Source organism: Nonomuraea sp. NPDC050643 (genome assembly GCF_040654715.1).
Lineage (GTDB): Bacteria > Actinomycetota > Actinomycetes > Streptosporangiales > Streptosporangiaceae > Nonomuraea.
In genome coordinates, this window is the sequence record NZ_JBFAIM010000063.1 from 1 (window position 1) to 85,611 (window position 85,611).

At 72.0% G+C, this 85,611-nt stretch carries 62 protein-coding genes and 2 pseudogenes; 32 read left to right on the forward strand and 32 right to left on the reverse strand.

Going from position 1 to position 85,611, the window contains the following annotated elements; translation table 11 throughout:
- Window positions 1-1,109, reverse strand: a 1,109-nt coding sequence (locus AB0I15_RS50995; protein WP_358113807.1) for an ABC transporter permease, incomplete at its 3' end; no start/stop codon positions are given.
- A 173-nt stretch (window positions 1,110-1,282) separates the two neighbouring features.
- Here AB0I15_RS50995 and AB0I15_RS51000 point away from each other — a divergent pair.
- Together AB0I15_RS51000 and AB0I15_RS51005 are read left to right on the forward strand one after the other, a co-directional pair.
- Window positions 1,283-2,215, forward strand: coding sequence for a histidine kinase (locus AB0I15_RS51000; RefSeq protein WP_358113809.1), 933 nt, complete (start codon window positions 1,283-1,285; stop codon window positions 2,213-2,215).
- The gene (locus tag AB0I15_RS51005) at window positions 2,212-2,997 is read left to right on the forward strand and encodes a response regulator transcription factor (protein ID WP_358113811.1); all 786 of its coding nucleotides are present in this window, start codon (window positions 2,212-2,214) and stop codon (window positions 2,995-2,997) included. The genes AB0I15_RS51000 and AB0I15_RS51005 overlap by 4 nt, the downstream gene beginning before the upstream one ends.
- Here AB0I15_RS51005 and AB0I15_RS51010 read toward each other — a convergent pair.
- Both AB0I15_RS51010 and AB0I15_RS51015 read right to left on the reverse strand, forming a co-directional pair.
- On the reverse strand, window positions 2,978-3,634 hold the full coding sequence (locus AB0I15_RS51010; protein WP_358113813.1) for a hypothetical protein: 657 nt from the start codon (window positions 3,632-3,634) through the stop codon (window positions 2,978-2,980). The genes AB0I15_RS51005 and AB0I15_RS51010 overlap by 20 nt on opposite strands.
- Window positions 3,635-3,733: 99 nt before the next feature.
- Window positions 3,734-5,293 (reverse strand): alpha/beta hydrolase, encoded by a 1,560-nt coding sequence (locus tag AB0I15_RS51015; RefSeq protein ID WP_358113815.1) that lies wholly within the window; start codon window positions 5,291-5,293, stop codon window positions 3,734-3,736.
- A 128-nt stretch (window positions 5,294-5,421) separates the two neighbouring features.
- Here AB0I15_RS51015 and AB0I15_RS51020 point away from each other — a divergent pair, with 128 nt between their 5' ends.
- From AB0I15_RS51020 to AB0I15_RS51030, 3 genes are all read left to right on the forward strand, one after another.
- Window positions 5,422-5,919: a MarR family winged helix-turn-helix transcriptional regulator gene (locus AB0I15_RS51020; protein ID WP_358113817.1), complete on the forward strand. Its 498-nt coding sequence runs from the start codon at window positions 5,422-5,424 to the stop codon at window positions 5,917-5,919.
- A 98-nt stretch (window positions 5,920-6,017) separates the two neighbouring features.
- Window positions 6,018-6,881 (forward strand): LLM class flavin-dependent oxidoreductase, encoded by an 864-nt coding sequence (locus AB0I15_RS51025; protein WP_358113819.1) that lies wholly within the window; start codon window positions 6,018-6,020, stop codon window positions 6,879-6,881.
- Complete coding sequence (locus AB0I15_RS51030) at window positions 6,878-9,022, forward strand: LLM class flavin-dependent oxidoreductase (RefSeq protein WP_358113821.1); 2,145 nt, start codon at window positions 6,878-6,880, stop codon at window positions 9,020-9,022. Before AB0I15_RS51025 ends, AB0I15_RS51030 begins: the two co-directional genes overlap by 4 nt.
- Before the next feature lie 33 nt (window positions 9,023-9,055).
- On the opposite strand, the gene AB0I15_RS51035 is transcribed toward AB0I15_RS51030, so the two are convergent.
- Together AB0I15_RS51035 and AB0I15_RS51040 are read right to left on the reverse strand one after the other, a co-directional pair.
- On the reverse strand, window positions 9,056-9,871 hold the full coding sequence (locus AB0I15_RS51035) for an aminoglycoside 3'-phosphotransferase (protein WP_358113823.1): 816 nt from the start codon (window positions 9,869-9,871) through the stop codon (window positions 9,056-9,058).
- A 159-nt stretch (window positions 9,872-10,030) separates the two neighbouring features.
- Complete coding sequence (locus tag AB0I15_RS51040) at window positions 10,031-10,813, reverse strand: hypothetical protein (protein WP_358113825.1); 783 nt, start codon at window positions 10,811-10,813, stop codon at window positions 10,031-10,033.
- 236 nt (window positions 10,814-11,049) lie between these two features.
- Here AB0I15_RS51040 and AB0I15_RS51045 point away from each other — a divergent pair.
- A pseudogene (locus AB0I15_RS51045) lies at window positions 11,050-11,289 on the forward strand (TetR/AcrR family transcriptional regulator C-terminal domain-containing protein); the annotation flags it as partial.
- A gap of 9 nt (window positions 11,290-11,298) precedes the next feature.
- Here the strand turns inward: AB0I15_RS51045 and AB0I15_RS51050 are convergent.
- Window positions 11,299-11,949 carry a TetR family transcriptional regulator gene (locus AB0I15_RS51050; protein WP_358113827.1) on the reverse strand — a complete coding sequence of 217 codons (651 nt, stop codon included), beginning with the start codon at window positions 11,947-11,949 and terminating at the stop codon, window positions 11,299-11,301.
- A gap of 81 nt (window positions 11,950-12,030) precedes the next feature.
- Here AB0I15_RS51050 and AB0I15_RS51055 point away from each other — a divergent pair, with 81 nt between their 5' ends.
- On the forward strand, window positions 12,031-12,834 hold the full coding sequence (locus tag AB0I15_RS51055) for an SDR family NAD(P)-dependent oxidoreductase (protein WP_358113829.1): 804 nt from the start codon (window positions 12,031-12,033) through the stop codon (window positions 12,832-12,834).
- Window positions 12,835-12,859: 25 nt separating this feature from the next.
- On the opposite strand, the gene AB0I15_RS51060 is transcribed toward AB0I15_RS51055, so the two are convergent.
- Window positions 12,860-13,330, reverse strand: coding sequence for a hypothetical protein (locus AB0I15_RS51060; protein WP_358113831.1), 471 nt, complete (start codon window positions 13,328-13,330; stop codon window positions 12,860-12,862).
- Between the two features lie 142 nt (window positions 13,331-13,472).
- Window positions 13,473-14,201: a helix-turn-helix domain-containing protein gene (locus AB0I15_RS51065; protein ID WP_358113833.1), complete on the reverse strand. Its 729-nt coding sequence runs from the start codon at window positions 14,199-14,201 to the stop codon at window positions 13,473-13,475.
- Window positions 14,202-14,451: 250 nt separating this feature from the next.
- On the opposite strand from AB0I15_RS51065, the gene AB0I15_RS51070 reads away from it, so the two are divergent.
- The gene (locus AB0I15_RS51070) at window positions 14,452-15,555 is read left to right on the forward strand and encodes a serine hydrolase domain-containing protein (protein WP_358113835.1); all 1,104 of its coding nucleotides are present in this window, start codon (window positions 14,452-14,454) and stop codon (window positions 15,553-15,555) included.
- 27 nt (window positions 15,556-15,582) lie between these two features.
- On the opposite strand, the gene AB0I15_RS51075 is transcribed toward AB0I15_RS51070, so the two are convergent.
- Together AB0I15_RS51075 and AB0I15_RS51080 are read right to left on the reverse strand one after the other, a co-directional pair.
- Complete coding sequence (locus AB0I15_RS51075) at window positions 15,583-15,918, reverse strand: Rid family hydrolase (protein ID WP_358113837.1); 336 nt, start codon at window positions 15,916-15,918, stop codon at window positions 15,583-15,585.
- Window positions 15,858-17,363, reverse strand: a complete 1,506-nt coding sequence (locus tag AB0I15_RS51080) for a carboxylesterase family protein (protein WP_358113839.1) — start codon at window positions 17,361-17,363, stop codon at window positions 15,858-15,860. The genes AB0I15_RS51075 and AB0I15_RS51080 overlap by 61 nt, the downstream gene beginning before the upstream one ends.
- Here AB0I15_RS51080 and AB0I15_RS51085 point away from each other — a divergent pair.
- Together AB0I15_RS51085 and AB0I15_RS51090 are read left to right on the forward strand one after the other, a co-directional pair.
- Window positions 17,290-19,362: a LuxR C-terminal-related transcriptional regulator gene (locus AB0I15_RS51085; protein ID WP_358113841.1), complete on the forward strand. Its 2,073-nt coding sequence runs from the start codon at window positions 17,290-17,292 to the stop codon at window positions 19,360-19,362. The genes AB0I15_RS51080 and AB0I15_RS51085 overlap by 74 nt on opposite strands.
- A gap of 214 nt (window positions 19,363-19,576) precedes the next feature.
- Window positions 19,577-20,752, forward strand: a complete 1,176-nt coding sequence (locus tag AB0I15_RS51090; RefSeq protein ID WP_358113843.1) for a cytochrome P450 — start codon at window positions 19,577-19,579, stop codon at window positions 20,750-20,752.
- A gap of 4 nt (window positions 20,753-20,756) precedes the next feature.
- On the opposite strand, the gene AB0I15_RS51095 is transcribed toward AB0I15_RS51090, so the two are convergent.
- Window positions 20,757-21,503 (reverse strand): class I SAM-dependent methyltransferase, encoded by a 747-nt coding sequence (locus AB0I15_RS51095; protein WP_358113845.1) that lies wholly within the window; start codon window positions 21,501-21,503, stop codon window positions 20,757-20,759.
- 208 nt (window positions 21,504-21,711) lie between these two features.
- Here AB0I15_RS51095 and AB0I15_RS51100 point away from each other — a divergent pair, with 208 nt between their 5' ends.
- Entirely contained in the window at window positions 21,712-23,019 is a 1,308-nt protein-coding gene (locus tag AB0I15_RS51100) for an FAD-binding oxidoreductase (protein WP_358113847.1), read from the forward strand.
- Window positions 23,020-23,033: 14 nt separating this feature from the next.
- Here AB0I15_RS51100 and AB0I15_RS51105 read toward each other — a convergent pair whose 3' ends face one another.
- From AB0I15_RS51105 to AB0I15_RS51130, 6 genes are read right to left on the reverse strand one after another with little or no spacing between them, the layout of a single operon-like run.
- The gene (locus AB0I15_RS51105; RefSeq protein ID WP_358113849.1) at window positions 23,034-23,543 is read right to left on the reverse strand and encodes a phospholipase; all 510 of its coding nucleotides are present in this window, start codon (window positions 23,541-23,543) and stop codon (window positions 23,034-23,036) included.
- Window positions 23,544-23,563: 20 nt separating this feature from the next.
- On the reverse strand, window positions 23,564-24,391 hold the full coding sequence (locus AB0I15_RS51110; RefSeq protein WP_358113851.1) for a carbohydrate ABC transporter permease: 828 nt from the start codon (window positions 24,389-24,391) through the stop codon (window positions 23,564-23,566).
- Window positions 24,388-25,314, reverse strand: a complete 927-nt coding sequence (locus tag AB0I15_RS51115) for a sugar ABC transporter permease (protein WP_358113853.1) — start codon at window positions 25,312-25,314, stop codon at window positions 24,388-24,390. The genes AB0I15_RS51110 and AB0I15_RS51115 overlap by 4 nt, the downstream gene beginning before the upstream one ends.
- Window positions 25,314-26,624, reverse strand: a complete 1,311-nt coding sequence (locus AB0I15_RS51120) for an ABC transporter substrate-binding protein (protein WP_358113855.1) — start codon at window positions 26,622-26,624, stop codon at window positions 25,314-25,316. Before AB0I15_RS51120 ends, AB0I15_RS51115 begins: the two co-directional genes overlap by 1 nt.
- 14 nt (window positions 26,625-26,638) lie before the next feature.
- Window positions 26,639-28,723: a glycoside hydrolase family 36 protein gene (locus tag AB0I15_RS51125; protein WP_358113857.1), complete on the reverse strand. Its 2,085-nt coding sequence runs from the start codon at window positions 28,721-28,723 to the stop codon at window positions 26,639-26,641.
- A gap of 35 nt (window positions 28,724-28,758) precedes the next feature.
- Window positions 28,759-30,906 (reverse strand): carbohydrate-binding protein, encoded by a 2,148-nt coding sequence (locus AB0I15_RS51130; protein ID WP_358113859.1) that lies wholly within the window; start codon window positions 30,904-30,906, stop codon window positions 28,759-28,761.
- Between the two features lie 162 nt (window positions 30,907-31,068).
- On the opposite strand from AB0I15_RS51130, the gene AB0I15_RS51135 reads away from it, so the two are divergent.
- The 6 genes from AB0I15_RS51135 to sigJ all read left to right on the forward strand — a co-directional run bounded on the left by AB0I15_RS51135 (window position 31,069) and on the right by sigJ (window position 37,197).
- Window positions 31,069-31,656 carry a TetR family transcriptional regulator gene (locus AB0I15_RS51135; protein ID WP_358113861.1) on the forward strand — a complete coding sequence of 196 codons (588 nt, stop codon included), beginning with the start codon at window positions 31,069-31,071 and terminating at the stop codon, window positions 31,654-31,656.
- A 121-nt stretch (window positions 31,657-31,777) separates the two neighbouring features.
- The gene (locus tag AB0I15_RS51140; RefSeq protein ID WP_358113863.1) at window positions 31,778-32,596 is read left to right on the forward strand and encodes an NAD(P)H-binding protein; all 819 of its coding nucleotides are present in this window, start codon (window positions 31,778-31,780) and stop codon (window positions 32,594-32,596) included.
- Between the two features lie 19 nt (window positions 32,597-32,615).
- Entirely contained in the window at window positions 32,616-33,851 is a 1,236-nt protein-coding gene (locus AB0I15_RS51145) for an epoxide hydrolase (RefSeq protein ID WP_358113865.1), read from the forward strand.
- Between the two features lie 300 nt (window positions 33,852-34,151).
- Window positions 34,152-34,637 (forward strand): hypothetical protein, encoded by a 486-nt coding sequence (locus tag AB0I15_RS51150; RefSeq protein WP_358113867.1) that lies wholly within the window; start codon window positions 34,152-34,154, stop codon window positions 34,635-34,637.
- 218 nt (window positions 34,638-34,855) lie between these two features.
- A complete protein-coding gene (locus tag AB0I15_RS51155; RefSeq protein WP_358113869.1) occupies window positions 34,856-36,076 on the forward strand; it encodes an alpha/beta fold hydrolase in 1,221 nt (406 codons plus the stop codon).
- Window positions 36,077-36,297: 221 nt separating this feature from the next.
- The gene (gene sigJ, locus AB0I15_RS51160) at window positions 36,298-37,197 is read left to right on the forward strand and encodes an RNA polymerase sigma factor SigJ (RefSeq protein ID WP_358113871.1); all 900 of its coding nucleotides are present in this window, start codon (window positions 36,298-36,300) and stop codon (window positions 37,195-37,197) included.
- A 23-nt stretch (window positions 37,198-37,220) separates the two neighbouring features.
- Here sigJ and AB0I15_RS51165 read toward each other — a convergent pair whose 3' ends face one another.
- Window positions 37,221-37,361, reverse strand: coding sequence for a hypothetical protein (locus tag AB0I15_RS51165; protein ID WP_358113873.1), 141 nt, complete (start codon window positions 37,359-37,361; stop codon window positions 37,221-37,223).
- A 128-nt stretch (window positions 37,362-37,489) separates the two neighbouring features.
- Window positions 37,490-38,239 (reverse strand): SDR family oxidoreductase, encoded by a 750-nt coding sequence (locus AB0I15_RS51170; protein ID WP_358113875.1) that lies wholly within the window; start codon window positions 38,237-38,239, stop codon window positions 37,490-37,492.
- 100 nt (window positions 38,240-38,339) lie between these two features.
- Between AB0I15_RS51170 and AB0I15_RS51175 the strand changes: the two genes are divergently transcribed.
- Window positions 38,340-38,939 carry a TetR/AcrR family transcriptional regulator gene (locus AB0I15_RS51175; RefSeq protein ID WP_358113924.1) on the forward strand — a complete coding sequence of 200 codons (600 nt, stop codon included), beginning with the start codon at window positions 38,340-38,342 and terminating at the stop codon, window positions 38,937-38,939.
- Between the two features lie 618 nt (window positions 38,940-39,557).
- Here AB0I15_RS51175 and AB0I15_RS51180 read toward each other — a convergent pair.
- On the reverse strand, window positions 39,558-43,079 hold the full coding sequence (locus AB0I15_RS51180; RefSeq protein WP_358113877.1) for an AAA family ATPase: 3,522 nt from the start codon (window positions 43,077-43,079) through the stop codon (window positions 39,558-39,560).
- 304 nt (window positions 43,080-43,383) lie between these two features.
- On the opposite strand from AB0I15_RS51180, the gene AB0I15_RS51185 reads away from it, so the two are divergent.
- Entirely contained in the window at window positions 43,384-44,628 is a 1,245-nt protein-coding gene (locus AB0I15_RS51185; protein ID WP_358113879.1) for a pectate lyase, read from the forward strand.
- A 34-nt stretch (window positions 44,629-44,662) separates the two neighbouring features.
- Here the strand turns inward: AB0I15_RS51185 and AB0I15_RS51190 are convergent, their stop codons facing one another.
- From AB0I15_RS51190 to AB0I15_RS51200, 3 genes are all read right to left on the reverse strand, one after another.
- Window positions 44,663-44,950: a hypothetical protein gene (locus tag AB0I15_RS51190; protein WP_358113881.1), complete on the reverse strand. Its 288-nt coding sequence runs from the start codon at window positions 44,948-44,950 to the stop codon at window positions 44,663-44,665.
- Between the two features lie 168 nt (window positions 44,951-45,118).
- On the reverse strand, window positions 45,119-45,793 hold the full coding sequence (locus AB0I15_RS51195; protein ID WP_358113883.1) for an NAD(P)-dependent oxidoreductase: 675 nt from the start codon (window positions 45,791-45,793) through the stop codon (window positions 45,119-45,121).
- Window positions 45,790-46,002, reverse strand: coding sequence for a pyridoxamine 5'-phosphate oxidase family protein (locus tag AB0I15_RS51200; protein WP_358113885.1), 213 nt, complete (start codon window positions 46,000-46,002; stop codon window positions 45,790-45,792). Before AB0I15_RS51200 ends, AB0I15_RS51195 begins: the two co-directional genes overlap by 4 nt.
- On the opposite strand from AB0I15_RS51200, the gene AB0I15_RS51205 reads away from it, so the two are divergent.
- Window positions 45,934-46,635: a glycoside hydrolase family 172 protein gene (locus AB0I15_RS51205; RefSeq protein ID WP_358113887.1), complete on the forward strand. Its 702-nt coding sequence runs from the start codon at window positions 45,934-45,936 to the stop codon at window positions 46,633-46,635. The genes AB0I15_RS51200 and AB0I15_RS51205 overlap by 69 nt on opposite strands.
- Before the next feature lie 90 nt (window positions 46,636-46,725).
- On the opposite strand, the gene AB0I15_RS51210 is transcribed toward AB0I15_RS51205, so the two are convergent.
- The 5 genes from AB0I15_RS51210 to AB0I15_RS51230 form a co-directional block, all read right to left on the reverse strand.
- Window positions 46,726-46,959 carry a hypothetical protein gene (locus tag AB0I15_RS51210; RefSeq protein ID WP_358113889.1) on the reverse strand — a complete coding sequence of 78 codons (234 nt, stop codon included), beginning with the start codon at window positions 46,957-46,959 and terminating at the stop codon, window positions 46,726-46,728.
- A gap of 244 nt (window positions 46,960-47,203) precedes the next feature.
- On the reverse strand, window positions 47,204-48,178 hold the full coding sequence (locus AB0I15_RS51215; RefSeq protein WP_358113891.1) for a LacI family DNA-binding transcriptional regulator: 975 nt from the start codon (window positions 48,176-48,178) through the stop codon (window positions 47,204-47,206).
- Window positions 48,179-48,436: 258 nt separating this feature from the next.
- Entirely contained in the window at window positions 48,437-50,686 is a 2,250-nt protein-coding gene (locus tag AB0I15_RS51220) for a hypothetical protein (RefSeq protein WP_358113893.1), read from the reverse strand.
- A 22-nt stretch (window positions 50,687-50,708) separates the two neighbouring features.
- Window positions 50,709-63,989, reverse strand: a complete 13,281-nt coding sequence (locus AB0I15_RS51225) for a hemopexin repeat-containing protein (protein WP_358113894.1) — start codon at window positions 63,987-63,989, stop codon at window positions 50,709-50,711.
- A gap of 247 nt (window positions 63,990-64,236) precedes the next feature.
- The gene (locus AB0I15_RS51230) at window positions 64,237-65,685 is read right to left on the reverse strand and encodes a HAMP domain-containing sensor histidine kinase (protein ID WP_358113895.1); all 1,449 of its coding nucleotides are present in this window, start codon (window positions 65,683-65,685) and stop codon (window positions 64,237-64,239) included.
- A 108-nt stretch (window positions 65,686-65,793) separates the two neighbouring features.
- Here AB0I15_RS51230 and AB0I15_RS51235 point away from each other — a divergent pair, with 108 nt between their 5' ends.
- From AB0I15_RS51235 to AB0I15_RS51245, 3 genes are all read left to right on the forward strand, one after another.
- Window positions 65,794-66,630, forward strand: a complete 837-nt coding sequence (locus AB0I15_RS51235) for a trypsin-like peptidase domain-containing protein (RefSeq protein WP_358113896.1) — start codon at window positions 65,794-65,796, stop codon at window positions 66,628-66,630.
- Window positions 66,631-66,699: 69 nt separating this feature from the next.
- Window positions 66,700-67,374, forward strand: a complete 675-nt coding sequence (locus tag AB0I15_RS51240) for a response regulator transcription factor (RefSeq protein ID WP_358113898.1) — start codon at window positions 66,700-66,702, stop codon at window positions 67,372-67,374.
- Window positions 67,375-67,489: 115 nt separating this feature from the next.
- Complete coding sequence (locus AB0I15_RS51245) at window positions 67,490-68,143, forward strand: TetR family transcriptional regulator (RefSeq protein WP_358113900.1); 654 nt, start codon at window positions 67,490-67,492, stop codon at window positions 68,141-68,143.
- Here the strand turns inward: AB0I15_RS51245 and AB0I15_RS51250 are convergent.
- Window positions 68,142-69,284, reverse strand: a pseudogene (locus tag AB0I15_RS51250) (MFS transporter); the annotation flags it as partial. The gene AB0I15_RS51245 and the pseudogene AB0I15_RS51250 overlap by 2 nt on opposite strands.
- A gap of 68 nt (window positions 69,285-69,352) precedes the next feature.
- On the opposite strand from AB0I15_RS51250, the gene AB0I15_RS51255 reads away from it, so the two are divergent.
- The gene (locus tag AB0I15_RS51255) at window positions 69,353-69,802 is read left to right on the forward strand and encodes a helix-turn-helix transcriptional regulator (protein ID WP_358113901.1); all 450 of its coding nucleotides are present in this window, start codon (window positions 69,353-69,355) and stop codon (window positions 69,800-69,802) included.
- Window positions 69,803-69,884: 82 nt separating this feature from the next.
- Here AB0I15_RS51255 and AB0I15_RS51260 read toward each other — a convergent pair whose 3' ends face one another.
- Both AB0I15_RS51260 and AB0I15_RS51265 read right to left on the reverse strand, forming a co-directional pair.
- On the reverse strand, window positions 69,885-70,901 hold the full coding sequence (locus AB0I15_RS51260) for an aminotransferase class V-fold PLP-dependent enzyme (RefSeq protein WP_358113903.1): 1,017 nt from the start codon (window positions 70,899-70,901) through the stop codon (window positions 69,885-69,887).
- 81 nt (window positions 70,902-70,982) lie between these two features.
- Window positions 70,983-73,877, reverse strand: a complete 2,895-nt coding sequence (locus AB0I15_RS51265) for a CBM35 domain-containing protein (protein ID WP_358113905.1) — start codon at window positions 73,875-73,877, stop codon at window positions 70,983-70,985.
- A 166-nt stretch (window positions 73,878-74,043) separates the two neighbouring features.
- On the opposite strand from AB0I15_RS51265, the gene AB0I15_RS51270 reads away from it, so the two are divergent.
- The 5 genes from AB0I15_RS51270 (at window position 74,044) to AB0I15_RS51290 (ending at window position 78,614) form a co-directional block, all read left to right on the forward strand.
- On the forward strand, window positions 74,044-74,631 hold the full coding sequence (locus AB0I15_RS51270; protein WP_358113907.1) for a hypothetical protein: 588 nt from the start codon (window positions 74,044-74,046) through the stop codon (window positions 74,629-74,631).
- A gap of 12 nt (window positions 74,632-74,643) precedes the next feature.
- A complete protein-coding gene (locus tag AB0I15_RS51275; RefSeq protein WP_358113909.1) occupies window positions 74,644-75,492 on the forward strand; it encodes a hypothetical protein in 849 nt (282 codons plus the stop codon).
- 76 nt (window positions 75,493-75,568) lie between these two features.
- Window positions 75,569-76,840, forward strand: a complete 1,272-nt coding sequence (locus AB0I15_RS51280) for an extracellular solute-binding protein (RefSeq protein WP_358113911.1) — start codon at window positions 75,569-75,571, stop codon at window positions 76,838-76,840.
- Window positions 76,840-77,787, forward strand: a complete 948-nt coding sequence (locus AB0I15_RS51285) for a sugar ABC transporter permease (RefSeq protein WP_358113913.1) — start codon at window positions 76,840-76,842, stop codon at window positions 77,785-77,787. The genes AB0I15_RS51280 and AB0I15_RS51285 overlap by 1 nt, the downstream gene beginning before the upstream one ends.
- Window positions 77,784-78,614, forward strand: a complete 831-nt coding sequence (locus AB0I15_RS51290; RefSeq protein WP_358113915.1) for a carbohydrate ABC transporter permease — start codon at window positions 77,784-77,786, stop codon at window positions 78,612-78,614. Before AB0I15_RS51285 ends, AB0I15_RS51290 begins: the two co-directional genes overlap by 4 nt.
- Here the strand turns inward: AB0I15_RS51290 and AB0I15_RS51295 are convergent.
- Window positions 78,589-80,133, reverse strand: a complete 1,545-nt coding sequence (locus AB0I15_RS51295; protein ID WP_358113917.1) for a glycoside hydrolase family 88 protein — start codon at window positions 80,131-80,133, stop codon at window positions 78,589-78,591. The genes AB0I15_RS51290 and AB0I15_RS51295 overlap by 26 nt on opposite strands.
- Window positions 80,134-80,388: 255 nt before the next feature.
- Here AB0I15_RS51295 and AB0I15_RS51300 point away from each other — a divergent pair, with 255 nt between their 5' ends.
- The 3 genes from AB0I15_RS51300 to AB0I15_RS51310 all read left to right on the forward strand — a co-directional run bounded on the left by AB0I15_RS51300 (window position 80,389) and on the right by AB0I15_RS51310 (window position 85,468).
- Window positions 80,389-82,794 carry a PQQ-dependent sugar dehydrogenase gene (locus AB0I15_RS51300; RefSeq protein WP_358113919.1) on the forward strand — a complete coding sequence of 802 codons (2,406 nt, stop codon included), beginning with the start codon at window positions 80,389-80,391 and terminating at the stop codon, window positions 82,792-82,794.
- A 71-nt stretch (window positions 82,795-82,865) separates the two neighbouring features.
- Complete coding sequence (locus AB0I15_RS51305; RefSeq protein WP_358113921.1) at window positions 82,866-84,659, forward strand: glycosyl hydrolase family 28 protein; 1,794 nt, start codon at window positions 82,866-82,868, stop codon at window positions 84,657-84,659.
- A complete protein-coding gene (locus AB0I15_RS51310; protein ID WP_358113923.1) occupies window positions 84,656-85,468 on the forward strand; it encodes a hypothetical protein in 813 nt (270 codons plus the stop codon). The genes AB0I15_RS51305 and AB0I15_RS51310 overlap by 4 nt, the downstream gene beginning before the upstream one ends.
- The last annotated feature ends 143 nt before the right edge of the window (window positions 85,469-85,611 follow it).

The window sequence follows — 85,611 nt, forward strand, 5'->3', positions numbered from 1 at the left end:
ATCGCCAGGGCGGCGGTCAGCCGGTGCGCCCGCAGCGCGGGCACCAGCGCGGCCAGCGCGACCACGGCCGGCATGCCCGCCAGCGTCACGGCGTACACCCAGGGGTCGATCGCGGCGCTGAACAGCCCGGCCCCGATGCCGTCGAGCAGCGGGCGCGCGGCCAGCCCGCCCGCGGCGGCGCCGAGCGCGGCCCCGGCCACCGCCGGGACGAGGACCATCACCAGGTGGACGGCGACGACCTGGTTCGGCGTGAAGCCCAGCGCCTTCAGCACCCCGATGTGCCGCAGCCCGGCCACGACCGCGCCGCTCACCACGTTCGCCACGATGAGGACCGCCACCACCAGCCCGAGCACCCCGAACCCGGTCAGGAAGGGCAGGAACACCGAGGCCGTGCGCCCGTGGTCGCGTTTGACGGTCAGGTACGACTGCGTCCCCAGCAGCGCGCCCGCCGGCAGGCCCGCGGTGATCGCGTCCGTTCCCCGGCGGATCTCGTCCTCGCCGCCGGCCCGCCCGAGGCGGTAGAGCATCTGGGCGGCGGACGGGCGCAGCGCCGCGACCTGGGCGGGCGCGGCCCACGCCGCGGCGGACCTGCTCAGGCTGGAGGCCAGGCCGACCACGGTGAACGTCCGGCCCTCCGCCGCGGTGAATTGCACGCCGAGGAGGGAGGAGAAGAAGGACTCCGGGGGCCGGTCGACGACGATCTCGCCCGGGGCCGTGGCCCAGCGGCCGGCCCAGAGGTTCACCCGGTCCACCGGGCCGCCGGGACCGGCGCGGCCGACGACCGTGAGCGGGCCGGGCGGCAGCTCCTCGACCGTGTCCGGGACCGTGACCACGGCCTGGGCGAACGGGCCCGCCGCGGCCTCGACGCCCGGCGCGCGGGCGGTGGCCGCCAGGTCCGCCGCGGACGCCTTGGCGGGGTCGTAGACGGCGACGACGTGGGCGCCGCGCTCGGCGGCGAACGCGCGCTCGAACGGGGAGGACACACTCGACAGCAGCCCCAGAGCGACCACGATCGCCACCGTCGAGCAGAACACCACGACACCGAGCACGCCCGTCTGGAACCTCCGCCGCCGCACCGCCGCCCGCGCGGCCCGCCACACGGCGCTCACGACCCCGCCCCCGGAAGAACGGCGGCCCTGCGGTGAGATCTCATGGCCACGAACCTAGATTCCGGACGGGCGGCGCGGCATCCCGCCCCGGATGGAGACGTGGCGGCCGTCATCCCGTGGATGTAGGGCCCAGGGAGGATGTGCGCGGCGGCCGGGCGCGCGAAGATGACCGGGTGCGGGAATGGCTGATCGGCGCGCTGGCGCTCACGTGCGCCGCCACGGGTTCGCTGGCCGTCGGGCTGGCCGTGGCGCTCGTCCGCACGCGGCGGCGCCACCGGGCGGCACTGGGGGAGCAGAGCCGGCTGCTCGACCGCGAGCGCGAGCGGGTGGCCCGCGCCGCCGTGGACGCCGAACGGGCCAGGATCGCGGCGGAGCTGCACGACATCGTCAGCCACAACGTCAGCCTCATGGTCGTCCAGGCCGGGGCCGCCCGCGAGGTGCTGCCCACGATGCCCGGCGCGGCCGAGACCGCGCTCAAGGCCGTCGAGGCGGCGGGGCGCGACGCGATGACCGAGCTGCGGCACCTGCTGGGCCTGCTGGCCCCGGCGCAAGATGGCTCCGACGACGCCCGCGAGCCCGGCACGCCCGGCGGCGTCGGCTCGCCCGGCACGTTCTCGTTCGGCCCGGACGATCTGGCGCCGCAGCCGGGCCTGGGTCAGCTCGGCTCCCTGGCCGACCGGATCGCGTTCGCGGGGCTGCCGGTGGAGGTGCGCATCTCCGGGGAGCCACGACCGGTGCCGGCGGGGATCGACGTGACCGCCTATCGGATCGTGCAGGAGGCGCTGACCAACGCGCTCAAGCACGGATCCGGCGCGAAGGCCGAGGTGACCGTGCGCTACACCGACCAATACCTGCGGGTGGAGGTGCTCAACACCGGACCCAGCGTGCTCACCCGCGGCACCGGGCCCGACACCCGCGGCGCCGGGCCCGATGCCCGTGGTGGCGGGCCGGGCGTGAGGCCTGTCGCCGATTCCGCTCGTGGTGCCGGGCGGGGGCTGCTGGGGTTGCGGGAACGGGTCGCGCTCTACGGCGGCGACCTCGACGCTCGGCGGCGGCTCGGCGGCGGCTACCGGGTGCGCGCCAGGCTCCCTCTGGAGCGGCCGTGACGGCCGGCCCGCGCGTGCTGATCGCCGACGACCAGGAGCTGGTACGCGCCGGCTTCCGCCTCATCCTCACCGCCCGCGGTCTCGACGTGGTGGGAGAGGCCGCGGGCGGGGCCGAAGCGGTCGCCGAGGCGCTCAGGCTGGTTCCCGATGTCGTGCTCATGGACATCCGCATGCCCGGCACGGACGGCCTGGAGGCGGCCAGGCGGATCCTCGCGCACCTCACCGAGTGCCGGGTGATCATGCTGACCACGTTCGACCTCGACCGCTACGTCTACGCCGCCCTCACCCTCGGCGCCAGCGGCTTCCTGCTCAAAGACGTCACCCCCGAGCACCTGGCGGCCGCCGTGCGCCTGGTCGCCACCGGCGACGCGCTCCTGGCCCCGTCGATCACCCGCCGCCTCGTCGAGCGCTTCGCCGCCACCGACCGCGCCCCCGGCCCGCCGCCCGGGGCCGTGCACGGCGACCTGGAGGCGCTGACGCCGCGTGAGCTCGAGGTCCTGACGCTCATGGGCAAGGGGCTGTCCAACGCCGAGCTGGCCTACGCGCTCACCCTCAGCGAGGCCACCGTCAAGACGCACGTCGCCCGCATCTTCGCCAAGCTCGCCCTGCGCGACCGCGCCCAGGCGGTGGTCCTGGCCTACGAGAGCGGCCTCGTCACACCCGGCCGCGACCGGCCCGCCTCCGGCGAAGCCCCGAGACCCGACAGCCCTGCCGTCAGACCTGCCGTCAGACCCGCCGTCAGACCCGCCGTCAGACCCGCCGTCAGACCAGGCCGACCATGAACCCTTCGTCCTTGACCCCCAGGTACGCCCCCGGCCGATACTGCCGCATCGCGTGCTCGATGACCGGGATGTACTTCGGGTTCGAGCCGAGCGGCAGCCGGTAGCCGTTCTTGACCGTGTGGAACTCCCACAGGTGCTCCATGTCCGGGTGCCGCTGCCGGAAGCCCTGGTCGGCGGGGAACAGGTCGAGGCGGACCATGGTCTTGCGGATCAGGTGGTCGGCGAGTTTGACGCGGCGCTGCTGCGTCCGCGAGATGCCCACCCCCGACAGCTCCGCCCACGCCACGGCCCACGGCGTGCCCTGGGGGTCGTCCCAGCGCACGCCGAAGCCGTCGAAGACCAGCTTGCGCGGCCGGTTCAGCTTCTTCCACGTGATGACCGGCAGCAGGCCGATGGACAGGAACAGCAGCCCCAGGATCCCGACGGCGACGGCGGTGCCCGAACCGCCCGTCGTCTGCCCGGTGAGCGCCGAGACGATCGCCATGAGCCCGATCGCGCCCGCGACGGAGCCGCCGATCAACGCCTTGACCTTGGCATCGCCGCCCACGTCGATCACGACGGGCGGCGGGGCGTAGGCGGGGGGCTGCTGGGGCGGGTACGGGGCGCTGTGCTGGGGCTGGTAGGGGCCGTACGTCATGGGACGTCACGTTAGTAGCGGCCGGCAGCCGTACTGTCACGCTTCAGCGTTTTGCGAAGCGTCCCGTGCGGCCCGGCCAGGCCGCACGGGACGGGTTCCCTACGAGAGCGCGGACGTCCATCCCGGCAGCCCGGGGATCGGGCCGGGGAACGGGCGGGCCCGCTGCGGGCTCACCTCGGACGGCGGCACCGCCGCGCAGCGCGTGTCCCGGGCGGGCACCTTCAGGGAGGTCAGATAGTCGTCGATCGCCGCCGTCGGGCACGGGCCGCGCCCGTAGACGCCGTGCCCCCACCCCTCGTACGTGATCAGCCGGGCCTCGTCACCGATCTGCCTGGCGGCGTTGACCGCCCACGGGTAGCCGGTGGCAGGATCGTGCAGGGCGTTGCCCAGCAGCAGCGGGGGCGTGCCCGACACGTTCAGCGCGTGCTGCGGGTTCGGGATCGGGTCGGGCGTGCCGAGGCAGGCGGTCGTGAGCGGGTGCGCCGCCGCGCTGATGAGCATGTCGGGCGCGATCGAGACCGACCTGCGCAGCAGGCGCGCGTACTCACGGAAGTCGCGGACGGGCAGCAGGTAGTCCTGGCAGAACACCTGGGTGGGGTCGTTGATCACCTCGTCGGACGTGGCGGCCGGCGGCGTCAGGATCGCCTTCGCCGTCCTGTCGCCGCCGTCCAGCGCCACCAGGAGCTCGGCCAGCTCCTTCCACGCCGGTTCGTAGAACGCGCCGAACGCCTGCCGGATGAGGCCGAGCCGGGTCAGTGCGACGCCCGGCATGCCGGGGAACTCCAGCTCGCCCCGGCCGGCCCGGGCCAGCAGGTCCCGCCACACGGCGCGCACGTTCTCGCCGTGCAGCGCGCAGGAGGCGGTCTTGCCGCACCAGGTGACGAACTCGTCGAAGGAGTCCTGGGCGGTCCACGACTCGGTGTCGAGGAACGCGGCCGTGCCGAGGCTGTGGTCCATGTTGCTGTCGAGCGCGAGGGCGCGTACGCGGCCGGGGTAGCGCTCGGCGTAGAGCTGGCCGATCAGCGTGCCGTACGAGATGCCGTAGTAGGTGAGCTTCCCCTCGCCGAGCGCGGCGCGCAGGGCGTCGAGGTCGCGTACCACGTTGCCGGTGTGCACCTGGTCGAACAGCGGCCCGGTCCGCTGCCGGCAGTCCTTCCGGTAGCGGTCGTTGTGCGCCAGCAGCGCCTCGAAGTCGGCCTGGCTCCTGATCGCGAACGGCTCGGGCGCCTGCTGGGCCAGCTCGAGCGAGCACCGGATCGGGTGGCTGAGCCCCACGCCGCGCGGGTCGAAGCCCACGACGTCGAACCTGCCGGTGATCTCCTGCGTGAAGCCGAGCCGGTCGCCCAGCACGGCCTCGACGCCGGACCCGCCGGGGCCGCCCGGGTTGATCAGCAGCGAGCCGACGCGGGCCGCCGGGTCGGTGGCCTTGCGGCGGGCGAGCGCGAGCTCGAACGTCTCGCCGCCGGGCCTGTCCCAGTCGACGGGGACGGTCAGCGTGCCGCACTCGGCCGTCGCGTCCTTGGCGCAGGGCGCCCAGGCGATCGAATCGGCGGTCGTGGCGGTGATGGCGGTCGTCGTCGTGGCGGCGGCGGGGGCGATGGGAGCCAGGGGAGCCGTCAAGGCGGCTAAGACGCCGAGGCTCAGGACAGTTCTTCGCATGTACGCGTCCAATCGTCGGAAATACGATCATGGACGAACCGGTCGGACAGCCACATCCGACTGGAGTAGGAGAGTCCTGTCATACCGGAGGCGGGGGCCAGGGCACAGGGGGCGGATATGCTGCGCGCATGAGCAGTGAGCGGCCCGCCGACGCCTCCACCGGGGACAATCTCGGCTGGACCCTCGGGGTGCTGCTGCGCGCGTACCAGGGGTCGGTCGTCACGGTGATCGGCGACTTCCCGCACGGGCCGCGCGGCTACCAGACGCTGGCCGCCGTGGTGGGCGGAGACCAGCCCACCCAGCTCGCGCTGGCCGCGCACCTGGGCATCGACCGGACCGTGCTGACCTACCTCATCGACGATCTGGTGGCGGCGGGCCTGGTGGAGCGCCGCCTCAACCCGGCCGACCGCCGTCAGCGCAAGATCGTGGCCACGGACGCGGGTGTCGCCGCGTTCAAGGACCTCGAGCGGCGGGTGGGCGAGGCCGAGGACGTCCTGCTCGGCGCGCTCGACGCGGCCGAGCGTGACACCCTCCGGCGGCTGCTGTGGCGGGTGGCCTGCGACGTGCGGGACATCGATCCCGCCCGTGACCCGTGTGATGTGGCCGAGGAGATGCTGGCCCCGTAGCTGTTGCGTACGCGTGGAATGTCCGCGTGCAACTTGCTGTTGTGCAACTCGTCTGACGTAAAGATAGTCTGTAGCACAACACATCTGCGGGAGGGCTCATGCCTGACTACGGCCACGACCTGCTCTTCGGGTCCTTCATCACACCCGCGAACGCCACGCCGAAGGCGGTCGTCGGCTTGGCGCAGGAGTCCGAGGCCGCGGGACTGGACCTGGTGACCTTCCAGGACCACCCCTACCAGTCGGCCTTCCTCGACACCTGGACGCTGCTGTCGTACGTCGCCGCGCAGACCGAGCGCGTACGACTGTCGGGCAACGTCATCAACCTCCCGCTGCGGCCGCCCGCCGTGCTGGCCAGGGCGGCGGCGAGCCTCGACCTGCTCAGCGGCGGGCGGTTCGAGCTGGGCCTGGGCGCGGGCGGGTTCTGGGACGCGATCGAGGCCATGGGCGGCCGGCGGCTGACTCCCGGGCAGGCGGTGGACGCGCTGAGCGAGGCCATCGACGTCATCCGCGGCGTCTGGGACACGAGCGACAAGTCGCTGTTCCGGGTGGAGGGCACCTACTACCAGGTGGACGGGGCCAAGCGGGGGCCCGCCCCGGCGCATGACATCGGGATCTGGCTGGGGGCGTACAAGCCCAGGATGTTGCGGCTGATCGGCGCCAAGGCGGACGGGTGGCTGCCGTCGCTGCCGTACATGAAGAGCCTGGACCAGCTCGCCGAGGCCAATGCGATCATCGACGAGGCCGCGGCCGACGCCGGGCGGGACCCCGCCGCGATCCGCCGCCTGCTCAACATCAGCGCCCAGACCGGGCCGCCCGAGCGGTGGGCCGAGCAGCTCGCGGCGCTGACCCTGGAGTACGGCTTCTCCGGATACGTCGTCATGGGCGACGACCCGGTCACCATCAGGACGTTCGGCGAGGAGGTGGCCCCGGCCGTACGCGCGCTGGTGGCGGCGGAGCGATGAGCGCCGACCACGGGCACCCGCTGCGGTTCGGCGCCCTCCTCACCCCGGACGGTGACGCGGCCGTCGAGCGGGCGCGGCTGAGCGAGGAGCTCGGCTACGACCTGGTCGTCCTCCGCGACGCGCCCGCCGCCCTCGACCCGTGGACGCTGCTGAGCTGGGCCGCCGCCCGCACCAGCCGCATCCACCTCGCCGCCGCCGTCCCCACCGGTGACGTTCCGGCCCTCCTGGGCCGGGCGGCGGCCAGTGTGGACCTGCTCTCCGGCGGGCGCGTCACGCTGCTCCTCCAGGGGAGCGCGGCGCACCTGGACGAGGCGATCGACGTCATTCGCGGCGTCTGGGCCGCCGACCGCTCACCGCTGCACTTCGACGGCCGGCACCACCGGCTGGCGGGCGCCGAACGCGGCCCCGCCCCGGCCCACAACATCCCCATCTGGATCGCCGGCCCACCCGACCTCGCGCCCCTGGCCGCCCGCAAGGCGGACGGCTGGCTCCCCACCTCGGCCGCCACCTCGGCTGCCGGCACGGTCCCCGGTACGGCTCTCAGCGCGGTGGCCGCCGCCGAGGCCGGGCGCGATCCTCGCGAGATCATCACTCTGGCCTCCGTCCGGCCCGCCCCCACCCTGCGCGCCGGCGACCTCCTTCCCCTGGTCCTCGACGAGGGTGTCAGCACGTTCCTCCTCGAGACCGACGACCCAGCCGAGCTGCGCCGGTTCGCCACCGACATCGTCCCCGCGCTCCGCGCCGCCGTCACCTGCGAACGCCGGGCCCGCGGCGTCGCCCAGTCCGGCACGCCGGTCGCGAGCACGTTCGTCCGCCGCCACCGCCGGGAGGGCATCGACTACGACGGCATCCCCGCCGCCCTCGCCTCGACGGCGATCGAACCCGGGGACGCCGGATACGCGCGCGTGCGCTCGACGTACCTGCGTGGCGGCTCGCCCGGGCTGGTGCTGCGCCCCGGCACGCCCGGCGAGGTCGGCCAGGCCGTGCTCTTCGCCCGGGAGCAGCCGGTCAAGCTGGCCGTCCGCAGCGGCGGCCACGGCATCAGCGGCCGTTCGACCAACAACGGCGGCATCGTCATCGACCTGTCCCGCCTCAACGCCATCGAGATCCTCGACAAGGCCACCCGCCGCGTCCGCGTCGAACCGGGCGCCCGCTGGAGCGACGTCGCCGCCGCGCTCGCTCCGCACGGCTGGGCCCTCAGCTCCGGCGACTACGGCGGCGTGGGCGTCGGCGGCCTGGCCACCTCGGGCGGGATCGGCTGGCTGGTGCGCGAGCACGGCCTCACCGTCGACCACCTCCGCGCCGTGGACCTGGTGCTGGCCGACGGCTCGCTGGTGCGCGCCGACGAGAGCGAGAACGCGGAGCTGTTCTGGGGCGTACGCGGCGCGGGAGCCAACTTCGGCATCGTCACCTCGTTCGAGTTCGAGGTGGACGAGGTGGGGCCCGTGGGGTTCGCGCAGTTCGCCGTGGACGCCACCGACACGGCCGGCTTCCTCCAGCGCTGGGGCGCCGCCCTGGAGGCCGCGCCGCGCGACGTGACCAGCTCCCTGATCATCGGCCAGGCCCGCCCCGGGCAACCGCTCATCGGCCAGATCATGGCCGTCGTGGACGCGGACGACGCCGAGACGATCGTCGACCGGCTGCGGCCCATCGCCTCAGCCGCCCCGCTGCTGGACTACTCGATCCAGGTGGTGCCGTACGAGGCGGTCATGAACGCCCCGCAGGGCCCGCACGACGCCCAGGGCGAGCCGGTCACCCGCTCGGCCCTCGCCGACCACCTCACCCCCGAGCTGACCGAGGCGGTCGCGCGGCTGGTCGCGAGCGGGCGGACGTACTTCTTCCAGATCCGCGCGGTGGGCGGCGCCACCTCCGACGTGCCCGTGGACGCGACCCCCTACGCGGGCCGCTCGGCGAACTTCCAGCTCGTGGCGTTCGGGCCCAGCCGCCGGGGCCTGGACGAGATCTGGGACGGAATGTCGCACCACTTCTCCGGCCTGTACATCAACTTCGAGACCGACCTGCGCCCCGAACGGCTCCACGACGCCTACCCCGAGGCCACGCTCCGGCGGCTGCGGGCGCTGAAACGCCGCTACGACCCGGGCAACGTCTTCCGCGACAACTTCAACATCACCCCGTCCTGAGGTCCGCGCGGCCGGGCGCATGCGGACGACCGGTCAGGCGAGGTCCCACAGCAGCCGGTAGTAGGCCATGCGCTCGGGGTCGGGCTCGACGGCGTACCCCTCGCACAGGAAGGCGTCGTAGCCCGGGCCGTAGTCATGGAGGATGCTCCAGCTCGCGACCGCCAGATCGGCCCAGCGGTCGGCCACGCCGAGCGAGCCCAGATCGACGTGGGCCGCGAACGTGCCGTCGTCGTGCAGCAGCGTGTTGGGCACGCAGGCGTCGCCATGACAGACGACCAGCCGGTCGATCGGCGGCGGCGTGCCGAGCCGCGCCCGGGCCTCGGCCACCTCGAGATGCCGGTGCTCGGGGGCCCAGTCGCCGGGCCCCTCGCCGTCGGCGATGCGCTCGTCCGCGCGGAGCAGCCGCCGCTCGACACTCCAGTCGAACGGGCACTCCTCGACGGGCAGGGCGTCGTGCAGCAGTCGCAGCCCCCGCCCGATCGAGGCCGCCGCCGTCGCCGGCTCGGCGACCCAGCGGGGGAGCACCGCCGACGTCCCGGGCACCTCCTCGGTGACCAGCCACGCGCCGTCGGCCTGCGTGCCGAGCTCGAGCACCGGCGGCACCGGCGCTCCCCGCCGCGCCGCCCAGTCCAGCCGCTCGGCCTCACCCGGCAGGTCGATCTCCGGAGTGCCGGCGGCGACCCACTTGGCGTAGCGGACGCGTCCGCGCCCGTCGTCGAGCCGGAACGTCAGGCCGCCCAGCTCGTTGCGCCACACAGGGGTGACGGCGTCGCCCCTGGCGAGCGCGGCGATGATCGGCGGGACGGCCACGGGGCCGGTCGGGATCTCAGCGTCGGCGGTATTGCTCACAGGGACATGATCCTGGCAGGCAGGCGCTGCCCCGGCAAAGGATTTTCGCGCCGCCGCCCCGCCGCCGCCGCCGTCCCGATGCCGTCCGCACAACGGTGGTGCGCCGCCCTGACGCCGGGGACGCGTCAGGACGGCGGGCTCGGAGTACGTCCCGAGCGGTCAGCGACCGGTCTTCGTGGACCACAGCGGCGTGGTGCCGTCGTAGATCACCACGTTCCCGTCGTCCTGGACGTCCAGCCGGGCGCCCGGGTTCTTGCCTGTCTCGGAGCTCCACAGCGGCGTGGTGCCCCGGTAGACGACCAGGTTGCCGTCCTCCTGCATCTGCGCGAACGCGCCCGGCTTCCCGCCCGTCTTCGAGCTCCACAGGGCCTTGGTGGCCTTGTAGAGCACGAGGTTGCCGTCCTCCTGCATGACGAACTGGTAGTCGCCGTTGCGGGAGCGCACGTACTGGTTGGCCTTGAGCGCGTAGCCCGGCTTGAGCACGCTGATCGTGGCGTGACGGCTCCACAGCGGCGTCTTGCCGTCGTAGATGACCAGGTTGCCGTCGTCCTGCACGGCCAGCCGCGCGCCGGGGGCGTCGCCGGTGTTGGACGCCCACAACGCGGTCTTGCCCCGGTAGACGACCAGGTTGCCGTCCTCCTGCATGGCGGTGAACGCGCCGGGACGGCCCCCGGTCTGGCTGCTCCACAGCGGCTTGGTGCCGCGGTAGAGGACGAGGTTGCCGTCCTCCTGCTGCTGCAGGAGGTAGTCGCCGCCGGACGAGCGCACGGAGTCACCCGCTTCGAGCCGCTGCCCCGGGTTCAGCCACGTGGTACGGGCAGCGCTCGCGACGGCCGACTCCTGGACCGCCGCCGCCGAGGCGGAAGCCGAGAACGAGGCCGTGACGACCGTACCCGTGAGCGCCAGCGCCAGGACGCCGACGTGCGCCGCGATCCTCTTCATATCGCTACTCCAAACCGTGTCGGTGATCAGGAATGGCGAGGTTATCCAGGGGCCCCAGGGGATCGGCTCACTTCAAATAGTCTGAAAGGCTCGCCTGACCAGGCTTGCCGCAAGCTCGACCGCCCAGGCCCGGCCGTCCGGGGTGGCGCCGGCCATCTCGTGCCCGTACGTGAAGCCGCGGAGCCCTCGGGCGGCGAACGCCACGTGAGCGTCCAGGAGACCTACGCCACGGCGTCGCGTTCGCCACCTTCGTGGTCGGCTCCGTGCAGTTCAACCTGGGCGTGGACACCGCGAGCCCGGAGGAGCGGCGGATGCGCCGCAGGCTCTACGAGGGTCTGGACCCGCACCGACATCCCCTCCTGGTCGCGAACGCCGAGGAACTGTCGCGGGTGGGCAGCCACGACGAGTTCGAGTTCGGCCTGGCCGCGCTGCTGGACGCCATCGAGGCCCGGATCGCGTCCCAGAGTCCCGGCTGACGACTCGGCTCACCCGGTCGCGTCAGGGGGTGCGGCCGTGAGCCGGGCCAGGCCCGCGCGGGCGAAGTCGAGGACGCGGTCGACCAGGGGAAGCAGTGCGTCGGTGGCGGTGTCGCGGTGGTGGGCCTCGTGGGTCATGTACAGCTCGCGCAGGCCGCCCACCACGGTGTACGCGGTCAGGCGCGGGGCCAGCGCGTGGGGCGGCAGGCCCAGGTCCTTGCCGATGGCGGCGGCGATCAGGCGTTCGAGCTCGTAGTAGCTCGTGCGGGCATGACCGCGGAGATCCTCGTCGTCGGTGATCAGGGTGGCGCGTTTGACGCGGAGGGCCCAGGTCTCGCCCGGCCTGCGGCCCTGGTCGGCGTCGCGTTCGTCGAGGGCGCGCATCGTGTCGCGCATCCACTCGCCGACGGCGTCCAGGGCGGTGCCGGGACGGTTGTCCAGCCGGGCGGCCAGCGACTCCGGAGCGAACGGGTCGTCGGCGAAGAGGAGGTCCTCCTTCGTGGGGAAGTGCAGGGTGACGGTCCGCGTCGCGACGTCCGCGTGTTCGGCGATCGCCGCGATGGTCGTGTTGCGGTAGCCGTGCGACGTGAACAACTCCAACGCCGAGGTCTGGATCCGTTCGCGGGTCTGCCGCTTCTTCCGGTCACGCCTGCCTTCCATGCGGTAAGAGTACCACTCGTACGATTAATGCAGTCCATGCTACTGTTATCATCGAAGGTACTCAATGAAGAGGTGAGGACGTTGTCCAAGACGTGGTTCATCACCGGCACATCGAAGGGGTTCGGCCGCGAGTGGTCGGAGGCCGCCCTCGAGCGGGGCGACCGGGTCGCCGCCACCGCACGCGACATCGGCCACCTGCGTCCCCTCACGGAGAAGTACGGCGACGCCGTGCTGCCCCTGCGGCTCGACATCACCGACCGCGCCGCGGTGTTCGCCGCCGTACGGCAGGCGGCCGAGCGCTTCGGCACACTGGACGTGGTGGTCAACAACGCGGGCTACGGCCACTTCGGCATGGTCGAGGAGCTGACCGAGGCCGAGATCCGCGCCGAGATGGAGACCAACTTCTTCGGCACGCTGTGGGTGACGCAGGCGGTCCTGCCCGTGCTGCGCGCGCAGGCCCACGGCCGGATCATCCAGGTCACCAGCGAGGGCGGCGTCCGGGCGTTCCCCGGCATCGGCGGCTACCACGCGTCGAAGTGGGCCGTGGAGGGGCTGTCGGAGTCGCTCCGCAAGGAGGTCGCGCACTTCGGCATCGACGTCATCTGCCTGGAGCCCGGCCCGTACTCGACCGACTTCGGCGGCGGCAGCGTCCGCACCAGCGCCGAGCACCCCGACTACGCCGAGGTCCGCGCGACCACCGAGATCACGTGGGATCTCGGCGACCCGAAGGCGACGCGCGGGCCGATCCTGGAGCTGGCCGACACCGACGACCCGCCGGCACGGATCTTCTTCGGCAGGTCGCTCGAGCCGGTCGCGGCCGAGTACGAGGAACGGCTCGCCACGTGGCGGAAGTGGCAGCCGGTCGCCCTGGCCGCATTCCGTTGATCGGGCACGACCGGGGGACGGCTCGCTAGGTGGCGAACACGTTGGCGAGGAATCCGATCGCCGCGAACGCGACCGCCACGATGATCGCCCAGATCAGACTCAGGCCCAGCAGCGAGAGCACGTACGTGTGCGCTCCCGCGATCACGGCCATGGCGAGGCAGGCGGCGAGGTCGGAGACCAGTTCTTCCCAGGACAGGAAAACCAGGAAACCGGCGAGGACGCCGGTCAGCACGGTCAGGATCACGACTCCGGTCACACCCCAGAAGCCGGGTGACGAAGAGCCGGCGTCTTCCGGTCGCGCACTGTCCGTTGTGCGGACGTACTGCGTGACCGTCACCGCGGGAGTGGTCCCCGCGTTCCCGGAGGCGGCCTCCTTGTCGTGCTCGAAGGCGAAGAAGGCCACGACCACGCCCACGATGGCCACGACAAGGGCCAGCACGGCGGCGATTTCGGCGTAGACGGTGAGCCGTCGTGGCCTGGAGGGTTCGTCCGCCATGCATGTCCTCGCAACGGGGAGAGCGACTCAGCGGTAACACTCTAACGAGACGCCCGGCGGAGGCGTCCCCCAGAGGATCAGGCCGCGACCTCCCGGTACGACCCTGACGCGACGGCAGGGGACGCGTTGACGCTGGGCGGTTTCACTCGCGCTGGTTCGGTTGCGGGGTGGTGTAGACCTGGCGCCAGTGCTCGGCCGAGCGGGTCAGGTCGTCACCGACGCTGGTGAGGAAGTCGCTCATGTTCTGCAGCCGGACGCCGGCGGGGGTGGCCGGGCCGAGGGTGCGGGCGCTTTGCCGGGCGGCGTCGGCCAGCAGGGCGTTGGCGCGGGCGCTGGCCACCATGGCCTGGTACCAGACGTCGTTGTCGATGACGTAGCGCTCGGCCCGGCGCCGGGGGTCGCGTTCGCGCCGGATGAGTCGTTGCTCTTCGAGGTAGCCGACGGCCTTGGAGATGGAGGCGGGGCTGACCTGCAGGCGCTGGACGAGTTCGGCGGAGGTGAGGCTGCCGCTGTCGGTGGTGTACAGGGCGGCCAGCACCTTGGCCATCATCTGCGGGATCCCTGCCTGCGTCAGCAGGCCGGTGAGCTGGTCGGCCACCTGGCCTACGGTGTGCCGGTCGCGGCCCTGGGCGTCGGCGTCGCCGCGTGCGGCCGCCGGGGTGGCGGTCCGGCGCTGGGGGACGCGCCGGTCGGCGGCACGCTGGGCCTGGTCGGCGCGGTAGGCGCCGGGGCCGCCGTTGCGCATCACCTCGCGGGTGATGGTCGAGGTGGGCCGGCTCAGGCGGCGGGCGATCTCGGCGTAGGTGAGCCCCCCGGCCAGTCCATCGGCGATCTGGCGGCGGTCCTGCGGGGTGAGCCTGTCTCCGGGCAACTACGTCCGCCTCCTGGTCGCTCGGGATCTCGGTTGACGGACAGTGTGCATCCGACGGCAACGACATGCAACTTCCCGACACTGCTGTTGCATTAGCCGACAGCCATGATGCAACGATTGTGTGCTGTTCACGTGCATGAACGTCGTTGCTTCGCGAATTTGTGATTGACGATTTGATGCATGCAACGTAACTTTTCGTCTGTCGCGAAGATCGAAGTAAGGCGACCAACCCCCACCAAGGAGACCCACGATGAACACCCACGCCGGCCTGATCGTCCCCGGCCAGGCCCAGGTCCAGCGCCTGCTCGACGCCGCCATCACCGAGCAGGGCTACCCCGGCGCGATCACCGAGATCCGCACCGGCACACGGCAGTGGTTCGGCTCGGCCGGCGTGGCCGACACCACCACCGGCCGCCCGCGCACCCCGCAGGAGCAGTTCCGCGTCGGCAGCATCACCAAGACCTTCACCGCCACCCTGATCCTGCAACTGGCCGCCGAGCACACCCTGAGCCTCGACGACACCCTCGACACGTGGCTGCCCGGCCTGGTCCACGGCAACGGCCACAACGGCGCCACCATCACCATCCGGCACCTGCTCAACCACACCAGCGGCATCTTCGCCTACACCCTCGACCCGGGCATGCTGGAGCGCTACTGGTCGCCCCGACTCCTGCAGCACCGCTTCGACAAGGTCGCCCCCGAAGAGCTCGTGAAGATCGCCGTCTCCCACCCGGCCGACTTCCGGCCCGGCCAGGACTGGGGCTACTCCAACACCAACTTCGTCCTCGCCGCCATGATCATCGAAAAGGCGTCCGGCATGTCGTACGCCGACACCCTCGCCTACCGCATCGCCCGCCCGCTCAACCTGACCGGCACCTACGCCCCCGGCCAGGAGACCGGCTTCCGCGGCCCCCACACGAGCAGCTACTCCACCCTCATGCTGCCCGGCACCGACGCGCCGGCCCACGACGTCACCGAACTGAGCCCCTCATACGCCTTCGGCGTCGGCGAGATCATCTCCACCGCCACCGACCTCAACACCTTCCTCACCGCCCTGCTGAGCGGCCGCCTGCTACCGCCCGTCCAGCAGACCGAGATGTTCACCATGATCCCGGTCCCCGACGGCAAGTGGCTCGACGGCTACAGCTACGGCCTGGGCATCTCCGCACTCACCCTGCCCGGCGGCACCACCCTCTACGGCCACGGCGGCATGATCACCGGCGCCTGGTCCTACCTGTACGGCACCCGCGACGGCAACCACGTCGTCACCCAGAACGTCAACGGCGACTGGGGCGTCCCACCCATGGGCCTGTTCACCGACATCCTCAACGCCACCTTCCACCCCGCCGCCTGACCCGGCACCGGCCGCCCACCACTCGGATCACCCGCCCGTGGAGCGGAGCATTACGACGTCCTCCAAGCCCGCGCCGCCCGCCTCGAGCACGGCGGTGACGTTGCGCAGGGTCTGCGCGGTCTGCTCGGCGGCCGTGGCGCCGACGACCTCGCCCGTGTCCGGATCGAGCGGGAACTGCCCGGAGACCTGCAGGACGGGACCCTTGCGGATGCCTTGGGACAGCGGGCCCGCCAGGCGGGGGCGTTCTCGGCGGTGATGACGGTTCTGGTCATGGTGGGTCCTCGAAGAGTGCGGACGGACGCCTACGAGGGCCGGCTCCAGGCCTGTCGCTCCTGGCTGCGGGGATCGTCGACCTGGGTCCACTCGGCGTCGATGCGCATCGTGGCCCGGCGCTCGTCGTCGTACGGGTCCCAGCCGGGGTCGCCGGTCCCGGCGAACCGGACCCAGGTCTGGTGCGTGCGGGCGGCGAGATCCGCGGGGGGCCGGTCAGGGCCGAGCAGGGCGGCGGCTCCGTGCAACCGGGGGAGGTGCGCGAGATCGAAGACGAAGGGCAGCTCGACCGCGTGGGTGGCGCCGAGTTCCCCGTCCAGGGCGTAGGAGCGCCAGGCGAACTCGTAGGCGTAGGTGGCGGACCCGGGGTGGGCGGCATGCGCGTCGGCCAGGGCCCAGCTACCCGCGCCGAACAGCGCGTCGCCCATGATGGCGGAGCGCAGCCCGCCGAAGGACGCCTCGGGGCGTGCCTTCCGGTACGTCTCGACGAGTTGCGTCGGATGGGGGTGCGAGCGCGCCGCCGCGTCGTCGACGTCCCCGGCGGTCGAGGTGGAGTACTTGCCCACCGGGACCAGATAGAGGTTTCCCTCTTCGGTGTTGGTCCCGATGAGCAGGTCGACGTCGTTGCCGAGCCCGGCCGCGACGGATTCGGCGGGCTGCGTGTCGAGGACCAGGCTGAAGGGGCTGAGCCCGATCAGCGGGTCAGCGTGGCTCTCGGTCCGCAGGTCGATGCCCGCGAGCCGGGAGGCGGCCTTGACCAGGCGCTCGTCGGAGATGTCCGCGAAGGCGTCGACATGGGGCTCGATGCCCAGGGCCGCGGCGGCCGCCTGGGTGACGCGGGCGGCTTGCTCGGGGGTGAACGCCCCCAGGCCGCTGCCGCTCTGGACGATCGCCCGGCGGAAGAGGCTGGTGGCTTCGGGGGTGGCGAGGACGCCGCCGACGATGGTCGCCCCGGCCGACTGGCCGAAGAGGGTGACGTTGCGCGGGTCGCCGCCGAACGCGGCGATGTTCTCCCGCACCCAGCGCAGTGCGGCGACGACGTCGAGCAGGCCGCGGTTGGCGGGCGCGCCGGGGATGTCGAGGAACCCGGCGATGCCGAGCCGGTAGTTGAGGGTGACGAGGACGACGCCGTCGCGGGCGAAGGCGGAGCCGTCGTACATCATGGATCGCGTCGATCCGGCGACGAATCCGCCGCCGTGGACGAACACCATGACGGGCAGGTCGCCGCCGCCGGCGGCGGGCGTCCAGACGTTGACGGTGAGGTAGTCCTCCCCGCGGCTCCAACCGGTGCCGAAGTAAGGGGACATGTCCACGCTGCCGAGCTTGCGCTCGGACTGCGGCGCGTTGGGCCCCGGCGCGGTGGCGTCCCGTACGCCGTCCCACGGCTCGTGCAGCCGGGGCACCGCGAACCGGTCGGCGCCGCGGGGCGGGGCGGCGTAGGGGACGTTGCGGAAAGCGGCCCTGGTGGAGCTGACGAGGGCGGCCACCGCGCACGACGCGGCCACGGCGCCGCCGCCGGCGGGTCCGCTCCCGCTCACCGATCACCTGGAGCGGATCTTCGCGGCCCGCCTGCACGGCCTCCCCGCCTCCACCACGCGGGCCCTGCTGCTCCTGGCCGCCATGGACGGCGCCGACGCCGTGATCGCCGTCCCGGCCGGGCTGCCGCGCGCGGAGGACGAGGCCTGGCTGCCCGCCGAGCAGGCGGGGCTGGTCCGGCGGACCGGCCGGGACGTCCGGTTCCGCCACCCACTGGTCCGGTCCGCCGTGTATCACGCCGCGTCCTTGGACGCCCAGCGCGAGGCTCACCTCGCGCTCGCCGAGATGCTGCGGGACGAACCGGATCGGCGTGCCTGGCACCTGGCCGCCGCCTGCCCGGGACCCGACGCGGCCGTGTCGGCGGAGCTGGCGCGGACCGCGGCCAGGGCCCGCCGGCGCGGCGGCCATGCGGCGGCGGCCAAGGCCCTGCAGCGCGCCGCGGAACTCGCGCCGCAGCGTGCCGACGGTGCCCGCCTGCTGGTCGAAGCCGCTGCGGCGGCCGTGTTCACCGGGGACATCGCCTGGGTCGAGGAACTGGCCGCCGCGGCACGCGCGCGTACGGATGACGTGACCCTGCTCGCCTCCGCCGCCGTGCAGGCCGGGCGGCTGGCGGTCCTGACCGGACGCCACGGCGTGGTCTTCTCCCGGCTGGCCGACGCCGCCGAGGAGTTGGCGGTCTCCCAGCCCGCCGCCGCGCTGGACCTGCTGGCCGGCGCCGCCGTGGTCCGCTTCTACTCCGGAGACGACACCCAGCGGCGCCGTATCCAGGACATCCTGCGGCGCCTTCCCGAGGACGCCGCATCCGCGGGCTTGCGCACCTGGGTGAGGGCTGTGTCGGACCCCTTCGACGACCGGCCCCGACTCGTCCGCCTGCTCCCGCGGTTGGCGGCCGAGGCGGCAGCCCGGCCGGAACAGCTCACCACCGCCGGGATCATGGCGTGGCTCCTGGACGAGACCCCGCAGGCCGTACGCGCCTTCGACGAGGCCTTCCACCGCTGGGAGCTGCAGGGACCACTGCCGGAGGGCCTGGGCGGCGCGGTCGCCTGGGCCCATGTGGAACGAGGGAGGTGGGGACAGGCCCGTGAGGCCTGCGCCCGTACGATCGCGGTCGGCCGGGCGGCCGGCCTCGACCACGCCGTGGCCTGTGCGGTCACCGTGGACGCCACCGTGCTGGCCTTCCAGGGTGACACGGCGACGGCCCGCGCACAGGCCGAGGACGCGCTCACCCTGGTCGATCCGCTGGAAAGCCGCTCGGTCCACGTCTACGCCCGTCGTGCGCTCGGTGCCGCGGCAGCCGCGGAAGGCGCCTATGAGAGCGCGTACGACCAGCTCCGCATGGCCTTCACGGCGGACGGCGCGCCCGTGCACTACCACGCCTCCTACCCGGCCCTCGCGGAGCTGGCCGCCGCCGCCGTGCGCTGCGGCCGCCGCTCGGAAGCTGTCGCGATCGTCGAGCGTTCGGCATGTGCGCCGGCGGACAACGCCTCACCTCGTCTGCGCGCGCTGATCAGCCGGGCCCGTGGCCTGCTGGCGGACCTCGAGGACGCCGAGCCGCACTTCCGGGCGGCTCTGGCGGATCCGGCACTGGAGTACTGGCCCTTCGAACGCGCACAGACCCTGCTCGACCTCGCCGAATGGCTGCGGCGCCGTCGGCGCATCGCAGAGGCGCGTGGGCCGCTCACCGAGGCTCTGGAGGTCTTCCGGCGCCTGGGAGCACGCCCGTGGATCGAACGCGCCCGGGCCGAATCGCGCGCCGCCGGCCTCGACGTCACGGACTCGACCCCCGACGCGCTCGCCGAACTCTCCCCGCAACAGCAGCAGATCATCAGGCTCGCCGCCCGCGGGCTGACCAACCGTGAGATCGGCGAAAGGCTCTTCCTGTCCCCGCGCACGGTCGGCTCGCACCTCTACCGCAGTTTCCCCAAGCTGGGCATCACCGCCCGATCCCAGCTTCGCGACCTCATCGAGGGCGCCCTCACGGGGGCCGGCCACCAGGAATAAGGGCACGCCAGGCCATGGAAGCAGTCACCTGACGCATACCGCGCGCCATCCCGGCGGACCAGGCTGGACACAAGGGCGAGGAAGCCGTGACCCGCAAGGCGGCCTCTGGGCACCCTGACCAGTCAGGAAGACCGGATCCTCCCCGTTTGACCTTGACGCGACGTCAACGTCTTCACTGGTGGCAGGCCGATCATTCACCGGAAAGGTGCCGCACATGACGACGTTCCCGTTCGACCGTCCCCACCCCCTCGAACCGCCCCCCGAGTACGCGGACCTCCGTGACAAGGAGCCCGTCACCTCAGTACGCACCCCTGACGGCCGCCGCGCCTGGCTGGTCACCTCCTACGAGGCCGTCGCCGCCGTCCTGTCGGATCGGCGGTTCGGGGTGGTGCCGCCCGGTACGACGGGCGCGGGCAACGACACGTTGTTCCAGGACGGGGAGGCGCACGCCAGGCTGCGGCGGCTGGTGTCCAAGGCGTTCAACCCGCGCGCCATCGACGTGCTGCGCGGCCGCATCGAAGGGCTCGCGGAGGAGCTCGTCGAGGCGATCGCCCACGCCGGGCCGCCCGCCGATCTCGTGGCGGACCTGGCCACGCCCTTGTCGATCACGACGATCGGTGAGCTGCTCGGCGTGGAGATCGGCGATCGCGAGCGCTTCCGTGCCGTGGCCGACGCCGCGAGCGGGGCCGACTTCCTCTTCGGGGCCGAGGAGGAGCTGATCAAGGCGGCCCGGGCGTGGGAGGAGCTGGCCGCCTACGCCGCCACGCTGATCGAGGCCAGGCGGGCGGACCCCGGTGACGATCTGCTCAGCTCGCTGATCGCCGTACGGGACGCCGAGGACGGGCGGCTCAGTGACGGCGAGCTGGTCGCCATGGCCGCCACGATCGTCTCCGCCGGCTACCTGTCGGCCCGCAACGGCATGTCCACCGCCGCCCTGCGCCTGCTCACGCAAGGACGGCTGGCGGCCATGGCCACCGCCACCCCGGCCGAGCTCGACGCGGTCGTCGAGGAGACGCTGCGTCTGCAGGCCGGGGTGACCGGCGAGCCCTTCCCCCGGTACGCCCAGACCGACCTCGACCTGGCCGGAGCCGCGATCGGCGCCGGTGACCTGGTCCTGGTACGGCTCGAGGCCGCCCACCGCGACCCCGAGCACTTCGCCGACCCCGACGCGTTCGCGCCGGAGCGGCGGTCCAGCCCGTCACTGGTGTTCGGTCACGGCATGCACTTCTGCCTGGGCGCGCCGCTGGCCCGCGCGGAGATCCGGGCCACGTTCGGCGCGCTCGCCCGGCGGCTGCCCGGCCTGCGCCTCCGGGGCGCCGTCGAGGACCTGGAATGGGCCCGCGACGGCGTCGACGCCGGCCCCGCCGCCCTGCCCGTCACGTGGTCCTGAGGAGTCATGTGGTTGTTCTGAGGAGGAGCGTGGTGAAGCCCAGGACGTCTCGGTAGCCGTTGAGCCACACGTCCCGGTGGCCGCGGGCGGCGGTCAGGGCGGTGTCGCCGTCCGGGCCCGGGTGGTCGAGCGCCCAGCGCGTCAGGGTGCCGGTCCAGGACCACTCGTAGTCGTCCCACTCCGCCCGTGTGCTGGTGTGGCCGTAGACGGTGGCGAAGCCGGCGCCCTCCATGCGCTCCACCGTGCCGGCCAGGTCGGCGTAGTCGTCGAGTTTGGTGTCGAGCAGGGAGAGGAGCTCCGGTGAGGGCGGCCGCTCCCAGAAGGTCTCGCCGATCAGGGCGAGCCCGGAGGAAGGGCGCAGGCGCGGGCGTACGGCGTTCAGGGTCTCCGCCAGGCCGCCGAAGGCGTGGGTGGAGCCGACGCACAGGACCAGGTCGTACGGGACGTCGGCGGTGTGGTCGGCGGCGGGGGAGTGGTGCAGGCGGAGCCGGTCGGCCACGCCGCGGCGGGCCGCCTCCTCAGCCGCTCCGGACAGGGCGTGCTCCGAGATGTCCACCCCGTCGGCGGTCGCGTCCGGATAGAGGGTCAGCGCCCTGATGAGCCACGCCGCCTCACCGCAGCCGAGGTCGAGGATGCGGGCCTGGGGCGGCAGTTTCGCCCGGGTCAGCAGGCGTTCCAGGTTGCCCTCGGAGACGGGCGCGGAGATGGGGTGGTCGCCGTGGGCGAGGTGGCTGATCAGGTCACGTTCCATCCGAGCGAATATGCCGTACGGGAACGCCGCCGCCAAACCGATTTCGGTCCCGGCCTCGGCCGAACGCCGAGCTCAGCGGCGCTGCCGGGCCTGCGGGCGGCCCGGCGGAGAAATGTCGCGGCGAGCCGTCACGTCTTGCCCGTCGCGTCCGTCATAGCGGTGACCCCGGACCTTCGGGGGCTGATGACACCAGAGGAGCTGACGAGACATGACGAACACGGATCTGCGCGGTGCGGTGCGAGGCGAGGTGCTGCTGCCCGGTGACGACGGGTTCGAGCAGGAGGCCAGGCCCTGGAACCTGTCGGTGGCGCAGCGCGTCGCCGCCGTCGTGACGGCCGAGGACGCGGACGACGTGGCGGCGGTGGTCCGGTACGCGGACAAGGCCGGCCTGACGGTGAGCGCCCAGCCCAGGGGCCACGGCGCGTCCGGCGACACCGACGGTGTGATCCTGCTGCGCACCGGCCGGCTGGGCGGCGTCGAGGTCCGCCCGGACGAGCGGATCGCCCGCGTGGGCGCCGGGGTCGCCTGGGGCGAGGCGCTGGCCGCGACCGGGCCTCACGGCCTGACCGGGCTGGCCGGCAGCAGCCCGGTCGTCAGCGTGACCGGTTACACCCTCGGCGGCGGCCTGAGCTGGTTCGGCCGCCGGCACGGCTTCGCGGCCGACAGCGTGCGGTCCTTCGACGTGGTCCACGCCGACGGTGAGCGGGCGACCGTGACCGCCGCCTCCGACCCCGACCTGTTCTGGGCGCTGCGCGGCGGCGGTGGCGACTTCGCGCTGGTCACCGCGATCGAGTTCGAGCTCTACCCGGCGCCCGCCCTGTACGGAGGCCGCCTGCTGTGGCCCGGCCACCGCACCGCCGAGGTGTTCGAGGCCTTCCGCGAGCTGACCGCCGGCGCGCCGGACGAGCTGTCCATCTGGTTCAACCGGGCGCAGTTCCCGCAGGCGCCGCCCATGGTCGCGCTGGACGTCGCGTTCCTCGGCGAGGAGGACGAGGGGCGCGCGCTGCTCACCCGCCTGGACAAGATCGATGATGTGATCGCCGACAAGCGGGGCGTGGTGGCCGTGGCCGATCTGGGCACGATCACCGCCGAGCCCACCGACCCGGCGCCCGGCCGCTCCCGCGTGGAGCTGCTGACCCGCCTGGACGACGCGGCGGCCCGCGTCCTGCTCGACGCGCCGCTGGAGCCGCTGGTCGGCCTGCAGCTCAGGCACCTGGGCGGAGCACTGGCCGCCACGCGTCCCGGTGCCGGGCCGAGCGGGCCGCTGAGTGAGCCGTATCTGCTCTCCACGCTCGGGCTCGCGCTCAACCCCGGGCTGTCGGAGGCGGTGGGCGCCAGGCAGGCGGCCCTGGCGGAGGCGCTGCCGGTCAGCGGGCGCAAGCCGTACACGATGCTGGGGCGGGGGGAGCGGGCCGCGGCGGCCTTCTCCGAGCGGGACCTCGCCAGGCTGCGGGAGATCAAGCGGGCCCGCGACCCGCGCGGTGTGCTGCGCGCCAACTTCCCGGTCGTGGCGTAGATCGCCCGCGCGGGTCAGAGGACCTGGCCGGCGGCGAAGGCGTGGCTGCGCCGCACCAGGTCCCACACGACCTCCAGCTCCTCCGGGTCGCGTGGCCCGTAGACCATCAGCAGGGTGGGCGGGCAGTGACCCGTGTGCACCAGCGGATGGAACTCGCCCCAGCCCTTCGCCACGACCTCCGCCGCCTCGCCCTCGGGCAGCAGCGCGTGCAGGCTGCCGTCGCGGGCGCCGTGCAGGTGCGCGAACTCGGTGCTGTCGCGGACGAACGCCGAGTCGGGCCTGAAGGCGTGCCCGGGGTCGAGGTGCAGCGCCCGCGTCTCGGGCAGGGAGACGACGCTGGCGCCGGTGCGTACGTGGTCAAGGTCGGCCATGCGGCGCCACAGCTCCTCCTGCAGCTCCGCCGGCGCGATCTGGTCGAGCTGCTGGTGCGGGATCTCGGGCGAGGTGACGGGGCGATCGCCCGGCCGCTCCATGAGGACGCGCGGACCGGAGGTAACGGCTATTTCCGTCTGATTAGTGCTCACAGTCGGTTATCATACAATTACTATTTGACAGCACCACTGGTGATCCCCGAGATGATCTTCCGCTGGGCGACCGCGAACACCACGATCAGCGGCAGGCTCATCAGGATCACGTAGGCGAAGATGAGGTGCCAGTTGTTGAGGTAGAGGCCCGCGCTGGCCACGCGGAACAGGTTGAGCGGCAGCGTGTCCAGCCGGCCGCCGATGACGAAGAAGGCGTAGAAGACGTCGTTCCAGACGTACAGGCAGACCAGGATCGTCGCCGTGGCCAGCACCGGGCGCAGCAGCGGCAGCACCACCAGCCAGAAGACCCGCAGCGGGCCCGCCCCGTCGAGCTGGGCCGCCTCCTCCAGCGAGACCGGGATCGTGCGCACGAAACCGGTCACGAAGAAGATCACCGTGGACAGGTAGATGCCCATGTAGACGCCGATCATCCCCGTCGCGGTGCCCGCCAGGCCGAGCTGGCGCAGCAGCAGCACCACGGTGACCACGGCGGGAGGCAGCACGATGCCGCTGATCGCCAGCGCGTACAGGACCGCGTTGACCCGGGTGGCGCGCCTGGCCAGGATCCAGGCCGCCATCGACCCGAACAGCAGCACCCCGGCCACGGCGGGCACCACGACCAGCAGGCTGCCCAGCGCGGCCGGCAGCACCTCGCCCTCCGTCCACACCCGCGCGAGGTTGTCCAGCAGGTGCCACTCGGTGGGCAGGGACAGGTCGGGCGTCAGCGCCTCGCCGCGCGACTTGGCCGCCGTGACCAGTACGAGCCACAGCGGCACGCCGATCGAGCCGGCGACCAGGACGGTCGTGACCAGCGGCTGCAGCCGCGGCCAGAGCCGCGCGTCGCTCACAGGACCTCCTCGCGCTTGCGCAGGATGTAGATGACCGGGAAGGCCATGAGGGCCACCAGCAGGAACAGCACCAGGCTCATGGTCGTGGCCTGCGCGAACAGGCCCTGGCCGAAGGTGCGGTAGATGAAGATGTTGAGGATCTCCGTCGTACGGGCCGGGCCGCCGCCCGTCGTGGCCTGGGCGATGTCGAAGCCGTTCATGGAGCCCAGCAGCGCGGTCGCCACGTTGAACGTGATCGCGGGCGCCAGCAGCGGGAAGCGCACCCGCCAGAACGTCCGCCACCGCGACGCCCCGTCGATCCGGGCCGCCTCGACCAGCTCCTCGGGGATCGTCTTCAGCCCCGCCAGGTAGATGAGCATCGACAGGCCCATCCACTTCCAGGCGTGGATGAGCGCGACCACCACGATCGTCCACGTGGTGTCGCCCAGCCAGGCGTGGTCCACCGGGGTCCCGAGCAGCGCGCCCAGCAGCCGGTTCACGCTGCCCTCCGGCTTGAGCAGGGCCTGGAAGATGTAGCCGACGGCCAGCGCGGACATCAGCACCGGGATGAGGAAGAACACCCTGGCCACCCGGTTGAGCCGGGTGTCGCGCTCCAGGAGCACCGCCAGGGCGAAGCCGAAGGCGTTCTGGAAGATCGCGACCAGCACCGCGTACACGACCGTGACCCGCAGCGAGCGGAACAGCGTGCCGTTGGAGCCCAGGTCGGTGAAGTTGTCCAGGCCGACGGGCCGGATCTCCGCCTTGAAGCCGGACCAGTCGGTGAACGCGTAGACGAAGTTGAACACCGTCGGCAGGAAGAAGAAGACCAGCAGGATGGCGAACGCGGGCACCATGAACCACATGGGATGCGTCCGCCGCCTGATGGCCCGCCGCGGCGGCGCCTGCGTACGCGCCGCGGGACGGTGCGGGGCCGTCGTCAGCATCAGAAGCCTGTCGCCCCGGCCGCCTTGGCGAGCTGCGCGAACTGCTCCTGCGTGGCCGAGGCCACCTTCTCCGGCGTCATGGTCCCGGTGATCATGTCGGCCAGGTTCAGGTACAGGTCCGGGTTCGCCACCGCCAGCGCCTGCATCGACCCGACCGCCGACGGCAGCGAGGCGTGCACGTCGAGCAGCGCCTGCGGCACGCCGTCCGGGCTGGGCACCGACGGCTGCAGCGAGACGGTGGCGCGGTCGGCGACGAAGTCCGGGTAGCCGGGCCCCATCCAGTACGCCAGCAACTGCCGCGCCGCCGCCTCCCTCTTGGCGTCACCGGTCTTGAACGCCACCAGCGCGTTGGACTGGTCGGGGATGAACGTGCCGACGTTGCCCGTCGGCGAGATCGGGAAGAACCCGATCTTCTCGTCCAGCTCCGCGGTGTCGGCCGTGGCCTGGAGCTGACCGAAGAACGAGTTGACCTGCACGACCATGGCCGCCTTGCCCGCCAGCAGCGCCGCCCCCTGGTCCTCGAACTTGGCGGTCTCGATGTCGGGGTTGAACAGGCCCTCGTCGATCAGCTTCTTGTACGTCCTGATCGCGTCCAGCACGACCGGGCCGCTGAACGTCTCCTGCCCCTTGTTGATCTTCTCCCAGAGCCCGCTCTTGGCCGCGTCGGCGAGCTGGACCTGAACCCACCACTGCGTGGCCCACTTGTCGCCGGCCATCTCGAAGAACGGGGTCACCCCCTTGGACTTGAGCGTGCGGGCCAGCTCGACCATCTCGCCGAAGTTCTTGGGCGTCTCGGTGATCTTGTTGGCGGCGAAGACCTCCTTGTTGTAGTAGACGCCCTCGACGGCCGGGCTGGTGATCAGCGCCGCGTACCGGGTGCCGTCCAGCAGGCCGGTGATGTCGCGCAGGTCGGGCGCCAGCTTGGCCAGCCACGGGGCGTCGTCGAGCGGCTGCAGGTTCGTCCTGGCGTTGATCGCGGTCAGCATCGACGCCGTCGGCTGCCAGAACGCCAGGTCGGGCTTGTCGCCGGTGGCGACCTTGGTCTGGATGCCCTGCTCGTACGGGTCCGGGATCGTCACGACCTCGACCGTCGCGCCCGTCGCCCGCTGGAAGCCCTCCACGACCTTGCGGGGCACGGTGTTGCTGTTCTGCGCGGCCCAGATCGTCAGCTTCACGCCGTCGAGCCTCGCGGCCGGATCGGCCCAGGTCGCCGCGGCCGTCACCGGGGTCTCGGCGGAGGGGTCGCTGCAGGCGGCGAGCCCGAGCGCGAGCGCCGACGCGGCGGCGACCGCCGTCCATCTCTTCGTCATGGTGGTGGTCCCTCTCATGGGGCGGAACGGATGCGGAAGACGCGGGCCGTGACCGGCTCGTCATCGTGCGGGGTGAGCGTCAGGACGCCGGAGTCCCACCTGTGCTCCCACGCGGGCAGATGCCGGGGATAGCGGACGTCGATCTCGACGGGCCGGCCGGCGAGGTGCGGCAGCGGCACCCGCACCTCGCCCGCCCCGCCCCGGCGCCACACCCCGAGGTACGTGGTGTCCCCGGCCCGCAGGCCCAGCGCCAGCCAGGGGTCGTCCCAGCCGGGCAGGCCGAGCGGCCACAGCGGCACCGCCCCGGCCACGTCCGCGCGCAGCTCCCGGTACACGCGCACCGCGTCGCGCACCGCCTCGAGCTGGCCGGGGCGCATCCCGTCCAGGTGGCCGGACAGGTACAGGCGGCCCAGCAGGCCGGTGCACAGGGCGAAGGCCAGCTCCTCGTCCGACATGTCCGGTTGCGGATAGGCCCAGTTCGCCGCCTGCTCTGGCAGCACCGACATCGGCGCCGCCACCGCGATCGGCGGATACCGGCGGAAGTCCTGCTGGTCGCTGGTGGACTGCAGGTGCAGCCGCGACAGCATCGCGTAGTCCATGCGCATGGCGCCGGACGCGCAGTTCTCCAGGATCAGCCCGGGATGCCGCTCCAGCACGCCGTCCAGCCAGGCCAGATGCGCCCGGTTGTGAGCGAGCAGCCCGTCGCCCGCGCTGCCGGCGGCCAGGTCGGTGCCCGCGCCCGGGTCGATGTTGTAGTCGAGCTTGAAGTAGCCGACGCCGAGCTCCTCCACCAGGCGGTCCACGACCTGGTCCAGGTGCGCGACCGCGCGGGGGTGGCGCAGGTCCAGGTGGTGGCGGCCGTGCTCGGCCAGCCGTACGCCGCCGCGCTGCAGGAACGCCTCCGGCGGCAGCTTGTCGGCCATGGGGCTGCGTACCCCGATCACCTCCGGCTCCAGCCAGAGCCCCGGCACCATGCCGAGCTCCCTGATGTGGCCGAGGACCTCCTCGATGCCGCGCGGGAAGCGCGTCTGCGAGGGCTGCCACTCGCCGACGCTGTCCCACCAGGCGCCGCCGTCGTCGTACCAGCCGGCGTCCACGCAGAACACCTCGGCGCCCGCGCCGGCCGCGGCGTCGATCAGCGGCAGCAGCTTGGCCGTGGTCGGGTCGCCCATCAGCGTGTTCATGTAGTCGTTGAACACCACCGGCAGCCGCTCCCGGTCGGGGTGCGGCCGCACGATCGCCCGCCGGTGCGCGGTGAGCGCGGCGGCGGCCCCCTCCAGCCCCTCGCCGGACACCGCGACCGACACCGGCACCGTGGTGAACGACTCGCCCGGTTCGAGCCGGTGCTGCCACTGGTGGTCGAGGTCGGTGGGGCCGAGCAGCGCGACGTACGGGCCGTCGAGCCGCTCGCCCACCTCCCAGCGCCAGGCGCCGTTGTGCTCGATCTGCCACAGCCACGCCCGCCCGCCGTCCCGGTCGATCAGGCCGCCCGTCGGCAGCCGCCCGCCGGTCGACCAGGTGCCGGTGCTGGTGACCGCCAGCACGCCGCGGCCGTCCTGCCCGTGCGCCGCCAGCCCCAGATCCGGTACGGCCGCGCGCAGCGGCTCCCGCGTCCAGCGGCTCTCGCCGAGCCACTCGCTGTCGCCCCGCACCACGTCCACGGCGCCGGCCGGACCCGCGAACATGGCGGCGAACGACGACACCGCCAGCAGCAGCGCCGGCTCCGGACCCCGGTTCGTCACCGTCGTCCAGGTCTGGAGCGCCCCCACGCCGTCGGCCGAGCGCAGGAACACCTCGGCGTCCAGCCCGCTCCCGGCATCGTGCAGGTCCACCCGCAGCACGTGCCAGACGCCGTCCCTGCGCTGGTCGCAGCCCCGGTAGGCCAGGCGGCGGCCGACCGTGGTCTGGGAGAAGCGGTGCGAGGCGCGCGCCCGCCCCGTACCCGGGAGGAGCAGCTCCACCAGCGGCTGCGTCGTTCTGGGCCGCTGCTCGGAGCCGCCGCCGGACAGTGATCGCACGCCGACGGGGCCGTCGGGCGACACGTCCAGCACGACCCGCAGGCTCGGGTGGCCCCAGACCACGCTGGTGTTCAGTGACATGCTGCTCCTTTGTCGAGAGGCGTTCGCGGGACAGGTCAGCCGACCGGCGCGGCGACCTGGATGCGGTCGATGTCGGGCGCGTAGCCGGCGGAGGCGTTGCCGAACGTGATCGTGTTCGCGCCCGCCGCCAGGACGACGTCCACGACCGTGGTGCGGTAGTTCGACCAGCCGAGCGTGTTGCGGAAGTAGTGCCGCCTGCCGGCCCCGCCGTTGACGGAGATGTCGGCGTAGCGGTCGACGATGTTGCTGTTGTAGTTGGTGGCGCCCTCGCCCAGCTCGCCGTTGGCGTACGTGACGACCAGGCGGTAGCGGCCCGCGGACGGGACGGTGACGCCGTTGAAGCGCAGCGTGTTGGCCGCGCCCGCGCCGACGTAGCCGACGTAGCTCCCGCCCGAGGCGGCGGAGTTGGCCGCCACCCTGGCCGCGCCGCCGAGCGTGTTGGCGGAGGACTCGGCCTGGTAGGAGGTGATGGTGCCGGTGCCCGGCGTGACTTCGAGATAGTCGAGGTTGACCGCGTCCCGGTCGTCGGTGGCGTAGGCGTTGACGTCCACGCGGTTGATGCCGGCGGTCAGGAACACCTTCGTGGTGACCGTGTTCCAGGTGTTCCAGTCGGCCGTGCCGGGCAGCGCGACGTCGGTCAGGTCGGAGCCGTTGAGCCGCAGCCGCACCGACCGGGCGGCCGGGGCGCCGGTGTACGGGCCCGCCGAGTAGCGCAGGGCCAGGTTGTAGTAGCCGTCGTCCGGGGCCGTCACCACGAACTTCGTGCTCGCCGTGGTGCTGGCGCCGTACCCCTCGGAGAAGGAGGTGCCGGAGTAGCCGGTGTTGGCCCCGTACGTGACGCGGGCCGAGCCGGCCAGGGCCGCGTACTCGGCCTCATAGCGGGAGCCCGCCGGGGACAGGTCCTTGTCCGGCGTCACGATCACGTGGTACGCCGACGAGCCCTTCAGCCCGGTCAGCGGGATCGTGATCTGCCCGCCCGACGCCGTGAAGTCCGACTCCGTGACCCGGTACGGGCCGGGGGAGGGGTTCAGCCCCGTCGTGTCCACGCCCCAGACCGTGGCGTGCACCCTCGTGCCCAGCGCGGACGGGATGCCCTGGACGACGACGTTCGCGTCATAGGCGCCGTTCGCCGGGTTGTTGCCGCCGAAGATCACCCGGGCCTGTTTCTTCGCCGGGTCGTACGCGGCCAGGCCCTGCAGCGAGCCGCCCGGCGCGGGTGGGGTGACGGCCACGGTGGTGCCGGTCAGGTCGCCGTACCACTTGTACAGCCACCATCCGCCGGTCGCCTGGTTGTTCCTGGTGACCAGGTCGTTGAGCCCGCCGGCCGTGGTCCAGTACGCCAGGCAGCCGTCGACCTTGCTGTTCTCGAACTTGGCCACGAACTGCACCAGGTTGCCCGGCACGCCCAGGTCGCCGGAGAAGCGGCCGTACTCGTTGATCGTGATGGGCCGCGCGCCGATCCCGAGGCTCGACTCCATCGCCCGGTAGTCGGCGTAGTGGGTGTGCCAGCTCGTGAAGAAGTCGTCGCCGAGCTCGTGCCAGGTGGTGACGTCCGGCAGCACGTTGTTGTCGCGGGCGAACGTCATGAACGCGCGCAGGTCGGCCGAGCGGTAGGAGGCGAAGTTCGGGCCGGCGATGCGGGCGCCGGGGTCGATGGAGCGGATGCGCTGGTGGACGGCCTTGTAGTCGTTGAGGAAGGCGGTCAGGTTGCCCGCGTACCAGATCTGGTCGGGCTCGTTGAAGGGCACGTAGACGTAGGAGGCGCGGTACGGGTCGGCCACGACCTTCCGCGTCATCGTGTCCACCTTGGCCAGGAAGTCGGCGATGCCGAGGTTCTCGTACGGCCACTGCTTGTAGATGTCCTGCATGTAGATCTGGATGTCGCGGCCGCCGGCGCGCTTGAACATGGGGGCGATCTTCAGCGCGTCGCCGTTCGGGTGCTGCAGGCCGTCGGGGGCCTTCTGCGCGGTGACCTGGGGTTTGAGGGCGGCCAGCATCGTCTCGTTGGGGATGCCCTCGTCGCCGAGGCCGTACAGGAAGCCGGTGGCGCCGTACCGCAGGGGGCCCGTCGAGGTCGCGAGGTCCACGACGAGCTGGGACGCGGCGCGGGCCGGCGCGGCGGGCGTGAGGCTCACCACGATGGCCGCGACCAATGCCGCCGACCAGGCATTTCTCCTCCTCATGGCGGAATGACCTCCTTGCTGCTGGGGGGCTGGTGGAGGTGCTCATGTGACCGGTCACATCTTTGGCATGAGTGTGAACGGTCACACGCCTGGGAGGAAAGGGGGCGTTACCAGGTTGTTACCGTAGGGTTTCGGAACGCGTGTTGGCCTACACTTGTTGTCATGCCTTTCACCGAGAGATCAGCCGCCACCCGCACCGCGATCCTCTCGGCGGCCAGAAAGCTGCTCATCGAGCGGGGCTACGAGGCGATGACCATCCGGGCGGTCGCCGCGCAGGTGGGCGTGGACCCCTCGATGGTCATGCGCTACTACGGCAGCAAGGCGGGCCTGTTCGGCGCGGCCGTGGACGTGGACCTGCGGCTCGCCGAGGTCGACCGGCCGCCCCTCGACCGGCTGGGCGAGGTGCTCGTCCGGCACTTCCTGGCGCGCTGGGAAGGCGGCCTGTCGGACGACGTGCTGATCCTCCTGCTCCGCTCGGCCAGCACGAACCCGATGGCGGCCGAGCGGATGCGGGAGGTGTTCGAGACGCAGATCGCCGCGTTCGTGGGGCGGATCACGAAGGCGCCGGACGCCGCCTACCGGGCGGGGCTGGTCAGCACGCAGCTCCTGGGGCTGGCGCTGACCCGCTACGTGCTGGGGTTCCCGCCGATGGCCGGCGCCGACCCCGAGACCCTCGTACGCGACATCGGCCCGGTGGTGCAGCACTACCTGGTCGGACCGGCCGACGGGCTCGGCCGCCCGGCTCGCTGACCCCACGGCGGAGGCTTCTCGCCCGCCCCGGGGCCCGGCTCGCCGGCGGGCGGAGCCGTAGCGGTCGCTATTTCGTGTGTAGCGCCTCCTGGGTGGAACATCCACCAGACAGGAGAGACGCATGACGATTCTCGTGACCGGCGCCACGGGGACGATCGGGCGCCAGATCGTGGCGCAGCTCGTCGAGCGGGGCGTACGTGTACGCGCCCTGACCAGGAATCCGGCGACGGCCACGTTCCCCGGCGCGGTCGAGGTGGCCTGCGGCGACCTGGCCGAGCCACGGTCGCTGGCCCCCGCGCTGGAGGGCGTGACGGGACTGCACCTGATCACCTTCGGCGGCGACGACTACGCCTCGCTCCAGACCGGCCCCGAGCTCGTCGAACTCGCGGCCAAGGCCGGCGTGACGCGCGTCAGCGTGCTGAGCGGCTGGGACGAGACCTCGGTCGAGGAGGCCCTGCGGGCCGGCGATCTGGGCTGGACGCGGTTGCAGTGCGTCGAGTTCATGGCCAACGCCCGCGACTGGGTCACCTCGATCCGCGAGGAGGGCGTCGTACGGGTCTTCGGCGACCATCCGGGGGCCGTCGTGCACGAGGCGGACATCGCCGCCGTGGCCGTGACCGCGCTGGTCGAGGAGGGGCATGCCGGGCAGACGTACCTGCTCACCGGCCCCCAGGCGCTGAGGCCCGCCGAGCGGGTGCGCCTGATCGGCGAGGCGATCGGGCGGGAGATCCGGTTCGAGGAGCTCGACGCGGAGGGGTACCGCGCGTTGATGCGGGCGTCGGGGGTGCCCGAGGACATGATCGAGTTCGGGGTCCAGCTCGGCGCGAATCCGCCCGAGGCCGGCGGTGTCGTCCTGCCGACCGTGGAGCAGGTCACCGGCCGCGCCGGGCGCACGTTCGCCCAGTGGGCCGGCGAGAACGCCGCCCTCTTCCGCGTCTGACCTTTTGAGGAGAAATATCATGACTATTCGCCCATATCGCATCGAAATTCCGCAGCAGGACCTGGACGACCTCCGTACCCGCCTGGCCATGACCCGCTGGCAGGACCAGCTCCCCGGGACCGGCTGGGAGCGCGGGGTCCCCCTGGGCTACCTCAAGGAGCTGGCCGAGTACTGGCGCACGGGCTACGACTGGCGCGCCCACGAGGCCAGGCTCAACGAGCTGCCCCAGTTCATGACCACCATCGACGGCCAGAACATCCACTTCGTTCACATTCGCTCCGACAACGCCGACGCGCTGCCGCTCATGCTCCTGCACGGCTGGCCGGGCACGATCGTGGAGTTCCTGGACGTCATCGAGCCGCTCTCACGCGACTTCCACCTGGTGATCCCCTCCCTGCCCGGGTTCGGCTTCTCCGTGCCGCTGTCCGCCTCCGGCTGGGACGCCGCCCGTACCGGGAAGGCGTTCACGCGGTTGATGGCGACGCTCGGCTACGACCGGTACGGCGTCCAGGGCGGCGACGCCGGCGCCTTCATCGCCCCGGAGATGGGCAAGCACGACCCCGAGCACATCGTCGGCATCCACCTCAACGCCGCGCTCACCTTCCCCATCGGGCAGGAAGGGGAGATGGAGGGGCTGACGGAGGAGGAGCGGCGGCGCTGGGAGGCGATGGAGAACTTCAACGACGGCTACCTGCAGACGCAGTCGAAGCGGCCGCAGACGGTGTCGTACGGGCTGCACGACTCGCCGGTGGGGCAGCTCGCCTGGATCATGGAGAAGTTCAAGGAGCTGACGGAGCCGGTCGACGGCCTCCCGGAGGACTCCCTCGACCGCGACCTCATGCTCACCGACGTCACCATCTACTGGCTGACGGGCACGGCCGGGTCGTCGGCGCAGTTCTACTACGAGAACATGAGCGCCACGGACTGGAGCGGCGAGGACTCGGCCGGTGGAGACTGGGGCGGCGGGGACACGGCTGGTACGGACTCGGGTGGCGGGGACTCGGCTGGTACGGACTGGGGCGGCGGGGACTCGGGTGACGCGGGCGCGGCGGACTGGGCCGCGGCGGCGCGGGGCACGGTTCCGACGGGCGTGCTGGTGTCCAAGACCTGTGACGTGACCATCCGCCGCTGGGCCGAACGCGACCACAACATCGTCCACTGGACCGAGCACGACAAGGGCGGCCACTTCTTCGCCGCCGAACAGCCCGCCCTCTTCACCGAGGACGTCACCGCCTTCTTCGCCAAGCTCCGCTGACGACGATCCCGCGAGCCCAGGTCATCGACCGATGGCCTGGGCTTCCGGGCCGTCTCCGGCCGTCCTTGGTGCTCGGCGTGGGGCGGCCGTTCACCGCGCTGGACGTCCCGTCGAGTTCCGCCCCAGATTCCGTTGCCGCCGGTCCAGCGCCGCTCGAACGGGGGCTTCCAGAATGGCCGCGACGATCAGATTCGAGAGGGCGGGGCCCGCTGTTCCGCGCGTACCTCTCGTCGGCATCTCTCCAGGCCGACGCCGGAGCGGCCGGCTTGGCCGGTGAACGGCTCGATACAGGGAGGAACCATGTCAGAGAAGATCGGCACGCGGCCCGGCGTGGCCCGGCGGATGGCGTTGGTGGCGGCGGGCGGCGTACTGACGCTCGGCTCGGTCGCCGGCCTGGCCGGCTCGGCCAGCGGTGACGCCGAGCGACTGCGCTCTCCGGTCGGCACGTGGGCCGCGGTGATCACGCTCACGTCCACCAACGAGACCGAGCGGGCCCTGTTCGCGATCCGGGCCGACGGCAGCCTCACCGTGACCGACGGGCGGCGGACCGGGCTCGGCACCTGGCAGTCCACCTCGACCGGCTTCCGGTACGCCTTCCGGCACTACACGGTCAACGCGCAAGGCGTCTTCGAGTGGGAGCTGCGCAGCGTACATGACGGGCAGGTGACCTCGTCCGACACGTTCACGGCGACGGGCACCGGGACGGCGGTGGACGCGAACGGCAACGTCCTCGGCTCCGCCCCGACCCGGGTCGAAGCCAGGCGCTACAGCATCCAGGCGCCGTAACGGGGAAGGGGGCGATGGCGGGGCATCGCCTCCTCCGCACAGGAGATCGCTCACCGTCCGCTTCACCGCCTGCTTCACCGTCCACTTCACCGCCTGCTTCACCGCCTGCTTCAGCGTCCGCTTTGCCGTTCGCGCCCGGGATCGCGGGCACCGGATCACCCTCCATGCCCTCACCGGCGCCATGTCACAGTCCGGGGCGTCCGCCCCGTCCTTCCGGCATGACACACAACTGGAAGGCGATCCTCTGCACCCTGCTCGCGGGAACGGGTGCCACGGTCGGCGTCTGGGCGGCGTTCTGGCCGGAACGCTTCTTCACCTCGTTCCCGCTCTCGGCCTGGGCCGCCCGGCCCTACAACGAGTACCTGACCCGGGACTTCGGCGGCCTGACGCTGGCGCTGGCGGTGGTCACGGCCCTCGCGGCACTGTCCGCCTCCGAGAAGGTCTTCCGCGGGGCGGGCGCGGCCTGGCTGACCTTCGGCGTCCTCCACCTCGCGTGGAACCTGGGCCCGCCAGGGACGCTCTCGACCGGCGGCGTGGCCGCCCTTTCGGTGCCACTGCTCGCCGCCCTCGCACTGATCATCCCGGCCCGCGCCGCACCCCGGCCCAGGGGTGGCACGGCGAACCTGGCGCTGACCGGGCGAACCCGCCGCGGGCTCGCCTTCACCCAGGCCGGCGTGGGGCCGCCGCTGGTGCTCCTGCACGGCAACGGATCCTCACGCTCGTCCTGGAGGCCGGTGTTCGACCGCCTCACGGACACGCACACGGTGTACGCGCTCGACCTGCCGGGCTTCGGCGACTCCGTGAGACTCGAGGGCGGCCTCCCCTCGACACCGAGAAACCTGGCCGAGGCCGTGGCCACCGCCCTGGACGAATGGGACCTTGACGCGCCGCACGTCGCCGGGCACTCGGTCGGCGGGTGGGTGGCGCTGGAACTGGCCGGTCTCAGGCAGGTCGCCTCCCTGACCCTGCTGTCCCCGGCCGGTCTGTGGAAGCGGAGCCAGCCGGCGTACTGCGCCGTGAGCCTGCTCCTGACCTGGGCCGCCTGCCGGTTCTCGGCGCGGCCGATCAGCGCACTGGCGCGCTGGGCCTGGGTACGCAGGCTGCTGTTCTGGCAGCTCTTCGCCCACCCTGAGAAGCTCACCCACGAGGACGTGATCCGCGACGTCGCCACCATGGGACGCTGCCCGGGTTTCCTGCCGACGTTGTGGGCCGTCAGGAACATCCGCTACCGCGCGGCGCGGGACATGACCGCGCCGGTGACGCTCGCCTTCGGGGCTTCGGACCGGCTGCTCCTCACCCGGCAGTCCCGGTTCACCGACCAGCTCCCACCGCACACCCGGCACGTCCTCGTGCCCGGCGCCGGCCATGTGCCGATGAGCGACGCGCCCGAGCTGGTCTCGCGCACCATCCTCGCGACCACGGGGACGGTGACGTCCTGACGCCACACTCGAAGCTCCCCGCCCTCTCGGAGGACCAATGAACGGAGAAACGACCGCCCTTGCCCGCGGCGCCCCACGCACACTCGCCGATGACCGCAGGCCCGGCCCACGGTGCGGAGGCGTGAGCAGTTGGTGAAGAGACTCGCCAGCCGGCGCTGGGCCCCACCGGACGGAGCCCACATCGGCGGCAGGCAGACCACCGACGCGTGGCAGGGTGCGCAATGACCGGGCCGCCGGGCGGCGGCCGGGAAGCCGAACTCTCGGTCGCCTACGCCGCGGCGCGCTCCCGCCTGATCCGGGTGGCGTACGCGATCCTGGGGACGCTGTCCGAGGCCGAGGACGTGGTCTCCGAATGCTGGTTCAAGCTCGTACGCGCCGACCAGCAAGATCACATCCAGGACGTCGAAGCCTGGGCGACCGTGGTCGTCGCGCGGGCGGCCACGGACGTGCTCCGGTCCGCACGCGTACGCCGCGAGACCTACACCGGCCCCTGGCTCCCCGAGCCCATCCTGACCCCCTTGTCGGACCCCGCTCCTCTGTCGGATCCCGCGGACCGGGTCACGCTCGACGAGTCGGTCAGCTTCGCGCTGCTCGTCGTCATGGAGGCGCTCACCCCGGCCGAACGTACCGCCTGGGTGCTCCACGACCTCTTCGCCATGACCTTCGAGGACGTCGCCACAGCCGTCGGCCGTACCCCGGCGGCGGTACGCCAGCTCGCCGCCCGCGCCCGCAGGCACGTCGAGGCGGGCGCACCGCGCTTCGACGTCGACCGGGACCATCACCGTCAGGTCGTCGAGCGGTTCCTGGCCGCCGCGGCAGGCGGCCACCTGAGCGCCCTCGTCGCGAGTCTCGACCCCAACGCCGTGCTCACCAGCGACGGCGGTGGCAAGGTCAACGCCGCCCGCCGGCCCGTCCACGGCGCCGAACGCGTCGCCCGTTTCGTGCTCGCCCTCATGAGCAGGGCCGAACCCGGCGAGGTCCTCACCCCGATCGCCGTCAACGGCGTCCTCGGCGTGGCCCACTACGACCAGGGCAAGGTCGACACCGTCGTCTCCTTCACCGTCGCCGACGGACTGATCCATCGGATCGACTTCATCCGCGCCCCGGACAAACTGCGCTGACCAGCCGTCACCCGATCTCGCGCCTACCAGCCACCCACCGGCCCCAGCTCCTTTCGGACCACCAGCGCGAACAGTCGCTCAGACGCAGCCGACCCGAGGGCGCCGAGAACGTCGGAGAAGGTGCCGAACCCGCACTCGACGAACCGAGCGGCGCGTGCGGACAACGGCGCACCTCCTCGACGCGAGCCTCGTCCGTCACCGGCTGGGGCTTCCACATGTGGACGGCACTTCCTTTTGGGTGCTGGGCCGGGGCGGCGTGACAGGTTGGCCGTCACGCCGCCGCGCAGCGGTTTCAGATCTGGTTCTCGCCGCCGTCGACGTACAGGTTGGTGCCGATGATGTAGCTGCTGTCGGCGGAGGCGAGGAAGGCCACGGCGGCGGCGACCTCCTCCGGGCGTCCCATCCGGCCCATCGCGACGCCGGCCCCCAGGTTCGCCTTGGTGGCGGCCGCGTTCTCCGCGCCGAAGAGTTCGGTGATGCCGGATGTGTCGATGGGCCCCGGCGAGATCGCGTTGACGCGGATGCCCCGGCCCTTGAGCTCGTTCGCCCACGTCCGTGCGAAGGATCGGACGGCGGCCTTGGAGGCCGAGTAGACGCCGAAGGCCGGTGCGCCGTGCTCGGCGGCGGTGGAGGCGTTCAGGATCACCGAGGCGCCGTCGTTGAGCAGGGGCAGCGCCTTCTGCACCGTCAGGAGGGTGCCCTTGACGTTGACGTTGAAGATCCGGTCGTATTCCTCCTCGGTGACCTCCTCGAGCGTCGCGAACGCGGCGGTGGCGGCGTTGGCGAACAGCACGTCCAGGCCCTGGCCGCGGTCGCGGACCATGTCGTACAGCCGGTCCAGGTCGGCCGGGTCCGTGATGTCGCCCGGTACGGCGGTGACCGCCGGGCCGATGACCTCGACGGCCTCGTCCAGCTCGGTCTTGCGCCGGCCGGTGATGAACACGTGCGCCCCCTCGGCCACCAGCCGCGCGGCGGTGGCCCGGCCGATTCCCCGTGTGCCGCCGCCGGTGACGACGGCGGTCTTGCCTTCCAAGCGACCCATCTTCGACCTCCCCATATTTCTGTTCCAATCGGTGCAGAAAGCGACCATAGCACTTCCGATCCACCCGGTACAGAAGGGGTATGATCGGGGTGTGGAAGTCATGGGGAGGGTGCCGGTAGGACGGCCGCGCGGGTTCGACGCCGACGAGGCCCTGGAGCGGGCCATGCTGCTCTTCTGGGAGCACGGCTACGAGGGTGTCAGCCTGACCGACCTGACCAGCGCCATGGGCATCGCCAAGACGAGCATGTACGCGGCCTTCGGCAACAAGGAGGAGCTCTTCCGCAAAGCCCTGGAGCGGTACGCCGAAGGTCCGGCCGCCTACGCGGCCCGGGCACTGGAGGAACCGACCGCCCTGGAGGTGGCCACGGCCTTCCTCGCCGGCTCGGTCAGGGCGTCCACCCGGCCTGGCTGTCCCGCAGGCTGCCTGGGTGTGCAGGGCTCGCTGGTCGCCGGCGACGCCGGACGTACGACCCGGGATGCCCTGTCCGCCTGGCGCGACGAGGGCCGTGCACACCTGCGCGACCGGTTCCAGCGCGCCGTCGACGAAGGCGACCTGCCCGCCGGCGCCGATCCGGCGCTGCTCGCCCGCTACATCATGACCTTGGCGAACGGCATCGCCGTCCAGGCCGCCGGCGGCGCCGGCCGCGACGAACTCCAGCAGGTCGCTGACGCAGCCCTACGAAGCTGGCCGCCTACCTGACCACCGCCGCCCTCACGGATAGCGACGCACCCACTCACTCCCAGGTCGCCAACCACGAAAAGTCACCCCCCGACGACTCATGCCGGCCCTTGAAGCGGCTTCCGGCCGACCACCGAAGTGGCACTCGTTCTCACGAACATTCGCGCCGACTTGACCGAGTCGGCGCGAATGGTGCCGGGTGTCGCGAACATCCGGCTTCCCTTCTCGCGAACGACACCACCCGATCAAGTGCCCTGTGTCAACGAAGGTTGAGCGTGTGCCATCGAACTTCGATCGGCATCAGCCCAGCTCACAGGTATGCGACTGTTGCGCCCAATCGCCCAACCCTTGGTGGCACGCTTGGGCGTGGTTCGCTGACACGGGCCCTCAAGCCCCGAGATCGTCCTCCCGACGATCCACCGGCGGCCGAGCACCATGGCTGGGCCCCGACCGGAGCTGCTCGGCCCGCCCCGCTCGGCCCGGTCCTGGGCTTGCCTCATCATCAGTTCCGCTTCGGCCCCAGTCCCAGCTCGGCATGGTCCCGGTTTGCCTCAGCTCAGTCCCGGCTCGGCTCCATACGCGGCCCGGGCTGTGTCGCGCGATCGTACCCCTGTCGGTGTCGGGTGACGGGAGCGGTTGTCATCCTGGCCAGCGCACCTCCGTGGCCGGTTGGTAGCGGCAGGTGGCTCCGGTGGAGAGTGAGGTGCGCAGGTGGGCGGCCAGTTCGGGGTGGCGTTGGTCGAGTTGGCGCAGGGTGTTGCGGATGCGGTTGGTGACCGCCTTGCGGGCTCGTTCGGCCTCGTCGCCCAGGCGTCTCGGGCGGCCGGCCAGCCCGGCGGCGGTACGCAGCTCGTCGAGGAGGGCCTGGCGTTCGCTGTCCAGGGCGGCGGCGCGGTGGTCGTCGCCGAGCTCCACCGACCGGTCGATCTCCTCGTCGAGCAGCTCGAGTCGCCTCCGGTAGCGCGTTCTCGCCTCCTCGTCCAGGACGTCGTCGCCGCCCATGCTCCGCGCCGCGATCACCGCCTCGCCACCCGACGGGTTGAGCAGCTCCACGGCGGAGACGTCGGTTCCGGGACGATTCAGCAGGATGCGCAGGTCGGCCAAGCCCTTTGAGTCGGGCAGGTGTACGGTCCTGCCGGCGAAGGTCAGGGTCCAGACCTCGCCGTCGAAGCGGAAGTCGTTGGCGCCCTGGCGTGGCAGGCGTACGCGCATGCCGAGGGCTACGGCCTCTCGCTCGACCTGTTCGATCAGCGTCGCGGCGTCGTCGCCCCTCGCCTGCAGCGCCTCCGCCAGGCGGGCGCGCGACTCGATCGACCAAGGGCGGGCGCCGAGGCGGTCGGCGGCTCGGTAGGCCGAGGTGAAGCCGTCGATCGCGGCGTCCCAGCGGCCCTGGGCCGCGTCGAGCACGGCCGCCCAGTGTGCGTACGGGCCCTCCACGGCGACCGTCGCCGTCACGCCCCACTGACCGATGAACGGTTCGATCGCGGCCCGCGCGTGCTCGCACAGGACGGGGTCCTTCGACAGGGCGGCGGCCTGCGCCTGGAACCTCAGCCACAGCGGTGCCATCCAGCGCAGGTACTGCTCACCGGCGGCCATGATCTCCGCCAGGCGCCGCATGGCGGCCTCGCCGCCGTCGCCTCGCTGCACTTGCGTCACGCCGTGGTACAGCGGGAAGTGCGGGCTGCCCGCCTGCTCCATTTCGGCCAGTACGTCGTCGGCCACGTCGAACCGGCCCCGGAGCAGGGCGGCCGACCAGCGTTGCATCCAGCGCAGTTCCCGCCTGCCGATGCCCGGCTGCTCGCCCAGGTGGTAGGCGGCGTCGATGTGGGCGCCGACCTCGTCGAAGCGGCCGGTGAGGGTGGCGAACATGGCCTTGAGCACCGTGGCCTCGTGCTGGAACAGCGCCAGCCCGGACCCCTCCGCGCGCGCGACGAAGGCGCGCTGCTCGGTCAGGGAACGTGGGTCGCCCAGCTCCAGCAGCGCGCCCACCCGCCAGGAACGGGCGGTCAGCTCGAGCTGCGGGTCTCGCGTCCGGCTCGCCACGGCGGACAACTCCTCGGTGATGGCCAGCCGCTCGGCCGTGGTGCCCGGTCCCCAGATGACGCCCAGCCTGGCGAGCAGGCTGAATCCGAGAGCCTCGTCGTCCTTGTCCCGCCTGGCCAGGTCGGCGGCGACCACGCTCAACTGCCGAGCAGCGACATCGAGCCGCTCCCCGGCGTCAGGCGGCCGAGTCTCCGCCGACGAATGCCAGTGCACGGCGTCGTCTGGTCCGGGCTCCGGCGACGCGGGCCGACTCGTGGCGTCGCGTGGTCGAGGTTCCGGTGACGGGTGCTGGTCCGCGGCTGGCTGAGGGTTCTCGGCCGGTTGGGTTGGCGTCAGGCGGGACAGGTGGTGGTGGGCCTCGTGGACGAAGTCGGTCCAGCGGCGCTGACCGGCGTAACAGAGCTCGTGCAGTTTGAGTGCCGTGATCGCCAACAGGTCAGGGGTGCCGAGTCGGCGGGTGATCGTGATGGCCGCCTCCAGCGTGCGCACGCCTGCGGCCGTGTCACCGGTGCGGTGCTGCGCCACGCCCAGGTCGAGCCCGAGCGTGACCCGGCGGCGCGGCTCTGACTCAGGTGTCAGCTCCAGCGCGCGGCGATAGTGCCCGACGGCCTCCTCATCCGCCAGCCGCGCCTCGGCGTCCTTGGCGGCGGCGAGGAGAAGGTCGGGGGCATCGGGTACGGCGGCCAGGTAGGCGTGGTGGGCGCGGATCGCGGGCAAGGCGTGCTCCAGGGCCCGGAGCGCGGCGGAATGCCGGGCGCGGGCTCCGGCTGGGTCGAGCTCGGCGTAGAGGGTCTCGCGCACCAGGTCATGGACGAAGGCATAGCGGTCGGAACCGAGCGAGGTGACCAGCTTGGCCGACACAGCCTGGTCAAGCGCCCTGAGCACCCGCACGTTCAAGGTGGTTGTGGCGGTTGCGGTGGAAGTGGCGGTGGCGGCCAGGGCCTGCCCGGGTGAACTCGAGCCGGGCAGCAGCGGCCCCGGCCCTTCGGTATCCGAAGAGCCGATGCCGTCTGGGGTCGAAGCCCAGACCGACGAGGCCGAAGCCCAGGCCAGCGAGGTGTCAGACAGCGCGGCGTCGGACAGCAGGGCGTCGGGCGGTGGGCTGAGGGCGGTGGCTGGGCCCTCGGTTGCGTGGACGGGGGCAGTTGCCGGGGAGTCGGTGGTGACAGTCTGGGCGGTGGTTGGAGAGTCGGTCGTGTGAGGGGAGGAGGTGACCGGGGAGTCGGTGGTGGCAGTGCGGGAGGTGGTCCGGGAGCCGGCGGTGTGGGAGGGGGCGGTGGTTGGGGGGTGGGTTGTGGAGGGGAGGGCGGTGGTCAGGGAGGTGGCGGTGAATTCGCGGCCCAGCACCGCCGCCATGCGCAGCACCTCCAGCACCTCGGCGGGCAGCCGTGACAACCGCCGCCGCACCGCTGCGCCCACGCCCGGTGGGATCGTGGCCAGAGGGCTGCCGCCCTGCCACAGCCGGGCGGTCTGCTCGACGAAGAAGGGGTTGCCGCCGGTTCGCTGGTGGATCTCGGAGATCAGGTCGTCGCCGGGCGGCACCCCCGTCGTACGCGCCACCAGTCGCCCCACTCCCTCGCGGTCGAGACCGGTCAGGGAGAGCGTCGTGGCCTTGGCCTCCAGAGGCAGGCTGAGCGGGCCGTCCACCTCGGCGTCGCGATAGGTGCCGAGCACCAGCAGCCGCTCGAACCAGGCGTGCCGGACGACGAACTCCAGCAGCCTCAGCGACGCCGCGTCGGCCCAGTGGAGGTCTTCGAGCACGACCACCACCGGCCGCTCCCGTGAGGCCTCCACCAACAGGCCCGTCACCGCGTCATAGAGCTGGAACGCCTCCCCGTCGGCCCCGGCCAGGGCCTGCGGGGTCGCGCCAGGGGCGAGCCGGCGCACCACCTGGACCCACGGCCAGTAGCCCGGCGCGCCCTCGCCCTCCCAGCAGGCGCCGCTGAGCAGCCGGGCGCCGCCGCGGACCGCCTCCTCCGCCGCGGTCGCCACCAGCGCGCTCTTGCCGATCCCCGCCTCGCCCGTCACGAGCACCAGCGCCCCATGGCTGCTCAGCGCACGCTCGACCGCGCCGCGCAGCAGGGCCGCGGGTCGTTCTCGTCCGATGAGCATCGCCATGCGGGAACCCTACGCGGCCGGTCCGACAGAATCGGACAGCCGGGTGTCCGCACGCACCGCGTCCGGGAGTCGGGCGGCTGGTGTCCGTACGCGCCGCCTCCGTACGTGAAAGTTTCAATGGGAACCCGCAGGTCGGTGAGAGCGGCTTCGGGTGTCGATTGACGGCCGCCCGCGCTCGTGCGATCAAAGCTTGAGCAGGGACGGCCGCGCCTCGAATTCGGCTGTCCTCCCAACAAACCCGCGTCCGGGGCGCGTTTCCGACCATTGGGAAAGCGCTTACCGGAAGCACGATCGAGGGGCGATCTTGAGCAGGGAACATCTCCGATCCCGTTGGACGCGGCTGATCGCGACCGTGGCCGCGGCCGTCATGGCCGTGGCAGGCGCCGCCGTCGTGACACCGTCCGCGGCGCAGGCGGCCAGCGTCGACACCAGCGCCTGGTACGTGCTCGTCAACCGCCACAGCGGCAAGGCGCTCGACCTGTACAACCTCGCCACCACCGACGCCGCGCCGATCGTGCAGTGGAGCCGCAACGACGGAAACTGGCAGCAGTGGCAGTTCGTCAGCTCCGGCGACGGCTACTACCGGCTCAAGTCGCGCCACAGCGGCAAGGTGCTGGACATCTACGAGTGGTCCACGGCGGGCGGCGCGCAGGTCGTCCAGTGGAGCGATCTGAACGGCGCCAACCAGCAGTTCCGGCTGGCCGACTCCGACGGCGGCCACGTACGGCTGATCAACCGCAACAGCGGCAAGGCCCTGGAGGCGTGGGAGTGGTCCACCTCCGACGGTGCCCGCATCTCGCAATGGGACGACCTCAACGGCGCCAACCAGCAGTGGCAGCTCGTCAAGATGGGAAGCGGCGGCGGTGGAGGCGGTGACGGCAGCGGCGCGTGGCCGTCGGACACCGGCAGCGTGCACCAGACGACGACCCGCAACGCCGGCACGTTCTTCGACGGCGGTATGAAGCGCTACTACGGCATCGGCGACGGCGGCCAGGGCGAGAGCCAGGACCCGATGTTCGTCGTGGCCAACGGCGGCACGATCCAGAACGTCATCATCGACGCCCCGGCCGGCGACGGCATCCACTGCGAGGGCTCCTGCACGATCCGCAACGTCTGGTGGAACGACGTCGGCGAGGACGCGGCCACCTTCATGTCGTCCAGTTCGTCGGCCACGTATCTGGTGGACGGCGGCGGCGCCAAGTCGGGCTCGGACAAGGTGTTCCAGCACAACGGCGCCGGCACGGTGACCATCAAGAACTTCCAGGTCCACAGCTCGGGCAAGCTCTACCGGGCGTGCGGCAACTGCTCCAGCTCCTACCGGCGGAACGTGGTCATGGACGGCGTCACCGCCCGCAGCACCAAGGTCCTGGCCGGCATCAACACGAACTGGGGCGACACCGCCCGGTTCAGCCGGATCACGGTGTACGGCAGCGCCACCATCTGTGAGAAGTACCGGGGCGTGCCCAAGGGCAGCGAGCCGGAGAAGATCGGCTCCGGCGCCGACGGCGTGAACTGCCTCTACTCCTCGTCCGACATCACCATCCGCTGACCGAGGACCGGGCCTTGAGGGAGCGCGCCCTTCCTCAAGGCCCCTTCACGCGGCAGGTCCCCTTTACGCGGCGGGCCCAGCTCGGCCCCAGCCCGCGGATCATCGACGACGTTGTGTGGGCCAAGCTCATGGCCGCCGGACTGACCCTGAACACCGAGGACATCACGCCGTACGGCGGGCCGACTCCTACCCGATCGAGATGCTGCGCGCCCTGGTCGGAGAGTGGCTGTTCGGCGGCTGTCGCATCGATGCGATCCGTCGACTCGAACTCGACTGCATCATCCGGGATGAAGGCCAAGCCCAGCAGACCGGCGAGAGGCATCCGATCTGCCTGTTATGCCTCCCGGCCTTCATCCAGCTCACCGTTCTGCGAGATGGCTTCAGCATGAGCGACCAGGTCACCCGCCCCCCACGCGCCAGGCCGGGGACCTCAACTATCACTGAGGACAACTGTTGCTGGCAGCAAAAGGCCTTGTGCAGGAATGTCTTCTCAGCGGGGGTTCATGATCTCGGTGATCCGGAGGAACCCGTCGGTGCCGTGGCCCCGCTCGATGGCGCGGCGCGCAAAACCTTCAGCCGCACGCATCACGCCCGCGTCGATGCCGTGGGACTCGGAGGTGTGGACGATATGGGCCATGGATGACACCGCCGAGGTGATCGGGTTGCCCTCGCCGGAGAACCGCCCGCTGTCCACGTCTTCCGCAGCCTGCTCGAAGAACGACGGAAAGAGCGCACCGATGCCCTTGGCGAACGGCGCCAGCTCCCGTGCGCTGACGCCCTCGGCCCGGGCCACCGCCAGCGCGTGCGCATAACCAGTCATCGCGGTCCAGAAGATGTCGAGCAAGGCGATGTCGTACGAAGCCGCCCGGCCGATGTCTTCACCGAGGTGGGTATGGGTGCCACCCAGGACGTCCAGCACTGGCTGGTGCTCGCGGTAGAGCTTCTCAGGGCCGCTGTGGAGGAACACCCCGGCCGGTGTTCCGATGGTCGTGATCGGCGTCATGATCGCACCGTCCAGGTACCCGATACCGTGCTCAGCCGCCCAGGTCGCGGCGTCACGGGCCCGGTCCGGGGTGTCGGCGGGCAGGTTCACGACCGTGCGCCCCTTGAGCGCGTCGGTGACCACGCCACGCCGCACAATGGCGTCGACCGCGTCGTAGTTCACCACCCGAAGCCAGGAGCGGAGTCACCTGGTCGGCCGGGACCAGACGTTACGACGGGCCACCGCCCTTCCAAGCCGCTTGCTTCCGGCCTGCCGCCGAAATAGAGCCGGTCGTCCACCCAGACGCCGTCCACGGGGACGACGTGCGGGCGGCCGTCGGCGCGTACGGTGGCCGGCCGGTGGCCGTGCGCGGCCGCCGGCTTGTCGCGCACGTCCGCCCAGGCCGGCGTGGCGGTCTGCGGCCGGTGCGTTCTCGCGGCTCACGGGGGATGCACTTCCACGCCCAGTGGCGCCGCGAGCGCCCGACGGACGGGGCCGGGCAGGGTACGCAGTCCAACCGCGAATTCCAGGTCGAGGGGATCAACGACACCGGCGACGGCAACTACGTCATCCTCGGCGCCGAGGGCCGGGGCCACTATGTGGGCTGCGTGCTCAACATCCGCAACCTGCGCGAGACCAGCGACTGGAACTGGTACGGCGAGGGCGACGACATGATCTTCATCGACGGCGAGCCCTTCCCGCCCTCCCTGCACGGCACCGGCACCGAGGACTACTTCAACACCGCCTGGTGCCCGACCCAGACCTACCACGCGCCGTACCACGGCATCACCATGCCCGGCGGCGACAACTGGAGCGGCGAGATCTCCCTCTACCGCTTCCACATCGAGGACCCCATCACCTTCACCGAGTCGATCCGGGTGACGATCGAGCACGGCCACGCCAACAAGCGCTCGGACGACTTCTCGTCGGTGGCGTACTGGTACCAGACCCTGCCGCACCGCCCGTTCGGGCTGGCGCCGGTGGCGGACCGGCTGCCTTTCCCAGGGGTCGCGCGGGCCGGGTAGGGGCGCGACGCCCGCCGTTGCGGCTTTCGGCGGGCGTCGCGCCGTGGCGGTCAGCCGGGGACGGTCCCCGGTCTGATCACGTGCGGGCCGTCAGTGGGCGGTGGCCGCGCACGTGGCGGACTGGGCCGAGCCCACGGGAACCTGCACGCCGAGGACGTTCGCCGTCGGGTTGGGGACGCAGACCGGAAGCTTGGCGGTGAGGTTGTCGGCCACGCTCACGTTGCCTTCCGTGCTGCCCGGGCTGGCCGCAGCCGGCATGGCGAGCGCGGAGAGCGCCAGCGCGCCGGCGAGTGCGACGGTCGTGATTCGGGTGGAGTAGTGCATCGGGACTGCCCTTCTGGTTGCGGAGGGGGCCAATGGGTTCCCTGGGTTGGTTGCCGCCCACGACAACTACGCAACGTAACCAAGAGTTACGGTGCGCTGTCAGTCTCGCAAGGCCCACCTGTCCCGACCCCGGGACCGCACCGTTGCGATTCTGTGCGGCGAGGCGCCGTCCACGCTCCGGGGGCCGCGATCAAGCGGGCGGCGAAATCGATTTCTCACCCGTGCGGGCGGCATCGCGCGGCGGTCAGCGGATGCTGCTCTGGCGGGGGCGCAGCTCGGCGGGCAGGACGACGGTGGCCGGTTGGGCGGCCGGGGTGGAGATGCGGTCCACCAGGAGGCGCGCCGCCATGCGGCCCAGTTCGTACGTCGGCTGCGCGACCGTCGTGAGCGACGGGCGGACGAGGTCGGCCCACGGGATCTCGTCGAAGCCCACCAGCCCCATCTCCCCGGGCACCGCCACCCCCCGCTCGGCCAGGCACCGCAGCGCCCCCACCGTCATGAGGTTGTTGGCCACGAAGACCGCGTCAGGACGCTTTGGAGAGGCCAGGAGGGCGGACATGGCGTCGTGGCCGCCCTGCTCGCGGAAGTCCGTCCGCACCACCACGGGCTCGCCGGCGAACGCACTGGTGTAGCCGCGCAGTCGCAGGTCGGCGGTGCTCACACCCTCGGGCCCCGTGATGCACGCGATCCGCTCGAACCCGGCCTCGGCCAGGTGGAGGGTGGCCTTGCGGGCGCCCGCCTCGTTGTCCACCACGACCGTGTCCACCTCGCCGCGCGGCAGCTCGCGGTCGATCGCGACGACCGGGACGGGCGAGCCGAGCAGGCTCTTGGCCGCCTTGACGCTCCCCGAGGAGGCGATGATCACCCCGGCCATCTGCTCGCTCAGCGCCGCCGCGACGTAGGTCTCCTCCTTGGCCGGGTTCTCGTCGCTGTTGCACAGCACGACCGAGTAGCCGGCCTGCTGGGCGACGTCCTCGATGCCGCGGACCATGGAGGTGAAGAACGGGTTGCCGATGTCGGAGATGATCACGGCCCAGAGCGTCGTACGGCTGCGCCGCAGGTTGCGGGCCACCGCGTTGGGCCGGTAGCCCAGCTCGCGCACGGCCGTGAGCACGCGGGCCACCATGGCCGGATCGACCGTCCGCGCGCCGTTGAGCACGCGCGAGACGGTGGCCGCGGAGACGCCCGCCTCGCGGGCGACATCGTAGATGGTGGGCATCGCACCAACTTTCTACCATCGCCGGGTCCCGACCCGCCCGGGACCCGGCCGCCGGGCCGTCCGCCCTCGTTTCAGGAATCGCTTTCTCGCCAGGATCGGTATCTCATCCTTCAGAAATCCTTGAAGTATGCCCATCTGCCTGGGCAATCGCTCGATCCCGCCAAGACCGGCCGGCCTTGGCGGGGCAATCGATTCCGCAGGGGGAGGAGGCGGGACAGGGCCGCCGCTACACGGACCCCGTCCCGCGGGAGCGCCCCGCTAGTGCCGGCGGATCAGCTCCGCCCACGACATCGGCGGGTTGATGCTGATCCGGAAGGCCGCCCGCTGCAGCGCCTCGCGCAGCAGGGGGCTCATCTGCGGGAAGCGGTCCAGCATCAGGTCGATGTTGTCGAGGTCGGACTTCCTGTGGGCGTCGAGGGTGTCCGTGGCCAGCGCCTCGAAGAAGATGAGGAGGTCGCGGGGCAGGACGCCGTTCTCGAAGAGGACGGCGGAGTCCTTCAGCGTGTGGATGAGCAGCGGGGTGTGCTTGGCGGCGGCGGCCATCTCCAGCATCTTGGCCTTCGTGACGACCTTCGCCGCCGTCTCCTCGTCGTAGTCGGCGAAGAGCAGCGGGTCGAGTGCGAGCTCCTTGGCGAGGGGGTTCAGCGCGGCCTTCGCCGGGCGTGTCCTGGTGCCCTTCGCCTCTTTGTCGACCTCGGCCATCTTCGCCTGTACGTCGTGGATGCGCTTGAGGTCGGCGCCCTCGAGGATCTTCCCCTTCTCGACGAAGCGGACGGTGCCCTGCAGGCGCGGCCAGTTCTCCTCGCGCAGGATCTCGCGCAGCTCCGCCAGCGTGATCACCTCGTTGAACACGCCCCCTTCCAGGCCCTGGGCCTTGCGCTCCATGGTCGTGTTGATGAGCTGGGTCTTGAACTTCTTGTAGTTCGCGACGTCGTCGAGGTTGATCCCGTCCAGGCAGTAGTAGACCGGCTCCCCCCGCCTCTTCGCCCACCACAGCCCGGCCTTGCAGGCCAGGGCCCCCATGGCCTTGCCGGCGTCCTTGCCGGTCAGTTCGGCGACCGCCATCTTGGCCTCGGGGTCGCCGCGCGACAGGTATTCCAGGAACGACGTGGCCTGCTGCTCGAACGCCCTGATGTACGCCTTCTCCTCCAGCCCGTCGTAGTTCATCTCCGAGCCCTCGACGCGCTTTCCCTGCCGCTTGGCCTCGAACGCGTCCTTCGCGGCCTGGACACCCGTCTCCACGAGGCCCGGGATGGTGGAGGAGGGCTTCTTGAGGAGGTCGGGGTAGGTCGTGGGCGTGACGGCTCCCTGGATCACGTCCCACAGGTCCATCATCCGCAGCACGCGCTGCCCGTTCTTGGTCTCCCTGGCGGCCTCGACGTAGGGCATCCGGACGTCCTCGAAGCCCCAGAACGTGCCGGGCTCCTTCAGGAACTCCGCGAGGGCCTGGGACTTCTTCACGTCCTCGTAGCTGGTCAGGAGCTGGGGCGGCGGGGTCCTGGCCGCCAGCGCGTCCAGGACCTGCCGCGCGCCTTTGAGCCGCTCCAGGTCCGGGTCCGAATCGGGGATCTTGCCCTCCTTCAGTAACTGGACGCGTTTGAGGTATTTGCACAGGACATGTTCGAGCGGCTGCACGTTCCCGCTCCACACGCCGTCCTGCTTCTTGTCGCCGCGACCGGTGTTCTTGGGCAGGGTGTGGAACTGCGTGGTGTCGAGGCCCGCCTTGATGAGGTCGCAGATCAGGCCGTAGTTCCCGGCGTTCCAGAGCCCGTTGAACGCCTGCGCCGCCAGGCCGCGGCTCCTGTCGTTCCACTCGGTGGTGACGTCGAGCACCCCTCTGGTCCACATCCAGTCGTGCAGCGTCCTGCCCACGCCGTCCGGGGAGCGGGCGGAGTCGTTGCCGACGTCGTCGGGCTCCGGGCGCCTGCGGGCCAGCCTGCTGGTCAGCAGCGCCGGCTGCAGCGTGCGCAGGTACGGCGTGAGCACCTTCAGCGCCCCGCCGAGATCCATCTTCTGCTCGTCCGCGGCGGCGAGGTACTGGATCACCACACCCGGGTCGCTCATCGCGAGGCCGCACAGCGCCTTCTCGTCCTGGAAGAGGCTGTTCAGCAGGTGGGTCTTGGCCTCCTTCTGCTCGCCCGGCGTGAGCGCGGTCCTGTTGACGTCGTTGAGGATCGCGCCGAGCTTGACCGGGTCGGCCTCCCGGACCAGGTCCGTGATCGCCTTCCTGTCGGACAGCAGCGCGCTGCGCCGCTCGAACTCCGGGTCCACCGCGCTCTGCTCCATCAGCAGGATCTCGTCCTGGACGCTGACGGCCTTCGCGTCGTCGGCGACGCCGACGGCCCGCTTCTTCTTCGTGAGCAGTTGCTGCGTGATGTCCTTGTTCCCGACCTTGATCGTCACCGGCTTCGTCTTGTACCTGTCCGGTATCGACCCCGACGGCGGCGGTGGCGGCGCGTTGCCGCCCGGGTCGGTCCCGCCCGGGCGCGGATGATGCTTCGACATCATGATCCTCCTCGATCGGCGCGCGTCACTGGACGCCCGCCTGGTACGTCAGCACCAGGCCGAGACCCCGTAGTGCGGACTTGTCCCCGTCCAGCGTGAGGACCAGGTCCCGGCCGGCGCTGAGACCGGGGGTCGGCACGTACGTGCCGTGGCGCAGCTCGGCGTTCCGGTCCCCGTTCAGCACGAAGCGGGCCGACCCGCCGGCCGTCTCGTAGGCGGGGAACACGCCGGCGATCTGGTGGCCGGTCATGCTGGGGAACATGTCCGGCGTGAGCGTCAGCACCAGCTCCCGGGCGTCGCCGCCGAGGAACTCCGCCCACTGCTCGGGGAAGTCGGCCGCGACCTCGAAGTAACGCCCGGCCTGGTACGGCCGCAGCATGCCCCTGACCGCCCCGGCGAACGTCTCCCCGCCCTGGCGGGCCGCGTACTTGACGGTGATCAGCACGTCCCGCAGCTCCTCGGGACGCTCGGCCGAGCGCCGCCCGGTGAGGTCGAGCCGCCACGTCGAGACCGCGCCCGTCCCCTCGAACGGCAGGTACCGGTCGTCGTCGAAGCGCGGCTCGAACACGCCGTGATCCTCGCCCGTCCCCTGCGACAGCGCGATCTGCTGACTGGCGCGCCAGTCGGAGCGCAGCGTGTCGGGCGCGGGGGCGGCCGGGTCCAGCAGGTGCTTGACCGCCCTCGGGTCGGGCGTGAGCACGGTCTTGTGCCCGACCTGGGTCAGCATCGCGCTGAGCCCGGGATGCCAGGACTCGCCGGCCACGAACCCGACGCTCACCGTCCTGATCTGCCGCCGGTAGTGCCCGGGGAAGTCGTGGTCGAACAGCGCCTCGGTCAGCGTGAACTCGCACGCTCCCGTGCTCTTCAGCCGCAGCAGCGCGACCGGGTCGAGCCGGGCCAGCGACACCTTCTTGACGATCTCCAGGCCGCGGTCGTCGGCGTCGGCCCACGCCTTGGCCAGCCGGTCGAGGTCCAGGGTGAGGCTCTCGCCCGACATCAGGCCGCCCCGCCGGCTCTCCCAGTAGACGGGCTGGATGTAGGAGGGCTCGGAGTCGGGCACGCCCCGCTCGAACCGGAAGGCCCGCTCGGCCGACCTGGCCAGCTCGTAGGCCAGGTCGTAGGTCTGGAAGTACATGGCCGACAGCCGGCCGGCCATCCACCCGTACAGCTCGGCGCAGACGAACCGGCCCTTCATGAACCGGTCGAGCGCCTCCCGGTGGGCGATCTCCTGGACCAGGACGTCCAGCTCGCGCTGCGCGATCGCGAGCTGGTACTCCGCCACGACGACCTGGTGGCCGGCCTGGACGAGGTCGTTGCGGGCGGTGGCGAGCTGGAAGGCCCAGTCCTCGGCCGTGCGCTCCTGCTCGGCGCGGATGCCGAGCAGCTCCCCGAGCATGCCGAGCCCTTCGCCCATCGACTCGGAGATCTCGCCGGTCTTGTCGAGCGCGTTGCCGGCCGCGTCACCGCCGTGCTTGATGCCCGTGATGAACAGACCGGCCAGGATCTGCGGCATGCCGTGCGCCACCGCGGCGGCGATCTTGAAGCCGCTGGCCACGAAGTGCGCGCTGGACGCCATCGCCATCATGGAGATCTGCGCCTCCTGCAGCGGTGTCAGGCCCTCCTCGATCAGCCGCTCGTAGTGCGAGATGCGCTCGGTCACCGCCTCGCGGCCGGCCTCCACCTCGCTCAGGGCCTCGGCCGCGGCCCGCACCTGCGCCTCCTTGATCGCGCGGGTCATGGCCAGGATCGTGGCCTCCTGCCGGGCCTGCAGCAGGTTGAGCTCGTCGGCGTCACGCCGCTCCAGCACGCCGACGAGGTCGCCGCCGAGCCCGCGCAGCCGGTCGGCCAGCTCCTGCGCCTTCCTGAGCACGAACGAGAAGCGGTGATGGGGGACGGGCACCTGCGCGCCCGCGGCGAACGCGCCGGGCTCGATCCCCGCGGCCACCGCCCGTACGAGCGCCATCGGGTCGATCGGTGGCTCGAACAGCGGCACCGGCCGGCTGACGCCCATGATGTCGAGCGACAGCCTGATCTTGCGCAGCCGGTCCTCGACGCGGTCCCAGTAGGCGGCGAACACGTCGTTGCCCGGCACGTAGAAGTACCGGTCGGCCACGCTGCCGTGGACGGCGCCCGGCCCGACCAGCAGCTCACCGCCGGCGGTCAGCACGTCGAGTTCGGCGGACATGCCCTCAGCGGTGACCGGCTTCGCCGGCTTGCCCGCGAGCAGCTCCGCGTACGTCTCGGTGTCCGGCAGCGCCCGCGGCGCCAGGTGCTCGGGCCGCTCGCCGAGCAGGTCGTAGGCGAAGATGTAGAGCATCCGGGCCTCGTCGATGCTCTCACCCGTGTACTGGCGGAACAGCAGGTCGCCCCAGTCGAGCAGGTTGTCGACGTAGGCCATGACCACCGCGCGCCGGTAGGCGGCCGGGCGGAGCTGGGCGATCGCGTGCGGGTCGAAGGGGTCGTCGCGGTAGGCATCGATCAGCCGGCCGGGGTCGCCGAGCAGGTCGTACTGGCGGCGCAGGCCGGTGATCAGGCCGGTGCGCTCGCGCAGCCCGTTCAGCGCCGAGCGGGCCTCGTCGGTGGCCACGCCGGTCACCGTCGCGAGGGCCCGCTCGAAGCCCTGGGCGGACGGGAGGCCCTTGAGGTCGTCCAGCTCGGCGTCCGACAGGGCGCGCCGCTGGAAGGCCGGGGCGAGCGCGGCCAGCGTGGCGAGCACCGGGTCGAGCACCCGCCGCAGCGCCGTGACGTCGGCCTTGTGCCGGGTCAGCTCGTCGAGGTCATGGGCGCAGGCGTCCGCCAGGGCCGCCACGTCGATGGCCAGGAACGGCAGGAAGCGCCAGTAGGCGCCCGGCTCGGTGGGGTCGAAGACGTACTCGTACCAGGTGCGGGCGTCCTCGAAGCGCTGGGCGCCGTTGAGCGCCTGCGCGATGAGCAGCGGGGCGTGGAAGAAGATCTCCCAGTAGTAGACGCTGTTGGCGCTCTGGAAGTCCAGGTGCGAGGCGACCGGCAGATGCTCGTCGGCCACCCGCCCACGCCGCACCTTGACGGTGGTCGGGCCGGAGACGTCGTGGCTGAAGGCGGGCAGCTCGTTGAACTCCTGGGTCTCGGGGGAGAGCAGCGCGCCCAGCCCGCCCGCCAGCAGGCGCTGGTTCAGCATGTACGCGGTGCTGGTCGTCAGCCGCACGATCTCCCGCGGCAGCGTGGCCAGCTCGTACGGCGCCGCCGCCGCCCGCGGATACGCCAGGTGGTGCTCACCGGTGAAGAAGGTCAGCCCCGCCTTGGCGTCCAGCACCCCGTCGAACCCCTTGGGCAGCCCCACCCAGTTGCCCTCGACCGCAGCGAACGACAGCCGGGCCCCGGGCTCCGTGTCCGGCGGCAGCACGGCGTAGGTGCCGCCGCTGAAGACGTAGCGGCGCTCCTGCCGGGTCAGCACGGCGTTGACGGGCTGGGGGAGCGGCTTGGGGTAGCCCGTGTCGACGAAGGCCGGGACGGCGTCGCCGGTCAGCGTGTACCGGACGTACTCGTCGTCCTTCGTCAGGTACAGGTGCTTGCCGACGACCCAGGCCGCGTCGACCGTCCACCAGCGCGTGCCGAGGTCGGTGCTCAGGAAGGAGTCGCCGTCCTTGAGGTAGCTCTTCTTGCCGTTGTCGAAGAAGTACGCGGAGCCCTCGAACGAGAAGGCGGCCCCCATCTCCGACCACTTGGGAAGCTGGTCGTTGTTCTCGGAGGAGATCGCGCGGGGGTAGCCCCTGTCGATGCTGCGGTAGGCGCCCTTGGTGTAGCGGACGTACTGCTCGCCCGCGAACAGGAACGTGTGCTCGCCCCGGACCAGGGCCGCGTCCACCCGGCCGTCGGCGAACGGGTTCTTCTCGCCCTTGTCGGGCAGCGCGAAGTGGTCGCCGACCGCCGCGAGCCGGCTGACCGCCCCCGTCCGGACCAGGACGGAGCCCTTGTGCTCCCGGGAGAAGAAGTACTCGGTGCCGTCGGGGCCGGTGAACGCGCAGTCCACCCGGCCCCACTGGGGCAGCTCATCGCGGTTGACGCGCAGGTCCTTGGGATAGCCGCGCCCCACCGGGCCGAACGGGGCGCCGGTGTAGCGGAAGTACTGGCTGCCGGAGAAGACGTAGGTGTGCTCGCCGCGGCGCAGCACCGCGTCCACGACGCCGGTCGAGATCAGGTTGTTGCCCTGCTCGCCCCAGGCGCCCGCCATCGGCTTGGCGTTGCCCGGCCGCTTGTTGTCGCGGCCCAGGACCGCGTACTTGTGCTCGGCGTTGTTGAAGAAGTACTGGGTGCCGTCCGGCAGCTCGAACGCGGCGTCGATGCCGCTCCACGACGGCAGCGCGGTGTTGCTCCGCAGCGTCTGCGGCCGGGGCGGCTCCTCCGGTGCGGGGCGCAGCGGCCGGCACAGGAAGCTGCCGCCCTTGTGGTCGATGCTCAGCCAGTGCAGGTCGTCGGAGGTCGTGGGCTGGTTGAAGCGCACGACGTCCGCGCCGGCGAGCGGCTCGTCGTCGGCCAGGATCTCCGCGGCCTCGCCCTCCCGGCCGGGCATCGGGCTCACCCCGGTGACCGCGACCGCGTACAGCTCGGGGGTGAGGGCGAAGGCCGTCTCGGTGCCGTCCGGCAGCACGCACGACACGATGATCGACTCGTGCTCCACGCCGGGGGGCTGACCGGGCAGCGGCCCCGACCTGACCGACAGCGGCACGCCTGGCAGCGGCCCGGTCCGCACCGGGCTCGCGCCGAGGACCTGGGCCGGGACCCACTCCCCGGTGAGGTTCTGGAAGGAGTAGTAGATCTTGAGGACGTGCTGCTCCGCCTCGGGTGCCTCGATCTCCCGTTTGGTGCCCTCCTCGCGGACCTCGATCGTCTTGCCGGGCGCGGGCGGCACCCCCTCGCTCGCCGTCCAGAACACGAAGATCCGGTCGAAGGCGTGGAGGGGGTAGACCTTCTCCGCGTCGATCTGCACGTCCACCTTCCGCCACGGCCCCCAAGTGGTGGACAGCCGCTGACCGTCCCGGAACTCCGCGCGCCGGTGGTAGAGCCGGCGCGGCTCGGTCCTGGTACGGCCGAACAGGACGAGGCTGCGCGTGCCCTTGGGCGCGCCGGGGGCCACGTACACGTAGCCGCCGGCGATCGCCAGCCGCGAGACCTCGGTGTACTCGTCCAGGTAGCGCTTGTACGCCCGCTGCACCGCCGCCGCCGTGATCTCGCCCTGGAGCAGGTCGTTCTCCATGTCCTCGAACGCCGGCGTCTTCGTGTCGCGCAGCTCCGGCCGGACGTAGTTCTCCGGGTAGAGGAAGACCTTCCTGTTGGCCTCCCAGACCCGGTAGTTGCGCATCCACCCCCACCACGTCTTCAGCCGCGCCCTGACCAGAGCCTCCTTCTCGCCCTCCGGCACGGCGATCCGCTCCAGGTCGAGGAAGTAGCGGTGCAGGTAGAGCTGCGTGGCCGCGATGGCCTCGCGCACCGGCGAGGTCATGCCGCGGCTGCCCATGTCCACGTCGATGAGCAGCCGCTCGAACAGCTCGCGCGAGGTGCCCGGCGAGCCGCTCGCGAGCACCGCGGAGACCAGCGCGTCCCGGCGGCGCAGGTTGTCCTCGTCGAGCAGCGTGCGGGCCAGCACGGGCCAGCCCTCGGGGCCGGCGCGGCGCGCCAGCAGGCCCGTCAGGACGGTGTCGGCCTCGGCCAGCGCGGCCGCCCGCGCCCGCCCCTGGAGGTCACCCGCGTACAGCCGCCGCCACACGTCCGTGTAGAGCGCCGACGGCCCGGTGCCCGCCAGGCGGGCGGCGGCGAACACCTCGGCCGCCCGCAGCAGGAACTCGATCTCGAACCGGTCCTCGAGCTGGGGCGCGTCCGCCAGGAAGCCGCCGTTGCGCTTGAGCCACCTCAGCTCCTCGGCGTCCCACCCGAACAGGTCGGCCAGGTGGCGGTAGGGGTCCTCGACCACGGCGGGGCCCGCCGTCAGGAACGCCGCCAGGCCGCCCGGCCCCTGCGGGCCCGTCCTGGCCAGCTCGGCGAAGCGGGCGATCACGTGGACGTCGTTCAGCCGGTAGTCGGCGGCCTCCGCCCAGCGCCGCCGGAACGGCTGCGGATAGGTGCGGTCGACGGTGTCGAGGTCGCCGGAGTAGCGGACGTACTGGCCGCCCTTGGCCAGGTACGTCCGGCCGCGGAAGGTGAAGGCGCCGTCGATCGACTCCTCGAAGGCGGCCGGCAGGTCGCCCCAGTCGTCCTTGACGGTGCGCGGGTAGCCCTGCTCGGCGTGCTCCAGCTCCGACGGCCGGTAGCGGACGTACTGGCCGCGGCGGAAGACGTACAGCTCGCCGCCCGGGCCGGTGAACGCGGCGTCCACCGTCTGCGGCCCGTCCGCCCCGAACTCGTTGCGCACCCTGCCCCACGTGCCGGCGATCCGCCCTGTCTCCGGGCCGCGCAGGTAGTCGCCGTCCTTGAACAGGTACGTGCGGCCGTCGGCACCCCGGAAGGCCGCGTCGATCCCGTCGCGGAACGCCTCGGGCAGCTCCGCGAGGCCCTGCTCCGCCAGGCCCAGCTCGGCGGCCAGTGAGCCTTCGATGGTGCGCGGGTAGCCGTCGTCGGCGTAGGGCTGGTCGGCGTGGGTGTAGCGCACGTACTGGTCGCCGGAGAACAGGAACGCGCCCGACTCGGTGACCAGCGCGGCGTCCACCTTGCGCCGCTCGGCGACGGCGTTGCGGATGCGGCCGAGCACGCCCAGGTCGTAGGTGGCCGTGGCCGAGCGCGACACGACGTGGCAGGAGCGGCCGACGAACAGGTGCACGGTGCGGTCGCCGCCCACGACGGCGTCCACCGCCCGGCCGTCCCCGGCCTTGAGCCGGTCGGCCACCGCGTCGTCGAACGACTCCGGCAGGTTCGCGAACGGCTCCTCCAGGCGCAGGTTGCCCAGGATCGGGCGCGGATAGCCGGGGTCGGTGTAGCGGTAGCCCGCCCCCGCCGAGTAGCGGGCGTAGCGGTCGCGGGAGAACAGGTACGTCGCCCCCCGGTGCACGAACGCGGCGTCCACCCGCCCGGTGCCGTCGCCGGTGGCGAAGGAGCCGGGCGTCGTGCCCCACCGGTCCCTGATCGGGGTCGCCGGGGCGAAGGCGCCGTGCGCGTACCGGGTGTGGGTGTGCTCGAAGAAGAAGTACGTCGCCCCGTCGGCCCCGGTGAACGCCGCCTTGACGCGCTCGCCACGCGGCAGATCGAGCCCCGGCCAGACCCGCTCGACCGGCCGCGGATAGGACCACGTGCCCGCCGCCGGTTCGTGCTGCAGCACCCGGTCGCCGCGCAGCAGCAGCATGGTCTCGCCCTCGAACAGCACCGCCTCCGGCACCGTGAACCCCTCGGCCCGGTACGCCTCGGGCACACCCCAGAACGACGCGTCCACGGCCTGCGGATAGCCGGGATCGGGCTGGTCGTAGTCGTCGCCGGAGTACACCAGGTGCCGCATGGCGCCGTCCGGGCCGGGCGGCTCGAACAGGTACGTCCGGCCCGCGTGCGCGTACGCGAGCGCCACCGAGGTCAGGCCGCCCCAGTGCGCGGCGATCGGGCGGGGGTCGCCGTCGCTCTCGTCGTAGTCCCGGCCCGAGTAGACGAGGAACTGGTCGCCGCTGAACACGTACGTCCGGCCGTCCACGCCCACGAACGCGGCGTCGACGGTGTTGCCGTGGTAGACGTTGTTGCGCACCCGGCCCCACTCCTGCGCCAGCGGGTAGGACCGGTTCAGCCGCACGTTGAAGCACGACGGCCCCTTGAACAGGTACGTGTTGCCGTCGGAGCCGTTCAGGACGGCGTCGAGGCCGTGGCGGAACCCCTCCGGCACGCTCCTGAGCGTCCGCGGCCGTACGGGTACCGTCTCCGGGGCGAGCCCTTCGATCGCGGCGCGCCGGTGCCACCCGTCCGGGCCCTCCGTCAGCAGGGCGCCGTCCTCGACGAAGGCGCACGTGAGGCCGGGGTCGCCGTAGCGCCGGTACGGCTCCGCCGACACGACGTGCAGCTCCCGCCCCCGCGCCAGGTAGACGTTGCGCCGGTCCGCGAACGCCGCGTCGATGCCGTCGGCCAGGCTCGCGGCCAGGTCCGGGGTCAGGTTCTCGAACCCCGGCTCCTGGGCCAGCGCGGACAGCAGGCGCGGGTACCCGTCCTCGACCGTGCCGCGGCCCTCGTAGCGCACGAATTGGTTCCCCGAGAACAGGTATGTGGACGCGCCCAGGACGAGGGCCGCGTCCACCCGGCCGGTCCTGGCGATGTTGTTGGCCACGTTCCCCCAGAACGGGGAGATCTCCGCCGGGTAGCGGTCGTCGACACGGGTGTAGTCGTCGCCCGAGTACCGCACGTAGCGGTCGCCGGAGAAGACGTACGTCTTGCCGTCCTTGCCGACGAAGGCCGCGTCCACCTTCGCGAACGGGATGCTGTCCCAGTGCTCGGCCAGCGAGCGCACCTCCGACCACCAGCGCCGCCGGGCGTCGAACACCACGAAGTGCGCGCCGGAGAACAGGTGGATCCGCTCGTCCCGGCCGGTGAACACGGCGTCGATGCGCGCCAGCGCCGGATCCTGGGCCAGCGCGGCCGGCAGGTTCCACCAGTTGTCGGCCAGCGGCCTCGGGTAGCCGGGGTCGGGCGTGGTGTAGTCCCTGGTGGAGTAGCGGACGTAGAAGCCGTTCCCGCCCGCGTCGGTCACCTCGGCCTCGAACCGGTCGTCCAGGCGCGTGACCGTCAGCGTGATGCCGCGCTCGGCGGCCAGCCGCCAGGTGACCGATCCCGTGCGCTCGACGGTGGCCTCCTGCGGGAAGGAGACGCCGTGCTCGAGGAAGCGGCGGCGCAGCGCCGCCGTCAGCCGGCCGGCGCCGATCTCGTCCGCCTGCTCCAGCGGCAGGTCGAACAGCCGCCCCGGCGTCCCGAACAGGTACGTCTTGCGATCCAGGACGAACGACGCCTCCACCCGGCGCAGCCCGCCCCAGTCGCCCGCGATCGCGCGCGGGTGGCCGGAGTCGGCGGCCGAGTAGTCCGTCCCCGAGTACCGCAGGTAGCGGGCGCCGCTGAACAGGTACGTCCGCCCGTCCAGCCCCACGAGCACGGAGTCCACCGCGCCGTCCTTCAGCACGGGATCCAGCAGCCCCCACCGCTGCGCGGTCGGCACCACGGTCCGGCCGCCGGGCGTGAGCGGGATCGGCGTGCCGTCGCGCGTCACGGCCGTCGTCCTGCCGTCCTTGAACAGGTGGATCCGGCCGTCCTGATCGGCGAACGCCGCCTCCAGCCCGCCGCCGAACTCGGCGGGCACGTTCGGCAGGTGCGCCTCGATCCGCCGGGGGTGGCCGTCGCCGGCGCGCAGGCCGTCGTTCTCGACGTTGTCGGTGTGGCGGACGACCTGGTCGCCGGAGAACAGGTAGAGGGCGGGGCCGTCCACGTACGCGGCGTCCAGCCGGCCCGTCTCGGCCAGCGTGTTGCGGATCCTGCCCCACACCTCGGTGATCGGCCGCTCGGCCGCGTCCGTGGCGAAGCACCGGTCGCCGGTGAACAGGTGGATCCGCCCGCCCGACGGCCGCCGGTCGCGCACGTCCTGGAAGCAGGCGTCGACGGACTTCCGGAACGCCGGCGGCAGCGGGGTGGTGTGCCCCTCGCCGTCCCACCATTCGTCCACGCCGCGCGGGTAGCCCTCGTCCACCGCCGTGTAGTCGGGGCCGGAGTAGCGGACGTACTGGTCACCGCAGAACAGGTACGTCCTGCCGTTCTCGTCGGCGTACGCGCTGTCGATCCGCTCGGCGGTGGCGAAGTTGTTCCTGACCCGCCCCCAGACCTGCTCCTTGGGCGCCCACCGGGTGCCGCCGGGCCGCCGGACGAAGGCGTGCGAGGCGCCCGCGGCGTCCCTGCCGATGATCCACTCCGTGCCGGAGGCGTCGGTGAAGGCGGCGTCCACGCCGGTCAGCCCGGCGAACGAGGGCGACATCTCGGCCAGCGCGGTCGGCTGGTCCTCGGTGAGCGCGTACGTGGCCGCCGAGTAGATCCAGCAGCGCGGCCCCTCGAACAGGTACACGAGCCCGTCCGCCCCCTCCAGCAGGGCGTCGAAGGACTCGACCCGCGGCGGCAGGGACAGCGGCTCCGGGAACTTGCCCGCCAGGTCCTGGTCGCGGAAGGCGACGCCGATCTCCTCGGCGTCCAGCCCCAGCTTGGCGGCCAGCCGGGCGAACCCGTGCATCCGGCGGTAGGTCAGGCGCAGGCCCGGGTCGGCGGGCACGGCCGTGATGTCGTCGGGGGAGCCGGCCGCGTCCTCCGCCGCGAGCGCCGGCGCGACGACGGCCTCCAGCGCCTGCGTCAGGCTCCCCGCGACCGCGGGGACGATGGCCTCCACGCTCGCCGCCGGCGCGCCGAGCGCGTCCTGCAGCACGGTGAGCAGCGTGGCGTGCTGCGCCTGCGCCCGCACGGTGAGCGTGCCGGTGATCTCCGCGATGCCGGCGATCAGCTCGAGCGCGGCCGAGTGCAGCAGGAGGAAGACGTCCCTGGCGTAGTCCTGCAGGACGGGCAGCGTGAACAGGGCCGCGTTGCGGGGGTCGGCGAAATGGCCGAGGCGGGCGTGGGGCACGGCGAGCCCCGGGCCGAGGTGCCCGTCCCCGATGAGGACGGACACCAGCCCCGCGCCCTCCTCCTCGGTGAAGCCCAGCTCGGCGACGGCCGCCAGGTCGAGCTGGTAGGGCTGCTGCTCGCGCAGGATGGCGGCGACCCGCGCGAAGACGATCGCCTGCTCGCCGGACGTGAACGCGGTCCCGAGGTCCACCTGGCCGTCCGTGCCGGCGAACTGGGGCCTGACGTCCTCGCGCAGCCGGCCCCGCTCCGTGTACGGGCCCTCGAGGTGGTCGATCACCCGCTGCGCCATCGCCTGGTCGGCGACCTGGCGGAAGTCGCCGGGGGTGAACGTGTACAACTCGTCCCTGAACGCGCTGATCTGCGTCTTCATCGCGTCGAGCACGGCGGCCTTGTGCGCGTGGAAGGCGGGGGCCAGCGCGAGGTCGGTGGCCTGCAGCAGCGCGCTCTTGTCGGTGTAGCGGCCCTGCTCGTCGACGTGGCCGTTGAAGCGCAGGCTGTCGATCAGCTCGGCGACGGCCGCCTCGCTGAGAGGCAGGTCCGCGAAGAGGTCGGGGGCGAGCGTCAACCGGCCGGTGTGGAACCGCTCGGCGCGCTCGCGCAGCACCGCCAGCACGGGGGCGGCCACGTACGCGAGGTCGGCGTTGACCTCGAACGCCTGGTCGGTGAGCAGATCGGGGCGCAGGACCACGCCGGTGGCGTCGATGTAGCCGTGGAAGACGAAGTTGTCGTACAGCTCGGCCCGCTCGTCCTCGCTCAGCGCCTCCAAGGCGGCCAGGTCGGAGGGGAAGAGCGAGGCGGGCTCCTCGCCGGTGCCGGTCACGCCGCCGATCAGGTCGAGCAGCGTCTCGCGGTGGGCGCCGTAGTCGCGCCAGAGCCTGAGGTCCCGCGGGGACGGCGGCAGCGAGGCCGGGTCGAGCGTGCCCTCCGCGCCGAGGTGGCCGCCCAGCACGAGTCCGGTGTAGATCTTGCCGCTGAGCCGGTCTTCGAGGCCCAGACCCAGGAAGTCGCCTCGGGAGAGCACGGCCAGGTCGGTGAGCGCGGCGTACGCGGCGGCCTCGTACCCGCCGGGGCCGTGGCGCAGCAGCCGGTGATCGCGGGGCGAGACGACGCCGCGCGTGGTCAGCACCTCGTGCAGGACCCGGGAGGCCCGGTCGCTGAACCGGTCGGAGACGAACATGCCGGGGTCGGCCGCCACCTGGGCGAACTCGCCGCACACCGTCCGCACGAACGTGACGTCCGGCCGCTCCGGTAGGGGGCCGCCGAGCATCTCCAGCAGCTCCGCGCCGCTCGTCCCGGCGGCCTGCGTCCACCGCACGACCGCGAGCAGCGTCTGCGCCAGCCACAGATCGCCCGTCTCGAGCAGCCGGTAGCAGTCGGCGCTCCGGTCGCCGTCCTGCTCGCCGTCCTGATCGCCTTGATCGCCTTGGGCGTCGAGCAGGATGCGGAAGGTCGTGTGCCGGCGCAGCGCGGAGTCGCTCTCCACGGCCTCCAGCACGTCGAACAGCTCGCCCGCCGACACGCCGAGCGCCCGGGCGAGCCGGGCGACGCGGTGCAGCAGGGAGAGGGCGGGCAGCCCGAACTCGGGCCGGTCGAAGGGGCCGGGCTCCAGGGCCGTGGAGCGGCGGCGGCGGAACCGGCCGACGGTCTCGGCGAGGTCGCCCTCCGGCATCGCCAGGCAGCGCGCCACCCGGGCGCGGAACTCGGCGTTGTGCGGCGCGAGCAGGTCGCCGGCGCAGCCGAGCACCGCACGCCCGCCCGTGCCCGTGCCGGGCGAGGGCAGGATGACCGGGCCCGCCTCGACGCCCGGGGGCGGGGCGGGGTTGAAGGTCCGGCCGAACAGGTCCCGTCCCGCGCCGAACCCGAGGGTGTCCATCGGGGCGGCCAGCGCGCACGCCACGTCGATCGGCAGGTCGCACTGGCGCGCCAGGTGGACGACGACGGCCAGGACGCGCAGCGCCGCGAGGTCGAGGCGGTTGCCGCAGCAGGTGCGCAGGACCACGTCGAGGTCGGTGAAGGACAGGCCGGTCCGGCGCGCCAGCCGTACGAACAGGCTCACCCGCCCGAACCACGCGAAGGGGATCGGCACCGGCCGGCCGCCCCACAGCAGCCGCTCCTCGTCCTCGTCCACGGTCACGCAGAGGCCGCCCTGGTGGATGAAGAACGCGGACGCGGGCGCCCGTCCCGGCGCGGCGGCGTCGCTCTTCGAGGTCACGCCGAAGCCCTGGAAGAGCAGCTCCCCGAGCTCCTCCCCGCTCAGCCGGGTGGCCCGGCGGAACCGCTCGACCTCGTGCAGCGCGTCGAACGAGGTGAGCCCGTCGCCGTACCACGCCAGCACGTCGGCCTCACGGGAGTAGGGCGCGGTGAACATCTCGACGTCCTCCGCGGACAGGCCGAGGAATTCCCGCGCGACGAGATCCGCGCCGGCGCGGGCGGCGAACAGCCGGTGGAAATCTTCAGGGCTGATCCCGAGGTGGCGAAAACAACCGGACAGCCGCCGCTGCTGAAGGGAGAAAGGCATGTCGAACGGAAATCCCCGGGTACGCAGCCGCTCGTAGGGATCGTTCCCGACGAGTTTCTCCAGCACCTTGGTGACGATGTTCAGGTACGGCTCCTCCGTGAAGGTGTGGTCGTGGTCCAGGGGGATCTCCTGGAGGTCGGAGCGCCGTTCGAGGAGCGTGGTGCCGGCGAAGTTCTCCCGCAGAAGCGTCAGGAGGTCCACGAGATACGCCGCGGGCGAATAAACGGTCCGCGCGTCGTCGCCTTTGTGGAAGTCGAGCTCGCCGAATAGCTGTTCGTAGCTGGGCATGGAGCCGTTTTCGCGCACGGTGGTCCCCCCTCGTGATCCCCCGAAGTAAAAGACGACCCATCGTGCCGCGCGCCGGTTGCGCCGTATACCTGCCGAAAAGGTAATATTTCCGGCCGACCTATTGGCCTATCCGATCGCCTTATTCATGGCGTCCGATTTCTCATTCCGCCGGGAACCGGACCGTGATCACCGCACCGCCCAGCGGGGCGCCGTTGGCCGCCGTCACCGTGCCGCCGTGCGCGGCCCCCACCGCGCGCACGATCGACAGCCCCAGCCCGGCGCCGGGGGTGGCGCGGGCGTCGTCGCCGCGGATGAAGCGGGCGAACGCGGCGTCCAGCAGGGCGGGCGGGAGGCCGGGGCCGTCGTCGGCGACCTCCAGGACCGCCGACTCCCCGTCCCGCGCGACCCGCACCCGTACGGTGGCCGCGCCCGCGGCGGCGCTGTTGGCGGCCAGGTTCGCCAGCACCTGCCGCAGCCGCTCCTCGTCGGCCGAGACCACGACCGGCTCTCCGCCGGCCTCGATGCCCACCCCGAGCGCCGGGCGCAGCCGGCGGGCCTCGGCGGCGGCCAGCTCCAGCAGGTCCACCGGCGCGGCCCGGACCACCAGGGTGCCCGCCCGCTCGCGCGCCAGCAGCAGCAGGTCGTCGGCCAGCCGCGACAGCCGCTCCGCCTCGCCGAGCGCGGCCAGGAGCGAGTGCTCGACCTCCTCGTCGTCGCCGAGTGCCCCGAGCGCCAGCTCCAGCTCGCCGCGCAGGACGGCGAGCGGGGTGCGCAGCTCGTGGCTGGCGTCGTCCACGAACGCCCGCTCCCGCTCGGCCGCCGCTCCAAGCCTGGCCAGCATGTCGTTCAGCGTGCGCGCCAGCCGCGCGATCTCATCCTCCCCACCCACCACCGCCAACCGCCCGCCCGCGACCGGTGACCCGCTCCCCTGGGGTGGGCCGGCCGCTGTTTCCAGGGAGGAGATGGCCGCCGCCTGCCGGGTCAGCGCGTCCACCGGGCGCAGCGCCGCCCGCACGACCGCCCATGCCCCGGCCGCCAGTGCCCCGGCGAGCACGGGGGCCGCCAGGAAGAGCACGAGCGCCAGGCGCTCCCTGGCCGCGTGCACGGGCTCGGCCGACACCCCGACCACCAGCACGTCCCCGCCCGGCGCCGCCCGCCACACGAGCAGCCGCACGGAGACCGTCCCGCCACCGGCCCCGATCGGCGCCGCCCGGGTCACGAACACCGGATCCCCGCCCCACCCACCCGCCACAGAAGCGGGCACCCCTTCCCAAACCTGGCTGCTCCGCTCCGACGCAGCAGGGGGCGTGGTCCCGAGGTGCCTGACCTGGTCGGTGGTGAGCAGGCGCCGGTTGCGCAGGGTGGCCGATCCGGCGGTCAGCGTGCCGTCGGGGCGGTAGCGCTGGGCCATCGGGTCGCCCGCCAGCGCCGCCGCCCCGCCCGCCGTCAGATCACCGGCCCGGGCCGCCAGGCCGTCGTCGATGGCCGCCCAGAGCTGGCCGTCGAGAGCGGCGTACAGCAGGACGAGGCAGACCGCGAGCGCGCCGACGGCCCCGGCCGCCGTGACGAAGGTCACCCGGGCACGCATCGAACCAGGCAGCAGCCGCATTCTTCTCAGACTCGCACAACCCGGGCTTCCGGGTCTCATCGTTCTCTCATCGACCGGTCAGCAGGCTGAGGGGCGTACCAGGACACCATCACCCGAAGGAGCCCCGCCATGACCACCACCGACCTCCGCCCGCCGTACGTCCAGACCCCCCACCCGCACAGGAGGCGCCGCTCCGGCGGACGGCTGCTGGCCGCCGCCGTCGCGCTCGTCGCCGTCGTCGGCGCCGCGGGCGCCGGCGGCTACCTCGGCGGGCGCGACGTCGCCACCAGGACGGCCGCCGGACCCGCCGCCGCGGCGCCCGTGGCCGCCGCGAACGCGGTGAACGTGCCCGCCCTCCTGGCCAAGGTGGAGCCCTCGATCGTCACCGTCCGCACCCGCTCGGAGGGGGTGGACGCGTTCCTGCAGCCGGTCGCCGAGCAGGGCACCGGCACCGGCTTCGTCATCGGCGCCGACGGGCTCATCGCCACCAACTACCACGTGGTCCAGGGCGCGCAGACGATCACGGTGACGCTGCGCGACGGGCGCACATTACCGGGTACGGTCCTGCGCAGCGACCCCGCCGCCGACCTCGCCGTGGTCCGGGTCGACGCGAAGGGCCTGCCCGTCGCCGCCCTCGGGGACTCGGCCACCCTCAAGGTCGGCGCCCCGGTCATCGCCATCGGCAACGCCCTGGCCCTGCCCGGCGGCCCGACCGTCACCGAGGGCATCGTCTCCGCGCTCGACCGTACGGTCCAGACCGACGCCGGCGCCCGGCTGCGGCACGTCATCCAGACCGACGCCGCCATCAACCCCGGCAACAGCGGCGGCCCGCTCATCGACGCCGCCGGCCGCATCGTCGGTATCAACACGGCCGCGGCCGGCGACGCGCAGAACATCGGGTTCGCGATCGCCATCGACGGCGCCAGGCAGACCATCGACGGCCTGCTCCGCCAGGGCGATGCCTGAGGGGCGAGCGTCGTGCAGGTGATTCAGGAGGTTCCGGCGACGGGCACCGTACGGCCTAAGGTGAGGGCCATGAGGGTGCTCGTCGTCGAGGACGACCCGGGCATGACCCGCATGCTCGTCCGGGGCCTGCGGCGGGAGGGCTACGCCGTCGACGCGGCCGCCACCGGCGACGACGCCCTGTGGCACGCGCTGGAGCACGACTACGACGCCGTCGTCCTCGACGCCATGATCCCGCCGCCCGACGGGTTCGAGGTGTGCCGGCGGATGCGCGCGGCCGGCCGGTGGGCGCCGGTGCTCATGCTGACCGCCCGCGACGCCGTCACCGACCGCGTACGCGGCCTCGACGTGGGCGCCGACGACTACCTGACCAAGCCGTTCGCCCTCGCCGAGTTGTTCGCCCGGTTACGCGCCCTGACCCGCCGCGACCCGCACGAGCGCCCCGCCGTCCTGCGGGTCGGCGACCTCACCCTCGACCCGGTCGGCCACGTGGTGCGCCGCGGGGAGTCGGAGGTCACGCTCTCGCCCAAGGAGTTCGCGCTGCTGCAGGAGCTGATGCGACGTCCGGGCGAGGTCCTCAGCCGCACCCACCTGATCGACCACGTGTGGGACTTCGCCTACGACGGCGGGTCCAACGTCGTCGACGTGTACGTCCGCTACCTGCGCGACAAGGTCGACAGGCCGTTCGGGCGCGAGACGATCCGCACGGTGCGCGGCGCCGGCTACCGCCTCGACCCGACGGCCTGACCACCCGCCCGGGACGCGGATGGCCGCCCCATGACCGGCCAGGTCGCCGCCTGAGGAGCCGCTCATGCCCGTCCGGCTCGCCGTACGGCACACGGGCAGTCACTAATATGGTCCGATGACCTCGCAGCCGGCCGCCAGAGCACGCCAGCGTGACGCCGACCGCACCAAGGCGGAGATCCTCGCGGTGGCGCAGAGCGAGTTCGCCAGGCACGGATACGCCGGGGCCAGGGTCGATGAGATCGCCGAGCTCATGCGCACCACCAAACGCATGATCTACTACTACTTCGGCAGCAAGGAGCGGCTCTACATCGCGGTCCTGGAGAAGGCCTACGCCGAGGTGCGGGAGGTCGAGCGCACGGTCGACGTCGAGCATCTGGCGCCGGTCGAGGCCATCAGGACACTCGCGGAGCTGACGTTCGACCACCACGACGCGCACCGCGAGTTCATCAAGCTCGTCGCCATCGAGAACATCCACCAGGCCGAGCACATCCGCAAGTCGGAGGCCCTGGCCAACCTGGGCACGCCCGTGCTCGACCTCATCTCCCGCATCCTCGACGCCGGGCAGGAGTCGGGCGACTTCGTCACCGAGGCCGACGCGATCGACGTGCACATGATGATCAGCGCGTTCTGCGTCTTCCGGGTGGCGAATCAGCACACGTTCGGGGCCCTGTTCGGCCGGGACATGACGGCTCCGGAGCATCGGGCGCGGCAGCGCCGGATGGTGGGGGAGATGGTGGTGGGCTACCTGCGGGGATCAGGACCAGCGTGAGCAGGGCCGACACGAACGTGACCGCGCAGGCGGCGTTGAGCGCCACCGGCAGCCCGGACAACTCGCTCAGGGCCGGTCCCGCGAACGCGCCCGCCATGGTCGCGGCGGCCTCCACGGTCAGGAAGACCGCGGTGACCCGGCCCAGCAGTTCCCCGGGGACCGCCCGCTGCACCGTGGTCTGCACGCCGACCAGCACCGTGACGCCCGGCAGCCCCAGCAGCACCGCGGCCGCCAGCGCGACGGGCAGCGAGGTGCTGTTGAACATCAGCACGAACGCGCCCCCGACGAGCGCCTGCGCGACGGCGATGGTGGGCCGGGCCGGCAGCCGGTCCACCAGTGCGCGGCTGACCGGCGCCCCGACGAGGAACCCGAGCCCCAGGGCCGACAGCAGGTAACCGACCTCGAGGCTGCCGCCGAACGTGGCCACGCCGAACGGGATGAGCAGCGCGGTGAGCGCGGCGTTGGCCAGCAGGTAGACGCCGTTGGCCGCCAGCAGCGCCCGCGCCGCCGGGATCCGCCGCACGTGGCGCAGCGCCCGCCCGATCCCGCCCGTACGGGTGCCCGGGGTGTGCTCGCGGGCCGACGTACAGGCGATGGCCGTGGCCGAGACGAGGCCGGCCGCGACGGCGGCGGCGATGACCACGTCCAGGCCGGCGACCGCGAACAGCAGCCCGCCCAGCGGCGGACCGGCCAGGCCCACGACGCCGGTGGTGACGGCGCTGAGCGCGTTCGCGCTGGTCAGCGCCGGGCCGGTGCCGACCACGGCGGGCAGGTGGGCCTGGGCCGCCGGCCGGAAGAGCACGGTGGCCGTGCCCTGCCCGAGCACCGCCACGTAGACGAGCCAGATCGTGTCCGGGGTGCGGGCGAGGAGCGCCACGGAGATCGCCACCGCGTGCACGAGATCGGCGGCGATCATCAGGCGCCGCCGGTCCCACCGGTCCGCCACGACCCCGGCGAACGGCCCCAGCAGCAGGGACGGCAGGTGCTCGAACGCCAGGGTGACGCCGGTGGCCAGCACGGAGCCGGTGACGGCGTAGACGTGCGCGGGGACGGCGACGACCAGCATGCTCGTGCCGAGCCCGGCCACCGCCCGCGCCACCCAGAGAAACCGGAAATCACGGATGCCCAGCGCCTGCCACATTGCTTTCCCCCGGTCACGGATCACTATTCCGTGAAAAGAAAAGCCCTCATCGACTATTCTGTCAAGATATGGACCCACGTGAGCTAGGCCGGCGGCTCCGGGGCCGCCGGGCCGCACTCGGCCGGACGGTGGCCACGGTCGCCGCCGACGCCGGGCTGTCGGTGCCGTACGTCGCCAACCTGGAGAACGGCCGCGGCAACCCCACCGTCTCCGCCCTCGACCGGCTGGCCGAAGCCCTCGGGACCCGGCTGGTGATCACCCTGGCCGACCAGGCGCCGGAGCCGCCGCCCGCGCCGCCGCCGTCCCTGCCGGAGTTCGCGCGCGGCCGCCGCTTCCGCCGCGCGGCCGGCACGCTGGCGGGCCTGCTGGGCGAGGACGACGCCACGGTACGCGCCACCCTCGTCAACGCCCTGGCCGCCGTCGCCACCCCGTTGCGCCGGGACCTGTCGGAAGCCGACTGGGAACGCCTACTGGACGCGCTGGTACTGATCCTCGGCCACCCTGCCGGCGAGCGATGACAACGGAGCGGAGCTGACGTGATCGCCCACGTCAGCACTCCGGCACCCAGACCGGCCCTCAGGCCAGCGCTCAGACCGGCCCTCAGGTCAGTGCGTCGAGGGCTCGGTCGACGTCGTCGCTCGTGGTGTAGAGGTGGAAGCTGGCGCGTACGCGGCCCGCCCGGACGGCCGCCCGCACACCCGCCGCCTCCAGCCGCTCGCCGGGGGCGTCCACCGAGACGATGGCCGTGTCGGAGGGTTGCAGGCCGAGGCCGGTCCTGAACCGGTTGGCCAGGGCCACGTTGTGCTCGTGGATCCGCTCGACGCCGATCTCGCCGAGCAGTTCGAGGGCGGGGGCGGCGCCGACGTAGGAGAACCAGGCCGGGGACAGGTCGAAGGCGCGGGCGTCGTCCGCCAGGCGCAGCGGCGGGCCGTAGTAGGAGCCGCCCTCGTCGGCGCCCGCGTACCAGTTGGCGGCCAGCGGACGCATGCGCTCACGCAGACGCGGCGACAGGTAGCCGAACGCGGCGCCGCGCGGCGCCATCAGCCACTTGTAGGCGGCGCAGGCCAGCGCGTCCACTCCCTCGACGCCGACGGGCAGCCAGCCGCACGCCTGCGAGGCGTCCACGATCACCAGCGCGTCATGAGCCCTGGCGGCGGCCACGATGTCCCGCAACGGGGCGACGTATCCGGTCGCGGACTGGACCAGGCTGAAGGCCACGGCGGCGGTGCCGTCGCCGATGGCGTCGGCGATCCGGTCGGCGGGCACCGTCCGCACGTTGGCGGCCACCGCCCACGGGAACAGGTTGCTGGTGAACTCGATCTCCGGCACGACGACCTCGGCCCCCGCTGGCAGGGCGGTGGCCACGGTGGACATGATCTGGGACACGGTGGAGCTCACGGACACGTCGGCGGTCGGGGCGCCGACGAGCCGCGCGAAGGCGGCGCGGGAACGTCCCACGGAGGCGTCCCACGGTTTCCAGTCGCTGCTGCCGTGCCGCCACTCGGTCAGCACGGCCTGCAACTCGTCGAACGCGCGGCGCGGGGGCAGGCCGTAGGAGGCGGTGTTGAGCCAGCCGGGGGAGGCGTCCCAAAGCTTGGCCGCCGTGGCGATGTCCATGGGCCCACCCTAGGCCGGAAAGCCGCAGATCCCCCGGCGCAGGCCCCCAGGAAGGGACCCCGCCGGATCGTTGGTCCGGTTTCAGTTCAGGGAGATTCGGTCCAGGTCGGGGGCCGCGGTCGTGTCGTTGTGGAGTTTGATGGTGTTGGTTCCGGCCCGCAGGGTGACGGGGACCGAGGTGGTGTACGGGGTGTTGTTGCCTACGCCGCTCACCTTCACCTCCACCGGCGTCCCGCCGTTGACCGTCACGAAGTACGAGCGGTCGCCGTTGACGGTGAAGTCGATGAACAGCGTGTGCTCGCCCGCCCGTTCCACTGTCACATCCTCGAACAGCACGTACGCGTCCGCCGCGCCCCCCAGGTTGCGGACCTTCTGGCCGCCCGAGCACGGCGAGCAGCTCGTGACGCCGGCGCTGCCGAGCTGGTTGCGCGAGTCCTCGGCCTCCCGCATGAACACCCGGTCGGCCGGACGGGGGCGGACGCGGAGCTGGCGGGTGACGTCGCCCTGGCGGCCGAGCACCTCGAACGAGGCCCTGACGGGGATGTCGGTCGCCGTCACGTCCTGGCCGGGCGGGGACGTCAGGGTCCACGTGCCCTCCACGACCTGCCCGAGCCGCAGCGTGGCCGCCGTGACGGGCGCCCCGTCGATCGACCAGCCCGCGGGCACGGCAGGGGCGAGCGTCACGCGGTCGAGCGCGTCGTCGGCGTCGAGCCGCAGCCGGGCCGACACCTTCATCGTCTGCTGCCCGGGACCGGCCCACTGCAGGCCGGAGGGCTCGACGGTCATGGTGGTCTTGGGGACGTACGAGGCGGGCGGCATCGGCGCGACCGCGATCCGATCGACCCCCGGCCCCTTGGCGGCCGTGCTGAACAGCGTGACCGTGTTGGCGCCCGCGCGCAGCGGCACCGGCAGCGCGGTCGAGGCCGGCACGCCCGCGTTGTCCCCCGGGACCGCGACCTCGACCGGGGCGGCGCCGTTGACGGAGACCGACAGCGACGACGGCGCGGCGGAGGTGTGGTCGAGCTGCAACCGGTAGTCGCCCGCCGCCGCCACCGTGACCTCGCGGTACGTGATCGCGTGACGCGGCCCGCCGCCCAGCCCCGCCACCTTGGCCGCGCCCGAGCACGCCGCGCACGGCTCGACCCGCGCCGCACCGGTCCGGAGCTGCCTCTCGGCCTCCAGCGGCACCGCGGCCCCGGCGGAGAGCGGGTACGCGGACGCGACCCTGATCTCGTCGATCTGCAACTGCCGCAGGAACCGTGGCGCCTGCGGCCCCGCCCAGGTGTTCAGCACTTCGAGCCGGATGAACCGGGCCCGCTGCTCGCCGAGGTCGACGAGCTGGGTGCCGCGCGCGCTGCGCATCGCGCCCGCGCGTACGGGCCTGCCCCAGTTCCTGCCGTCGTCGCTGACGTAGACGCGGTAGTCCTTGATCCGCGCCGAGTCCTCGGGACGGCCGAACGTCTCGCGGGCGTAGGTCGGTGACCATTCGCGCTGGTTGACCGCCAGGTAGGCGGCCTTGCGCCGGTGGCCGAGGTCGAGGGTGAGGGAGACGGGCAGCGTGGCGTCGGCGTCCCAGTAGCGCTGGAAGTCGCCGTCCACCAGGGCCGCGGCCGGGTGCTCCGCCTTGGCGGTGGCGCTCGCCTTCAGCGACGTCTGCGGGTGGAAGTGCCGCCGGCCGGCCGTCTCCACCTTGAAGACCGTGTCGTACGGGTCCCACGCCGTGATGCCGAGGACCGTCAGGAAGCCGCCGGACTGGCTGAACCGCATCCGCTTGCCGGTGCGCAGGTCGCTGACCCGGGTCACGCGGTAGCCGTTGTCGCGCAGCCGTACGAGGTCGGTGGTGGGCCTGGTCACCACGTGCGCGTACTGGATCCTGTCGTCGCCGCGCCGGAGGGTGACGACGCCGTGGGCTCCGTCGTTCCAGGAGCCGGGCTGCAGGCCGCCGTACATGTAGCCGCCGCCCTCGGTGGCCTGCAGCGACTCCTTGATCGGCGGGACCCACGTGGACATGAACGCGTTGAACTCCTCCTGCTGCGGCGGGAACCGGCCGTTGACCATCGGCGTCTCGGCCATCAGCGACTTCATCGAGGAGCCGGCGTTGGTGATGTAGCGGCCGGTGGACAGGCGGACGTCGACGGGGTGGCTGCCGCCGTCGTACCACCAGTCGCCGGTGGTGGGCAGCTTGTAGTCGGCCTCGACCAGGCGCGGCATCGGCGTCCAGGCGGCCTGCGGGTAGTCGTAGGCCGGGGTCATGCCGGTCTTCTGCTCGTTGCTGACCGTGTCCATGATCGGGGTGTCCTCGTTGTTGTTGCTCAGCAACCAGGACGGCCGCTTCTCGCGGATCTGCTCGTAGAGCCGGTTCTGCTCCCAGTAGTCGTTGTCGTTGTCGATCCAGAACCCGGCCAATTCCTGATATTTGTCCATGACCTCGAAGAACAGGTCATAGCTATACATCCCAAACCCGGCCCTGGTCGTCAGATCGACCTGCCGGCCCTTGTACGCCGAGTACGCGGCCGAGTCGAGCGTCTCGACGCCCTGCTCGTTGTGCCACTGGGGATCGTCGGTCATGTACAGGATGATCCGCACGTCCTTCGCCCGGCCCGCCGCCACCAGCTCGCCGAGTAGATCCCGCCGCGTGGCGCAGCTCCCGGGGATCGCGGACGGCCACGGGCGCGCGTAGCCCAGCCTGCTGTGGAACGTGGCCAGGACGATGTACGAGGCGCCCAGCTTGCGAGCCTCGTCGACCCAGTAGTCCGCGCTCCAGCCGCCCTCGGTGACGTCGCGCTCCCAGGCCGCGCAGTCGAGGTGGCGCGGCGCGGTGAACATGCCCCAGTGCAGGAACAGGCCGGCCGTGGAGTCGCGTAACCAGCGCTGGCGGGGATGCTCGACCTCCGCGCGGGCGGCGGGGGCCGTGAGCAGGCCGGCGAGCAGAGCGAGGATCAGGGTGGCGAAGGCGGTACGGGATCGGAGTCTCACGGGATCGCTCCCTCGGAGGGCCGGCTTCCTCAGACATCCGATGACTATCGCAGGTAAAGGGCGCCGTCAAGAGGCCGGTTCACCGGTTCTCTTGACGCCCGGTTAGCCGGAGTGGTCCTATGAATCTCCAGAGCGCGATAGGAAAGTTTCCTAATCTGGAGGATCGATGCGATTACTCCTCATGGGCGCGCCGGTGGCCGGGCTGCTGCTGGCGACCTCGCTGCCCGCCGCGGCCGATCCGGTGGAGTCCGGGCCGTGGACGTCGTACTCGCCGACGTTCAACGTGCAGGAACGTGGCTGTGGTGACGTCAGCGACCTGACGTTCACCCTGTCCTGCTCCACCAACAGCGGCGACCAGCGGGCCGAGCGGCGCTACGCCACCTACTCGAACGGCACCCGCCAGTTCGAGGGCCATTTCAGGATCACCAGCCTGCCGGGCAGCCGGATCAGCCTGAAACAGACGTTCAAGACGACCGGTCCGTTCTTCATGCTCGCCGTCGAGCGCGGCGGCCGGCTGTACGCCGTGCACGGCGGCACCACGATCGCCACCGGCGCGACGGTCGGCACGACGGTCCGCGTCAACACCGTCCACGTCGTGGGCAGCACTCATCGGACCTATATCAACGGGTCGCTCAAGCACACGGTGGCCAGTGAGAGCGGGAGCTTCTACGACAAGTTCGGCGCCTACCGGACGAACAGCGGGCAGGGGCCCGCGACGGTCCAGTGGAGTGGCGTCCAGTTCTGGCGGAAATAGGGCGGAGCGGCGATGCGGAGTCTGGCGGCGGTTGTCCCGCTGGCGGTTCTGATGCTGGTCACGGGCTGTGCCACGCCGCCGTCACCCGCACCGGAACGACCGCCCACGTCCCGCCCCACCGCCCCCGACCACCAGGGCACGTCGCCTGTCGCCACCGGCCCCAGGTCGCAGGGCGTGGCGCCGCCGGTCGCCGATCCCGGCGCGCGGGGTGCGGCGGGCCGGCGGGCGGCGTCCGGCGGGCAGGGCGGGGTGCGGCTGGAAGGCGCGCTGACGTCGCCGACCGACGTCGCGCTGCGCTGGGACGGGAAGGATCCGCAGGCCGCCGGGCACGTGCTCGAGTTCGCCACCGACCCGCGCGGCCCGTACACCATCCTGGCCTTCCTCCCGCCCGGCGAGCACGCCTACACCCATCCCGACCTCATCCCGGACACCACCTTCCACTACCGCCTGCGGCCCTACCGAGGCCGGGCGTCGGCGGCGGTCGACGTGACCGCCGGCGGCGGGCCGTACCCGGAGCCGGGGCCCGGCTGGTCGCAGCCGCGCACCGTCCCGGGCGGCCCGCGCCGCGCGCTGCCCACCGGCGGCGGGGGAGCGGCGCCGGCCGACCTGCGGGCCACGGTCGTGCAGGCCGACGGCGTGGCCTTCACCTGGACCGACCGCGCCGCCGACGAGGACGGCCTCCTCCTGGAGAACCGCCCGGCGGGCCGGACCGGCTTCCGGGTGGTCGCGCTGCTCGACCCCGACGTCAACGCCTTCGGCCTGATCACACTCCCCGAGGAGCGGCGCGCGGCGTACCGCGTGCGCGCGTTCCGCTACGGCACCCCGTCGAACGTCGTCGAGCTGGCGACGGGCGGCTCATGAAACCCTCGCAGAACATCCTACCTTTAGAAGAGACATGAACGCCTGCAAGAGTCGGATTCGCCTCATCAGTGATCGGATGTCTTGGACGATGGCGCTGGTCGCCGCCCTCGCGGTGACCGGTTGTTCCAGTGGTTCGCCGGGCACCGGCCCGCCCGCCTCGGCGGGAGGCGAGCAGCGGGTCTCCTTCCTGGTGTTCCCGTCGCCGAACCTGCCGGAGTCGTACTGGAAGGCCCAGGTGGAGCTGGTCACCAAGGCCCACCCCAACCTGGAGGTCGAGCTCGTCGCCGCCCCGTCGGAGTCGGAGCGCAACGACTACGCCAAGCAACTCGCCGCCTCCGGGCAGCTCCCCGACGTGCAGATCGGCATGCAGGACCTGATCGCCCTGGAGCCGAACCTGGCGCCCTGGACCCCGCAGGAGCTTACGGACTTCCTCTGCCCGGCGTGCGGCGCGGTCAACGGCAAGGTGCTGCAGCTCCCGGCCAACACGCAGACGATCCCGAACGTCTACTACAACAGGAAGCTGTTCGCCAAGGCGGGCATCGACGCGCCACCGAAGACCTACGCCGAGCTCCTGGCCGCCGCGGACAAGCTCAAGGCCGCGGGGATCACGCCGTTCGTGAGCGGCGGCGTGTTCGTCACCTCCCAGCCCTGGACCGCCCTGCTGGCCACCGGCCTGTACGCCAGGACGCCGGACTGGATGGCCAGACGGCGCGCCGGCGAGGTGACGTTCGCGGGCACCCCCGAGGTGAAGGCGGCCACCCAGAAGTTCGCCGACCTCACCGCCAGGGGCTACATCGACAAGCGGCAGATCGGCCAGGACTACCCCAAGACCCAGGAGGCGTTCCTCGCCGGGAAGGGCGCCATGTACCCGATGGGGAGCTGGTTCGCCGCCGCCGCCGACCAGTCGGACCTGAAGGACGACATCGGCGTGTTCGCCTGGCCCGGTGACGACGGCTCCCTGCGCCTGCCGGCGTTCACCGGCGGCGGCCTGTCCGTCAGCGCCACGGCCGCGAACATGGCCGCGGCCAAGGAGTTCGCCCTGGCCTTCCAGCTCACCAAGGAGAACCTGGACGCCTCGGTCAAGGCGGACGCGCTGTTCCCGGCGATCAAGGGGTACACGCCGCCGGACGGCACGGGCCCGGTCTTCAAGGCCGTCTACGACCTGTGGCGGCAGGCGGTCGAGCAGAAGGCCACGGTCCCGGCCTTCGGCTGGGAGGCGGGTGACGCGGCCATGCTGCCCGGTATGCAGGGCAAGTTCTGGTCGGCCGCACAGGACCTGGTCAGCGGTAAGAAGAACGTCGACCAGGTGCTCTCGTTCCTCGACACGGAATGGGAGAAGAGCGGCTGATGGCCGTCGGCACCACTCGGCGCAGGCCCGGCCACGCCGGCGTCAGGACGCGAGGGAGCCGCGCCAGACGCCGCCGGAGGCCGGGCCTGTGGCACTTCCTCACGTTCGCCGCGCCCGGCACGCTCGTCTACGTCTGCCTCGTGCTGCTGCCCATCGTGATGAGCGCCGGCTACAGCCTCACCAACCAGGCGCTGCTGCGGCCGCGGACGGAGTTCGTCGGGCTGCGCAACTACGGGCTGCTGCTGAGGGACGAGACCTTCCTGCAGTCGCTCCGGGTCACCACGACCCTCACGCTGATCGTGGTCATCGTCCCGAACGTGCTCGGCGTGGCGATCGCGGTCCTGCTCGACCGGCGCGGCTGGCTCTACAACGCGCTGCGCAGCGTCTTCTTCACCCCGATGGTGATCAGCTCGGTGGTCATCAGCGTGATCTGGACACGCGTCCTGGCCGACGACGGCCCGGTCAACCAGGCGCTCAGGGCGCTCGGCGTACGCGAGCCGCCGGGCTGGCTGTCCGACCCCGGCATCGCGCTCTACTCCCTGTCCTCCATCGTCTGCTGGCAGATGCTCGGCTTCTGCGTGGTCGTCTACCTCGCCGGCCTGCAGGGCGTGCCGCAGGAGCTGACGGAGGCGGCGGCGATCGACGGCGCCGGCGCGGGACGGCGCTTCCGGCACGTCACCTGGCCGCTGCTGGCCCCGGCCCTGACCATCAACACGGTCGTGCTGCTGATCTCCGCGTTCAAGATCTTCGACCACGTGAAGGTCATCACGAACGGCGGCCCCGGCACCGGCACCACCGCGAGCGTGGCGTTCGTCGTGCTGCAGGAGGGCTTCGTGGAGAACCGGACCGGCTACGCCTCCGCCGAGGCGGTCGTCATGCTGGTCGTCATCGCCGTGCTGTCGATCGTCACGCTGCGGATCCTGCAGCGCAGAGAGGTGCAACTATGACGGGCTCCAGGCTGCCGTGGCTGCGTCCGCTGGTGGCGCTGACGGTGGGGGCGGTCTTCGCCATCCCGCTCTACATCGCGGTGATCAACGTCTTCAAACAGAGCAGGCAGGTGGCGGGCGGCACCATGTCGCTGCCCGCGCCGCCGACCCTGGACAACCTGGTCCGCGTGCTGACCGGCCCCGACAGCCTCTTCTGGTCCTCGCTGCGCACCAGCGTGCTGGTCACGTCCCTGTCGATCGTGATCCTGACGCTGCTGTCGGCGATGCTCGGCCACTACCTGGCCAGGCACGGCGGCTGGTGGTCGCGGGCGATCATGGTGCTGCTGCTGTGCGGGCTGATGATCCCGCCGCAGGTCATCCTCATCCCGGTGACCCAGGTGCTCAGGTCGCTCGGGCTGATGTCCACGTTCCAGGGGCTCGTGCTGTTCAACGTCGGCTACTACGTGCCGTTCGGCGTGTTCGTCTTCTCCGGGTTCATGAAGGGGGTGCCCCGGGAGCTGGAGGAGGCGGCCGCGATCGACGGGGCCACGCGGTGGCAGACGTTCTGGCGGATCGTCTTCCCGCTGCTGCGGCCCGCCACCGCGAGCGTGCTGATCTTCCTCGGCGTCTGGATCTGGAACGACTTCCTCAACCCGCTGATCATCTACGGGCCGCGTGAGGGCACCACGATCATGACGGGCGTCTACAAGTCGCTCGGCCAGTACGCCGCCGACTTCGGCGGCATGTTCGCCCTCATGTTCCTGGCCACGCTGCCCATCCTGGTGTTCTACCTGCTGCTGCAGAAACAGTTCGTCAAGGGGCTCACCGGGGGTGCGACGAAGGGCTGAGCTGCTCGTTCATGATGAGGAAGGCCCCGAGCCCGTGGAAGTCGCCGACCGGCCTGGCCCGGCCGTAGTAGTAGGCGGGCGAGTCGCTGGCGTTGGTGCCCTCGCTGATGCCGGTGATCTCGGCCCGGCCGTCGGCGCCGAGCGTGACCCGGGCCAGCACGCCCTGATAGCCGTGATCGGCGTTGACCTGGTAGGAGGCGTCCACGTGACCGCGCTCGACGGACTTGTCGATCGTGTACGTGTACATCGCCGAACAGGAGGTCTCCGTCCAGTTCGACGGGTCGCCCGGCTCGGTGACGATCTGGAACCAGCGGCCGGTCGCCTGGTCCTGCCAGCGGGCGTAGGCGGGCACGAGGTCGCGCAGGATGGCGACCAGCGCGGCCCTGCGCGGATGGGCGGCCGGGAGCAGGTCGAGGACGTCCACCACGGCCATCCCGAACCAGCCCATCGCCCGGCACCACGAGATCCCGTTCGTGTGGCCCAGCGACGGCTTGACCCACGGGGCCGTCGGCCCGCCGGGCTCGTCGTAGGCGTGGTAGAGCAGCCCGGCGGCCGTGCCCGAGGTCCGCCGCAGGTGGCTCCAGTAGACCTCGAGCTGCCGGGCGGGCTCGGTGGCGGTGAAGGAGTCGGCCGCCACCCAGGCGCCGTACCGGGCCAGGAACGGGTCCGCCATGTACACGCCGTCGCCCCAGAGCTGGCCCTCGCGCGAGGCGGACGTGGAGTGCCACCAGCCGCCGTCCGACGTGCGCGGATAGGTGTTCAGCCGGGCCCTGATCCGGGCCGCGGCCGTACGGTAGCGGGCCTGGCCGGTCTCCCGGTAGAGGGCGAGCAGCACGTTGCCGGACTGCATGCTGTCCAGATTGCCGAAGCTCTGCCCGATGTCGCCGGAGGCGCTGACGAACCGGTCGGCCCAGTCCTTGACGTACTGGAGGTAGCGGGCCTCCCCGGTGCGCTGCCAGACCAGGTACTGGCCCCACAGGTAGAGCCCGCGGGTGTAGCCCCAGCCGCCGAGCGTGGCGGGGGAGTGGCGGGCCATCGTCGCGTCCACCACGGCCCTGGACCAGTCGACGTCCGGCGCCGGGTCCACGGACAGCGAGTCGAGGTTCGGGCCTCCACCGGCGGTGGTGGCCGTGGCCTTGACCACGTTCGCGCCCGCCGCCAGCGCGGCCCGCGTGGTCACCGTGCGCCACGAGGTCCAGGAGCCGGTGGCGGGGAAGGACAGCGTCGTGGTCGTGCCGCCGGCGGCGACGGTCATGGGCCGGTCGGCGCCCGTGCCGTTGGCGTAGCGGAAGACGAGTGTGGCGGGGCCGGGGGCGTCGACCGTCCAGGTGAGGGCGGAGCCGGTGACGTTGTCGAAGTTGACGAACCCCGAGCCGGTGAACCCGGCGTGGTTCGACTCCACGACGCCCTGCGAGATCGTCCCCTCCTCGGCCTCGTAGAGCGTGGCCGCCACGGCAACCGGTTGCAGAAAGAGCACGCCGCCGAGGGCCAAAGCGGTGATCGTGCGGAGATGGCGCATGTCTCACTCCTGGGGCGGGCAAGTGGTGACGCGATGCCGATGGGCATGGCATCCGATCTCCTTGCGCCTTTAAGGCATACATCCCGGCGTGGCGCTTGTCTATCGGTCGATTACATCGGATGTATCGGTCTCATCACGTTAGGAAAGTTTCCTAAAGTATGGATCGTTCCATGTCTTGACGCCCGTGCGGGATTGTGGCAAACGTTTGGAAAGCTCCCCCTTACTCGCGGCATCACTCTCAGCCAGGAGCGCCCGATGAGATTTAGAAAGTCCCGGGCTTGCGTCACCGCCTGCATGCTCGCCCTCGGGATGACCGCCCTTCCCGCCGGCGCGGCCCCCACCCGGTACGAAGCCGAGAACGCGACGATCTCCCAAGGCGTCGTGGAGTCCAATCACGCCGGTTACTCCGGCACCGGCTTCGTCAACGGTGACAACGTCGCCGGCGCCTACACCGAATGGACGATCAACGCGCCGACCGCGGGCACCGCGACGCTGGCCCTGCGATACGCCAACGGCACCACCTCCGACCGGCCCAGCGACATCGCCGTCAACGGCGTCACCGTCGCCGCGGCCCGCTCCTTCCCCGTCACCGGCGCCTGGACCACCTGGACCACGCTCACCCTGACCGCCCAGGTGGCCGCGGGGGCCAACACGGTCCGGGCCACCGCTGCCGGCGCGGGCGGCAACCCGAACTGGGACTACCTCGAATCCGAGGTCCAGGCGTCGAACTTCACCGACTACCAGGCCGAGTCGGCGACGATCTCGCAGGGCGTCGTGGAGTCGAACCACGCCGGGTTCACCGGCTCCGGGTTCGTCAACTACGACAACCTCACCGGCTCGTACGTCGAGTTCTCCGTCAGCGCGGCCACGGCCGGCGCCCAGAGCCTGACCTTCCGCTTCGCCAACGGCACCACCGCCGAACGGCCGATGTCGATCTCCGTCAACGGCACCGCCACCGCCGTGTCCTTCCCGGCGACCGGCGCCTGGACCACGTGGCAGGAGGCCACCGTCAACGCCACGCTCAACGCCGGCGGCAACACGGTCAGGGCCACCGCGACCACCGCGGGCGGCGGGCCGAACCTGGACCGGCTGCGGGTCAGCGGGCCCGGCGACACCGAGAAGCCCACCTCACCGGGCCAGCCGGTGTGCTCCGACATCGCGCACAACGCCCTGACCCTGGACTGGCCGCCGTCCACGGACGACGTGGGCGTGGTGGCGTACGACATCTACCACCAGGGCCAGCAGATCGCGACCGCGACGGCGGCACCGCACCGGCTGACCGGGCTCAACCCCGACTTCGCCTACCAGCTCTCGGTGTTCGCCCGCGACGCCTCCGGCAACGTCTCCCTGAGCAGCCCCGAGGCCGACTGCCGGACGCTGCCCGCGCCGGCCGACGACCCGCCGACGCGGCCGGGGCAGCCCTCCGTCAGCGGCGTGCAGGCCACCACGGCCACCGTGACCTGGACGGCCTCCACCGACGACAACGGCGTGCGCGCCTACCTCGTACGCGACCACGCCACCAGCGCCGTGCTCGCCACGGTCACCGGCACGCCGCCGGCCACCACGTCCAGTGTGCCGCTGGAGTGCGCCCGCACGTACCAGGTGCACGTCGTGGCGCGGGACACCGCCGGGCAGCTCTCCACCGCGAGCGCGCCGTCGGCGTCGTTCACCACCGCCTCCTGCGGCAGTGTGCCGCAGACGCCGACCTCGATCGCCGGCGGCTGGGATGTGCCCTGGGACATCTCCTGGGCGCCCGACGGCACGTACGCGCTGGTGACCGAGCGCGACACGTTCCGGGTCTACAAGATCACCCCGTCGGGGACCAAGACGCAGGTCGGGACCGTGCCCAACTCGCAGACCACCAACGGCGAGGGCGGCCTGATGGGCCTGGACTTCTCGCCCACCTGGAACGGCACGACCGACCAGGAGGTGTTCTTCATGCACACCTCCTCCGAGGGCAACCGCGTCGCCAAGATGAGCTTCAACGGCACCACGCTCAGCGGCTACGCCAGCGTCCTGCAGGGCATCGACAAGAACCGGTACCACAACGGCGGGCGCATCAGGTTCGGCCCCGACGGCCACCTGTACGTCGCCACCGGCGACGCCCAGCAGTCCGGCAACGCCCCCGACCTGGACTCGCTCAACGGCAAGATCCTGCGCATCACCAGGACCGGCGCCGCCGCGCCCGGCAACCCGTTCGGCACCCGCGTCTACAGCTACGGCCACCGCAACCCGCAGGGCCTGGCCTGGGACTCGGCCGGCCGCCTGTGGTCGTCGGAGCTGGGGAACTCCTCGCGCGACGAGCTCAACCTCATCCTGCCCGGCCGCAACTACGGCTGGCCCACCTGTGAGGGCACCTGCGACACCTCAGGCATGACGAACCCCAAGCGCACCTGGACCGTCGCCGAGGCCTCGCCGAGCGGCATCGCCATCGTCGGCAACACGATCTTCATGGCGTCGCTGCGCGGTCAGCGGCTGTGGCGCATCGTGCTGAACGGCGAGAACGTCTCGACGGTCAACGCCTACTTCAACGGCACGTACGGCCGGCTCCGCGCGGTCGAGAAGGTGCCCGGCGCCAACGCCATCTGGTTCGGCTCCACCAACTCCGACAACAACGGCGACGGCTCCGCCGACACGATCCGGCGCTCCAACATCCAGTAACCCCTCACCCTTCGCCGCCGGCGGCCGCGCAGGAGCGCGGTCGCCGGATCCACCCCCCGCTGGAGCCTCCGATGCCTCCCTCCCGAAGGGCCGTGCTCAAAGGGGCACTGCTCGTCCCCGTGCAGGCGGGCGCCGTGCTGCCGCCGGCGCCCGCCACGGCCCGCACCCTCGAATCCCCGTGGGACCAGGTGCCCGCGATCCTCGCCAGGATCGTGCCCCCGGTCTTCCCCGACCGCACGTTCCCCATCACCGACCACGGCGCCCGGCCGGACGACACCACCGACTGCACGCCCGCCTTCCGCGCCGCGATCGCGGCCTGCAACGCGGCCGGCGGCGGGACCGTGCTCGTGCCCGCCGGCGGGAAATACCGGACCGGCCAGATCCACCTGCTGTCCGGCACACGCCTGCACGTCGAGGCCGGGGCGACGATCAGGTTCCGCTCCGACGCGGGCTCCTACCTGCCGGCCGTGCACACCCGCTGGCAGGGGATCGAGTGCTACAACTACTCGCCCTTCATCTACGCCCGCGGCCAGCGTGACCTCGCCCTGACCGGCGGCGGCACCATCGACGGGAACGCGGCGGCCGGCCCGTGGTTCGGCTTCGACGACCGGCGCGGCCCCGACTGGGACCGCCTGCAGCGCTTCGCGGTGGACGGCGTGCCGGTCGAGGAGCGCCGGTTCGGCGACGGCCACTACCTCAAGCCGAACCTCGTCCAGTTCGTCGACTGCCGCAACATCCTCATCGAGGACCTGGACATCAGGAACCCCGCGATGTGGACCATCCACCCGGTCTTATCCCGAAATATCACTATCAGGCGGGTCAAGATCTTCAGCCGTGGCGCCATGGTGGACGGCGTCGACCCCGAATGCTCCTCCGACGTCCTCATCGAGGGCTGCACGTTCGACACCGGCGACGACGGCACGGTCATCAAGTCCGGCCGCGACACCGACGGCCGCCGCGTCGGCGTGCCGTCCACCGACATCGTCATCCGCGGCAACACCTACCTCGGCCGCTGGGGCGCGATCACCGTCGGCAGCGAGATGTCCGGCGGCGTCCGCAACGTCTTCGCCGAGAACAACCGCATCCTGCCCGGCTCCGGCTACCGCTCGTTCTACGCGGTCTACCTGAAGACCAACAACCGGCGCGGCGGCACGGTCGACGGCGTCCACGTCCGGAACCTGACGGGCGGCCCCTGCGACAGGGGCGGCCTCTACATCGACATGAACTACAGCCTCACCGGCCCCGGCTTCGGCCCGATCGTCCACCCGGTCATCCAGAACCTCACCGTGGACGGCCTGAACATCGCCGACTCCCCGTTCGCCATCAAGCTGTCCGGCTCGGCCGCCAGCCACATCAGGAACGTGACGATCTCGAACAGCACCTTCACCCAGATCGACACGCCCGCGCCGCAGATCGCCAACGCCGACGGCGTCGTGCTGCGCGACGTGCGGATCAACGGCGTCCTGTACGGCGCCCCGCCCGGCAACCGCCACGAGGCCGAGAGCGCGCTCATCTCCCAGGGCGCCGTCGAATCCAACCACGCCGGCTTCTCCGGCTCCGGCTTCGTCAACTACGACAACGTGGCGGGCTCGTACGTGGAGTTCACCGTGACCGCCGCCGCGGCCGGTACCGCCACGCTCACCCTGCGCTACGCCAACGGCACGACCACGGGCCGGCCGATGGACATCGCGGTCAACGGCACGGTCGTGGCCCCCGCCAAACCCTTCCCCGGCACCGGCGCGTGGACGACCTGGCAGTCCACGAGCCTGTCGGCCCCGCTCGCCGCCGGCCCCAACACGGTCAGGGCCACGGCCACCACCGCGAACGGCGGCCCCAATCTCGACTACCTGGAGGTGTCGGCATGAGTGAACCCCTGGAACTGTCACGCCGCCGGTTCGGACTGCTGGCGGGCGCCGCCGCCGTCGCCCCGCTCCTGCCGTCCCGCGCCGCCCCCACGCTGCTTCCGGCCGGGATGGCCTGGCAGCTCATGTGGTCTCCGTCGGCCGGTGCCAACGGCATGGGCGCGTGGGAGAGCATCGAGGACGACCGCGCGGACTCCCACCCCGCCGGCGCGCCCCACATCCGTCCCGAGGGCGACAACTACCGCTTCACCATGCACACGGCCGACCGCGACACCAGCACCGACCGGCAGCGCCACGAGGTGACGGGCAACCGCACCTCCAGCAGCGCCTTCCTGCGCTGGCGGAGCGGCGAGCTGTGGCGGGTCACCTACTCCATGTACATCCCGGCCACGCTCAAGGCCACCACGACGTTCACCCACATCTTCCAGACCAAGATGCCGGGCACCGGGACCTCGCCGATCACGGTCACGTCGCTGCGCCGGGTGTCGGGCCGGCAGACCATCGAGCACAAGGTCTTCGAGCCGGACATCCTCGTGGGGCGGACCGACCTGGAGCCGCTGCACGACAGGTGGATCGACATCGACTACGAGATCAGGATCGGTGACGGCTCCTCCGGCGGCGTCAGGTGGGTGGTGCGCAACGGCGGGAGCACGGTGATCGACGTCACGCGGACGGGCGTGGACACCTTCCTCGGCGACCGGGTCCGGCCCAAGTGGGGCATCTACCGGTCGCTGGGGGACACCTCGGGCTCGCTGCAGAACTGCCATCTGCTGCTGACGCGGCTCAGGTCGTACAAGGCCGTGGCGCAATGAAAGACCCCGTGAACGGCCCACTGAACGGCCCGTCGCGGCGTGAGGTCCTGCTGGCTGCTCTGGCCACCGGCGCCGTCGCCGGTTCGTCCGGGACGGCGGCGGGTGGGGGTGGGGCCGCCGCCGCGACCGCGGCGGCGGCCGGC

Bases quoted from the DNA above. Each gene is read 5' to 3' on its own strand.
- AB0I15_RS51010 (WP_358113813.1), bottom strand. From the start codon at position 3,634: ATGACGTACGGCCCCTACCAGCCCCAGCACAGCGCCCCGTACCCGCCC.
- AB0I15_RS51015 (WP_358113815.1), bottom strand. From the start codon at position 5,293: ATGCGAAGAACTGTCCTGAGCCTCGGCGTCTTAGCCGCCTTGACGGCT.
- AB0I15_RS51020 (WP_358113817.1), top strand. From the start codon at position 5,422: ATGAGCAGTGAGCGGCCCGCCGACGCCTCCACCGGGGACAATCTCGGC.
- AB0I15_RS51025 (WP_358113819.1), top strand. From the start codon at position 6,018: ATGCCTGACTACGGCCACGACCTGCTCTTCGGGTCCTTCATCACACCC.
- AB0I15_RS51030 (WP_358113821.1), top strand. From the start codon at position 6,878: ATGAGCGCCGACCACGGGCACCCGCTGCGGTTCGGCGCCCTCCTCACC.
- AB0I15_RS51040 (WP_358113825.1), bottom strand. From the start codon at position 10,813: ATGAAGAGGATCGCGGCGCACGTCGGCGTCCTGGCGCTGGCGCTCACG.
- AB0I15_RS51050 (WP_358113827.1), bottom strand. From the start codon at position 11,949: ATGGAAGGCAGGCGTGACCGGAAGAAGCGGCAGACCCGCGAACGGATC.
- AB0I15_RS51060 (WP_358113831.1), bottom strand. From the start codon at position 13,330: ATGGCGGACGAACCCTCCAGGCCACGACGGCTCACCGTCTACGCCGAA.
- AB0I15_RS51070 (WP_358113835.1), top strand. From the start codon at position 14,452: ATGAACACCCACGCCGGCCTGATCGTCCCCGGCCAGGCCCAGGTCCAG.
- AB0I15_RS51090 (WP_358113843.1), top strand. From the start codon at position 19,577: ATGACGACGTTCCCGTTCGACCGTCCCCACCCCCTCGAACCGCCCCCC.
- AB0I15_RS51095 (WP_358113845.1), bottom strand. From the start codon at position 21,503: ATGGAACGTGACCTGATCAGCCACCTCGCCCACGGCGACCACCCCATC.
- AB0I15_RS51100 (WP_358113847.1), top strand. From the start codon at position 21,712: ATGACGAACACGGATCTGCGCGGTGCGGTGCGAGGCGAGGTGCTGCTG.
- AB0I15_RS51115 (WP_358113853.1), bottom strand. From the start codon at position 25,314: ATGCTGACGACGGCCCCGCACCGTCCCGCGGCGCGTACGCAGGCGCCG.
- AB0I15_RS51120 (WP_358113855.1), bottom strand. From the start codon at position 26,624: ATGACGAAGAGATGGACGGCGGTCGCCGCCGCGTCGGCGCTCGCGCTC.
- AB0I15_RS51125 (WP_358113857.1), bottom strand. From the start codon at position 28,723: ATGTCACTGAACACCAGCGTGGTCTGGGGCCACCCGAGCCTGCGGGTC.
- AB0I15_RS51130 (WP_358113859.1), bottom strand. From the start codon at position 30,906: ATGAGGAGGAGAAATGCCTGGTCGGCGGCATTGGTCGCGGCCATCGTG.
- AB0I15_RS51135 (WP_358113861.1), top strand. From the start codon at position 31,069: ATGCCTTTCACCGAGAGATCAGCCGCCACCCGCACCGCGATCCTCTCG.
- AB0I15_RS51140 (WP_358113863.1), top strand. From the start codon at position 31,778: ATGACGATTCTCGTGACCGGCGCCACGGGGACGATCGGGCGCCAGATC.
- AB0I15_RS51145 (WP_358113865.1), top strand. From the start codon at position 32,616: ATGACTATTCGCCCATATCGCATCGAAATTCCGCAGCAGGACCTGGAC.
- AB0I15_RS51150 (WP_358113867.1), top strand. From the start codon at position 34,152: ATGTCAGAGAAGATCGGCACGCGGCCCGGCGTGGCCCGGCGGATGGCG.
- AB0I15_RS51155 (WP_358113869.1), top strand. From the start codon at position 34,856: ATGACACACAACTGGAAGGCGATCCTCTGCACCCTGCTCGCGGGAACG.
- sigJ (WP_358113871.1), top strand. From the start codon at position 36,298: ATGACCGGGCCGCCGGGCGGCGGCCGGGAAGCCGAACTCTCGGTCGCC.
- AB0I15_RS51170 (WP_358113875.1), bottom strand. From the start codon at position 38,239: ATGGGTCGCTTGGAAGGCAAGACCGCCGTCGTCACCGGCGGCGGCACA.
- AB0I15_RS51175 (WP_358113924.1), top strand. From the start codon at position 38,340: ATGGGGAGGGTGCCGGTAGGACGGCCGCGCGGGTTCGACGCCGACGAG.
- AB0I15_RS51180 (WP_358113877.1), bottom strand. From the start codon at position 43,079: ATGGCGATGCTCATCGGACGAGAACGACCCGCGGCCCTGCTGCGCGGC.
- AB0I15_RS51190 (WP_358113881.1), bottom strand. From the start codon at position 44,950: ATGCCTCTCGCCGGTCTGCTGGGCTTGGCCTTCATCCCGGATGATGCA.
- AB0I15_RS51210 (WP_358113889.1), bottom strand. From the start codon at position 46,959: ATGCACTACTCCACCCGAATCACGACCGTCGCACTCGCCGGCGCGCTG.
- AB0I15_RS51215 (WP_358113891.1), bottom strand. From the start codon at position 48,178: ATGCCCACCATCTACGATGTCGCCCGCGAGGCGGGCGTCTCCGCGGCC.
- AB0I15_RS51220 (WP_358113893.1), bottom strand. From the start codon at position 50,686: ATGATGTCGAAGCATCATCCGCGCCCGGGCGGGACCGACCCGGGCGGC.
- AB0I15_RS51230 (WP_358113895.1), bottom strand. From the start codon at position 65,685: ATGCGGCTGCTGCCTGGTTCGATGCGTGCCCGGGTGACCTTCGTCACG.
- AB0I15_RS51235 (WP_358113896.1), top strand. From the start codon at position 65,794: ATGACCACCACCGACCTCCGCCCGCCGTACGTCCAGACCCCCCACCCG.
- AB0I15_RS51240 (WP_358113898.1), top strand. From the start codon at position 66,700: ATGAGGGTGCTCGTCGTCGAGGACGACCCGGGCATGACCCGCATGCTC.
- AB0I15_RS51245 (WP_358113900.1), top strand. From the start codon at position 67,490: ATGACCTCGCAGCCGGCCGCCAGAGCACGCCAGCGTGACGCCGACCGC.
- AB0I15_RS51255 (WP_358113901.1), top strand. From the start codon at position 69,353: ATGGACCCACGTGAGCTAGGCCGGCGGCTCCGGGGCCGCCGGGCCGCA.
- AB0I15_RS51260 (WP_358113903.1), bottom strand. From the start codon at position 70,901: ATGGACATCGCCACGGCGGCCAAGCTTTGGGACGCCTCCCCCGGCTGG.
- AB0I15_RS51270 (WP_358113907.1), top strand. From the start codon at position 74,044: ATGCGATTACTCCTCATGGGCGCGCCGGTGGCCGGGCTGCTGCTGGCG.
- AB0I15_RS51275 (WP_358113909.1), top strand. From the start codon at position 74,644: ATGCGGAGTCTGGCGGCGGTTGTCCCGCTGGCGGTTCTGATGCTGGTC.
- AB0I15_RS51280 (WP_358113911.1), top strand. From the start codon at position 75,569: ATGTCTTGGACGATGGCGCTGGTCGCCGCCCTCGCGGTGACCGGTTGT.
- AB0I15_RS51285 (WP_358113913.1), top strand. From the start codon at position 76,840: ATGGCCGTCGGCACCACTCGGCGCAGGCCCGGCCACGCCGGCGTCAGG.
- AB0I15_RS51290 (WP_358113915.1), top strand. From the start codon at position 77,784: ATGACGGGCTCCAGGCTGCCGTGGCTGCGTCCGCTGGTGGCGCTGACG.
- AB0I15_RS51295 (WP_358113917.1), bottom strand. From the start codon at position 80,133: ATGCGCCATCTCCGCACGATCACCGCTTTGGCCCTCGGCGGCGTGCTC.
- AB0I15_RS51300 (WP_358113919.1), top strand. From the start codon at position 80,389: ATGAGATTTAGAAAGTCCCGGGCTTGCGTCACCGCCTGCATGCTCGCC.
- AB0I15_RS51305 (WP_358113921.1), top strand. From the start codon at position 82,866: ATGCCTCCCTCCCGAAGGGCCGTGCTCAAAGGGGCACTGCTCGTCCCC.
- AB0I15_RS51310 (WP_358113923.1), top strand. From the start codon at position 84,656: ATGAGTGAACCCCTGGAACTGTCACGCCGCCGGTTCGGACTGCTGGCG.